At 35.1% G+C, this 84,900-nt stretch carries 71 protein-coding genes, 1 rRNA gene, 5 pseudogenes, 3 riboswitches and 1 other annotated feature (1 of these 81 only partly in view); of the genes and pseudogenes, 20 read left to right on the forward strand and 57 right to left on the reverse strand.

Features of this window, described 5'->3' with window-relative positions:
* Positions 1-189, reverse strand: a sequence feature (most likely nonfunctional fraction of RNA operon) (it extends 120 nt beyond the left edge of the window).
* A 1,333-nt stretch (positions 190-1,522) separates the two neighbouring features.
* Complete coding sequence (locus FEZ13_RS11105; protein ID WP_146552658.1) at positions 1,523-3,538, reverse strand: helix-turn-helix domain-containing protein; 2,016 nt, start codon at positions 3,536-3,538, stop codon at positions 1,523-1,525.
* Positions 3,539-3,702: 164 nt separating this feature from the next.
* On the opposite strand from FEZ13_RS11105, the gene FEZ13_RS11110 reads away from it, so the two are divergent.
* Together FEZ13_RS11110 and FEZ13_RS11115 are read left to right on the forward strand one after the other, a co-directional pair.
* Positions 3,703-4,941: an MFS transporter gene (locus FEZ13_RS11110; protein ID WP_146552659.1), complete on the forward strand. Its 1,239-nt coding sequence runs from the start codon at positions 3,703-3,705 to the stop codon at positions 4,939-4,941.
* A gap of 16 nt (positions 4,942-4,957) precedes the next feature.
* The gene (locus FEZ13_RS11115; protein WP_146552660.1) at positions 4,958-6,370 is read left to right on the forward strand and encodes an amidohydrolase; all 1,413 of its coding nucleotides are present in this window, start codon (positions 4,958-4,960) and stop codon (positions 6,368-6,370) included.
* Positions 6,371-6,793: 423 nt separating this feature from the next.
* Here the strand turns inward: FEZ13_RS11115 and FEZ13_RS11120 are convergent, their stop codons facing one another.
* From FEZ13_RS11120 to FEZ13_RS11125, 3 genes and pseudogenes are all read right to left on the reverse strand, one after another.
* The gene (locus FEZ13_RS11120) at positions 6,794-7,423 is read right to left on the reverse strand and encodes a class I SAM-dependent methyltransferase (protein ID WP_146552661.1); all 630 of its coding nucleotides are present in this window, start codon (positions 7,421-7,423) and stop codon (positions 6,794-6,796) included.
* Between the two features lie 96 nt (positions 7,424-7,519).
* Positions 7,520-7,825, reverse strand: a pseudogene (locus FEZ13_RS20100) (IS1595 family transposase); the annotation flags it as partial.
* 548 nt (positions 7,826-8,373) lie between these two features.
* A complete protein-coding gene (locus FEZ13_RS11125) occupies positions 8,374-9,708 on the reverse strand; it encodes an NCS2 family permease (RefSeq protein ID WP_146552662.1) in 1,335 nt (444 codons plus the stop codon).
* Positions 9,709-9,817: 109 nt separating this feature from the next.
* Positions 9,818-9,919: riboswitch (purine riboswitch) on the reverse strand.
* A 189-nt stretch (positions 9,920-10,108) separates the two neighbouring features.
* Here FEZ13_RS11125 and FEZ13_RS11130 point away from each other — a divergent pair.
* On the forward strand, positions 10,109-10,735 hold the full coding sequence (locus FEZ13_RS11130; RefSeq protein ID WP_186725850.1) for a pentapeptide repeat-containing protein: 627 nt from the start codon (positions 10,109-10,111) through the stop codon (positions 10,733-10,735).
* Positions 10,736-11,156: 421 nt separating this feature from the next.
* Here the strand turns inward: FEZ13_RS11130 and FEZ13_RS11135 are convergent, their stop codons facing one another.
* Together FEZ13_RS11135 and FEZ13_RS11140 are read right to left on the reverse strand one after the other, a co-directional pair.
* Positions 11,157-11,390, reverse strand: coding sequence for a hypothetical protein (locus FEZ13_RS11135; protein WP_146552664.1), 234 nt, complete (start codon positions 11,388-11,390; stop codon positions 11,157-11,159).
* 746 nt (positions 11,391-12,136) lie between these two features.
* Complete coding sequence (locus tag FEZ13_RS11140; RefSeq protein WP_255473108.1) at positions 12,137-12,703, reverse strand: SDR family NAD(P)-dependent oxidoreductase; 567 nt, start codon at positions 12,701-12,703, stop codon at positions 12,137-12,139.
* Positions 12,704-13,116: 413 nt separating this feature from the next.
* Between FEZ13_RS11140 and FEZ13_RS20105 the strand changes: the two genes are divergently transcribed.
* Positions 13,117-13,299: a winged helix-turn-helix transcriptional regulator gene (locus FEZ13_RS20105; RefSeq protein ID WP_255473109.1), complete on the forward strand. Its 183-nt coding sequence runs from the start codon at positions 13,117-13,119 to the stop codon at positions 13,297-13,299.
* On the opposite strand, the gene FEZ13_RS19545 is transcribed toward FEZ13_RS20105, so the two are convergent.
* Entirely contained in the window at positions 13,240-13,416 is a 177-nt protein-coding gene (locus tag FEZ13_RS19545) for a hypothetical protein (RefSeq protein WP_186725886.1), read from the reverse strand. The two genes, FEZ13_RS20105 and FEZ13_RS19545, sit on opposite strands and share 60 nt — an antisense overlap.
* Positions 13,417-13,825: 409 nt before the next feature.
* The gene (locus tag FEZ13_RS11150; RefSeq protein WP_146552665.1) at positions 13,826-14,074 is read right to left on the reverse strand and encodes a BRO-N domain-containing protein; all 249 of its coding nucleotides are present in this window, start codon (positions 14,072-14,074) and stop codon (positions 13,826-13,828) included.
* Positions 14,075-14,585: 511 nt separating this feature from the next.
* On the opposite strand from FEZ13_RS11150, the gene FEZ13_RS11160 reads away from it, so the two are divergent.
* Positions 14,586-15,368 (forward strand): Hook-associated protein 2, encoded by a 783-nt coding sequence (locus FEZ13_RS11160; RefSeq protein WP_255473110.1) that lies wholly within the window; start codon positions 14,586-14,588, stop codon positions 15,366-15,368.
* 15 nt (positions 15,369-15,383) lie between these two features.
* Entirely contained in the window at positions 15,384-15,659 is a 276-nt protein-coding gene (locus FEZ13_RS11165) for a hypothetical protein (protein WP_146552666.1), read from the forward strand.
* Positions 15,660-16,333: 674 nt separating this feature from the next.
* Here the strand turns inward: FEZ13_RS11165 and FEZ13_RS20110 are convergent.
* The 14 genes from FEZ13_RS20110 to FEZ13_RS11230 all read right to left on the reverse strand — a co-directional run bounded on the left by FEZ13_RS20110 (position 16,334) and on the right by FEZ13_RS11230 (position 31,677).
* Positions 16,334-16,876, reverse strand: coding sequence for a tyrosine-type recombinase/integrase (locus FEZ13_RS20110; RefSeq protein WP_255473111.1), 543 nt, complete (start codon positions 16,874-16,876; stop codon positions 16,334-16,336).
* A 108-nt stretch (positions 16,877-16,984) separates the two neighbouring features.
* Complete coding sequence (locus FEZ13_RS20115) at positions 16,985-17,194, reverse strand: hypothetical protein (RefSeq protein WP_255473112.1); 210 nt, start codon at positions 17,192-17,194, stop codon at positions 16,985-16,987.
* A 135-nt stretch (positions 17,195-17,329) separates the two neighbouring features.
* The gene (gene guaA / locus FEZ13_RS11175; protein WP_146552667.1) at positions 17,330-18,883 is read right to left on the reverse strand and encodes a glutamine-hydrolyzing GMP synthase; all 1,554 of its coding nucleotides are present in this window, start codon (positions 18,881-18,883) and stop codon (positions 17,330-17,332) included.
* A 327-nt stretch (positions 18,884-19,210) separates the two neighbouring features.
* Positions 19,211-19,312, reverse strand: a riboswitch (purine riboswitch).
* A 34-nt stretch (positions 19,313-19,346) separates the two neighbouring features.
* Positions 19,347-21,569 carry a DUF4129 domain-containing transglutaminase family protein gene (locus tag FEZ13_RS11180; RefSeq protein WP_146552668.1) on the reverse strand — a complete coding sequence of 741 codons (2,223 nt, stop codon included), beginning with the start codon at positions 21,567-21,569 and terminating at the stop codon, positions 19,347-19,349.
* The gene (locus FEZ13_RS11185) at positions 21,569-22,789 is read right to left on the reverse strand and encodes a DUF58 domain-containing protein (protein WP_146552669.1); all 1,221 of its coding nucleotides are present in this window, start codon (positions 22,787-22,789) and stop codon (positions 21,569-21,571) included. Before FEZ13_RS11185 ends, FEZ13_RS11180 begins: the two co-directional genes overlap by 1 nt.
* Positions 22,786-23,733, reverse strand: a complete 948-nt coding sequence (locus FEZ13_RS11190) for an AAA family ATPase (protein ID WP_146552670.1) — start codon at positions 23,731-23,733, stop codon at positions 22,786-22,788. The genes FEZ13_RS11185 and FEZ13_RS11190 overlap by 4 nt, the downstream gene beginning before the upstream one ends.
* Positions 23,734-24,215: 482 nt before the next feature.
* Positions 24,216-24,896, reverse strand: coding sequence for an ABC transporter ATP-binding protein (locus FEZ13_RS11195; RefSeq protein WP_146550826.1), 681 nt, complete (start codon positions 24,894-24,896; stop codon positions 24,216-24,218).
* Positions 24,893-25,708, reverse strand: a complete 816-nt coding sequence (locus tag FEZ13_RS11200; RefSeq protein WP_255473114.1) for an ABC transporter permease — start codon at positions 25,706-25,708, stop codon at positions 24,893-24,895. Before FEZ13_RS11200 ends, FEZ13_RS11195 begins: the two co-directional genes overlap by 4 nt.
* The gene (locus FEZ13_RS11205; RefSeq protein WP_146550828.1) at positions 25,705-26,160 is read right to left on the reverse strand and encodes a nitrous oxide reductase accessory protein NosL; all 456 of its coding nucleotides are present in this window, start codon (positions 26,158-26,160) and stop codon (positions 25,705-25,707) included. The genes FEZ13_RS11200 and FEZ13_RS11205 overlap by 4 nt, the downstream gene beginning before the upstream one ends.
* The gene (locus FEZ13_RS11210; protein WP_146552672.1) at positions 26,160-27,443 is read right to left on the reverse strand and encodes a right-handed parallel beta-helix repeat-containing protein; all 1,284 of its coding nucleotides are present in this window, start codon (positions 27,441-27,443) and stop codon (positions 26,160-26,162) included. Before FEZ13_RS11210 ends, FEZ13_RS11205 begins: the two co-directional genes overlap by 1 nt.
* A 232-nt stretch (positions 27,444-27,675) precedes the next feature.
* A complete protein-coding gene (locus FEZ13_RS11215) occupies positions 27,676-28,284 on the reverse strand; it encodes a nitrous oxide reductase accessory protein NosL (RefSeq protein ID WP_146552673.1) in 609 nt (202 codons plus the stop codon).
* Between the two features lie 445 nt (positions 28,285-28,729).
* Positions 28,730-29,554, reverse strand: coding sequence for an ammonia-dependent NAD(+) synthetase (nadE, locus tag FEZ13_RS11220; protein ID WP_146552674.1), 825 nt, complete (start codon positions 29,552-29,554; stop codon positions 28,730-28,732).
* Positions 29,554-31,038: a nicotinate phosphoribosyltransferase gene (locus FEZ13_RS11225; protein WP_146552675.1), complete on the reverse strand. Its 1,485-nt coding sequence runs from the start codon at positions 31,036-31,038 to the stop codon at positions 29,554-29,556. The genes nadE and FEZ13_RS11225 overlap by 1 nt, the downstream gene beginning before the upstream one ends.
* A gap of 135 nt (positions 31,039-31,173) precedes the next feature.
* A complete protein-coding gene (locus tag FEZ13_RS11230) occupies positions 31,174-31,677 on the reverse strand; it encodes a methylated-DNA--[protein]-cysteine S-methyltransferase (protein ID WP_255473115.1) in 504 nt (167 codons plus the stop codon).
* 133 nt (positions 31,678-31,810) lie between these two features.
* Between FEZ13_RS11230 and FEZ13_RS11235 the strand changes: the two genes are divergently transcribed.
* From FEZ13_RS11235 to FEZ13_RS11245, 3 genes are all read left to right on the forward strand, one after another.
* Positions 31,811-32,542, forward strand: coding sequence for an ABC transporter ATP-binding protein (locus tag FEZ13_RS11235; protein WP_146552677.1), 732 nt, complete (start codon positions 31,811-31,813; stop codon positions 32,540-32,542).
* Positions 32,539-33,294, forward strand: coding sequence for an ABC transporter permease (locus FEZ13_RS11240; protein WP_146550835.1), 756 nt, complete (start codon positions 32,539-32,541; stop codon positions 33,292-33,294). The genes FEZ13_RS11235 and FEZ13_RS11240 overlap by 4 nt, the downstream gene beginning before the upstream one ends.
* A gap of 618 nt (positions 33,295-33,912) precedes the next feature.
* Positions 33,913-34,887 (forward strand): proline dehydrogenase family protein, encoded by a 975-nt coding sequence (locus FEZ13_RS11245; RefSeq protein WP_146552678.1) that lies wholly within the window; start codon positions 33,913-33,915, stop codon positions 34,885-34,887.
* 152 nt (positions 34,888-35,039) lie between these two features.
* Here FEZ13_RS11245 and FEZ13_RS11250 read toward each other — a convergent pair whose 3' ends face one another.
* From FEZ13_RS11250 to FEZ13_RS11325, 17 genes and pseudogenes are all read right to left on the reverse strand, one after another.
* Complete coding sequence (locus FEZ13_RS11250) at positions 35,040-35,645, reverse strand: response regulator transcription factor (RefSeq protein ID WP_146550837.1); 606 nt, start codon at positions 35,643-35,645, stop codon at positions 35,040-35,042.
* A gap of 361 nt (positions 35,646-36,006) precedes the next feature.
* Positions 36,007-36,252 carry a hypothetical protein gene (locus tag FEZ13_RS11255; protein ID WP_370467667.1) on the reverse strand — a complete coding sequence of 82 codons (246 nt, stop codon included), beginning with the start codon at positions 36,250-36,252 and terminating at the stop codon, positions 36,007-36,009.
* 43 nt (positions 36,253-36,295) lie between these two features.
* A pseudogene (locus FEZ13_RS11260) lies at positions 36,296-36,370 on the reverse strand (IS200/IS605 family transposase); the annotation flags it as partial.
* A gap of 366 nt (positions 36,371-36,736) precedes the next feature.
* Positions 36,737-37,186 (reverse strand): signal peptidase I, encoded by a 450-nt coding sequence (gene lepB, locus FEZ13_RS11265; RefSeq protein WP_146552679.1) that lies wholly within the window; start codon positions 37,184-37,186, stop codon positions 36,737-36,739.
* Positions 37,187-37,190: 4 nt separating this feature from the next.
* Positions 37,191-38,084: a hypothetical protein gene (locus FEZ13_RS11270; protein ID WP_146552680.1), complete on the reverse strand. Its 894-nt coding sequence runs from the start codon at positions 38,082-38,084 to the stop codon at positions 37,191-37,193.
* A 109-nt stretch (positions 38,085-38,193) separates the two neighbouring features.
* A pseudogene (locus FEZ13_RS11275) lies at positions 38,194-39,441 on the reverse strand (IS3 family transposase).
* A 28-nt stretch (positions 39,442-39,469) separates the two neighbouring features.
* Complete coding sequence (locus FEZ13_RS11280) at positions 39,470-39,847, reverse strand: fatty acid desaturase family protein (protein ID WP_146552681.1); 378 nt, start codon at positions 39,845-39,847, stop codon at positions 39,470-39,472.
* 400 nt (positions 39,848-40,247) lie between these two features.
* Positions 40,248-43,682 carry a methionine synthase gene (gene metH, locus FEZ13_RS11285; RefSeq protein WP_146552682.1) on the reverse strand — a complete coding sequence of 1,145 codons (3,435 nt, stop codon included), beginning with the start codon at positions 43,680-43,682 and terminating at the stop codon, positions 40,248-40,250.
* Positions 43,663-45,522: a bifunctional homocysteine S-methyltransferase/methylenetetrahydrofolate reductase gene (locus FEZ13_RS11290; protein ID WP_146552683.1), complete on the reverse strand. Its 1,860-nt coding sequence runs from the start codon at positions 45,520-45,522 to the stop codon at positions 43,663-43,665. The genes metH and FEZ13_RS11290 overlap by 20 nt, the downstream gene beginning before the upstream one ends.
* A gap of 247 nt (positions 45,523-45,769) precedes the next feature.
* Positions 45,770-45,868, reverse strand: a riboswitch (SAM riboswitch).
* A 117-nt stretch (positions 45,869-45,985) separates the two neighbouring features.
* On the reverse strand, positions 45,986-46,648 hold the full coding sequence (locus FEZ13_RS11295; RefSeq protein ID WP_186725851.1) for a class A sortase: 663 nt from the start codon (positions 46,646-46,648) through the stop codon (positions 45,986-45,988).
* A gap of 142 nt (positions 46,649-46,790) precedes the next feature.
* Positions 46,791-48,179 (reverse strand): protoporphyrinogen oxidase, encoded by a 1,389-nt coding sequence (locus FEZ13_RS11300; RefSeq protein WP_146552685.1) that lies wholly within the window; start codon positions 48,177-48,179, stop codon positions 46,791-46,793.
* Positions 48,180-48,600: 421 nt separating this feature from the next.
* Complete coding sequence (locus FEZ13_RS11305) at positions 48,601-50,523, reverse strand: acyltransferase family protein (protein WP_146552686.1); 1,923 nt, start codon at positions 50,521-50,523, stop codon at positions 48,601-48,603.
* A gap of 696 nt (positions 50,524-51,219) precedes the next feature.
* Positions 51,220-51,696 carry an IS200/IS605 family transposase gene (tnpA, locus tag FEZ13_RS11310; protein ID WP_146551549.1) on the reverse strand — a complete coding sequence of 159 codons (477 nt, stop codon included), beginning with the start codon at positions 51,694-51,696 and terminating at the stop codon, positions 51,220-51,222.
* Between the two features lie 168 nt (positions 51,697-51,864).
* Positions 51,865-53,025: an endonuclease Q family protein gene (locus FEZ13_RS11315; protein WP_146552819.1), complete on the reverse strand. Its 1,161-nt coding sequence runs from the start codon at positions 53,023-53,025 to the stop codon at positions 51,865-51,867.
* Between the two features lie 432 nt (positions 53,026-53,457).
* Positions 53,458-53,595: a hypothetical protein gene (locus FEZ13_RS19550; protein WP_186725852.1), complete on the reverse strand. Its 138-nt coding sequence runs from the start codon at positions 53,593-53,595 to the stop codon at positions 53,458-53,460.
* Between the two features lie 402 nt (positions 53,596-53,997).
* Positions 53,998-54,213: a hypothetical protein gene (locus tag FEZ13_RS11320; protein ID WP_146552687.1), complete on the reverse strand. Its 216-nt coding sequence runs from the start codon at positions 54,211-54,213 to the stop codon at positions 53,998-54,000.
* Between the two features lie 14 nt (positions 54,214-54,227).
* Positions 54,228-54,401: a hypothetical protein gene (locus tag FEZ13_RS11325; protein ID WP_255473117.1), complete on the reverse strand. Its 174-nt coding sequence runs from the start codon at positions 54,399-54,401 to the stop codon at positions 54,228-54,230.
* Positions 54,402-54,705: 304 nt separating this feature from the next.
* Between FEZ13_RS11325 and FEZ13_RS11330 the strand changes: the two genes are divergently transcribed.
* From FEZ13_RS11330 to FEZ13_RS11340, 3 genes are read left to right on the forward strand one after another with little or no spacing between them, the layout of a single operon-like run.
* Entirely contained in the window at positions 54,706-54,924 is a 219-nt protein-coding gene (locus FEZ13_RS11330) for a spore coat associated protein CotJA (protein ID WP_146550856.1), read from the forward strand.
* Between the two features lies 1 nt (position 54,925).
* Positions 54,926-55,189 carry a spore coat protein CotJB gene (locus tag FEZ13_RS11335; protein ID WP_146550857.1) on the forward strand — a complete coding sequence of 88 codons (264 nt, stop codon included), beginning with the start codon at positions 54,926-54,928 and terminating at the stop codon, positions 55,187-55,189.
* 41 nt (positions 55,190-55,230) lie between these two features.
* A complete protein-coding gene (locus FEZ13_RS11340; protein ID WP_146550858.1) occupies positions 55,231-55,800 on the forward strand; it encodes a manganese catalase family protein in 570 nt (189 codons plus the stop codon).
* A gap of 564 nt (positions 55,801-56,364) precedes the next feature.
* Here FEZ13_RS11340 and FEZ13_RS11345 read toward each other — a convergent pair.
* The 8 genes and pseudogenes from FEZ13_RS11345 to FEZ13_RS11385 form a co-directional block, all read right to left on the reverse strand.
* Positions 56,365-57,585 carry an EAL-associated domain-containing protein gene (locus tag FEZ13_RS11345; protein WP_255473119.1) on the reverse strand — a complete coding sequence of 407 codons (1,221 nt, stop codon included), beginning with the start codon at positions 57,583-57,585 and terminating at the stop codon, positions 56,365-56,367.
* 413 nt (positions 57,586-57,998) lie between these two features.
* Positions 57,999-58,646 (reverse strand): ABC-2 transporter permease, encoded by a 648-nt coding sequence (locus FEZ13_RS11350; protein WP_146552688.1) that lies wholly within the window; start codon positions 58,644-58,646, stop codon positions 57,999-58,001.
* 2 nt (positions 58,647-58,648) lie between these two features.
* Positions 58,649-59,509, reverse strand: a complete 861-nt coding sequence (locus FEZ13_RS11355) for an ABC transporter ATP-binding protein (protein ID WP_146552821.1) — start codon at positions 59,507-59,509, stop codon at positions 58,649-58,651.
* 1,573 nt (positions 59,510-61,082) lie between these two features.
* Positions 61,083-62,870, reverse strand: a complete 1,788-nt coding sequence (locus FEZ13_RS11365) for a DUF2357 domain-containing protein (RefSeq protein WP_146552689.1) — start codon at positions 62,868-62,870, stop codon at positions 61,083-61,085.
* Positions 62,854-64,779: an McrB family protein gene (locus FEZ13_RS11370; RefSeq protein WP_146552690.1), complete on the reverse strand. Its 1,926-nt coding sequence runs from the start codon at positions 64,777-64,779 to the stop codon at positions 62,854-62,856. The genes FEZ13_RS11365 and FEZ13_RS11370 overlap by 17 nt, the downstream gene beginning before the upstream one ends.
* Positions 64,780-64,793: 14 nt before the next feature.
* On the reverse strand, positions 64,794-65,867 hold the full coding sequence (locus FEZ13_RS11375) for a hypothetical protein (RefSeq protein WP_146552691.1): 1,074 nt from the start codon (positions 65,865-65,867) through the stop codon (positions 64,794-64,796).
* 397 nt (positions 65,868-66,264) lie between these two features.
* A pseudogene (gene tnpA, locus FEZ13_RS11380) lies at positions 66,265-66,743 on the reverse strand (IS200/IS605 family transposase).
* Positions 66,744-67,529: 786 nt separating this feature from the next.
* Positions 67,530-68,652 (reverse strand): annotated as a pseudogene (locus FEZ13_RS11385) (IS3 family transposase).
* A gap of 488 nt (positions 68,653-69,140) precedes the next feature.
* On the opposite strand from FEZ13_RS11385, the gene FEZ13_RS11390 reads away from it, so the two are divergent.
* From FEZ13_RS11390 to FEZ13_RS11415, 6 genes are all read left to right on the forward strand, one after another.
* Positions 69,141-70,316 carry an aminotransferase class V-fold PLP-dependent enzyme gene (locus tag FEZ13_RS11390; protein ID WP_146552692.1) on the forward strand — a complete coding sequence of 392 codons (1,176 nt, stop codon included), beginning with the start codon at positions 69,141-69,143 and terminating at the stop codon, positions 70,314-70,316.
* Positions 70,313-71,008 carry a hypothetical protein gene (locus FEZ13_RS11395; RefSeq protein ID WP_146552693.1) on the forward strand — a complete coding sequence of 232 codons (696 nt, stop codon included), beginning with the start codon at positions 70,313-70,315 and terminating at the stop codon, positions 71,006-71,008. Before FEZ13_RS11390 ends, FEZ13_RS11395 begins: the two co-directional genes overlap by 4 nt.
* 13 nt (positions 71,009-71,021) lie before the next feature.
* Entirely contained in the window at positions 71,022-71,420 is a 399-nt protein-coding gene (locus FEZ13_RS11400; protein WP_146552694.1) for an NUDIX hydrolase, read from the forward strand.
* Entirely contained in the window at positions 71,408-72,295 is an 888-nt protein-coding gene (locus tag FEZ13_RS11405) for a DMT family transporter (RefSeq protein WP_146552695.1), read from the forward strand. The genes FEZ13_RS11400 and FEZ13_RS11405 overlap by 13 nt, the downstream gene beginning before the upstream one ends.
* 47 nt (positions 72,296-72,342) lie before the next feature.
* Entirely contained in the window at positions 72,343-73,071 is a 729-nt protein-coding gene (locus FEZ13_RS11410) for an HAD family hydrolase (RefSeq protein ID WP_146552696.1), read from the forward strand.
* A 794-nt stretch (positions 73,072-73,865) separates the two neighbouring features.
* Positions 73,866-74,024: a tyrosine-type recombinase/integrase gene (locus FEZ13_RS11415; RefSeq protein WP_255473120.1), complete on the forward strand. Its 159-nt coding sequence runs from the start codon at positions 73,866-73,868 to the stop codon at positions 74,022-74,024.
* A 146-nt stretch (positions 74,025-74,170) separates the two neighbouring features.
* Here FEZ13_RS11415 and groL read toward each other — a convergent pair whose 3' ends face one another.
* Positions 74,171-75,799, reverse strand: coding sequence for a chaperonin GroEL (gene groL, locus FEZ13_RS11420; RefSeq protein ID WP_146552697.1), 1,629 nt, complete (start codon positions 75,797-75,799; stop codon positions 74,171-74,173).
* 63 nt (positions 75,800-75,862) lie between these two features.
* Positions 75,863-76,147 (reverse strand): co-chaperone GroES, encoded by a 285-nt coding sequence (gene groES / locus FEZ13_RS11425; RefSeq protein WP_146552698.1) that lies wholly within the window; start codon positions 76,145-76,147, stop codon positions 75,863-75,865.
* Positions 76,148-76,338: 191 nt separating this feature from the next.
* On the opposite strand from groES, the gene FEZ13_RS11430 reads away from it, so the two are divergent.
* Positions 76,339-77,064, forward strand: coding sequence for a CPBP family intramembrane glutamic endopeptidase (locus FEZ13_RS11430; RefSeq protein WP_243881355.1), 726 nt, complete (start codon positions 76,339-76,341; stop codon positions 77,062-77,064).
* A 54-nt stretch (positions 77,065-77,118) separates the two neighbouring features.
* On the opposite strand, the gene tatC is transcribed toward FEZ13_RS11430, so the two are convergent.
* From tatC to FEZ13_RS11445, 3 genes are all read right to left on the reverse strand, one after another.
* On the reverse strand, positions 77,119-77,901 hold the full coding sequence (tatC, locus tag FEZ13_RS11435; RefSeq protein WP_146550865.1) for a twin-arginine translocase subunit TatC: 783 nt from the start codon (positions 77,899-77,901) through the stop codon (positions 77,119-77,121).
* 17 nt (positions 77,902-77,918) lie between these two features.
* On the reverse strand, positions 77,919-78,113 hold the full coding sequence (locus FEZ13_RS11440; protein ID WP_146550866.1) for a twin-arginine translocase TatA/TatE family subunit: 195 nt from the start codon (positions 78,111-78,113) through the stop codon (positions 77,919-77,921).
* Between the two features lie 91 nt (positions 78,114-78,204).
* Entirely contained in the window at positions 78,205-78,840 is a 636-nt protein-coding gene (locus FEZ13_RS11445) for a redox-sensing transcriptional repressor Rex (protein ID WP_146550867.1), read from the reverse strand.
* Positions 78,841-78,967: 127 nt separating this feature from the next.
* On the opposite strand from FEZ13_RS11445, the gene FEZ13_RS11450 reads away from it, so the two are divergent.
* The gene (locus FEZ13_RS11450) at positions 78,968-80,908 is read left to right on the forward strand and encodes an ABC-F family ATP-binding cassette domain-containing protein (protein WP_146552699.1); all 1,941 of its coding nucleotides are present in this window, start codon (positions 78,968-78,970) and stop codon (positions 80,906-80,908) included.
* An 887-nt stretch (positions 80,909-81,795) separates the two neighbouring features.
* Here the strand turns inward: FEZ13_RS11450 and tsaD are convergent.
* The 5 genes from tsaD to rrf all read right to left on the reverse strand — a co-directional run.
* Entirely contained in the window at positions 81,796-82,818 is a 1,023-nt protein-coding gene (tsaD, locus tag FEZ13_RS11455) for a tRNA (adenosine(37)-N6)-threonylcarbamoyltransferase complex transferase subunit TsaD (RefSeq protein ID WP_146552700.1), read from the reverse strand.
* Positions 82,818-83,261: a ribosomal protein S18-alanine N-acetyltransferase gene (gene rimI, locus FEZ13_RS11460; RefSeq protein ID WP_146552701.1), complete on the reverse strand. Its 444-nt coding sequence runs from the start codon at positions 83,259-83,261 to the stop codon at positions 82,818-82,820. The genes tsaD and rimI overlap by 1 nt, the downstream gene beginning before the upstream one ends.
* An 8-nt stretch (positions 83,262-83,269) precedes the next feature.
* Positions 83,270-83,974, reverse strand: a complete 705-nt coding sequence (tsaB, locus tag FEZ13_RS11465) for a tRNA (adenosine(37)-N6)-threonylcarbamoyltransferase complex dimerization subunit type 1 TsaB (RefSeq protein ID WP_146552702.1) — start codon at positions 83,972-83,974, stop codon at positions 83,270-83,272.
* Positions 83,971-84,417 (reverse strand): tRNA (adenosine(37)-N6)-threonylcarbamoyltransferase complex ATPase subunit type 1 TsaE, encoded by a 447-nt coding sequence (gene tsaE / locus FEZ13_RS11470; RefSeq protein WP_146552703.1) that lies wholly within the window; start codon positions 84,415-84,417, stop codon positions 83,971-83,973. Before tsaE ends, tsaB begins: the two co-directional genes overlap by 4 nt.
* Before the next feature lie 390 nt (positions 84,418-84,807).
* A 5S ribosomal RNA gene (gene rrf / locus FEZ13_RS11475) occupies positions 84,808-84,900 on the reverse strand; the annotation flags it as partial.

Below are 84,900 nucleotides of genomic sequence, written 5' to 3' on the forward strand. Positions count from 1 at the left end.
CCATCCTGTAGTGACGCGAAAGCGCCTTTCAACTCTTCCCCATGTGGGGAAGAGGATTATCCGGTATTAGCTCCGGTTTCCCGAAGTTATCCCCGTCTACAGGGCAGGTTGCCCACGTGTTACTCACCCGTCCGCCGCTCAATCAGAGGAGCAAGCTCCTCGTCATGCGCTCGACTTGCATGTATTAGGCACGCCGCCAGCGTTCGTCCTGAGCCAGGATCAAACTCTCCATAAAAGTAAAGTTTGAAAGCTCATTTGCTTTGCTAGCGATTTATCTTAAAAAAGATAAAATCTATTTGTTTCTTGTCACTAACGGAGGTTAGTGAACAAGATATTTAACGTTCTTGCTTGTTCAGTTTTCAAGGTTCATTTTCATTCGCTCATCAGCGAAATTTTATATCTTATCAATTATCATTCAAAAAGTCAAGAACTTTAAAAAAAAGCATGATTTATATATTTTGTCACTGTTCGTTTGTCAGTGACTTATACAATATACTACTCTAATTTAGTTATGTCAATATACTTTTTGAATATACCCCAGAATAAAATGACAACTCTAAAAATCAATCAATTGTACCCATCTATACCCAAAAACATGATAAGAATATCTATATGTAGTATGGTCCATCAGCACACTCTATTTAATTACAGCCCCAATACAACATCATTGGAGTCACTAAAAACATCCATGCCCCTTGACAGTGGCCTTAACAATCTGCCATTTTTGATAAAGTTCAACTAACCATCCGTGGGGTTTACCCCCCACGGATGGTTAGTTGAACCAATCTGGCGCATGTGGCAGTTTTTCACTCCTTTTTTTTCTCGATTCTCTCTAAAACTTGAAGCGGTGGTAAAATGAATTAATAGATCAAGCATGTTGATTAGAGGAAATATGGGATGAATATTTGTTGTAATTCTAAAAAAACTTTATTTTCAGCTCCACCTATATAGATCCTCGCTGTGGCTTGCTCGACTCCTCGAAAATGCAAGCATTTCCTTCGTGCGGTGTTATTCGAGGAAGAAAATTCAACGTCCAGCGGGATAGCGAGACAGATGAGAACCCACAGCGAAGCGAGGAGGCTCATCGCTCGCAGGATAGCGAGCAAGACGGAGCGGAAATCAACATATTCTTCCTATTTTCATGGATCAAATTGGATAATCAACACGCCTGTTAATAGATGTTCATTAAACCTTTTAGTGCTTTTTATGATGGTGTTCGGATTTTTTGAATTTACCCGAAAAGCTTCTTTGTGACATTTATCCACCAAAAACATCATGTCAACAACACGATATTGGTTTCTTAGGCATTATTACAGGGCATAACATCTTTAGTGGAAGTTCTCTCTGAATTTAAGTCTGCATTTGTGCACCCATTGGATAGAGGGATAGAAAATAAATTTTCATAAACGTTTGCCCCCAAGTTACCATGAAAAAGTTTTTTACACAGAAAAATAGCCATTCTAGCATACCGATAAGAAATAACAGCTTCTACTTGAATCAAAATATAAACGATTTCTTCTATCTAATAGTAATAAAGATGAATTGCCAATGAAAGCTCGAGAAAATCATTCCAATCATTTAAATCTACATTTAAAATTTCTTCAATTTTATGCAACCGATGATATAAAGTATTTTGATGGATGTGGAGCAGCTGAGAGGTTTTTACAATCGAACGATTATTTTCGATATATAATCGTAAGGTTTCTTCTAATTGCATCACTTTATATCTTGGCATTTGTAATGGCATTAACCTATTATGAACAAAATGTTCCATAACTACATCTTCTTGATTGACAAACAATTGGCTGATTCCTAGATCTGTATATTTGAAAACACCTAATCTATTTCGTTTGTTTAAATACTTCATCGTTCTTTTCGCTTCTTCATAGCTATTGCCAATATCACGTAGCGAATCATATTGATTTCCAATACTAATCCGCACATCAAATTCATTAGTTTCTTCCCAATATGTCACCATTTGCTGCACCTTATCAAATGATTGCTGTTGATCATTTTGCAATAGAACCGTCAATTGATCCTTTCGCTTAAACAAAAAAACAGGTCCACGCATCTCGTTCTCTAGTCTTTCCGCAAATTGGCGTATGCGAATTGGCGAAAACACCCAGCCTTGCTTACGAAAAATAAACTGACACAGCATTACATAACAACTTCCCTGTGGCTCTAATCCAAACCCTTTGATACGTTTATAAAGCTTGTTCAGGTTGTTTGTTGTTAGCAAATCATTAAAAAAATCTTGTCGCCTCGATTGCTCCGCTTCCAATTCTGATTGTGTATTGACAATTTTTAATGTAATTAATACACTTGCTTGCTTTAGAATAATCGCATCTAATGTTTCTAACTTATAATCTGTCTTCACCCCAAAATATCCTACTAGCAAATCACTATTGAATATAGATTGTACAAAATAATTTTCGTTACCTAACTTTACCATTAGACTATCTTTGGTAGACTCTATATATTCTGAATCCCTCAAAAAATTTTGAAATTGCTCATGATGTGGATAAGATTTCATGTGATGAATATCGAAGAAAACTATTTCTTTTTTGATTAATCTCTCTGTGGCTATGACAATTTGAAGAATGTCAAAATTTTTGAGAGACATTTCTGTAAATAGCTCATGGATCTGCTGTTGTTTTAGCAAGTTTTCATTCATCTGTTTCAATTCGGTATAAAGTCGGGCATTTCGAATTGCAATGGCCGCTTGGTCTGCAAAACCTTGCAATAGTTGTAAATCATTCTTGTTATGAACTTTTGAATATTGATGAACAACTAGTACGCCGTAGCATGTGTCATCAAATATAACCGGGGCCGCCACTGAAATTTGATTTTCAAGGTATTGATGATCACGAATAGATGCCATTAAATTCTGACGATTCTCTGGTGATAAATTTATTATAGCCTCTTGAGCTTCTTCTGGAGTGTATGAACGGGCAATTCTTTCTTCAAATATTTTCCCCGCAATCCCCTCTCCAACTTTTGTTTTGAAGGAATAAATAGAGTCTTTCAATCCAGCACTAGCTATAGGCGTGAGTAATTGCGTTTTTTTATCATATAAAGAGAAAAAACCTCGATCTACGCGGGGCATAGCCATTAAAACATTGTCAATAATCTTTGAAAGCAATTCTGACAACTCTAATGATGCTGTTAATGAACGAATGCCTGTATACCAAGCTTTTTGCTGTTTTTGCAATTCACTTAATTGATGTTTTAATACAACATTTTGCAACGCAATAGCAAGATATCGTTTTTGCTCTCCATTTGGTTGTTCCATTTCCATACAAACAATACAATCTGAAAGTTCTAGATTTCCCATTTGTATATATGTATATAACATTTCTTCTCTTGCTACATATAACATTAAAGTTTGATTCGTCACCCTTTCCCAACTATCATCAATTTTCACATGTAACATTTCCTCACCAGAACCGTATATTTTTCTAACCTGTTTAGCTTTATCTATTTGATAAATGGAATAATTTTTATGTTTCAGCATACTTTCCGTTTCTAAAAAATCCATCCTTTTTCTCCCCTTCACGTATATTTTTATACTGATCTACAATTTAAATTATATATATTAGAATATCTCACAATTAATTTTAGAATATTTAGTAAAATCAAACAATGATTTTTCATGTTATATTTTATAACATTTAATTATTAAATTTTTAAAGGAGGCATTTTATGAAAGCGTCAGAATTAAAAAATAAAGGAAACATTATCCTCGCTGCTTTGTTTTTTGCATGGATTGTATCTTATGTTGACCGTACTGCTATTAGCCTAGCACTTGTGAATATCGGAGCAGATATGAAATTTACGGAATCTCAATTAGGTATTATCTTAAGTGCCTTTTTTATGGGTTATGCTTTAATGCAAATTCCTGGGGGATGGTTAGCCGATAAGTTTGGCTCTAAAAAAGTAGTGATTAGTGCTATTTTTATTTGGTCACTTTTTACTGCATTAACTGGTTTAGCTTGGTCCTTTACTTCATTAATCCTGATTCGATTTTTGTTTGGTGTTGGTGAGGGAAGCTACCCTTCAGCAAGTACAAAAGCCATTGCAACATACTTTGCATCTGAAAAAAGAACAAAAGCACAATCTTCAATGATGTCATCAAATATGCTGGGCGGTGCAATAGCACCTATATTATGTGCTCCTTTATTAGTTTGGTTAGGTTGGCGCCATGTCTTTTGGGTTATATCCTTATTAGGCATCATTATTATTATTTGGTTCTTATGGGCCACACATCGAGCAAAGATTTTCCATACAAACACTGCTGAGCAACCCCGAAAATTTGAAAAGGGTGAATACAAAAAACTATTGCGTAACAGCTATTTATGGAAGCTATTATTAGTTTTCTTTTTTGTGAATATTGCAAACTGGGGTCTATTTTCTTGGATGCCTACCTATCTGATGAAAGTGCATAATGTCAATCTTTCTAGTATTGGATTCATCTCTGCCATCCCTGCAATTTTTGCAACATTTGGGATGATGATTAGTGGTCCCATTATTACAAAAATCGGGGGTAAGGCAAAATATGGGGTCGTATTCAGTGCAGCGATATTAGCTACTATGTTATTCCTTATGTCCAATGCGCAAAGTATTCCATTAATCATTTTCTACCAAACAATTGCGATGGTTTTTTCATCATTCGTCATTTCGTTTATCTTCACCGCTCCACACCGGGTAATGGAAGAACATGTTGTAGGAAGTGCATTTGGTATTGTCAATTTTGGCGGACAAGCAGCAGGAGTCTTATCACCAATAATTATGGGGTCTTTAATCTCCTATACAGGTGGTTCTTATCATATCGCTTTTATTTTTCTTGCAGTTTCTTGCTTCCTCGCCTCTATCATTGCCCTAACCTTACCTATAAAAAATAAAAAACAAGTGTCCATGACAACATCAGTATCAAAAATTTAGAAAGGATGATTTACATATGACAAAAAAACTTTTACTAGACTGGATGAAGAGTCACGAGGAACAATTTACGAAAATTGCTCAGGATATTTGGCAACATCCTCAATTAGGCTATAACGAAACATATGCCTCTTCACTTCAGCAACAAGTTTTGAGAGAAGCTGGCTTTACAGTAACAGCTAATATTGGGGAAGTTGAAACAGCTTTCGTTGCAGAATATGGAAATGGATCACCTATTATTGGAGTTTTAGGGGAATTCGATGCACTTCCAGGGTTATCACAAAATATCTCTCCCACTTATTCTCCCATAAAAGAAAATGCTCCCGGTCACGGTTGTGGACACCATTTACTCGGCACAGCTGGAGTTGAAGCGATCATAGCATTAAAAAACTATATAGAACAAAATCAAATTGCTGGAACAATTCGCTATTATGGTTGCTCCGCTGAAGAATTACTGTCAGGAAAAACATTTATGGCACGTGCAGGTGTTTTTGATGATCTAGATATTGTTTACACTTGGCATCCCGGTACTTATAACATGACAACGAATTTCTCGATGTCTGCACTGACTGGGATAGAATTTTTCTTCTCTGGTCGTACAGCTCATGCGGCGGCTGCACCACATTTAGGTCGTAGCGCTCTTGACGCAGTCGAATTGATGAACGTAGGGGCAAATTATTTACGTGAACACGTTCCAGATGGCTCTCGAATCCACTATCAGATCACGAATGGTGGAATGGCGCCTAATGTAGTTCCCGATAAAGCTAGTGTCTACTATTTCCTTCGTGGTGCTAATAGAGCGGCTGTTGATGACCTTCTTCGACGATTAAAACTTGTAGCAGAAGGTGCTGCAACAATGACCGAAACAAGCGTTTCATATGAGATTAAAGCAGGATGTTATGATACTCTCCCGAATCTTACATTAAATGAATTGATGTATGAACAGTCAAAAATAATAGATCCTATTGAATATACACAAGAAGAGGTTGAATTTGCAGCAAAGGTTCAACAAAATATTGATCCGTCTGTTGTTGCAAGTTCAAAACAAGCAATTGCCTCTCTTGGCATCGATACATCCAAAGACCTTATTGCAGGGTTCTATCATATTCCACAAACATTTAGAATGGGCATAGCTGGCTCATCAGATATCGGTGATGTTTCTTGGATTGCACCAATGGGACAAATTACAACTGCTTGTGGCTCTGCATCCGTTCAGTTCCACACTTGGCAAGCCACCGCATCATTTGGCTCATCTATTGGAATGAAGGGCATGCATTATGCAGCAAAAATTATGGCGAGTGCCGCACTCGATACATTGACAAATCCTGAGCTTATTGAAAGAGCACAAGCTGAGTTTCATAAAAATCGAAATGGTCAAAGCTTCAAAGCTGGCATTCCAGATGATGTGAAGCCACCTAAACCTAAAAATTAAAACTAGTTTCTCAATATTTATATTCTATCTTTTTCTTTTAGACTATGCTTTAAAATAATATCGAAAATCAAGTGATTTTTAAGAGAAGCCCTGTGACTTTCCTTAATCCCTTTTTATTAATAATATATGAGCACTTGAAGATGATAGTAAATAGGTTATAAAGTGAAACTCCATCAGTGAAGATTTTCTTCATCCCCCACTGATGGAGAAGAACTCGGGTTAAAAGCGCCACGTCCTGTGGCAACACCTGAGGGACCAACATCCTGCCCGCCCGAACCAATCGGACGCATGCGGAAGTTGATCTCCCATCTATCTTTGTCGTTTCTCTATATCTCGAGATGGGGGTCTTACTGCCCTTTAAAGCGGGGTAAATAAGCCTTACAATGACCAATTCACTATTTTTGATTTTTTATGCAATTGTAGTTATTGCTCTCTTTGACACTTTACCATTATGAATTTAAATGGAGGTTTATTTTCCATATTCTTATGTGGCTCAACAATTTCCGAAGATTCTATCAGTCCATATTTCCCAAATTCTTGTTTTATCGAGGCGGAATCATAAAAAAACATTTTTATTCCTTCCATTATCTCGAAATAGTCCTTGCCCAGCTGCTTACCCTTTCCAAACATTGGGGCTTCTTTGGAAATAGTAGTGAAAATCATATATCCGTTTGGCTTTAACTGATCATAGCAATCTTTGATAAACTTATCTCTTTCACGCTTATTCAATAAGTGAATAAGTGCATAACAAAATATGCCATCATAAAGCTTGTTATCAAAAGGCATATCGGTTACTGAACCATGAAAAATATTAATATTAAGCCCATTTTCCCTTGCCAATTCAATCGCTGTTTTTGAAATCTCAATGCCTGTTACATCTATTCCATTGTCAATAAAAACCTTTGCGTTTCTTCCATATCCAATACCAGGGATTAATATATCCTTAACTTGCTTTTCAACAAAAAATTCCTTTGTCAAGATTGCGGAATCTGAAGGTTCGAATCCCCACATCATTTGATTTTTCATAAAACTTGATTCCCAAAATTCTGTCATACCTCAAGCTCCTTTACAAATATTAGCTCTCTTTTTTAATCTGCTGTTTTTGTGTAGGCATAGGCTACATTACATTGAATCACAAAATTCTTACATTTTACATAATAGTTCCATGATTGAATTACCTGCCTATTAATAGTAGTTACCGCCTGTACTTATTCGTTAGCTCTCTTTTAATTTGCTTACCTCTTTCACAAGATTTTCTTGGCATTTTAGAGGATTTTGTATCCTTAAAGCTTTCAGCAATAAACACTTCATCACCCTCAATAATACCTTCAACAGAGCCTATGCGAAAAATACTCTTATGTAGTCTCATGTCTCCAGAAAAAAACCTGTCGCTATGTTAATGCCCATTATTTCAGCACTTTTCTTAATGGAATAACTATTTATCATACACTTCGCATTTTAGAACACTTTACTACGAAAGATGTTTTCTACGAAGTGTTTTAAGCTTCTTCCTTCTACTTCTAAAGTTTAATGAACCAAATAGAAATTTTCCATATTACAGTATTACTGAGATCGCGTTAGTCCTTTTCATACAGCATAGCTTACATTAACACTCTACCACTCATAATGTGATATTTTTATTTAAATTTCATTCAGCCACACAATTTTTCGAGCAAGCATTTAATGAAGTAAAGCTTCCATCAGTAGGATTTTCTTCATCCACACAGCGGAAGTAAAAAGCGCCACGTCCTATGACAACACCTGAGTGGTCAACATCTTACCCGTCCGAACCAGTCTGACACATGTGGCAGTTAGTCCCCATCTATCTCTCTTGTTTCTCTCTATATCTTGAGATGGTGGATTTTACTGCTCGTTTGTATAGTAAGGTAAATCAAATACATTCTAAAGAGAATTTTCCATCCCAATTGGACAATATAAAAAAAGTCGCCAAAGTCATTTAAATAATGACTTTGACGACGATTTCATCTGTTATTTCAGAGTGGTTATCTTACCCAAATAAAGTAAGCCAAGAATACAAAGAATAGAGCATACATTAATGGATGAACTTCTTTTTTGCGTCCTGCAAGTAACATGGTTACTGGATAGAAGATAAAACCAACTGCGATACCAGTTGCAATGCTATAGCCCATTGGCATCATGAACATTGTCATAAATGCTGGTACAGCAATTTCAAATTTATCCCATTCAATTAAACGTAAAGATGATGCCATCATTACCCCTACAATCACAAGTGCTGGAGTAGTTACAGCTGTTGTAACCACACTTAACAATGGTGAGAAGAATAGTGATAATAAGAATAAAATACCGATTACAACTGCGGCAAAACCAGAACGTGCACCTGCACCAACACCAGCTGTAGATTCAACATATGCAGTAGTAGTTGATGTACCAAAAATAGAACCAACTGTAGTACCTAAAGCATCTGCTAATAGTGCTTTACCAGCACGTGGTAGTTTATTATCTTTTACTAATCCTGCTTGGTTTGCGACAGCCATCAAGGTACCAGCTGTATCAAAGAAATCAACAAATAAGAATGTTAATACAACTATCAAGAATTTCACATTAAATAATGATGCTGGATCGTGGATAATTGGATCCAATGCAACACCGAAAGTTGGAGCAACACTCGGAATGGATGAAACAACCGCTTTTGGCACTTCTACTAAACCAAAAATCATACCAATAATCGATGTAATAATCATACCGTAGAAGATACCTGCTTTTACCTTACGTGCTAATAAAATAACTGTTATAAAAGTACCTGCAATGGCTAATAAAACGTTGGGATCTGTGAAGTCGCCTAAAGTAACGAATGTACTATCACTAGCAACAACAATGCCCGCATTTTTTAAACCAACAAAAGTGATGAATAAACCAATACCTGCAGAAACAGCATATTTTAGTTGAACAGGAATTGCATTAATAATGGTTTCGCGAATACCTGTTAATGAAAGAATAATAAAGATTACACCAGAGAAGAATACACCCGTTAAACCTGTTTGCCATGGAATATGGTAAGTTAAAATAACTGTGTAAGCAAAGAAAGCATTTAATCCCATACCTGGTGCTAAACCAATAGGATATTTTGCGATAAAGCCCATGATAAATGAACCAACTGCTGCAGCTAAAGCAGTAGCTACAAACACTGAACCGTGATCCATACGCAATGCATCTGGTAAATCTTTTACATCTGCTAGCGTTAAAATCAATGGATTTAGCGCTAAAATATATGCCATTGCTAAGAATGTCGTTAATCCACCAATTATCTCTCGGCGATAATTGGTGCCAAGCTCTTCAAATTGGAAATACTTTTTCATGATTAATCCTCCGTGTGTCGTCTTATACGTCGCGAGAATAAAAAAAGACAATCAACTATAGAAATAGGTTGACTGTCTACGATCCTTTTAAAGCTATAGAAGAAAATATTTTCTCCTTTACTAAAATCGTAGTCAAGTCATTTACGGTAACTCGGTAGAAACTTTCGGGCCATATTCCCAACATTATACGACGACGTGATTTAATTTACTTTGATAATATAGCACGCTTTTTAAACCATTTCAATACTTTTTCCGAACATTTTTAGCTATCATATATAAATAGTTCGTGATTAAGTCTAACATACTTAGAATACTGACAAGGTTAATCATGATTACTTCTTTATTCGATCTAAAATATGAGATACTCTATTTATTAAATCTAATTAGCGTGGTGACGGAAATGAACAAAATAATAGCACCCTCAAAAAACTATTTACAAACACTTCAGCATGGAAATATTATGCTAGAAGAAATCGAAGAAAATATGCATTTGATTGATTGTGATATTGATTGTCGCTTTGGCAGAAAACAACTACAAGAAGTACAATTTGAAAATTGCAGATTCTTATTGAATGATTATTCGCAAATGGAATTTCTAGATATTACCTTCAAAAAATGCGATTTATCTAATTTTGATTTCACTAAATCCATCTTTTATCGCTGCCATTTTTACTCTTGTAAATTGATCGGCTCGCAATTCATTCATAGTAAATTGAAAGATGTGTACTGGCAAGATTGCTTGATGAATTACGCTATTTTTTCTGAAAGCACGTTGAAACATGTTTGTTTTAAGGATTGTCAATTAGAGGAAGCATTTTTCCAAAATGTTCACTTGAATCAAGTCGTTTTTTTGAAATGTCAATTGCAAATGGCGGATTTCACGGAAAGTAAACTGAATGGTATTGATTTTTCTACCTCTGATTTTATCGATATAAAATTAACACCAAGCTTAGCAAGTGGAATGGCTATACGCTACGATCAAGCCGCTGCTATTGCCGCAATGCTTGGCGTTATTATCAAGGATTAACTACTAAAAGCCCACTCATCTATCGATCAGTGAGCTTTTCATATTGATTTCATATCAAGCGTGTTGATTACCTAGTTTTCTCCATAAAATATAGTGTATTTGCTGATTTCCGCTACGGCTTGCTCGCTTTCCTGCGGGCGAACGCTGAGCCTCCTCGCTTCGCTGCGGGGTCTCAACTGTTCGCTTGTCCCGCGGGACATTGAATTAACTTCATTGAACTGGCACCGCACGAAGGAAATGCACATGCATTTTCGAGGAGTCGAGCAAACCTTCGCTCCAATCTACATAAATGGAACTAAAAATATCTCCTATTCTAATCAACACGCCTGATTTTATATAAAAAATCATTCAGTCCATATGAACAAAACATGTAAGATTACTTTCCATGAGAGTAACTACGCTATTCAAAACTGCTGGTGCTCTAAGATTTTTTCTTTTTTCGATTCGATTGCTGACTTTTCTCATGATTTGGCTGATTGTTTTTATTTTTCGCTTTTGCATCCCATTCTGCTGCAAATTCTTCGTTTAGATTATCATTAGGATTATTGTTGTTACTATTACTTTTCCCATCATCAGTGCTTTTATAAACATCAAAAGGATTGTGAGTTCTTACGTTTAACGTCTGTTTGTTGTTTTTATTGCCTTTATTCCCCATGATAGTCACCTCCTAGAGATTAATGTGCTCGATTTGGAGGTTTTTATGCTATTATAAAGCTTTTTTACGGTCATCCAAAATATATTTAACAAATGGATATATATAGTATATTTTACAAAAAGACCTTTTCTATTTGTAAAAAATTAAAAAACCAATTTAATGAATAAACTTTTATAAAAATTTTCTTAATCTATCGACAGAAACATTTCCTATTTTCCTCTCGACTTGGAGACAATAAACAGACATACGATTTAATATAATTCAGCTTGAATACTATCATTAAAAACAATGATTTTACGACGTATGGGTACCACAAAAATTGATTCTAGTTACTCTTAATAATCTCTTTTATAATTTCTGCTAAGGATTTAGGATTTTCTACCATGAGCACTTTACAATCTAAACCCGCTGAATAATCTTGGTGCCTGTCTCACGGAGGGGGAATTCAGTACAGACTGTCTAAATTTTTATAATTTTACTTTTTTAAAGCTAATTATAGAGCAGGAAAGAACATTTTTATCATGGATTCTCAGATTGAATCATGAAACGGCTGTATGAGTAAACAACTATTTTTTTGAACGATCACTTTTTTAACGAAAGTATACTGATTCGTGCTCTTCCAAGTAAGCAACTTTATCTGTATATATCATTTTGAATTAACGTGATTAACTTTTCCCCAAGTAAAAAAAGCTCTTTTGAAAAACGAAATATCCTATAAGTTTTTCATTGTAGTGATGAATATACTTTTATCGAATAACTGTTTCAGGGGTTACTCCTTCAGGATATACTTCCTCTCCATAACGATTTCTTGAATATTTTTCGTACCACAATTTTGCAACCGAATTCGGATCGTCTAATCCTTCAGTACCTGCTTTTAAAAATATACCTAAGGAAATATGCCCTACAAAAATTTTTTTCTCTGTTAATTCACTCTGAAGGTTGTTGATATAACTTCTTAATCCGGCTTTCGCTATGCTAGAATCTGCCATCTGAGGATTGGGATAGATGGCAGAGAGCCCAGTTGTGAAAAGCAATGCCCCACTTTGTCTTTTCAACATAGACGGCAATACCTGATTGACACAACGAATAGCAGCAGCAATATTTCCAATAAAAGCGTCTTCTGCTTGTAAATCTAACACGGGAACCGACCGATAATGACCAGCAGTGGGGCTGAACTCTAAAAGATCAATCTCCCCATATGTTTTATAAATTTCCTGAAAGGCTTTTGTGATCTGATTCTTATCATAAATGTCAGCAATGTCAGCAATATGATAGGATGCTTTTATACCTTCGCGTTCCAATTCAGATTTCATTTCTGAAAGCTAATTATCATTTCGAGCAACCAAAGCGATTTGAAAATTATGTTTTCCAAATTGACGGGCTAATGACATGCCTAAAAGCCTCCCAGCCCCAACAATAACCATTGTTTTCATCATTACTACCTCCAATTATGTGCTATTCTCAATTCATGTACATTTACACCTTCAATTTCTTTCCATATTATTAGTATAAGTTTGAATGTCGAAAAAGTAAGTACGCACATTTTTGTGCCTAAAGAAGGAGGAAAAATGATTAAAAAGATATATGAGGAAAACTGTCCAGTAATCTATGCCTTAAACATTATTGGCAGTAGATGGAAGCTACCTGTGCTGTGGCATTTGGCAAATAACCCAAACGGCATTCGATATAATGAACTGAAACGAAGATTAGATGGTATACAAATATTATGTTGACGCGATCACTAAGAGAGCTAGAACAAGATGGCGTAGTTACACGAATTCAATATTCAAGTGTTGCTCCCCATGTTGAATATTCACTGACTAAACAGGGTGAAAAATTAATCCCAGCCTTATTGACTATTAAAGAGTGGGGAGAACAGCTTCACGCAAGCAAACCCTTTCAGTTTTAGACGATAAAGTGAAACTCCATTAGCGGGGTTTTCTTCATCCCCCACTGAACTAGAGGAACTTAAGTGAAAAGCGCCACGTCCTGTGGCAACACCTGAGGGGCCAACATCCTGCCGCATGCGGCAGTTGATCCCCCATCTATCTTTTTCGTTTCTCTCTAAATCTTGAGATGGGGGACTTACTGCCCGTTACCATCACTATGAATCATCGTGCAAGATTCCATTGTTTTTCCAGCAAACCCCCTCAGGATGCTCAGTTTAAACCGCACAAAACAGGGTGTAACGAATCTCCAATTGGGAAATACGTTGTCGTCAATTTCATCAGGAGAAGAAACTGAAGAGTGGTTGTCATTGATATGACCTACATCCGTGCACTTGCTTTCCGATTGTTCACTGCTGTACACTTCTTCACTTTTTTACCAATTCTTCAAACAAAATCGGCTGATAATGAATCATTTCAACGCAAGCACAAATATACACTATCAAATATATTATTATCTAGCATTCAATGAGTTTATATAAACTAAATTTATTGCATTAATACTTCATATAAACCATCTTCTGTTAAGAACCATTGTTCACGACTAACATTGTTAGTCGGTAAAAAATCTTTTTCATCATCATCAATAAACTTCAACATTTGCGAAATATTATAAGAACCATTTCCGCTTTTACTGTACTCAATCCATTCAGCAACATCTTTAGCTAGGAATAAAGGATTTTCAAAATCACCGTAAATTTTAAATTTCTTACCTAAAACCATTTGTTCATGAAACATTTTCTACTTATAAATCTTGACGTGAACAAAAATGTTCGCTTTATTTTCTCTCATTAAAATGACAGTTTTAATAAAAAATTTTCCCTCACAAGTGGAGAAAGGTTCTTTTATTCCTGAATCATTTGTTTATAAATTAGCATTTAAAGCTTCAAATAAAGTTTCAGAATATTGAATGGTATACTTAAAATGTAAATAAAACGTTTTTCATAAAATGAAAGGCAGGTAATAAGATGTTCAAGATAATGTTTTTTAATCAAAATTTAACAAGTTCATCATTATTTATAGGATTATTAGTATTATATGATGTATATTCTGATTTTCAAATAGATATAATGGTTACTATAATATTTTTCCTATTATTTCTAATTTTAAATGCTTTTACTATCAAAAGAGATAATGATTCTAAATAATTATATTTGGTTATATCAATACTAAAAATTACTTATTTTTACTAATTTATCTTTATTTTCTACTATAATTGTATTATTTTAGGGAATGAGGAGGTAATTTAATGAAGTTGTTAAAAAAAGTAATAGTTTCTTTAATGTTGTCAGTAATTATATTTTCGTCCGTAAGTCCATTTCTTACAGATGATGAACCCAAAATAGTTGAAGCAAAAGCTTTGACTGGTAAGAATATTACTATAAGTGGTTTGGATAAAATAGTTGATTCAAAAGGAAAAAAACTTGTTACTGAATCAGAAGTAAGAGATTTTTTAGAAAATTTAGTTAGTATTTCAGAATTGAATAAAGATTCAGATAGAGAAATCAAGTATTCTTATACTAATATTGATGGAGGAATTTCATCTATATATTTAAAATTAATTATCAAGAATAATAAACTTTTTGTTTCGACTAATTTTTCTTCAAATGATAATTCAGCTAATATTAAAAAAGGTTTTAAACCAAAACCTAAGTCAAAACCTAAGCCAAAATTAAAAAATACTACTAAAGTTCCTTATAAAAAAGGTGGTGGTAGTAAGAAAAAAGATTTTATTAATTCTCACGCCTATAAAAAACATAAATATAATAAGAAGGAAAAATCTACTGAAAAGAAAACTCAGTACGGTAAAAATGTTGATGTAAAAAAATTAAGAGAATTAACAATGAAATATCCAGACCAATCTTGGTCTACTAGAACAAAAAATGGTCCTTGGAGAACTTTTTATAGAAAAGAATTTAAAAGTAATTTAAGCACAGGTGATTCACCAACAGTTCATCATAGAGTTATTATAAACAAAGGAGATAGTAGCAAAAGTACCCAATTTCCTTTATATTTTAAAAAGAAAAAATAATAATAGGAGAAATTTATGATAGAAAAAATTCAAACTGAAGTTGTTCTTGATTTTAACATTGCTAAAGAAGAAGATTTAAAAAACACAATTGATGAAATTAAGGCTTATACTAAAGAATATGAAAATGATAAAGTTACTTTAATTTCTTTGGAAGAAATAAGTACTGGTATTAATGGTAAAAAACAGTTTAAAATTATTCTTGAAACAGAAAGAGATTCCGAAAATCGTGGACGTTTATATGAATCTGAAGAAGAAAAATTATTCGGATTTTATGATGAAGATAATGAATGACTAAATTTTAAATATGCTATTCTTATTTTCTGCTAATGTTTGCAGCACTTATTTTTGTAATGCCTGTTTGAGCCATCTTAATAAGCAATTGAGTTAATACTTCATATCGTTTTGAAGGAAATAATTGTTCAAATATGTACCCTTATTGCTGCACGTCCTGTTAAAATTGTTTCATACGTGTTTTTGAATAGTTTTTTCCATTGTTTTTATGATTATTGATAAACAATTGAACATGTTCATCATAAGCGTTTAATGTTGTCATTTCTTTTGCTCCTTCTATCAGGAACACTAAAATGTGCATGAAAAGCTTGAATACATTCTTAAAAAGTGTTAAAAAGTACCTATCATAAGTGTTTTTGCTCATTTTAGTTTCCTAACTATTTGAGTGATTAAGGATTAGCATTGCGAGTGCTAGTCCTTTTTTATTTGTAACGAGATGTAACTTCATCTTTTTTGTTATCTAAAATTGCTATAACAGCTTGTAATTGGTCTTGTGATAGTGATACTTCTTGTAAACTCATGTTTAAGTTCATCTAAAATCATCTTGCAATCTGAAACACTTGAAAAAGAACTAATTGAATATGGAATATAAGATTTCATTTTTTAATCCTCCTAAATATCTGCGTCACGTAATGGACTATGAACCCTTCCAATATTTAAAGTTTCATCTTGTTCTAATCCTCTTTAGCAGTCATTTGTGTATCATAATGCCCTAATAAACGACTTAAACTATATACATCAATACCGTTTTTTAATTGCTTTTGAGCAAAATAATGTCTACAATCATGCGGTGAACAACGAACTTCTTCTCTTACACCAACATTTTTACCATGTTCACGTAAAATTTTATTAAGTCGTGAGCGGTGCAGTTGCATACCCATTTGGTCTAAAAAATAATAATCTTCTAATTCATCAGAATTTTTATGTTTAAACCGTTCAATTTTCTTTTCATCAAATTTTTTCATGTATCTTCTCATTATTTTGCTAATGTAAACTAATCGTTGTTTTGAACCTTTACCATAAATTTTTTTAGATTTTCGTGTCATATCTTGATTCTTTATGTTGATTAATTCACTTGCACGTATTCCAGTTTCAAAAAGAAAAATAACCATTAATTTATCACGTACATTTGAATAGGTTTCCTCTTTAATGTCATTAATAATTCGAGTAACTTCAGCATCATTAAAGGTCGTGATAATTTTCTTTTCTTCCTTCAAACTTTTGATTCTTCTCATTGGATTTTCATTTTCTGTTATAAATTCTTCATCAAGTAGATAGTTAAAAAATACTTTTAATGTTGCTAAGTGATTATTAATCGTTATATTTTATTCTCTATTCAATTCTTGTCGATATTGAATATACTTTTTTATGTGTAATGGTTTTACTTCTTCAGCTTCAATAATGTTAAATTTTTCTTTCATGAATTTAGAAAATGATCTTAATCGCCAATTACACATATCTATATAAGCCTTTTTTCTTGATTGGATTTGTTGATTAAGTCGTAAATCGTCAATCAATTCGATAATTTTGGTCATAAAAAATACCCCCTTCTATCTGCATTAAGCAAATAAAAGAGAGTATATTTTTTGAATCTCAATTGTTGCATTAATACTAACAAACATTGTTGTATCAATGCTTTTAAGCCTTCTAATTTAAATGGAAACTTCTTCCTATTCCCACTCAATAGTAGCTGGTGGCTTAGATGTAATATCTAGCAGCACTCGGTTGATATGTGGTACTTCGTTGACGATACGTACAGAGATTTTTTCGAGTATATCGTATGGGATGCGTGCCCAGTCTGATGTCATGCCGTCGATGGATGTTACGGCACGGATACCGATGGCGTAGTCGTATGTGCGTTGGTCGCCCATGACGCCTACGGATTTGATATCGGGTAGTACCGTGAAGTATTGCCAAATGTCGCGATCCAAGCCTGCTTTTGCGATTTCTTCACGTAAGATGGCATCTGATTCACGGACGATTTCAAGTTTTTCTTCTGTTACTTCACCAAGCACACGGATAGCAAGGCCGGGACCTGGAAATGGTTGGCGCCATACGATTTCATCTGGAATACCTAGTTCAGTACCTAATGCACGTACTTCATCTTTAAATAATGTTTTTAATGGTTCGATTAGCTCGAACTGCATATCTTCAGGAAGTCCGCCTACATTGTGGTGAGATTTGATCGTTTGGGCAGTTGTTGTGCCACTTTCGATAATATCTGTGTATAGTGTACCTTGTGCAAGGAAGTCCATTCCTTTTAGTTTGGAAGCCTCGTCGTCAAATACATAGATAAATTCGTTGCCGATGATTTTGCGTTTTTTCTCAGGATCGCTTACGCCGGCAAGCTTATCCATGAATCGTTTGCGTGCATCGATTTTAATCATATGGATACCAAATTTACCTTCAAATGTTTGCATAACACTTTCTGCTTCGCCTTTACGCAATAAATTATGGTCCACAAACATACATGTTAATTGGTCACCAATTGCTTTATGGATTAAAACCGCAACAACGGAAGAGTCGACACCGCCAGATAGTGCACAAAGAACTTTTTTGTCGCCAACTTGTTCGCGAATTTTTTCAATTTGCATATCGATGAAGCTATCCATGGACCAATCGCCTTTTGCCCCACAAATATCGAATACAAATTGACGTAAAATGTCATTGCCATATACGGAGTGGCGAACTTCTGGATGGAATTGTACTGCATAGAATTTACGTTCTGCATTTGCCATCGCTGCGATCGGACATGATTCACTCGTAGCAATCGTGATGAAACCTTCTGGTGTTTCCGTTACTAGATCGCCATGGCTCATCCAAACGACTTGTTCTTTAGGAAGATCACCGAATAAAGCATTGTCTTCTAATACTTTAATTTCAGCCTTACCATACTCGCGATGTCCAGCCGCTTCGACTTTACCACCTAGAGAATGTGTCATTAATTGCATACCATAGCAAATACCTAAGATTGGTAATCCCATGTCGAAGATTTTTTCATCGATATGGAATGCATTTTCATCGTATACAGAGTTTGGACCTCCAGAGAAAATGACACCAGTAGCATTCATTGCTTTTAATTCTTCTGCCGTAATTGTATGGGGATGCAATTCACTATAGACACCAAATTCACGAATTCGACGTGTAATAAGCTGATTGTATTGGCTACCAAAATCAAGAACGATGATCTTTTCTTGATCTTTTAAAATTGTACTAACTGACAACAGTTCCACCTCTTCTATATTTTATAGACTCTGTCTAGAATACTGTATATTTGTATGCTTTTTCTGCAAATCGGCGCTTACACTGGTGAATCAAAGACTACTCGCTCAGCTATACGCTTACTATAGAATCCTATCTTTCACTTTCTAACAGGAATCAGCGTTCCTTGCGCACATTCAAAAATCACAATTTCCTATAACAAAGCCACTTTGTAAATGACTACTTACTTATATAGTACACTAATATGAAAAGAACGCGTTGAAAGTTTTGTTCTTCCTCCGCGTTCGGTTTCTCGTTTCTCTCAAAGGCAAAAGGAACCATGTCGAAAACACAGCCCTTTATGCCTTCATAGTCAAACTATTTACGGTAGCTTGGTAGAAACATTCGAACCATATTTCCGAACATATATGAGGGTAGTTCAATATTTATAATTTTTCTTAATCTTACAGTTTATAAGAGGTAAAATCAACCGCCTAAATGATTGATTAAATATTTCCAACATTCGATCATTTTATCCTTATCTATTGTTGGTTCCTCTTTACTATAAAGCGTCTCCTCATAGGCCTGCGTCAAAATACTCATATGTTCTGTGCCAAACTTTTCATCAACTTGTTTAGCAAAATCGCGTAGAGTTTGTCCATGTGCTTTTGACAAGCCGTTTAAAGAAAGCTGCTTCAGTAAATCATTATAAAGTGGCTCGATCAGGATATTATTTTTTCCCTTCCATCGATATTTTATCAATAACCATTTTGGCATCCACTTTTTACGCGTCAAATAGAATAGAATGATTACCAAAATAATGATCAGTACGATGATGCTCACTATTTTACCCAACTGATTGGTTGCTGCTTTATCTTTCCCCTGACTTTGTTTTTTCTCTTGCTGTTGTTGTTTCTTTTCTTCTTTTTTGGCTTTTTCTTGCTGTTGTTTTTCTTTTTTCTTTTGCTCTGCTGCTTTTGCTTGAGCATTTTCTTTTTTCTTTGGATTGATCGTCGCTTCATTTTGTTCATCTTTGACATCATTTAATACATTATCGAATCCGTCAAAACCAATTGTCGGTTCAAACGACATCCACCCTACTCCTGGTAGATATGCCTCTACCCATGAGTGGGCATTGTTGTTTGTCACGATAAAATGGCTCGTATCATCGTCAGAGGCAACTTCATCCCCCTCCGAAAAACCCTTTACCCAACGCGCCGGAATACCTAATGTACGAAGCATCACAACCATAGAAGTCGAAAAATTATCGCAATAACCTGATTTTGTTTCAAAAAGGAATTGGTCAACATAGTCTTGATTTTTCGAAGGAACCGCTACATCTGTACGTGAATACCTATAACCATTGTATTGGAAATAAGAAACAATGGCGTTTGCTTTATCATATAGATTTTTTTCATCTTTTGTTATCTCTACTGCTAAGTCTTGTACCCGTTTTGGTAAAGATGCTGGGAGTTGCAAATACTGATTATAATCCTTAGAAAGTTTCTTCAAATCTGAATTTCTCGTCTTTTCTAATGCCTTTAGACTATACTCAGGTGTTGAGTATGTCATTGAATATTGTGGTAGAAAAACCTTTTGCTCATTGATGGTTGGGCGAATTTTTTCCCCATCGATTTCAATATAAAATGATTTTTCATCATTCGGCTGATCGATCGTCTCTAAACCATATGGTTGCATGATAAACTTATAGTTTTTCTTTAGAGTAATCGTAGCCTTATCCTCATATTTCTTTTTACCAGGCTTAAGCGTCAGTGGGATTTCTTCACCATATCCGAAGGTATGTACATAAATGTCTCCTTCTTTTCTTTCCCATCCTTTACCGGTGTAAATATTCTTTGTTTCGATACGCCAATACTGGTTCGTTTTCGTGGCTACTTCAAATACTGGACGATTATCTTCCTCAAATGGGCCTCCTAGTTTACTATCATCTTCCACATAACCAATTTTTCCAATCCCCGAACTTTGACCACTCTTCCAATCCATCAAATGGGCAATAGCATTCGGTGTACGAATCAGTGCTTGCTTTTTAGGCATAAAGTAGGCAAAAAGCGCGCTGCCAATAATCATAATGATCAGCGGGATCATTAACATACTATAGTACTGTGGCTGCCATTTCACCTGACTATTTTTAAATAAGCGGTTTATAAATAACACACCCATTAGTAAAATACCTAAAATCATCACACGTATGATTGCAAAATCTGCATTGTAATTTGTCAGTGTATCTATTAAGCATAAGAAAATAATCGTTGTTAAAAAGAAATAGAATACAGAATGCTTGATTGTTAACCAGTGATGGATTAAATAGACAGTCATCCATAGTAAAACGAAAAATAGGATACTACGAAATGAATCTGTTATGCCATTCCAATCTCCCTCTATTAAAGCGCGCATACTTACTACAAATTCTTCCGCAATTTTCATAAAACTTTCTACAGAGAAGAATTTCGTTCCCATATAAACATACATTAAAAACCATACGACATAGACAAACTTCATCAAAAAGGATAGTACCCCATTAAGCTCAAGAATATTACTACCTAAACAAAGTATGACAAAAGCAAGAAATAAACCAATATGTCCTGTACCCGTAAGTTGTACTACTGGCACAAGCCACTCTACTAACATTAAGAAAATTATGAGATAAAGACCTATTAAACTTATCCATCTCATTACAGGTGAAGTCATTATTTCAACACCTCCGTAAAGGCATTCGGAAATTGTTTATGTGAAATTGGAAAGACGAGGATTCCATTTTCCTTTGCCATCATTTCCATTTTTTTCTCATGTTCTGAAACGCTCTTCTTAGGGTCTCGCACAATAAAACAAATAACTTGTTGCGATTTTGTAGAAACCTTTTTTAAGATCGTAATCCATTGAATCGTCAATGCACCTGTCACAAAATATAGCATGGCTGCATGAATGAGCAGACGATTTTGATCATACTTACGTGCGACTTCTTCTGTTGCATTTGGTTGTACAGCTGCTAAATAATAAAGTGCTTTTTGCAACTGTTCCTCTGTTTGAATTTGATCAAAAAAGGCTGGTTTTGTACCCGCGGATAAAAAGGACATTGTAAAATGCTGATGAACAACTGCCGTTAAAATTGAAGCGCATAATTCGACTTGTTCTTCAAATACATCTGAAGGTGATTCATCTAATACAAGACAAATATCCTGGGATTGTTGATCTTCAAATTCTTTCGTTTGCAGGCTTTGGGTTTTCGCAAATGTTTTCCAATGAATCCATGCCATACGATCTCCTGGCTGATACTCTCGAATACCAGAGACCATTGTTGTATCACGTACAATAGCATTATGTGCTGTGCCTATTCCACTATTTCGTGTTACTTGTAATGGTGTATAAATCATATTGGTTATATTTGGATATACAACAACAGAACGATTGGCCGGTATGAAGGTGGTCTTTTTTACCCAACCAAAAAAATCCGCAATCGTCAATTCGATTCCTACTAGTTGATGATGTCCACGTGGCATATTAGGAATTTCATAATTCCAAGCGATTTGTTTTTTCAATCCCACCATAAAAAAATGGCGTGTCTGATCTGCCGCTACTTTTTCAAAGATCTCACTCGGCATACTCTCTTGAATGACCATATAAAGTAATGGGAATCGTGATTTTCTCCTCAGTGTTATCGTCATTCGTAGAGAATCTCCTTGTTTCAAATACTCGGATAACATCGTTCTTTCAATTGAAAAATTCCTTACTGGTACAAAAAACAATATCATCGAATAGAGAGCAAAAGGAATAAACATGAAGAAAACGAACCAACTAACAAATCCCCCTTGCATCAATGCAAAACAGAGAGAAATGGCTGCCAATAGAACAACCATTACAAAACGTATAATCGCTTGCGACAGCCAGCTTACTTTATATTTTTTCATCATCTGGAAGCCCTTTTAATCGGCACAGCTGTATGAATAATAACACGACCAATGATTTCTTCAGGTGTGATCCCTTCATAGCGTGCTTCTGGTTTCAAAATGATGCGATGTGCAAAAACAAATGGTGCTAAAAATTGAACATCATCTGGCGTTACATATCTACGACCTTTCAGCAATGCATACGCCTGTGATGCTTTCATCAAGGCAATAGAACCACGTGGACTTGCACCAAGATATACATATTGATGCTCACGCGTAGCTCTTGCTAGTTCAACAATATAGCTTTTCACTAACTCGTCAACGTGGACGGTTTTCACTTCTTGCTGCAAAGCCTTCAATTCATCAATTGTAACGACAGCTGTTAAAGCTTCAATTGGACGGATTCCTTCTGCTCTTCTTAATACCTCGATTTCATCATCATGGCTCGGATAACCCATTTTCAATTTCAATAAAAAGCGGTCCAGCTGCGCCTCAGGTAGTGGATATGTGCCCTCATATTCAATCGGATTTTGGGTAGCCATTACAAAAAAGGGCTTTGGAATTTGCACTGTCTCTCCATCAATCGTCACCGCTGCTTCTTCCATTCCTTCTAATAGAGCAGATTGTGTTTTTGGAGATGTACGATTAATCTCGTCGGCTAACACAATATTCCCCATTATTGGACCAGGCCGAAAATGGAATTCCATATCTTTTGGATTATAAATGGATACACCAATTACATCTGAAGGAAGCAAATCCGGAGTGAATTGAATTCGTTTAAAATTAGCGCTTACTGATTTAGCAAGTGCGCGGACCATCATTGTTTTTCCTACACCAGGCACATCTTCAAGTAAAACATGTCCTTCTGCCAATAACGCTACAACGCTCAACTCCGCAATATGTTTTTTGCCAATCATCACTTTTTCTATATTTTGAATAATGGATTGTAGCTTGTCGTATGTTTCCATTTATTGGCCCCCTGTCATTTTTTCCTTTTATGTGTTCATTTTCTCAATTAGCATTATTATAGCATGATTGTTTTTAAAGCTTATAAAAAAGGCTCTATCTCAAATGTTGAGGGAAGGAACTTAGAAAAAACGGATGATTCTAATCAGTTCCCCCCTCCCTCTTCGCTAAAAGACCATTGAAAAACCAATTCATCTCCAAATATATAATAAAAATCAGCAGGTGTGTTGATCTTTCTCGTTTCTCTCCAAATCTTGAGATGGGGGTCTTACTGCCCGTTAAAGCGAGATAAGTTTTCAGTAGTCTTTTCCCTAAATGAGCGACGAATCTCTCCGTTTGCAAAGGCTCTTTGTATGATCTCTTGAAAGCTGGTTTTCCAGTAACCTTAATTTGTTCCGACGCTGATATTTCAATTACATATAATATAGAACCCAAAAAACACGACTTACTGATTAGTCGTGTTTTCATGTTATTACATATATTTCTATTTTTTCACGATTTCATGCATAAAAAGTTCTTCTAAATGCATTGTTTTTGTTTCTTGCAATACAGATTGAATATTTCCATGCCTTAATACATGACCATCATGTAGTAAAAGAACATCATCTGCCAGCTCTTCTGCAAAAGAAAGTAAATGGGTGGAAAATAGAATCGTTTTACCACTTTCCTTTTGTTCCTTTAAGATTGTTTTAAGTTCGGCGATCCAGCGAATATCTAAACCATTTGTTGGTTCATCTAAAATCAGTAATTGTTCTTCTCCTAATAATGCTTGTGCTAAGTTTAATCGTTGACGCATCCCTTTTGAAAATTGACGGACGCGTTGTTTGCGATATTCCCATAAACCTACTCGCTTTAAAGCCTTGTCGATTTCGCTTGACTGGATCTTTTTCAATCCTGCAAGCAACTGCAAAATTTCCAGTGCCGTCAAAGTTGGTGGAAAATTGACATCATCGGGCATGTAACGAATCGAAGGTTTCGTAGCCCATTTCAATTCACCACTATCTGGTTTTTCTTCTCCAATTAATAAGCGGATCAGAGTACTCTTACCAGCCCCATTTCCACCAGCCAAGGCAATGATTCGCCTCTCTTGTAAAAGAAATGAAACATCAATGATTCCTTGGGCTTCTGAATACTTCTTAACAAGATTTTTTCCTTCTACCATCATACTTGACGCCCTCTTTTCACTAGCAGCCATTTTGCCAATAATATCGGTAATACAATCCATAAAATTGTGACAATTGCATACAATACGTATCCCATCGTTGAGCTATAAAATTCGGTAAAATGATGGAAGGATGGTCCTAATACAGATGTTTGTCCAGAGAAAAGAAAATAGCCAAAACGAATCCATTCAGCAGGGTTTAGGTGGATCATGATAATCGTCAATTTTTGCAAAACATGCCCTGCAACAACTGTACCAATTGCCATTAGTGCATAGGATAAAAGCAATAATGATGCCGCCCATACGACTAGTGACAAAGCTAATGCATGTAAACGACTTTTAGCAAAAGTACCGCAAAGTATGGCAATGGCAGAGAATATAAGTACTGTCATGATCGACAGTCCTACGAACAGGATTGGTAAATGTACTTGACCTGATATTCCATTCATACCAAGCACGACTGCAAAAGCTAATAATAAAATAAGCATGAATGATAATAGCAAGGCGATATATTTACCCCAAATATATTGGGCAACTGTTATAGGATATGTTTTCAACAATGAAAACCAACCTGATTCTAAATCACTAGCGATCCCCATACTACCTATCGTTAAGATAAATAATGGCAGTAAAAACAAAAGTAAGTTTAAAAAGCTGGCAGTTTGTCTTGTAAAACCATTAACATCAGGCAGTGCAATTTGTTGTATAAGAGAAATCGTAGCAAAGACAAAAACAAAAAGTAATGCTACTAATTGCATCCATCGGCTTCGTAGCATTTGTCTCCACTCTAATCGGATAAACAGGCGATTACTCAATGGTGTACACCCCATTCAAAGGTATCTAGATCAGAAAAACTTAATAATTTTCCCTTACCTTCTTTTTCAATATATTTTTTTGCTTCTTCTTTTGTTTGAAAGGCGATTACACCATAAGACATAGGTGTCCAAATATCTTTGTCATATACGTAAGAAGCTGTTTTGACATCTAGCCATTTCTTACCACTTTCATCTTTGATAAAAGCCTTGCCTAGATCATCCTCATCCATGCCTTTCATATATTCAATTAAACAACCTAAATCATCGAATATTTCATAATCTCCATTCTTTAAAGCAATTTCTCCAGCATATTCTTTATGAACGATCGTCATATTACATATTTTGCAAATATCTGTTTCACTATCGATTTCTCTCGGTTTATATTCTTTATCGCCACAAGCTTGTAAACATAAAACAGCAGCAAAGATACCTACTAACCATCTCTTTTTCATCATTGTATTTCCTTTCTCCAAAACCATAGTATTGCAAGCACCATTCCAAATCCTAATATTATTTTCCAAACAGTCCGCACACTTTTACTTTCCACTATTATGGCACTTTGCATCATCGGTTCCTTGTCAACTAATTGCTTTTTTTCAATTGCATTGGTTTGGCGATCCATCATGTTCAGCAGTACAACACTCGGTGATTCGATAAAATATTGATAAGCAGGCTGTCTAACCATCCATTGTCCGAAGCTTTGGAGTGCCACATAACTTCGATCACCAATCCCATTATCATCCACATCAATTCCTGCATAATCATCATAATAATTTTGTGCAATATCACTACCGCTTCCATCCGAACGAAGATTCACAATGTTGCCGATAAAATCATTCTTATTTATTTTGTTTTGTTCATTCGATCGGATTAGTTCTATTGCTGATTGGTTCATCAAAAATGTATTTTTTTTCATCGATGAATTGGTTAAATTCTGTGCTGAAATCGCCGTTCGATTGTTTTGAAATAGATTGTTGAAAACATTAATATTTTTTGATTGAAATAAAGTCATACCGGAGGCGTTTAATCCATTTTGTTCGAATAGTCGATTATGACTGAGCTTTGCATTTTCAGACATCATCAACATAATACCGGTCACATTCTTCTGAAAAGTATTATCGGTTGCTTGTCCGTTTTTGGTGTACATAAAATGGAGCGCATAACGCCCATTTTGAATTTTATTTTTTGAAAGTGAAATTTGATTCACCGCTTCTATATAAACACCATCTTGAACATTTTGAATATTATTTTCCTGCACTGTCACATTGGCACTATTATAAATAGCTAATCCATTTCCCTTATCGGCATAATGCCCATGGATTCCTGCAATTTCTAGATGCTTTAGTGTAATGTCTTGCGTATTATAAAGTTGGATTCCACTCCATACATTTTTGAAATGAAGGTGCTTAAAATGCAGGTGCTGCGATTTCTTCCCTACTATTCCTATATGAGCATTTTGCACTGTTATGTTTTCAACTGTTACCTGCTCAGCATTTTCTATTTTTATAGCGGGCTTTTGGTTCGCGCTCTGCAAAATGGTGTGCTTAGATCCTTTAATCGTTAGTGATTTACGAATCACTACATTTTCTTTGTATATAGTATCTGGGAGCTGTAATATTCCATTTTCAGGTGTTTGGTCGATCAGTTGTTGCAATGTTTTTGTTTTTGCCTGTCCTTGTGGCATCGACCACATCGAAACGATCAAAAAAATGATGAAAATCCAAATACGTTTCATAAGCCCTCCTCCGTTCTGCGATAAGGCTTTTGGTTGAGCTTTCTTATGGCTGTTTCTTCATAAAGTAAGTAAAATAGTGACATCATTGTATCATTATTTTTCAGTACCCAGAAAGATTTGACGAGAAATCACTACTTATTTTTCCTGTTGACATAACAACACTCATTGAAAATAATACGACAAAAAGGGCATAGGTAACCCCAGCCCTTCTAAGGATTTTTAGTGATGATGACTAGTTATTCATATCCATATCCATGTCCATTTTTTCACCAGAGTCATTGTTTTTCATTTTTTGCATTTTCTTTTTATATCGTTCATTGGCTACACCGTCTACATCTGAAATTTTGACAATTTTAGCACCATCATGTTTTTTGATGAACGAATTAGCGCTTTCTTCATCTTTGAAAAATGCATAGCCATAATTCATTGGTGTTTTGATAGCTGCTTTGACAATAACAGCATCCCCAAGTTTTAACCATTCTTTCGAATCATAGTCACGAACATATTTGTCATATTGGACTTTATCCTTGCGTTCTTGGTTGAGCATACAGCCAATATCGTCAAAGAAAATAGTGGATCCATCCTCTTTAATAGCTTGTGCCGAGAATGCCCCCATTTCATGATTAGCTTCATAGACTTTCATATTACAGAATGCACACTTCGTATCTTCTGTTGGCTCCTGTAATTTAGAATTCACCTTATTATAAGTCGCTGTTTTTGTAGTTTGTTCTGTTTTTTCTGCTGTTGTTTTTTTAGAATCTGTTGTTTTGGCATTGTCTTGTCCGCATGCCGCAAGTAATAGCGCTGCCGAAATAACGATTAACCCTAGTTGTCTTTTCATCATTTTCTCTCCCTTCTTACTAATTATTACTTTAATGATTAGTTGTGAAAAAAGTTCAAAATTCATATGTCTATATTTTGACTTATTGATGTTATGGTGCTCTTATGATGAAATTTTTATAAATAAAAATGCTCTATAAAGTAGATTTTTTCATTTTCTACTCTATAGAGCATATTTTAATGTTATTTTCTTCTTTAATGGCTTACGATAAAGTGAAACTCCATCAGTGGGGGCTTTCTTCACCTCTCACTGAAATAGAGGAACTCAGGTTAAAAGCGCCACGTCCTGTGACAACACCTGAGGGACCAACATCTTGCCCGCCCGAACCAATCGGACGCATGCGGCAGTTGTTCCCCCACCTATCTTTCTCATTCTCTCTAAATCTTGAGATGGGGGTCTTACTGCCCGTTAAAGCGGGATAAGCGTAGCATATACATATAATGGATCATTTCCAAAAATCGTCAAAAATAGTGATTGGTAAGTGGCGTTTATGTTGGGAGCGCAAGTAATGTCCCTCAATTTTTTGACGAGCCTCTTCTGAAATCTCTTTGCCTTCCAAATAGTCATCAATTTGATCGTATGTTACACCAAGCACGACTTCATCTGGTAAAGCTGGACGATGTTCTTCCAAATCTGCGGTCGGTGTTTTTTCATATAAATGTTTTGGACAATTAAGTTCAGCCAGTAGTATTTTTCCTTGACGTTTGTTTAAACGGAAGATTGGCGTAAGGTCAGCTCCACCATCTCCAAACTTTGTAAAGAAACCTGTCACTGCTTCTGCAGCATGGTCTGTGCCAAGTACGACCGCATGATGATGGGCCGCGATTGCGTATTGAACCTTCATACGCTCACGAGCTTTTTCATTTCCCTTTACAAAATCAGAAAGTTCGATGCCTATTTCTTTTAATGATTGAACACTTACATCCACTGCTGGTTTAATATTGACCGTGTACACTTGTGTTGGTTGGATAAATTGGATAGCGTCCTGACAATCTTGTTCATCTGCTTGTACTCCATATGGCAAACGGACTGCCCAAAAGGAATAGCGATTTTCTCCAGCTTCTGCATTTAACTCATCTACTGCTAGCTGCGTTAGCTTTCCTGCTAAAGTAGAATCCTGACCACCTGATAAAGCAAGTACAAATCCTCTGACAAAGGTATTCTTTTTCGCATATTCTTTTAGAAAGTCGATCGATTTGCGGATTTCTTCTTTCGCATCAATTTGGGGGAGTACATGTAATTCTTCAATAATTTGTTGTTGCAAAGTCATTAAAAATCCCTCCCTAAATTAGTATCCATTTCTCTCACCATGTCTTTGACAGCTTCTATATTTTTCATTCTATTATCCCAGCATTTTTGACTTAAATCGACTGGATACTCCTCTGGATTCAAAGAACGTTTATATTCATCCCATAACAATTCTAGATTTTCATTTGCATAAGCTCTCATATCTTGTACAGATGGACTTTCATAAATAATACGGCCATCTTCAATTACTTTCGTATGAAGATTTTTTGCTGTAAAGTTTGTGACAAATTTTGAGATGAATGTATGAATAGGATGAAACATTTTAATACGATTTTCGGATTCAGGATTTTCATCAAACATCGTAATATAATCGCCCTCTGCTTTGCCGTTTTCAAGGTCAATAATACGATATAATTTTTTCAATCCTGGTGTCGTCACTTTTTCAGCATTGGCAGAAATTTTAATACGATCTTGCATTTGACCTTTTTCATCTTCAAGAGAAACAAGTTTATAAACTGCACCTAATGCCGGTTGATCGTATGCAGTGATCAACTTCGTCCCAATCCCCCACTGATCCACTTTAGCGCCTTGAGCCAATAAGTTTAAAATCGTATATTCATCTAAATCGTTTGAAACTACGATCTTTGCTTTTGTAAAACCTGCCTCATCTAACATTTTACGAGCAGCTTTGGATAAGAAAGCAATATCTCCACTATCCAAGCGAATACCTATAAAATTGATCTTATCCCCTAGCTCTTTTGCTACTTTGATCGCAGTTGGCACACCTGATTTTAATGTATCATACGTATCAACGAGAAAAACACAATCTTTATGGCGCCGAGCATATGCATGAAAAGCCTCATAATCATTTTTATACGCTTGTACTAATGAATGGGCATGTGTTCCAGCAACAGGTATATTAAATAACTTTCCAGCTCGAACATTACTTGTCGCATCAAAGCCACCAATAATGGATGCTCTAGTTCCCCAGATAGCCGCGTCCATTTCTTGTGCGCGACGTGAACCAAACTCCATGATCACATCGTCCTTTACAATTTGTTTAATGCGGCTTGCTTTTGTGGCAATAAGCGTTTGAAAATTAACAATATTAAGAATTGCTGTTTCTACTATTTGTGCTTCACCTAAAGGAGCCTCAATCCTCATAATTGGTTCATTTCCAAAAACAAGTTCTCCTTCAACCATAGAGTAAATACTACCTGTAAAACGAAGATTTTTTAAGTATTCAATAAAATCCGAATCATATCCTACTACTTCTTTAAGATATTGGATATCTGACTCACTAAAATGAAAATCACGTAAGTACTCCAACACTCTCTCTAAGCCAGCAAAAATAGCGTAGCCATTTCCAAATGGTAACTTTCGAAAATACACCTCGAACACGGCTTTACGATTATGTATTCCATCCGCCCAATAGGATTCTGCCATATTGATTTGATATAAATCTGTATGTAGCGCTAAGCTATCATCAGGATATTTTGATTTCATACTTAGTCCCTTCTTCCACTGTTTCTTCATAAATCATAGTATACACTATTTACATTTAAATATATCTTGAGAAAAACCAATAGTGTCATGACAACTGTCATCTCATTATCTCACATTTTACTTATGACAAGCCTGCTATTCTTTATAAGGTACACTTTCTATTTCTAATAATACTTTTTTTAATGGGATACCCGCACTAAAGCCTGTCAATTTTCCATTTTTACCGATGATACGATGGCATGGAACTGCGATTAATACTGGATTTGCACCAATTGCTCTACCAACGGCTCTTACGGCTTTTGGACGATCAATACTATTCGCTATTTCTGAATAGCAAGTGGTTTTACCATAAGGAATTTGAAGCAATGCCTGCCACACTTGTTTTTGAAATGGAGTTCCTTGCAAATCCAATGGAAAATCGAAAATAGACCTTTCACCGGCAAAATATTCTTCGTATTGTTGTTGATATTCACCCATTTTCTCTTGGTTTTCTATTAATACAAAATCTTTATAATACTTCTGACACCAAGCTTGCACATCTTCCATCGATATTCCTACATTGCCTATTCCTTTTTCAGAGGCTGCTATAAATATTTCCCACTCTTTTTGATCGAATGAAGTCCAATAGATCGTTTCCATGATTGCCCCTCCACGATTCAACATTATTTTTTACAATATTATAGAATACTTGTGAAATAGATTCATCTTTCTAGTATATAATTTTAATTTATTATACAGTTAATGAAGAGATTTCATTTACAGGAGTGTGTATATGAATACAATCTATCAACCTGCTATTCATTTTCATAATGTTTGCTTTGAAGTGGGGGAGCAAAGAATTTTACAACAGGTTACGGGCTCTTTTCCAACAGGAAATATTACGACGCTCGTAGGCCCTTCAGGAGCTGGTAAAACAACATTACTTAAACTATGTAATGGCTTGATCTCCCCCACTTCAGGAGAAATTTTCATTCATAATAAACCTATCAACTCTATAAATCCGATAGCGTTACGTCGCCATGTAGGTATCGCATTACAGTCTGCACCTATGATAAAGGGTACAGTTTATACCAATTTATCTTTACCTAAAACATTACAAGGAATGTCATTATCACGGGAAGAGGCTATTTCTTTTTTAGGAGATGTTGGATTAGATCCATCCTTTCTTGAACAAAATGTGACTGAATTATCTGGTGGGCAACGTCAACGAGTTTCAATTGCGAGGACCCTTGTCAATAAATCAGATATTTTGCTATTAGATGAAATTACTTCCGCCCTCGACCGAACTTCTGTAAAAGAAGTTGAAGAGCTTATTGTTAACATCAATCAAAAATACAATGTCACGATTATTTGGATTACCCATAATTTAGAGCAAGCCATTAAAATAGGCCACTATACATGGGTAATGATGAATGGTCATGTAGTTGAAACCGGAAAAAGTACGTTATTGAATCATCCAACCAAAGACGTTGTCCAACAATTTGTAGAGGGGTGTTTAGAATGAGCTACACCACACTTTCTTTAACCTTACTGTTTGTGCTGATACCACTTATTCTGTCCAAAACGCTGCATCTTGGATTAGAAAAGGATACATTGATCGCAACAATTCGCTCCATTATTCAATTACTTGCCATTGGTTATATTTTAAAATTTGTTTTTGAATCAGACAGTATGGTATATGTCCTTCTAATGATCGCACTAATGATTATAACGGCTACTTTCAATGCTCGAAAAAAGGGAAAGAATATTAAAGGGATCACATGGAAAGTAGCCATTACTGTAATAGTCGTTGAAGTCATCGTGCAATCTATTTTACTAGGATTTCATGTTGTCCCTGCTACCGCGCAATATATTATCCCTATTAGCGGGATGGCTATCGGAAACTCTATGATATTATCCATTCTATTTTTGAATCGTTTTCAAGGTGAATTAGAGTCTCATAGAGATGAAGTAGAGCTTATTTTGTCACTTGGTGGTACACCAAAACAAGCTATACATCGGCAATTGATCACAGCGATCAAAGCCAGTATGATTCCGACCATTGAAAGTCAAAAGACCATTGGTTTAGTGCAATTACCAGGGATGATGAGTGGTCAAATCATTGCTGGCGCTAGTCCCGTTCAAGCTGTTCAGTTTCAATTAATGATCTTATTTGTACTGCTGACCTCCGCAGCCATTTCCAGTAGTATACTAGGATTTTTATCGTATCCGACTCTTTTTAATGACCGCATGCAAATGTTAAAAGATAAATTTTAGCACTTAAATGGTTAGATTAGACTTGAAAATCAGAAAACCTTTTGTTTGAGAAATTAGTAATCTAAATATTATCATGTAGTTTTAATATTGAATGGGTATTTTACGAAGCTGTTCGAATATGCAAAAAAACGTTTTCCCTTCCATGTTGGGAAAACGTTTTTTGCGTCATAATATTAATTTTGTACCTACGTACTAACTTACAGATTTTAAATACCGAATGCAACTTATTTTCATAAAAACGACAAAATTCAACACAAATAAGCCTATGGTATACATGCATCTGAATTTCCATTTTACTTTAACACTCAATATCCTATATTCCAATTTTAATCTATTCAATATTTTCATTTACTTCCAGCTTATTAATGTTCGTACTGGAGCGAAACATACAAATCTGAATAATAAGCTATCATTATACTTTAAACGTTCGCATTTTAAAAATAACATAGATTTATTGGCGTGTTGATTATCCAAAATTACGCCAAACAAACATCCCTAATTTTTGTAAAATCAACACGCGTGATAGATTTATTCAGAAATATTTAAAAAGAATGTTTTTTCTAACAATTATGATATAATCGTTAAAAATACAACTTCATAACAAAGGGGAAATAGCATATGTCACTTAAAGATTTCTTTATCGCTTTATCCGAAAATCAATTTTTAAATAACAATGCTAAAAAGTATGGACTGAAAATGGGAGCAGCTAGCGTTGTTGCTGGAACGAATATTCCAGAAATCATCGAAAGTATTAAGGAATTAAATTCTCATGGCATCTCATGTACAGTGGACAATTTGGGGGAATTTGTTCATGATAAATCTGAGGCGACTGTAGCAAAGGAACAAATTTTAGATTTGATTGAAGCGATCCATCAAAATGGTGTGAATGCACATATTTCTGTAAAACCTTCTCAATTAGGTTTAGATATTGACTATGACTTTTGCTATGAAAATTTGAAGGAAATAATAGCCTTAGCAGATCAATATCATATTTTCGTCAATTTTGATATGGAAAACTATGATCGTTTACAACCTTCATTTGATCTACTTGAAGAATTATCTCAGGATTACCAAAATGTCGGTACGGTAATTCAAGCTTATTTTTTCCGTGCAAAGGAAGATATCGAAAAATACAAAAACTACCGTTTACGTATCGTGAAAGGCGCATATAAAGAACCTAGCGACATCGCTTATCAAACGAAAGAGGAAATCGACCGCAATTACATAGACTTAGTAGAGTACCATTTATTGAATGGGAAATTTACTTCCATCGCAACACATGATCACAACATCATCAACCATATTAAAAAATTTATCGCCGATCATCAGATTTCAAAAGAAAAATATGAGTTTCAAATGCTATATGGTTTTCGTCGTGATATGCAGATTGAACTTGCAAAAGAAGGCTATAATTTCTGCACATACGTACCATTTGGACAAGACTGGTATGGTTACTTTATGCGTCGCTTAGCGGAACGCCCACAAAATCTCGAGCTTGTTGTAAAACAAATATTCAATAAGCGTACAAATGCCCTCATCGGTGTCGCAGCCGCTGGTTTTACAATAGGTCGCCTAACAAAGCGAAAAAAATAAAAAGAATTTTTTAAAGTGAAATAGTATGCTAGTAGAATAATGCTAGCATACTATTTTTCTATGAAGATAAGTTGACGACCATCTAAAAAGCAATTCATCATGCAAGACAAAGGGGATACCTGGCACTCATAGATCTTAATCAGATTCTATCTTTATTTATTCCAACCTTTTTCTTTAAATCTTGCAATGGCTTCAATACGATTGCTCACTTCTAGTTTATCTAAAATGACCGAGATATAATTACGAACGGTTCCGGGTGACAGGTATAATTCATTGGCAATTTCTTTCGTAGTTCTTCCCTTTGCTACAAGTCCCAATACTTCACTTTCACGATCTGTTAATGGATTTTCTGTTTCCTCTTCGTATACAATATCGATCAACTCAGGAGCATAGATTCTACGACCATCCATGATGACTCGAATAGCATTTACTAACTCTTCGATAGGACTATCTTTTAACAAATAGCCTCTGACTCCCGCTTTTCTAGCTCTTTCAAAGTAGCCCGGTCTAGCAAATGTCGTTAAAATAATGACCTTTACATCTTTTTCTTTCAATTCTTCTGCAGCGTCCAAACCTGTTTTTTCAGGCATTTCAATATCCATGATAACGATATCTGGTTGATATTGATCGACAAGTTTTAATGCATCCACGCCATTATGCCCTACGCCAACAACCTCCATATCCTCTTCCATATTGATCAATGATTGCAAAGCACCTAGAAGCATCCCTTGATCTTCAGCAATTACGATCTTAATCATCTTGTCCACTTCCTTTGCAGAACTTATCCGACTCTAGTTATATTTATTATAACAAATGTGAAGAACTGAGGTGATTATTCAACACTTGGATAACATGAGATCGAACTTAAATGAAATCTCACCCAAAGCTTTCTCATTCTACTGGGTATGAGTTAAACCAAGCTGGATTTTATAGTGATCCCCCTCCTATCCTCTTAAACTTTTTCATATACAGATTGGGAATCAATCGCTCATGAAAATTGGATTCTTGAAGTGGGGCATACTGTCCGTTAATGCAGTATTAAAAAAACGTACACACTAAAATTCTTAGTAATGCACGTCTTTTTGCATAAAATTATTTTGGCTTATTGTATACGACTTATTAAACTTTATTTGCAGGGTTAATAGACTTTTTCATTGATTTTAAAGATGATTTTATTTTGTAATCATATGTTGTCTTAAGCCTTTTCACATCTTCAAACGCAACAAAATGTTTACGTGGTGCATCATACAATTTGTATCGTAATGATTGCAAACTTGTCTTAAGTGTAATCGTTGTTGCACGTTGTAATGGAGGTGTTTGTTCGTGCGCTTCTTCTAACTTATAATTAGGAATCCTTGGTGCCAAATGATGCACAGCAGTTCAAGAAAAATTAAATGTCTTAAAAGATATACTTTGAAGTGAAGACGATATGGTATTTGCACATCCATTTTGTGTGTGCAAGACTATTCGCTTTATTGGCCAATTTCAATCACTTTCCTTTCTTAATCTAGAGGCTTGAACAATCTCTATTATAGAACCGAAAGTGATTTTTTTGTGTATACCATCTTGTTATCCACCCGCATAGCAGGTGGTTTTTTGTTGAGCCTTCTTCAGGCTCAACAGACTAAAGTCCATAAATAAAAAAGAGTAGCCTTTGCTACTCTTTAATAAAATAATTCTGCACTTTCCAATCACAGGATTAATCCTTCTAAATCATTCTCTTTAAAAATTATTTTTTCAACCACGAAAATATTTTTTTATAACCTAAAGCTAATAAAATTAATATAAAAGCAATAATCATTAAAAAAATAGGCACTACTATTTTCAAAGAAACACTCCCTTATATAAATTATAAAGAAATTATAAATTCCCCAATAATTTTCATTTTTTCTATATTTCCAATCATACGGCTATCTACAGATACATCTCTATTATCCCCTAATAAAAAATAAGAATTATCTGGTATAATAACTTCAAAATCTTCAGTGAATCTATATGGCATTAACTCTATATTTTCATCTATTTTTTGCCCATTTATATAAACTTCATTATTTATAATACTTAATTTTTCACCAGGCATTCCTACAATTCTCTTTACATAAATCGAATTCTCATACTCGAAAAATATTATATCAAATCTATCTAAAGCAAAATACTTTTTTGAATATATAACAATATCCCCATTATTCAGCTTTGGGTTCATAGAATCCCCATTGATTTCACATAAACCAAATAAAAAGAAAAAACTGAACAAAACTAAAAATAATAAAGATATTATACTAAATAATATTTTTTTCACTTTTTTAAATTATTTTCTTACTTTTTTTAATTACACCCTTTTGATTACAAGAAATGTTTGCTCTTAAGTATGTTTCATCCCAGACCACACCTACACCCTTTACATTTGCTCCCCAACTCGCAGTAGCTTGTTGATAAGCTATTCTTTCTTTCTTACTTGGTTTAGAAATTGCAGATGCATGTGAATAAGTATTATATAGCATTCCATAAAAATGTCTTTTTACAGCATTTCCAGTTCTAACCGCAGTTACTTTTGAACCGTTATAAGTGAATTTCGCAGAAATATAGCATGAAAATATTTTCGCTCCAGACCAATCAATATAAGTAGCTGTATAAGATGCACTTTTAGTTTTACTAGTTGCCGCATTAGCTTTATCAATAAATGGTAACCATGACGTTAACAAATTATCAGAATCGTCGTTTAATTCTTCTAAAATATCAGGAACAGTTTCAACTTTTTCTTCTGTTTCCCATATATCATCTATAATTATTGAGTTGTTATTAGTAAATGTAATATCAATATTATCATTTAAAGAATAGGTTTGTTCTTCTAAATCTGAACCATCATGAATTAAATTTACTCGTTGATTTTCAGAATCCACATTAATATCTAAATCCGAATCTATTAGATTTTCAACAGGATTAGTTTCTTTTCTAATTATATTATGTACTTCTTCTGTTGATGGATTATTTAAATCTTGTAGATTTTCCACCACATCATTTCTAAATTTTTCAATTTCCTTTTGTTGTTTATTACTTAAATCTATTTCTATAGTTTTTGAGTCTAAAGAATTATCATTGTCTGCAGTTTCGGAAGCAAAGACTGTAGGAACACTCATATTAGATATCAAAGTCAAAACAAATACCAAAGACAATAACTTCTTTTTTATTCTATTCATACTATTTCTCCTTTACTATTCATTTTAGGGAAAATACACCTTTTATTATTTCATCTTACAAATATAGTCTAAAACGGTAAATATGTCAAGGACACAATAAAAAAAGAGATTAAGCAGCTAGAAGATGATTCCTATATTGAATAGGGGTCATCTTTTTTAAATCCCATTGATAACGGTAATGGTTATAATAAATGATGTAGTGATTTATTTTTGCCTTCAATTCCTTCAAAGTTTTAGCCGACTGATAATCTACCTCATCCTTCAGGTGGCCAAAAAATGATTCTTGAGGGGCATTATCCCAACAGTTACCTCGCCGTGACATGGACTGGCCCAAACTATACTTTTTTAACAGTTTCTGGTATCTAAGGCTGGTGTAATGACTTCATTGGTCTGAGCGGATAAAGGCATCTTCATGGAGCTGAATTTTCTTGTTGTTCATTAATTTATGAATGGTCTTGATTGCGGTATCCAGTGTAATTCGGTCAGACACATGGTAAGCTAAGATTTCATTGGTGGATGCGTCTTTTATGGCCGACAAATAAGCCATGTAGTTGTGGTTATATGGCAAATAAGTGATGTCTGTCAGTAACACCTTCCCAGGGATTTCCTGCTTGAATTCCCGGTTTAATTGGTTTGGAACAACCTGGTGCTCCTTCGTTGCTTTGGCGATCTTTTTGTAAGGATTCGGCTTCCTGTGAGGACAGACAATGCCATATTTCTTCATGATTCTCTGGATCTTTTTGCGGCTGAAGATCGTGTTCCATTCATTTTCCAATATCATTTTGATGGAACGGGCGCCTTTCTTATATCCTCGTTGGTCAAAGGCCTTCAGGATAATTTTCTTCGCTTCGAGGTCCATTTTTTCCCGTGCCTCTCGGACAGAAGAAGCCTTCAGATAGCTGTATACCCGGAACGGGAGAAACCCAGGAGATGACAAAAATATCTAGTCATTCCCATGAATTCATTCTGCCTCCTTTCTGTCATTTCTAGCTTTTTTAACAGCTCCACCTGTCCTTCCAGCAGCTCGATTCTGGCCTTTTGCCTCTCCATGATTTCGGCTAATGTAAGCTCCCGTTTTAAGGGTCTGCCGGAACCCGTTTTCCTCGAATCTGTCAGTCCGATCAATCCATTCTTTTCATAGGCTTTTTTCCACCTATAGGCGGACTGTTCCATTCGTTTTATACCGATAATGCCCACATCGAAGCCATTCTCCTCAAAGATTTGGCAGGGAAATTTGCCGGCCTGATATTCATCTAAAATCATCTGTATAGGTAATAGACCTCTCGCTGACACGGTATACATTTGGATTCTTTTTAAGTGTATTTATCTCTGTAGGTGAAAAAGTTATTTTACTCATATTGTCCCCTAATCTCTAAACTCTGCATTCAAGTATACAAAAATACCTGCAGGCTGGCACTCTTTTTTTCAAGTGTCCTACCTACAGGTAACATTTTAGTCGCTACTCTCTTTTTATTTTGACCGACTTTAAACCCAACAATATTATTAACTCTTTTATTTTTAAAGAAAGATCCATGTGTACAATCATGGAAAATGATAAATGTACGTACTACAAAGCCCACTGCTAATATACTAAGTCCAATAGCACCTAGTACTGTATAAGGGATGATCCAATAAGCAGCAACCCACAATAGAAGCATTGGCAATATTGTATTAATTATTTGCATGATACTTTTTCTCGTATCAGAAGTTGCATATGTCATAACCGCTTTTTTCAACTGTTTTGTTTTTTCGTGATTTGTCAAAAAACCCTCCTAGCCTTTTTATAGCTACGCTTATCATAATTCCCTCTTTGTCTTTCCAATAGAGATAGATGTCATGATGATCATATGACAACTATCATATTACCCAATATAAAAAACAGGTAATAATGGATTCTTAGCAAATAACAAAAGCAAATCCGTCACCTTAAATGAATGGCGAAATAATATGCATCCCAACACATTAGAAAGTTCACCACCTTATTCTATGGGTAAAGAATATACGATTAGCTAGGAGAGCCATCAGTCAATATCGTGAAGAACTAATAATCCCAACAGCAGGTATGCGAAAAGAATGGCAATAACTTATCCGAATATGAGATCAAAAAAAGAGTAGCACAAACCCTAGTTTGTACTACTCCTGCTAATATGTTTTTGCCTTATTTTATTCTACATTAAAGTATCGTGCATCTGGATGTGCAAAGACAATAGCACTGACAGATGCTTCTGGTGACATCATATAACCTTCTGTCAAATGGACACCAATATCTTCTGGTCTGATCAATTTAAATAATTTCTCTTGATCCTCCAAATTTGGACAGGCTGGATAACCAAATGAGAAACGTTGCCCTTGATACTTTGCTGCAAATCGGTCTCGCATCGTAAAATCGGTGTCATCAGGGAATCCCCAGAAATCACGCATTTCTTGGTGAAGGCGTTCAGCAAAGCCTTCTGCAAGTTCCAAAGCTGTTGCTTGTAATGCATGGCTCTCTAAGAATTTTCCTTGTTCTTTTAAACGGGTAGCTGCTTCTCGAACACCATGTCCCGCTGTTACCTGCATAAATCCTACATAATCCATTTCTCCACTATCCACTGATCTCAAGAAATCGGCTAAACATAAGAATGGTGCCTTTTGTTGACGAGGGAATGTGAAACGTTCAATTTCCGTTTTAGCATCCGTAGGGTCATAAATAATAACATCATCCCCATCTGATTGTGCAGGGAAGAATTGATATATACCTGAAGGACTTAAAATATCTGAATTCAAGTATCCTGTCACCAATTCATATAACTCAGTGGCCCTTTCATCACCTTTTTCAAGCATCGATTCGTTAAAGCCTTTCAAACCAAGGTGATGGCCAATCAATGTTCTCATATTCACATATGGTTGTAGATAAGCAACAGAATAATCTCTTAATATATGTCTTATTAAATCCTGTGGCACAAAAACTGGCACATCTGTGCGTACTGTTTTAGTTGGTTTTGGTGCTACAGCAACCGCTGTTCTTTCTCCTCTTTTTGCTTCTTGTGCCATTCGTTTTTCCTGTGCTGCATGCAACTCGGATAATAGATTTTCTTTATCAGCACTTTGCAGGCGGTTTGCTATTTCAAGCCCTTGCATAGCATCTTTAGCATATAACACAGGACCATCGTATTCTTTAGCAATCTTTGTGTCTGCAAACTTCCGAGATAATGCTGCACCACCCACAAGAATAGGTGTTTTGATCTGCGCTTCTTTGAAATCTTGTGCGGTAACAACCATTTGCTGAGCAGATTTTACAAGTAACCCTGATAGCCCAACGATATCTGGTTTTTCAGTACGAATGACCTCTATAAGTTCTTGAGGCGAAACCTTAATACCTAAATCAATCACTTTATAGCCATTATTACTTAAAATAATATCCACAAGGTTTTTCCCAATATCATGGACATCGCCTTTTACAGTTGCAAGAATTACTTTTCCCTTTCCCGTATCATCTTCCTTTTTTTCCATGAAATCTTCAAGGAATGAGACCGCAGCTTTCATAACCCCTGCAGATTGTAGTACTTCCGCAACAATCAATTGATTGTCATTAAAAAGCTTACCAACCGTAGCCATACCAGCCATTAGTGGCCCATTAATAATCTCTAACGGTGTATCATACATTTCCAAGGCTGCTTGTAGATCAGGAATAAGACCTTCTTTTGTTCCTTCAACAATATAATAAGATAATCGTTCTGGAACAGTTTTTGGAATGTCTGCTTCTGTTTTTTCTTTCTTTTTATCACGATAAAAGTCTGTAAATACAGCCAGTGTTTCATCATTTGTATGAAATAACAAATCATTCGCTAGTTTGATTTCGTTTTCAGGAATAGAAGCATAACGCTCAATCTTTTCTGTATTTACAATCGCGTAATCGAGACCGGCTTGTGTACAATTATAAAGGTAAACAGCATTTAATACTTCACGTCCTACTGGGGGCAATCCAAATGAAACATTACTTACACCAAGTATGGTCAAAGCTCTTGGCAATTTTTCTTTAATGAGACGAATGCCTTCAACGGTCTCAGTAGCTGATCCTATATATTGTTCATCGCCTGTTCCAACTGGAAAAACAAGTGGATCAAAGATAATATCTTCTGGTGAAATGCCCCATTTATGAACCAATAATTCATAAGAACGTTCAGCGATTTCTAACTTACGATGACGATCAACTGCCATTCCTTTTTCATCAATGGTTCCGACTACGACAGAAGCACCGTATTTTTTGACGATTGGTAGTACTTTTTCGAAACGTTCTTCCCCATCTTCAAGGTTAATCGAGTTAATAATCGCTTTACCTTGTGAATATTTCAAGGCCTCTTCGATCACCTTTTCATCGGTTGAATCAATGACAAAAGGCACTTTTACTTTCTTTACAACCTCTTTCATAAATTCTTTCATATCTTCCAACTCATCACGATCTGGGTTCGCTAGACAAATATCTAAAACATGCGCGCCATTTTTTACTTGCGCACGTGCAATTTCAGAGGCCTCTTCATACTTTTCCTCCACAATAAGCCTTTTAAATTTACGAGAGCCGATAACGTTCGTCCGTTCACCCACAAATAATGGACGCATAGAATCATCGTAGATCAATGGGTCAATACCAGAAACCACATGACCATGTTCGTGATCCGGCTTTTTACGCGGCTTACGGTCCTTTACAACCTCGCGTATTGCTCGAATATGAGCAGGCGTTGTGCCACAACATCCGCCTACCAAATTTAGCCAACCTTTATCTGCAAAACCAGCAAGTTTTTTAGATAAAGTTTCAGGGGTCTCATGATAATGCCCTTCTTCATCAGGTAATCCCGCGTTTGGATAACAACTAATATAGCTTGTCGCAATTTCTGATAGTGATCGTAAATGGTCCGTCATAAATTCCGGTCCTGTCGCGCAGTTCAAGCCAACAGATAGTGGTTTAATATGTTCAATGGAAATATAGAATGCTTCAATTCCCTGACCAGCAAGCGTTGTCCCCATTGGCTCAATCGTTCCCGAAATCATCACAGGAATTGTTTTATGTAGCTCGTCAAAAGCTTGCTTAATACCAAGCGTACCTGCTTTTACATTTAGCATATCTTGACTTGTTTCAAGTAATAAAACATCCGCTCCACCTTCGATCAACCCTTTTGCTTGTATATAAAAATCATGTTGTAGCTCATCAAAGGTAATGCCACCTGTTACAGATAATGTTTTGGTTGTTGGCCCCATAGAGCCTGCAACAAAACGTGGCCATTCTGGAGTTGAAAACTCATTTGCCGCCTTCTTCGCAATTTCAACGGCTTTTTTATTGATTTCCTCTGCTCGGTCTCCTAAATGATATTCGTTTAAAACAACTGGTGTGCCACCAAACGTATTGGTGCTAATAACATCTGATCCTGCTTCAAGATATGCGCGGTGAATCGATTCAACAACGTCAGGGCGTGTGATGTTCAAATATTCGTTACAGCCTTCATACTCTTCTCCGCCAAAATCCGCTGCTGTTAAATTTGCATTTTGCAACATTGTTCCCATAGCACCATCTAATACTAAAATATGATTTTTAAGTCGTTCCTCAATGAGATGCTTTGACATAGTTGCTTTCTTCCTCTCTCTTGTAATCTAGTTCGCGAATATAATTTATCAATTCGATTGACATATCATAATGCATAAATGGTGTGATCAAATAAATACCATTGAACAGTTCAGCCGCTGTATCGATCAACTCTTTTGCAATAGCGATTCCCTCTACCTTTGCAGCTTCTTTATCTTCTCCTGTTACCCTCATACGTTCTAATACACTTTCTGAAAGTTTGATACCCGGTACCTCATGATGAAGGAATTCAGAGTTTCTTAAACTAGTAAGGGGCATGATGCCAATGAAAATAGGTGTATCTAAATGCTTCGTTGCTTCGTATACTTCGATTATTTTTTCCTTGCTATAAACAGGCTGTGTGATGAAGTAATCTGCCCCCGCTTCAATTTTTTTCTCCAAGCGCCCCACCGCACGCTCAACGACACGAACATTTGGATTGAATGCCGCAGCAATGGAAAAATTCGCTTTTTTCCGCAATGGCTTTCCTGAAAATGAAATACCTTCGTTTAATTGTTTGATCAATTGAATAAGTTCAATACTTGATACATCATAAACGCTGGTTGCACCTGGAAAATCTCCAATTTTTGATGGATCTCCCGTAACAGCTAAAATATCATGAATTCCCAAAGCATTTAACCCCATTAAATGTGATTGCAACCCAATTAAATTTCGGTCACGGCAAGTAATATGAGCAAGCGGACGAATATGATGGCTTATTTTTAAGATGGAGCCCATCGCTATATTGCTAATGCGCGGTGAAGCAAGCGAGTTATCCGCCATTGTGATCGCATCTGCTCCAGCTTCGTATAAAGCCTTTGAACCCTTTATAAATTTCTCGATTTCTAAATTTTTAGGTGTATCGAGCTCAACAATGATGGAACGTTCGTTTTTGGCCTTTTCATGAAGTGGTTTATAGGGATCTTTTGCTGCCTCTTTAATTTGAATAACTTCTTTATGTTTGACTACTTTGTGATAAATGGGTGGTAGATCTGCTAATCGATGTTTCATGGCAGCTATGTGTTTAGGCGTTGTTCCACAACATCCGCCGATTAGGCGTACACCTTGATCTCTTAGCAAAACTGCAGAACGTCCGAAATAATCTGCCTCAGACTCATAAACAATTTTTCCATCTTCAACATCCAGTAAACTTGCATTTGGATAAGCCGAAAGAAAAGCCTCTGTAGGGAGCTCTACATCTTCGAACGCTTGAATGGTATGGTGGGGACCAAGGCGACAGTTGACTCCAACGATATCTGCACCAATCGCTTCTAATTGATGGAGCGCATCGTTTAAAGACAAACCGTTTTGCAATATCCCTGGTTCATGCATAGATACTTGAGAAATGATAGGAATATCCGTTATTTTACGTAAATGCTTAACGGATGCTGCAAGTTCATCAAAATCATAATAAGTTTCGAGCAATAACCCATCTGGATTACCCGCTAATAAATAACCTGCTTGTTCATCCAAACATCGAATAATTTCTTCTAAAGTTGCATCACTTTTTCGTATTCCTCGAATACCACCAATTGTGCCTAAGACAAACTGTCCACCCTTTGAAGCTGCTCTTTTAGCAATTTGAATGGCACCCTCGTTAATCTCTTTCACTGAATTTTCTAGTCCATAACGTTCTAATTTGATGCCATTCGCTGTATAAGTATTCGTCTGAATAATATCTGCACCTGCATCAATGTATTGCTGATGGATATTTTCAATAACTTCTGGCTTTGTAACATTCAATTCCTCATAACAATAGTCGATACCATATGAATATAATAATGTCCCCATTGCACCATCTGCAGTTAGCACTTGGGATTGAAGTTTCTCTAAAAGTCCCATATAGTCCATCCTTTCTTTTTCTAAATAGTCCGTCACTATAAAGCACAACTTTCCACAATGGGAGATGTGCCTCTATCCCAATGAATATTTGTTGACGGATCAGGCATTTTACAGGCAGAGAATCCCCACATACTCGGCTATTATTTGTAGCCCTGAGTGGCAAAGCTTACTACCTATTCATGCAGAATAAAATAAAAAACCTTCTTACAAAATAAGAAGGTTTTAGAATGATCATTTATTAATTCCCTTCTTATCTGCAGGATTACTCCACTGGAATTAGCACCTGACCATTTGGCTGGTTGCTGAAGCTTCTTCGGGCCAGTCCCTCAGCTTCTCTTGATAAGAAATGTTATCTAATTGTTAGAATAATTAAAAGAATCATACCTCTTTATCTTAATTTCGTCAAGACAATATGAAAAATAGAGTTATAATTGCACATTTTTTCTCCATCAGCACACTTAACTCATTTGCTTATCTTGAAATATTTTGTATCATCTGTGTATGCTTGTTTATTAATCAGTTTTCCTCTAATAATCATACGTTTTTCACCATTATAATTACATGTCACTAATGTAAGTAACTTTTCATCTTGTTGATCTTCAATCACTTCTACTTGTGTAGGTGTAACGATGAACATCGTTGAAATTTGATATTCATATATATTCTTAAAGTCCGTGATATAAACCATCATACCTTTTTTTGCTTTTGTTAATGGGCTGAATAGAGTTTTTCCATTATTCATGTTATGTCCAGCTAAAGCGTAGTTGCCCTGTCCCATTACTTGATCTCGTTTCATCGTTCCTGCGCCAATAGTAAGATTGATATTCGAAATACCATAAACAATGGGTAGCTGTAGGTGAACATCTGGAACACTAATGGCTCCAATTGCATGAACATCTTTCTTTTTTGTTTGGGCATTGATGACATCTTGTAGACCGATATTTTTCACTTCTTTAAAATCAAATGTTGTATCAGGTGATGTTTCTATTTCTTTCACATTCGACTTTTGAATGGTTTCTTCAGACATATTGGCAACTAAATAGCCCATTATTGGTTTCTGAAAAATGAATACGAATCCAATAAAAAGGAATAAGATCCCAAGCACTAGCCATAATTTTCTGATCATCTTATGAACCTCTTTCATCTTCTCTGTCTTTCCATCTTACATACCCGCATCTATTTTGACAAACAAAAAACCAAGAATGGAAAATCCCCCTCTTGGTTCATTTGAATTTTGTCATATATAAATATTTTTTGTGATAATTTTTCTATACTAATTGGCTAGCGATTTTCTGTGCTGTATCTTGACCATTTTGGATACAACTACCAATTCCAACGCCATAGTATGAGCAGCCAGCTAAAAGGACATTAGGATATTTTTCTTCTAATTGAGCATTTAAAGATTTGACCATTGCCGCATGCTCCATGCCATAAATCGGCATTAAATCATTCCACTTTGTAATATTTACAACAGTTGGCTTTCCATTTAATTTTAATGATTTCCTGATATCATCCAATACGATCGCTGTTATTTCTTCTTCGCTTAAATGTTTTAAATCTTTAAATAAGGGGTTCGCACTTTTATAAAATACACGAATTAACAAGTTGCCTGATTCCGATGTATGCTTCCATTTACGACTTGTCCACGTGCAAGCATTACATTTTACATCATTATTTTCAGAAACAATATAACCTGTACCATCCGCCGGTAGGTTTTCATCCGGTATATCAAAACCAACATAGACGGCTATAATAGACGCATTATGGATCGTATTTAAATCTTGATCTATTGCTTTATCTTTCAAAATTTCACTCGTCACGGCATGTGGTGTGGATAACACAACAAAATCTGCAACAATATCTTCATGCTTATCAAATGAACAGATGTATTGTTGACCTTGTTTTTCTATATTTGTCGTTGCAACACCTTTGATGAATTCTACATCCGTCAATGTTTCCTCTAAACGATCAATCAATTGTGACAAACCATTTTTAAAAGAGATGAACTTTTTATTGGCTGACTTTTGGAACTGCTCGCGATTTGCACCGAAGCCTTTGATAATACTGCCGTATTGTTCCTTATAGTCAAGTAGATATGGTAGTGTGGAAGCCATCGTTAATTTGTATAAATCACCTGAGTACACGCCAGACAATACTGGTGCAATTTGCTTTTCCACTAATTCTTTGCCTAAAAAATATTCAAGAAATTCACCAATGGAACTATCTTTTGTAAAACGGTCATTAGGCAACTCTAGATCTTTTAAAGCCTCTTTTTTGCCTTGTGGCGATACAAGTGTACTACTGTTGAGCGATTCGATGCTTGTTGGAATACCAAACACACTATCGGCTGGAATAGCATGCAGAGTATTATTTGTATATATATATGAAATACCTGTTCCATTGTAAACTAGGTCATTTTCTAAACCTAATTCTTGAACAAGTGGCATAACACTTTGGTGACGAGCAACAATGGAGTCGGCACCTGTTTCCATGATGAAACCTTGATCATGTTCTGAATGTATTTTACCGCCGAGAAATTCATTTTTTTCAACTAATACAAGCCTTATATCTAAATTTTTTTCTTTTTTTTGTTTTTGTAAATAGTGCATTGTACAAAGACCTGTAATACCTCCACCGACAACGACAACTGTTTTCAAGTTGCTCAACTCCTTCATTTAGCGACATCATGCGCTTTTTGACATTTTTCAGTATAATCTTTCATAAAAATAGACGCCATGATTTTGGTCACAACGTTTATAAGAAATATGTGAATTTTAAAGTAGAATGGACTATTCTATTTCAACATATAGTTGATATACATTTGATTTTACTACAGAAAAGCATTTTCTACAGACAAAATGAGTTGAACATGCTGATAGATAGGTCAAAACTTAGCTTTATGATATCCCAACCTCAAAATTTAAGGGATATGATATATATGGTCTTCACCTATATCATATCCCTTTTTAACCATAAAAGGCTTTTTTGAATGGTTCTCTGTTTATTCAATTTTAAATATCACATTTTTACTGTACTATTCTTATTTTTTGTAATAGTAATTCTCATAAAATCTCTGAATTATTTTTCACCTTTGACAATCTCTCTACTAATCAAAGCTGTATAGTATTCTTCGCCCTCTTTGTCTGGATGAATATGATCGTCATAGAATAAATCATCTTGCCCATCCGTCACACTATACCAATCGATAAGCTTCACATTTTTATGATGCTTGACTGCTATGGCTATTTTACGATTGACATTATCCTGCCAATTGCGTGGGACACGTGTATTCACAAGATAAATATGACGGTCATTCCCTATGGCTTTCAGTAAATCATTCAGTTGTGTTCCACTGAAATCTCCATTAGATCCTAATCCTAGAACGACAACTCTCCCTAGCTGGCCTTTTTGCTTTAACTTGTTGACAGTAGCAGTTGCCTCATATACTTGGCGCCCCACTTTTGCATCTACGACGATTTGTGGTATTTGCTGCTTGAGAGCAGTAGCTGCACTCAGCATAACAGAATCTCCAATTGCTGTAACACTAATCGATGAAGGCACTTTCATCGCTTCAATCTCTTGTCGTGTTTTTTTCTGTTTAGTTGCCGCCTCAGCTGTAGCTTTTGGTTGTTGCTGTTTCGTAACTTCACCCTTTTTAGCTACATCTTCCTTTTCTACCTTCTCTGATTTAGTGCTTGAGGCTACTTCTTTTGCTGTGTCTAATTTTTTCTGTTCTTCTTTCAGATGTTCTTCTAGTGCACCACTACTAGTCTGCTTTTCAGTAGGAGTAAACACCATACCCATCACAAAAATTATCATAATACAACCCATAAATGCAGAACCAATTCGATAAGGTAATGCCCATTCTTTCCAATTCCAAGACCATTCGTGAGTTTGGAACTTATGGAACCAAATCCTCCATTCGCCCCTTCGAACAGGGTTTTCGACAAATCGCCAAGAAAGTTCAGCTAACAAAAGTGTTAAGGCAATGATTAAAAAGGATTTCCAAAGTGGAACATCCACTCCATCTATACCTGCTCCCAGTAATACAACTATTGGAAAATGCCAAATATATATGCCATATGATCGTACGCCGATCCATAATAGCGGCTTAAAACTCAACACATCCCCTATACGACTTGCAGGATGTACAATCGTTGCGATCAAGATAGCCGACACAATGGAGGCTAAAAACATACCACCATAATATAAAAACGGTCCTTCCTCGTGCATGAAAACAAACATCAGCAAAAGGAGGAAGAAACTAACTGCCCCAACACCATTCAATAATTGCTTTGCTTCATCCGTGACATTTGCTTTAAGCTTTTTACTTGACCATACTAATGCCAATGCCGCTCCTATCAGTAAAGAAAACACCCGCGTATCTGTACCATAGTAAACACGGCTTGGATCTTCATTAGGCGTAAACATAATGGCCATCACGATAGCCGACAGGAATGCTCCTCCAAGAATCCACAATGCGAATTTTCCCTTTTGACGGACAAAATAGAAAGAAATAATAAGGATAAGAGGCCATATAATATAGAATTGTTCCTCTACTGCTAGTGACCACAGATGTTGTAAAGGAGATGGCGGTGAAAACTTCGTAAAATAAGAATGATCTTGTACAACATAAAACCAGTTGCTAACATAACAAGCAGCAGCCAATATTTCTGACCGCAGTCCCGTTAGAAATGATCGTTGAAATAACGTAATCCAAAAGCCTATTAATATTAACATAATGAATAAGGCAGGGATTAATCTTCTAAATCTCCGTATCCAGAAATTTTTCAAATCAATGGTTCCATACTTTTCATATTCATTGATCAACAAGTCTGTAATCAAATAACCTGATAATACAAAAAATACGGTAACTCCTAAATAGCCTCCTACCATTCCACTAACATGCAAATGATATAATATAACTGCAATTACCGATACAGCCCTCAGACCGTCTAAACCACTTATGTATCTGTGATCTTTTTTCACCGGTTCCGGCATAAAAGATACCCTCCTACTTGCAACAAAAAGCTTATCTTATAGATCCATCCTATTAGATGTTAACTCCCTCCACCTAGCTGTCGCTTGAAGTGAGAGAATTTTTCTAAATCTTTTTAAACAAACTTTTTTCATTTATATAATTTAAAAAAAGAAAATCTACTAATTTCATACGACTTTCTTTTACAAATTTAGTTTCAAAAATACTATTATCATCAACACACCTGAAAATATAGTTTATTTTGACAAAACTCGTTCAATTGTCACATATTCTATTGTGCAGGAATTTAGAAAGAATCACAAGTTACCAATGTCGTAAAACCATTAAGCAAACTATACTTTTTATCCCTTATAATACAGAAACATAAGAACTCCATTTTTCCTGTATTTCTCATAACTATATGATACTATTTACTTCTAGCATAGCCAAAGAAGGTGACTATATGACATTTACTCAACTCCCATAAAATGTAAGAGTTCGACTGATTATTGTCATAAAAAAATCCCGCTTTCATGAAATGAAGCCCTCATCTAGCGAGATCTTAATGTCTGCTATGTAGAATAGAAAATCAGAGCCACCAGTATAACTGGTGGTTTGCTCTGCGCGTGAAACGCTGGGGTACTGGCCCATGTCTAAAGACATACTGAAAGGTCCGCCAACCGCACTCCGTTCTCACACTACCACTAAAGTGGTTCTATTTATTTCCTCTTTTTAGGTTTTACTTCCTCACCTGTGAAAGGATCAATGAATTCTTTCATCGTCATTTGATCCTCCAAAATATCTTCCTGCAATTGATTTTTTATATACTCTTGTATCACTTTTCTGTTCCGGCCTACTGTATCTACATAGAATCCACGACACCAAAACTTCCGATTTCCATATTTATATTTTAAGTTTGCATGTCGGTCGAAAATCATTAAACTACTTTTTCCTTTTAAATAGCCCATAAAGGATGAAACACTTAATTTCGGTGGAATACTTACCAGCATATGAATATGATCAGGGCAAGCCTCTGCTTCTATTATTTCAACGCCTTTTCTTTCACATAATTGGCGTAATATTTTTCCTACATCTGCTCTTATCTTTCCGTATATAATTTGTCTTCTATATTTTGGTGCAAAAACAATGTGATACTTACAATTCCATGTTGTATGTGCTAAACTTTTATTATCCATTTGGATCCCCTTTCGTACAGAGTCGGTTGGCTAGACCTAACTCCATTGTACGACCGGGGTTTTTTTTCTGTCCATAGCTAAAAGCTTTTTAGAACCCCTCGCATAGCAAGGGGTTTTCAATTCTACAATAAATGATAGAGGGGCTTGAGCCACTTCTCGGCATCCCCTCTATTCCGTTTTCACCTTGCCATATACTCCACCGCCACCAGTAATGAGTGAGAGCTGTCCATTCCTACCTTTGTCGATCAATGCAGCAATTTTCGTTGGGACTACTTCCTCTAAGTCCTCTTTCGACACTTCATGTAAAATCCTCATTTCCGTACCAAAAGTCAGTAATAGTTTTTCGATCGTTTTCTTACCGATACCAGGTATAAAGTCGAGAGGAACTTGGTGAATATAAGGAGGGCGTTTTCGTAAATTTTGATGGGTGTCTGTTAGCTCCTTTACCCTCACCGCTACACCTTTTACAAGATGCTTGCCACCACAATTTGGGCATGGCGATAGAGAAGTACGATATCCACAATCTGCACAGGCCGTTTCATGATATTTTCCTAAAAGCGGATTAAGCCCATAATTAGTGAGAATCTCACGTCCTTCTTCTTCCTTCAAAGCTTTTTGCAATTCATCAAAAGTAGGCGCTTGCATGTGGATTTTTTGATATTCACGAGCCATTTTTCCAAGTGAGTGTGCATCTGAATTTGTGACAAATGTGTACTTTGCTAGTTCGCTAATTCCTTTTACCATATCTGTATCCGAGCTTAATCCTAATTCGATCGCATCGATTTGTTCCATATCAAAAACTTCTGATAAGCTCTTTTTTACTCCTTTACCATATGCACTTTTAAATGGTGTAAAAACATGTGCAGGGATAAAAATCCCACTAAGCGCATGTACTTTATGTTGTAATGTGACTGCATCACACCTTATCCTTTGTGTGCTCAGGTTCATATTCTTCACATAATGTTGCATCCATGCAGAAAACTCTCGCATTGCTTGCCAAGATCTAAAAAATGCCAGAACATGTATAGGCCCTAAACAATGATCATCATTCACTTCGATTTCTACACCCGGAATAAGTGTAGTGTTTTTATAACGTAATCCTCCACCATCTAGCTGTATCAATTTTTGTTCTTGTATTAAAGAGGCCATTTCTTCCAAAACCTCAGGAGAATGACAATCAATAACACCGACAATATCCAATCCTTTTTTCACTGATGCTGTATGCAAAATATTTTCAAGTGTTAATGTTTTACTACCTGTTATCTTAACAGGCTTTCCTTTCCACGTACGTCCGATGTGAATATGTAAATCTGTATAAAAATCTTTCAACAAAGCATCCCACTTCCTTTATCTCATATTGATACGTAATGTGATTGTGGATAATAAACTAGAGATCCTGCCTATCTGTAAAAACCAAATTGATAAAACAAACACCTAGTAGGGAATAAGGAACTCCCCACCGGATGAAGTTTCACTTTTAATAACTTCAAAGTAAATCATATTCATGTCCAAAAGTAAAACCCTGCATACCTGCAAGGCTTCAATGGATCTTTTATCCCGCTTTAACGGGCAGTAAGACCCCATCTCAAGATTTAGAGAGAAACGAGAAAGATAGGTAGGGGATCAACTGCCGCATGCCACCCGATTGGTTCGGGCGAGCAAGATGTTGGTCCCTCAGGTGTTGCCAGGACGTGGCGCTTTTCACTTAAGTTCCTCTAGTTCAGTGGGGGATGAAGGAAACCCCACTGATGGAGTTTCACTTTATGATATACCGTCTTGATTGACTCCTTGATCATTCCCTGTATCAAATGCGATCAATGTATAACCGAATTTTTCTTCTAACTCTTGTAGTTCTTTTAGCTGCTCATCATCCAGTTTAGCATATTTGTTTTCTTCCATTTTTTACTTCCTTTCTTTTTCTATTAGCTTGTGCTCTGAGATAATGATTATGTATAAAAAATAGACGAATTTTATCATAAGAAAGGATTGTTCAAAATGATTTCAATATTTTTCCCCAGTTATGTTGATGATCCAATTTCCCCCATTCGAAACGAAGGGCAAAAAACTGTAATAGCGGTCAGCTAATTATCTATATTTTAGTGAATCAGAATATCCACACACCAAGTTAATTATTATTAAATACAACAATCATCATAAAAAAAGAAAGCATTTTCTCTTTTTCACTCAAAATGCTTTCTTTTCATTTGTGCTAAAACTTGATTTTTATAGTTGTAATTAATAAAGCTTTATCGCTAAAACTAATATGTGAAAACTCAAGAAATGTGGAAAATATAATTAGCCTCATTTCTTTTCATTTAATTTTTTTATACTATCAAAATTGATTATCCACACTAAACTTAATCCGAAATAATACAATGTGGAAATTTCAAAACCTTTTTGAAGATTAATCCATATAGATTCATTTAAATAAAATTTTCCCCACAGAGAAAAAATTACACCAAAAACTATTGGAATTGCAAAAAAAAATAGAATAAAAAACTTTTTATCTAAATTCACTCGTCGGTCCCCCTCTAAACTCCATATTTATAAGCACACTTACCTCCGTAATAAATTAAAGTCGCAGCTAAAGTTGCAGCATTTGTTCCTACACCGATTTTCACCAATAATTTAGCTGCTTCTTTATAAGCCTTTTTCTTCAAATAACCCCATAGCCCACCTGTTAAAGCAGCTTCAACTAGTGCCACTCCAAAATAATCTTTTAATGCACCAATCATGCAAGATTTAAAGGTGCCTTTTGAAACTTGAGTATCTGAAAAACTGCAATAAAAAGGGTATCATTCATAATTCCAACATCGCAACGACAAAATACATGCGGTATACCGACAATTATATGGCGTCCTTCATCTAAACCTCTTCAGAACCTAATAGTCCAGCAATCTCGCGCAGAACATTTTTACAATATTCAACATTGAAGGACAAATAACGTATAATGCCTAAGCTGTATTCATATAAATGCAATGATGCTAATAAAATAGAAAGGAGGTTTATATGTTTACACAATTTAAATATTGGAAGCCTTATGTAAGTCCATTCGATCCTTGTAAACCCATACGCGTAAAAAGTTACTCCACTCCACCACAACTGTATATACCATTCCAACCACCGGGACTGCCACAATATCCAACCGCAAGACAAGCGCTACACTGCGGCACACTTTGGCCAGATCTTTTCAGCCCTTATCCGAATCCAGAAAAAAAGGGGAAATAAGATGACTAAAAAATTACCTCCTGAGTTCTATCAGATGCTCGAGGAAATTCAAGCAAATGACTTTGTGATTGTTGAATTGAATTTATACTTAGATACTCACCCAAATGATTTTGAAGCTATTCAACAATTCAATGACGCTTCTTTAAAAAGCATGGAAATGAAAATTGAATTTGAAAAACGTTTTGGCCCGCTCATGCATTTTGGAAAGAGTTTTTCAAATTATCCATGGGACTGGATCGATACTCCTTGGCCTTGGCAAGTATAAGTAGCTGATCAAATTCGAATAAGTGATAGGAGGAAATATGAATGTGGTATTACGAAAAAAAGCTACAATATCCCGTAAAGGTAAGGGAGTGTAATCCTCGATTAGCAAAATTTTTAATTGAACAATATGGTGGAGCTGATGGCGAGTTAGCTGCTGCTCTAAGATACTTAAATCAACGTTATACGATCCCAGATAAAGTGATAGGTCTTTTAAATGATATAGGTACTGAAGAATTTGCACATCTTGAAATGATCGCTACAATGGTCTATAAACTAACAAAAGACGCAACACCCGAACAGATAAAGGCTGCTGGACTTGGCGATCATTATGTTAATCATGATAGCGCACTCTTTTATAGTAATGCTTCAGGTGTCCCATTTACCGCAACTTATATTCAGGCAAAAGGCGATCCAATTGCCGATTTATATGAAGATATCGCTGCGGAGGAAAAAGCGCGTGCAACTTACCAATGGATTATCGATCTGTCAGATGATCCAGATTTAAATGACGGTCTGAAGTATCTTCGTGAAAGAGAAATCGTACACTCACTTCGTTTTAGAGAGGCAGTTGAAATCTTGAAAGAAGAACGCGATAAAAAACAATTCTACTAATTCGGAAAGATTCTTCTCATTTAAGAACAGCCTTAAAAGGTAAATTGCCTACGTTTAAATTGAAACTTCATACAGTGAGGGTTTTCTTTATCTCTTCACTGGAGATGAATTGAACCCATCGAGCTTTTACTGGCAGTTAAGCCCTTCTTCTTCTCTTGCTTTTTACGGGAGTCTTATCGCGAGGGATCTTACTGCCTTTTCATGCGGGATAAAATAGAAACTCCAAACTGGGTGATAGTTGGTTGAACCAATCAGGCTTTTCAGGCAGTTGAGTCCCTTCTTTTTCTTGCTCTTTACATCGCATATCTCTAAACTTTTTATCCCGCGTTACCGGGCAGTAAGACCCCCACCTCAAGGTTTATGGGGGATAACTGCCGCATGCGCCCAATTAGTTCAGGCGGGCAAGGATGTTAATCACTCAGGTGTCGCCACAGGACGTGTCACTTTTCACTTAAGTTCTTCTATTTCAGTGGGGGATGAAGAAAACCCCCACTGATTAAAGTTTCGCTTGATATTTACAGGTGTGTTGATTATCCTATTTTCCTCATCAGCACGCCTGTTATTTTAATTGACAATATTATGCTTCGTTAAATAACTATACGTAATATCGACAAATAAAAATTCCTCATCGTTTAAAGCCATTGAATAGGTACGAGTCAGTTCTCCAGTCTGAATATCACTATAAATGCTTGATAAATCGCCCTTTGAATTATTTCGTAGCTTAATAATATTTAATAAAAAGTAAGGTCGCCAGCTCCAATTCTTGCCGATCGCCTCTTCCTCTATATTCCATACATTTTTTAACCTGACAATATTAGGCGAAGTTTGAAAGCCTTCATCATTACAAATATATAATCGAAAAGCATATTCCTCTAATCCTTCAGCTAATTCAATCAGGCTTTCAACATTTGCACTTGTTGGATTGATTTGTTTCACCATAGATGTAATATTCTTTTGGAGATTATTCATTTCCTCGTACTTCAATGCTAAGATTTTTTTCTCTGTCGAAATAAATTGCTGACATTCACTGCGAAAACGCATTTTCAATATATTACGATCAATAAATTGTTTGGATGGTTTTTCTAAATAGGAACCCTTAAAATAGCGCGCTCCGTTTTTCCATGCATAATGCAATTCATAGCTTGTTTTGATATTATCGAACATGAATGCTGCTCCCATTTTGACAGCGATCGATTGAATCGTTGCAAACATATGATTTTGAGCACCCCAGGCATCATAATCAAGTCCGCTTACTTCCATTTTCAACACAGAGGGCTCCAAAAGTAGAATTTGATCCAAATTACTATCTGGTCCGATATCAGCTATAACCGTTTTGACCCCGTATGTTTTAATATAATAAATAGGGTGTCGGAATTGATCAAGATCCCCATTAAACTTTTGCATTGGCATTTCTAAGTAAATATGTGGTAAAAGACTCTCTTCTACCATGTCTGTTAACATTTTAAAATACGCTTCACCAAAATCCATCATCAATAAATTCGGATTACATGGTATATAAAGATTTGTTTCTTGCAATGCATCAGTTGAGATTTCTATCGCTTTTTTAATCATGATCAATTCCACTTCTGCACGAATATCAGCTGGAACTGTTTCGTCATATGTAAATTCAACAATGTTAAAGTGTTGATCATCTTTCATAAGTTGGCCGATTACTTCATAGGCCACAATAACATGCTCATCTGCACTAAAAATTGGCTCAAATAATATTTCGATTTCATCCAATCGATCGAGAAGGTCAAGAACATCCATCTGCTGATCCCCCATTCTAACGTACTCCCCCTTATTATATCTTACTTTTTAGTCACAAGCATTGACACATTTTTTATTCTTTTATTTTTGGAGCCTATTAAAAATGGATAGTGTGTACTATGTTGGACAAAAAGATAAAATTCAGGACATTACTTTAACAATTGAATGGAGTATGCAATTATATCTCGTCAGCATCAAACTTTTACAGTCAAATTGAAATAACAAATAGTCAGGCTTTGTGAAAACGGAAAATTCCGTATATATTACTCAGTACAAAATGGATTCAAGTTACCGACCTCATAAAAATTGGATAGTTTAGTGTTGACAAACTATTTTTGAAACTGCTTATTAGTATAAATAACATTGGATAACTAACATACATGAAATAAAAAAATAAATTTTAAGTATCCATATCCAATTATTAGTGACTATAAATCTTTCTCTGAGAAAATATGAATGGATAGGTGCACGGATATAAAAGCAATCATAACTGCTAAAAAATAAGGTATCCATAATTGAGCATGATAAGGAAGTGAAAGATTAAATGAAAATTTAAAGTTATGTGATTCAAACCACCGCATAATGGTTGGAAAAATAAAAGGCGTTAGTATAATAAAAGAATACAAAATAATTTTAATATTATCGAATCCAAATTTAAATTGAAGAGGAATTAAAATACTAAACGTAATGCTGACAGCTAAAAATGTACCTCCAATATTGCTGATTGTTATACCATCTGCAACTGCTGGTACTAAAAAAGACGTTATCATTTGAATAACAACTACAAACATAAATACAATAAGCAAAAATAAATATTTTGATTCTACAAAAGACTTTCTCGTATATGGAGTTGCACAGATAAAAGCCGCCCCTTTAGAAGAATCTTCAATTTTAGATACTTGACTATACAAACCATACTCCAACATAATCACTAGGGTAAAGAAAACAATAAATCCTTTATTGGGAACATTCAATTGTGAAGTCACATAAATAGGGAGAAAGATTGTAAAAAGAAATAAAAATAGAAGGTGCTTTTTCACCAACAGGAAATCCTTGAAAACTAGATTAATCAGCATGACTATCTCCTCCCTTCTTCAATATATGCGAGCATAATATCTTCTATAGTAGGAGCTTCAATTAAAACGTCAGGCATATTTTCTCGAACCGCACTTTTTTTATCAGTGAACCCTTCAAATATATTTCCTTTTACATTTAATCGTACAAATAATTTTCGTGTTTGATCGTTTATATAGCTTCTATTCCCCTTTATGAGTGCAAAACTTTTTAGAAGATTTTCTTTCTTGGCATCTAATATAATTTTTCCGTCATCTATTAAAATAATTGTATCAGCTATTTTATCTAAATCGGAGGTAATATGAGTAGAAAAGAAAACACTGTTTCCTTTCTTTTTCATAAACTCTACAAGAATATCCAATAACTCACTTCTGACAAGTGGATCTAATCCGCTTGTTGGTTCATCCATAATTAATAATTTTGCATGATGTGAAAGTGCTAGGGAAAGTGCGAACTTCATTTTCATTCCTTTAGATAAAGTTGCTATTTTTTGATTTAGCTTTAGATCAAATCGATTTATATAACTCATAAACAGCTTTTCATCCCAACTTTGATAACTAGGAGCAATAATATTTTTCATTTCTTTTAAAGTTAGTTCTTCATAAAAATACCCTTCGTCTAAAACAAAAGCAATTTGATCTTTTATTTTTCTTTCGTGCCGTTCTATATCTTCCCCTAAAAATTTTATTTTTCCAGAATTCTTTGCGACTAGACCAAGTATTGATTTAATTGTAGTAGTTTTTCCTGATCCATTAATTCCAATGAATCCAATAATACTCCCCTTGTGAATCGAGAAACTAATTTCTTTCAATTGAAAATTTTCAAAACTTTTATTTAGATTTTCAACTTCTAGAAGTGAACACATTATTCTTCTCTCCCCTTTCTCATATTGCAAACTGCAAGAATATTTATTTTGGAGAATTCTTGATAAAGTGAAGCTTCCATCAGTGGGGGTTTTCTTCATCTCCCACTGATGGTTAGCTGAACCAATTGGACTTTTACGGGCAGTTGTTCTCCCACCTATCTTTCTCGTTTCTCTCTAAACCTTGAGGTGGGGGTCTTACTGCCGTTAAAGAGGGATCAATGATAAAAAAGTTATTATTAAATCAACCTATCTTTTAAAAGAATATAACTAACGTATTTTCCGTCTTCATAATTTGGAACTATGCCAAATTTCTAGACACAAGGCAAAGACCGTTTTTTTCTATGCAATCTCTACACCTTCATTAAACACATTTGAGACCTTCTTTTTCTATGATTTTAGGCACTAATGTCGCTATCAAATTTCTTAAGGAATACAAAGAAGGATTGTCCTTCTCAAGGATACTAACTATTTTCCAATACTTTGAATTGTTCATACATACCTAGGTATGTATATTCTTCACCACTTCAAATCAGGTACTCTCTCCTTAAATTTCTTTCCGTCGATCATCCCATTTTCAAATAACTCTTTGGCCGTCCGAAATTCCTGTATATACGAATCTTTTGAACGAGTCAATAAATAGCTTTTTTCTTCGCCATATAGTCGACTTATCCACCACTCTTCCGATTTATAAAAAAAGTTTAATTCTTGTTCTTCGTTTACTATTCCTTCTCTAAATTCTTTTCACTCTTTGTCGCTCACTTATTTCACCTCTTTACTTTCATTGTTTTAGTATTCCTTAGCAGATGCCTAGTTTCCTTTGGAATTATATCCCCATTTATGTCGATAAGATAATTTAGGATGTTTTTAGGATTACCATGGTTTGCATAATGTATGTCTACACCAGCTTTACCATTTTTCCCTTAGTACCTTCTAATATTTAATTTTTCATTTTTATAGAGATCCTTCAACGAATATTTTTTCCCTTTTATAGGTAATTTCCCTTTATAATAAAAACAACCACCTCTCTAATTTATGAGAAGTGGTTGTTGCTTTACGATTAATTTGTGAGTAACACTACTTCTCTATGAGAAGTAATACATGGCTTAAATTTAGACTAATTTAAACTTAGTTAAATGTCGTCTAGACCCTTGATATTACATCATACCGCCCGTAAGGTGAGAGTGTGTAATATCTTTCACGATAGGTTTCAAAATCGCGAAATATCAACATTTGGTAAAAATAGGATTGTAACATCTTTAACGGAAATTTATATTTTTTATTGAGGTGCGTTAGCAAAATGTTAGCAATCACCAAGTATTTGTTACCATTGTTTGTTCATACACACAACATGTGTCGACTGTATGTGGCAACACATTTATGCTGGTGGGTTCATGTAAATGGTTTATTCTTAACCCCTGTCCTTGAATCATCAAATTCTTGAGACAGAAGGAATATTTTAATGTCAATGAGTACACATTACCAAAGGTAATGTATTCTCGTCGAATTGTTTAACTTCTTCATAAACAACTTACAATCTTTATAAAGAAGCTGGATCTTAAAATAACATATTAATCTATCTAGCTGTCTGCTTTTTACCATCACTTAACGTTCTCCAAGCAAGCTGGACTGCTTCAATAGATTCTTTTAGCTTGGTCACAAATGGTACTTTATCCATATCTGGAGTTAATTCAACTAAACGCATATTACGCGGTTGCGGTATTCTCACATTATTTTCGTTATGTGGATAAACAGCCCAAACTTCTTGAATTGCTCTAAATGACCGCCAAATACCTGGGAATGACTGCGAGTAAATTTTTTGAGAATAAAAATTATCCCGATATGCTGTAAGTTGATCCATAACCTCATTACGACCACCTAAGACCCAAATATATTTTAAAGGACGGTATTTAAAATCAATAATAATTGAATTAATATATTCCCCTTCTTTAAAGAAATCCAAACGCAAATCTGGGCGTTTATTACCTGCATCAGTATATAAAAGTTTAGATACATCATCATCTATCGCTTGATCATAAACAAGATGAAGTTCTGTATCTTCTTTAATCAACTCAATAGTTTCTCCTTGCTTCAAAAAAGGAACTTCAAATTTATGTTCATTCGATTTCGATAAAGATTGATTGTAAATCCATCCTTTTTTTATTTGATAACCAATTTCTTCAGATGTAAGTGCTTTTATAAATTGAATAAAGCCCCATATTTCATATAATAAGTCCGTACGTTTCCAATAGTAAGTATATTCAGGATTCAAATTAATTTCGAAGTTATCTATCATTAAGTCTTTATAAAACTTAAAAATACGTCTATAATTCATATCTGCTTGTACTACCATCGAATATTGTAATGGTCTGCTCTCTTCTAAATCTTGTACCCAATCCAAACTTAGAAATTGATAACAATCTTGTAATATAGAAGTCAGTCTATAGCGATATGATTGCAAATCTTCTTTCGCTGTCATTAACTTATGATAGTTTAAATCCTTTTTTTTACTTCCGTAAAAATTCCTTTTATTATTTATTGCCGTTTCTACTTGTACTACGTAATTATCTAGTTCTTTCAATAATGAACGTATACTTTTTATTATATTGGTAATATAAAATTTCAACCATCGATTTTCTAATGTATCATTTGAACATTCGTTTTTTACCGAATATATTTTCCCCATACTTGCAGCTTGCGCATCAATAGTCATCTTTTTAAATGCCACTTGATCAATTATACTAGGTTCTGATTTATTTATTTTATTGTATTTCCTTTTTATACTATATCGAGGATTAGATATAATTTGATTTATTGCCAATTTCCACTTGTTAAAATGCGAGTTAATCAATTGAATTTTATTAAGTAAACTCAAAGGTAATACAGAATCTTCTCTTAATTGTGTTCCAGTTCGTTTAAATAAAATGTCTCTAGCAAGTCCTGTTAACTCCGACTCTACTTCTTCACGCATTACAATCCATTGTTCTTCCGTAACTTGCTTTGGTTTTACTTTTAACCATGAATAATAACTTTCATTATTACTTATCACCGTAATCTTATAATAGCCCGGAATTAAAGCACCTGTATAAGTAGCATTACTATCATAAATCGTAATAGGATCACTAGATGGTTGAATATATGTTAGTTCATCGAATCGATCATCTTTTTGAACAATGTCAAGCAAGTCAAACGAGAGTTTATCATCTGGGTTTGTAGATGAAAAAATTAATTCTAAATTAATATTTTCCTTAACAACAGGAATTTCATCGTCAGTTAGTTTAAACAGTTCGGCTTCTGTTCTTACAAACTTATCAACAAGATAAGTATTAATTTGTTTAAATTCGATTTTAAATGGTATAACCATGTAATTTTAACTCCCTTGATTTATCAAGTATTAACTGACGAGTTTTATCCATCTTATAATCATTTGGAAGTTTGTCTAAACTATTAATTAAACTACTATCACTCACATCTTTATTTTCAGTATCATAAACACCCAATAACTCTCTAAATTGTTCCTCTGAACCACGTATTTTCGTTAAGACACGTTGTACTAATTGTAAATCAAATGCTTCTTCTCTAGATAATTCGCTATTTAACGGAAGATTATTGAGATAGTTGCTTATTTGTTTAGCAATACGCCAACCAACACCTAGATTTCGGTTCGCCTTTTGTAATTCTAAGTGAATTTCCCATAAGCATTGTGATTCTTCTTGTAACAATCCTACTTTAGCATCTTTATTTCTAAAGGAATTGTACGTTGTTGTAGAAAACTCTATCTTTTCTATTTTATTTAACTTAGTATCTAAAGCATTTAATGTATCAGAAGTAGAGGATAATTTTTCATTATAAGGAATCATATTCAAGTTAATTACATTTGCACGGTCTAATACTTTATCAGAGAATTGATAAGTAGATTCATCAAGATTTACAGTTCCTACAAATAACACGTTATTACCAATCTTAATTGTAGGCTCATACACATTGTTATTATAAATACGATGTTGTAATTCATCGTTGTATAAACGTAAGACTCTTTTATTTTCATCCATTTCAAGTACCGATAAAAACTGTGAGAAATAATGTTCTACTCGTGCAATATTCATTTCATCAAAACATACAATATGCATTTGATCAGGATTAGTATAAGCATGAATTAAGATATTTACTAATCCCGAATCTCCAGGACGATAAACATTATTTAATAAATCTAAATAACCGATAACATCTGCATCATCTTGCCAATAAGGTCTTACTGGGATAAATAGTAACTGTTCTTTTTTTAAATCTAAAGCATCTGCATAACATTGAACAAGTTTAGATTTACCTGTTCCACTCATTCCTGCTAATATTACAAGATTGCCTGTTTTCATTGCAGTATGGAAGTTATATAGATCTTTTTTTACATAATATAAATCTTGGGATTTACATTTTTGATCAAAAATCCCCATAAATTGCGATTCTTTATCTGTAACCAATGTATTTTCATTAGAAGAATGAGTAGTATTTTCTTGAATTACTTCTTTAATCATTGGTGAACCTTTATCTATTAATTCTTTTTCGAATTTTCTAAACTCAGTGTACGGAATATATAGCACATTTCGAATTTCATAGTAATTATAGAAATTTTCTTCATTTAGTTTTTGCTTATAAAGATTAGAATCATTGAATCTAAAACGGAAACCACCATGTGCATGATCATGAGAATCCATAATCCCGTATAAAGTTAATTCTCCAGTATCTGGTTCTTTCCAACAAATCAGACTTGGTGTATCATCATCTTCTGTTGAAATGTTCTTATTATTACCAACAAATCGATTGTTTAATAATTTACTTTCAAAAATATTCTTATCCGTTTGTTCCGCATCACCTGTAAAAATCGGAATTATATTTAATTCTTCATCACGTTTAAATTCATCGTTTTTCTTTACATAACTTACGTTTCTTGCAATATAATAATTTTCTATTCCTCCAGATGAACCTACGCCTGTACGTACATCAATATTGAAAATGAATATATATTTCTCGAGAAAATCAATAAATTTTTGTTCTCGTACTTCATTATCTTCGAATTCTACATCAGGATAATCTATCTCTTCTGCATAACACGTAACTGTTTTTACCTCGTTATACGGAAAATTTTCTGGAGGCACAGATATAATCTTTAAATAAAATTGTAATGCTCCATGTTTATTTACAAAAACATTTTTCCTTAATACTTCATCACTTGTTGCTAATACTCCTGCAAAATCAATTGTCCATCTGTTCGCCATATCTAATCACCCTATCAATTTTTCTTAAGATTAATAATTGCTTGATTTAGTTCCTTTAGGCTATAAATATCTCTAATTTTCACTTCTAAATTACTTTTAAAGTTCTTCATTTGAACAATTTGTTTCTCTTTTTGTGTTAAGTCATAATGAATAATCCATATCTCATTGTAGTTAGGTGATTTACCATCAATAGTAAATCTCTTAATCTCTTTACCTACAATGAATTCAAAATGAATTCCGTTCATATCACTAATTAATTCATTAAACTCTCCCAAAACTGCAATTTTATAGGTTATTATCGTATTCACATCTTTTATATCTAAGAAATTATTATTATTCGAAATTTGCTTTTTATCATCTAATAAAATAATTTTCTCTCTTAATAGGATTACTTCTTTTTCTATTTTCTTTAATTTACTACTATAATTTTCATTCTGTTTCTGTATCGTATCATTTAAATTTCTTAAGTTTACATTTTCATTTTTATACTGATTGTTTTCTTTACAAATTTGTTTTGACCCTTGTTTAAGACGCATATTTTCTTTTCTTAAGTCTATTATTAATTTATTTGCATTTTCTAGTTCTAATTTATAGTTATTTTCTTTTTTTTGAGATTCTTCAGTTATATTCTTTAATTTTGTTTCTAATTTTTTTATTGTTTTATTAAACTTATTTTCTAAAACACTTTCTTCAACATCAGTTTTATTTTTACTATTTAAAGGTTCTTCATGTGGCTTTTCCAAGTAATGCAAAACTATTTTTCTAAAATCTTCTTTATTACCTTTAACATATAGTGTAATTAAAACCTTGGTATACCCTTTACTCTCACATAATTCTTTAAGTTCATTCAACTCTAACCCTTCAATATTAATTTCTAAATTTGCTGCTTTTAAAACAAAATACCCTTGGACACGCTTCATATTTATAGGTTTAAGCAGATTGCCTTCTAATACCTTCCTATTTTTCCGAACATCATTTATAGTATTCGCTCGAAATCCAAAGTTATTAATTTTTTTGATTTTATATAATTCTACTATTTCCATTTCAGTTAAAGCTGATATTAGTAATGCAAGTGATTCTTTATCCATGTACACTCTTCCCTCAATTAAATTTTCTAAAGATACATACATTACCATTTTATCAATTAATTAGGCATTATTGTTTAACTTTATCAATAAAAAACACATTTAATTTGCTTTGACTTGTGTGAGGAATTTAGTGGCTACAATCGTCCTCAAGTAAACCTATATATTACCTATTTATTTTTCTCCTCTAATGGTTACGTTACTCCCTGCCGTTGGATGAACTACCGAAACAAAAAAATCAGGAGGACAGTTAACCATGAACAATGATAATCAGAACCACCAGTATAACTGGTGGTTTGCTCTGCGCGTGAAACGCTGGGTTACTAGCCCATGTCTAAAAACATACTGAATAGTCCTCCAACCGCACTCCGTTCTCACACTACCACTAAAGTGATTCTAGTTATTTTCTCTTTTTTGGTTTTATTTCCTCGCCTGTGAAAAGATCAATGAATTCTTTCATCGTCATTTGATCCTCCAAAATATCTTCCTGCAATTGATTTTTTATATACTCTTGAATCACTTTCCTATTCCGTCCTACTGTATCCACATAGAATCCTCGACACCAAAATTTCCGATTTCCATACTTATATTTCAAATTTGCATGTCGGTCGAAAATCATCAAACTACTTTTCCCTTTTAAATAGCCCATAAGGATGAAACACTTCATTTTGGTGAAATACTTACTAACATATGAATAGGATCCGGACAAGCCTCTGCTTCTATTATTTCAACACCTTTTCTTTCGCATAATTGGCGTAGTATTTTTCCTACATCTGCTTTTATTTTTCCGTATACAATTTGTCTTCTATATTTCGGTGTAAAAACAATGTGATACTTACAATTCCATGTTGTATGTGCTAAACTTTTATTATCATCCATTGGGATTCCCTTTCGTACAGAGTCGGTTGGCTGACCTTACTCCTCAGGAGGGCACTGAAAAACTATAGGATTGCCATTTTCATTGATAAAAATCTACCTTTTCTTTCATTTTATAAGCTAAAAAAGTTGATTTTTATTATGCTTTTGGAGCTAAAATGACTTTTTCAGTGGCCTACTTTGTACGACCGGGGTTTTTTTATTGTCCATAGCTAGAAGCTTTTTAGCCCCCACATAGCAAGGTGTTTTCAATTCTACAAAAAGAATGGCTGCAGCCTTCGTTCTGCCAAATCCACCTGTGCTTCACACCCTATAACCTGTCAGTCATAACACATGCAGGAGTATTGACGCGATAGTTTCAGAAAACATGGGTTTCTTCATTCCTATCCTCCGTTATAAAGTTAAAAATTTGCCGTGCAAACTTTCCTGTATTTCATGTTATACAACGCTTATATCAGAACTTGTCGCGCGCGCCCGATTGTTGAAGAACAAAGAAGAAGAGTCCACTACAGTTGAAATCTTTTTCTCTTTCACATTTACTTTCGAAATCTTCCAATAAGTTTTGTAAAATTCTTACCAGCATTCTCAATGTAATGTGGATCTACGTCAAGTTTCTGGACACACAAAAGTTTATTTTTTGTTCTGCACAACCTCCATTTTGGAGTGTTCCACATCCCAAGTAGCCCATCAAAGTGAAAAGAGCCTTTGACCGCCTACTTAGGATGTGAAGCGAATCATTCAAGGGAGTTGCGCCCCAAAAATATGGGGGTTCATCGATTACCTTCGTTCTTACGCTGAAAGTCGGCATATCTTTTCGAATTCATCTGGCGTGAGGTAACCAATTCCACTATGAGCTCGTTTGCCATTATACCAACCTTCGATATATTGAAATAAGGCTATTCTTGCATTTTCAAAGTTTAGATAGCGATTTCTGTAAACCTCTTCTTATTTTAATGTTGCGTGAAAAGATTCAATACAAGCATTATCATAGGGACATCCTTTACGACTATATGAAGGGATCACTTCATATTTTTTTAATTGTTCTTGAAAGGCTTCACTTGTATATTGCGTGCCTAAATCGGTGTGTACAATCACTCCAGGTCCAGGATTTTGCGCTTGTACAGCGTTTTCCATTGCTTCTAATACCATGTCAACGGTCATTTTACATGCGAATTGATAGCCAATCATTTTCTTTGTGTGAAGATCGAGTACCGATGCTAAATAACACCAACCATCACGAAGGGTGTTGATATAGGTGATATCAGCTACCCATTTTTCGTTAAGTGTAGTGGTTGAAAAGTCTTGCATAAGAATTTTCACGTGCTTCTACTGGTTGTTGTGTTGGTCGATACTTTTTTACGATGTTAGAACGAATACCTGCCTTTTTCATCATTCGTTGGATACGATTTATACTCCCTTGATAGCGCTCTTTTTTAGGACTTCGAAGATTTTAGGTGCGCCATAACACCCATCACTTTCTTGATGGATCCAACGAATACGCTTCAATAGTTCTTTGTTTTTGACATGATAGCTATTTGGTTTCTTATGAAAAGATTGGTCATACGTACTTTTAGGCATCTTTAAAACACGACACATCAATTGTACTGGCTGATGTTCGCTTTCAGCTTTTATGTGGTCAATCAGAACTTGGTCGTCTATTTTCAAGCGAATATGGTCATAGCCTTTTTTAGGATTTCGGCCTCCTGTTTTAATCGAAGATTTTCCTTTTGAATTTCAGAAACTTCAGCTGCCGTTAAATCTTCTTTTCCTTCAATTGGAGAATAAAGTTTAATCCATTTATAAATAGTGACTTCCGAAACACCGCATTCGCTAAATTATTAACCGCTTGACTAGAGCGATAAAGTTCAACTACTGTTTGTTTAAATTCGTGGTTATATCGTTTTTGTTTCATATTTGGACACGTCCTCTCGTTTGTTCTATCGTATTAATTTAACTAGAGTGTGTCCATACATCTATACTACATGCATAACTTAGTATAAACATTTAGTGATTATTATGGAACTAAAATTGTGTGATTATAAGAAAATATAAAACAATTAATAAGGTAATCTATTATACGAACGAGCGTGCTCAAGGTAATTTAATACCCATTCTGTCTTTACACATTTCCTGTATAGCTAGTTTAGAAATATTTTTGGATATTATATTTTCTAACTATCGTTTTTTATTTGTTTATGTACTAGGAGTACGTGAAAATCGTCTAGAGCATATATTGAAAATTATATAACAAATTTTATGAATTTTTATTAATTTAATAAAACTTGTTGAATTTTTACAAAAATTATGAAATTATAGATGTGTGTTTTGCATCAAAAACTGAACATTTTCTTGGTGATGCTAATATAATATTTGCTTTTATTTTAACAATTACTCAAGATAATGATTCAAATGGAGGTGAGCATCATCGACACCATCTTGAAAGACCTTCCAACAATTGCAACTCAATCGTATTTCAACACTGGTGGCGCTAGTCCTATACCAGTATGTGTTCGTGATGCAATTGTAAAAGAATTACAGTATGAGGTTGAAACAGGTCGGGTAAATCAAGGGCAAAGAAAAAGATTTCAATTATACCTAAATATGCTACGTAATAGATTATCATCAATTATCCATGCAAAACCGTCAGAATTAGCTATAACAAACAATACTACTGATGGGATAAATATAATCTTATGGGGGTTACATCTGAACCCAGGAGATGAAATCCTTACTACCACGAGTGAGCATCTTGGTTCCTTAGCTGGTTTATCTACCTTAAGTAGACAGAAAGGAGTTAGTGTACGATTCTATAAAATGAAAAATTATGTATTTGATATTGATGCGTTCTTTTCCTTAGTTGCACACCGAACGAGAGTTATTGTTATCTCTCATGTATTTTGGGCAACAGGAAATATAATTCCTATTGAAATTATCTGCAAACGTGCACATGAACAAGGTATATTTGTCTTAGTGGATGGAGCCCAGGCAGTGGGTTCTATCCCAGTAAATATAAAGGATCTTGACGTTGATTTTTATTCTTTTCCAGCACATAAGTGGCTTTATGGACCAGAAGGAATTGGCGTGTTGTATATAAAAGAATCTTTGTTGGATATCGTCAATCAAACATTTGCTGGCAATGCTTCTTTCAACAAACATGATGGGACTATCTACTATTTTCCCTCTGAAGGAAGCAAACGATTTGAGATTGGTACAAGGTTTCGTCCCTCCATTCATGGGTTTATAGCAGGTCTAACATGGATTTGCGAAGAAATCGGTTTAGACAATATCTTTCTAATGATTCAAGAAAACACACGTATATTAAGGGATAGAATTATTAAAGAAACGGCATTCCAACCTGTTGTAATGGATAATTCTAGTATAATAACAATTCTCTTACCAGAATCTATAAATTGTAAAAATCTAACAAAAGATTTAGAGGTACATAATATTTTTGTTAGAGAAATTAAAGAACTAAATGCTATTCGTATATCGGTTAGTTTCTTTCATACTACTGATCATATAGAGGCACTACTTCATCAATTAAAACAATTAAATTTAAAGGAGAGAGTTCAATGAGCAAAGAAAAAGTAGCTGTATTATTCACTGGTGGTCGTGATTCATCATTAGTAGCATGTCTAGAGGCAATACAAGGGAAGGAAGTTCATTTATTAACATGTAATAGTGGTATTGGAATTAAAAGCGAATTATCTGAAATTCGATTAGAGGAATTAAAGAATCGCTTTCCAGAACAAATTGTCGATCGTACAATATTACCTACTTACGGATTATTTAGAAGTATTGCCATTTCAAAAATAGAAGAAGATTTTAAGCGCTGGGGAGTTAACTTGGTATTATTAGGAGATAAATTAGCCATACACGCAGCCGCCACTGTATATTGTTTACAAAATGGAATTACACGTATTGTAGATGGATGCGTAGGTTATCAGAAGGATTTAGCAGAGCAAAAAAATGTGTCTATTGAAATTTTAAGAGACTTTGAAGCAGAGTATGGAATCACATATGAATGCCCTATTTATAATTTTGGTAATCAAGATGATGTCAAATATGCATTAATGACATTCGGTTTGTCTTCAAAATCTCTAGAGGGTGTGTCTGTGTTTGGTGATGCATTCAGTGAGCCTACCGATCAAATGGTAGAAGAATATATGAAAGATAAGTTGCCGATTTGCCGCAAACATGTCTCTCTTATGACAAATACAGTGAATGTTGTCGAAACTTTTAAATATAAACAATCTGTTTTAGGATAGGAATAGTTAAATCATGATTCGAAAAATTGGTGCAGCAATCGTTAAGGATGAACAGTTATTAGTAGTTAGTAAGAAAAAGTCTCCCGACTTTTTCATGTTACCTGGGGGAAAGTTAGAAGCCGGGGAAACAGAACTAGAGGCATTAGCTAGAGAACTTCAAGAAGAACTTCAGTTAGATATTGTATCGGCTACTTTGCTTGGAAATTATGAAACATCATCTATGCTAGAAAAAGAATTAATGTTTTTAACCGTATATATCATACAAATAAAAGGTGAACCAAAACCAGACAATGAGATAGGGACATATAAATGGATTCCTATCGAGACACCTGAGTCGCCATATTTAGGAACTGGGATTACAAAGTATACATTACCTGCTCTTCGTAAGGAGATGCAAATATGTCCAGATTAAACTCAACAATAGGAGCATGGGCTGCGCTTATTGCAGGAACTGTGTTTGGAATAAACTCCAATGTTGTTAAAGTAGCAAACAACACTGGATTGAAAACAATGGATTTACTTATCTATCAGTTTGGATTTGCAATTATTTATTTCATTGGGAGGTTCTTAATTGTAAATAAAGGGATAAATACTAAAATCTCATATATGGCATTAGTCAAGAACCCTTACAATTGGATAGCAGGGGTTACAACGGTATTAACGGGATTGCTCTACTATTCTTCTATCCAAGTAACCGATCCTAGTATAGCATCATTAGGCTTGTTTCAATATCCTTGGCTATTATTTTTGATGGGAGTTTTGATTAACAAAGAACAAGTGAAGAGTAAACAGATATTGGCTATTATATTATTATGGATGGGAACACTTTTGTTAATTGGCGGTACATTAAACCATATAACATTACCTGGATTACTTTTTGGATTTGGAGCAGGTATATCTTTTGCAACCAATTTATTTAGTTTGCAAAAAATAACGGACCATCCATTTATCAAGGTGTTCATCTTCCTTATAGCTACAACTATTGCTTTAGTTTTCTGTTTTGGATATTTTGAAGAACTGAACCTCTTTACAGGTGAAGCATTGAAATTTGGTTTCATTACAGCAATTTTAGGGCAGATTGCATCATTTGAACTTCTATCTTATGCTGCTAAAAATGTTAGTTCTGTTACGATGGCCACATTAACTACCACTGAGTTACCAGTCGCAATGCTATTAACTTGGTTTATTTGGGGGCCGTTCCCAAATTTTGTTCGAATTTCAGGATTAGCAATTATGGTCATTTCTATTTTGTGGCTCACGTTTGAGCAATCTCGAACTGTCTCATAATTGTCTCTTGAACAAAAAGGCTAGCCATATAAGAGAGAGGTAAATACATGTTAGAAGATATAAAATTGATACTGTTTGACCTGGATAATACCTTGTTTTCATTTGAAAAGTATTGGACACAAGCAACTAGGGATACTTTTTATAGGTCTAACTTAACGAAGCAATTACCATTTGATGAGTTTTTCAACCATTATAAGTACTACGACCATTATTTTTGGGAATTGCACTATCAAGGTCAAATGACTTTGGACGAAGTTAGGCAGCAGCGACTTATTCATGCACTGAAACACTTCAATCAGAAAATTAATATAGAAGAGGCGAATATCTACTTTCATGACTTTTTTAACAATCTTATTCACCTTTTGGAACCAAATGAAGAGATTAATGAGTATTTGCTAGAACTAAAGAAAAGATATCAGATTGGCATTATAACAAATGGAAAGACTAATGAACAACGGTCTAAATTAGAAAAGTTGAATTTATATAAAGTGTTTACTAATGAGGAAATATTCATTTCAGAAGAGCTTGGGTTTGAAAAGCCTCAACAAGAAGCCTTTCGTGTACCACTGTTATATTATGGACTCGAATCAGAACAAACACTATATATAGGTGATTCGTGGAATAATGATGTATTGGGCTCAATCAATGCAGGAATGTCTGCTGTATGGATTAATCCGAAGGGAAGCATTCCACCAAGTGAGCATAAACCGCTATTCATAACGGAAAGTATTATAACATTTAAAGAAAAAATAGATAGCCTATTAAAAAAACCGTAAAAAAATTCATTGTTAAACATGTATTTAAAAAACTGACTATTCCTGAGGAATAGTCAGTTTTTTTATATCAAAATTCACTAAGGCTGCTTGATCGCCAAAATTCTTAAATGGTTTCGTTAGTAAATTAATGGTGAATAGTTCACTGTAAGCTCGTATTTAAACCACGCATACAAAATTTCCAGCATCCCTAGTATGATCAATCTATCGGTGCTTTCTATGCCTACCACCCCACTGACCATCGTCCCTGTGACGCTCGATCCCATTCCTAAATTTGAACAAACCCATTTCTCCCCAGTTTCCTCACAACCAAGTTACTGAATTTGCCTATCTAAAAAAGGATAAAAAAACAATCGAACAATTGGAAGAGGAAGAAATTCCTAAGTATTTAGAAAAGGAAGAACTTGCACTTTTCTAAATATTGCTGAGGAACAAGGGTTAGAATTCGACTACTTAATGTTCCTTGTACTCCCCTACACAGGAATTAGAGCTTGAGAACTCGTAGCACTCAAGTAGAAAGATGTTGGTTTTGTGAATCAAACAATCTGCATTACCAAAACATATTATAATCCTAATAATAATACCGTTCAGTTTCTATTGGTAACACCAAAAACAAAAAAATCTAGAAAAAAGGTTGTTATCGATACGATTGTGCTAGAGGCTTTAAAAGATTACAAAGAAAAGTAAAAAAATTAAGAAACAATTAGGCGTTGCTTAGTATGATCAGCAATTTATCTTTGCAAAAACAGATCGACAACCTAGATATCCGATAATTCTCAAAAATGGTCCAACTTAGAATGGCGCGACTGCTGAGATTAGCTAATTTGAATACGGAATTAACCCCACATTCTCTACGACATACTCATACTTCACTTCTTGCGGAAGCTGGCGTTGCACTGGAACAAATTATGGATAGATTAGGTCATTCCGATGATCAAATCACTATCTCCACGTAACAAAAGAAATGAAAAAAGAAGCTTCCCAAAAGTTTTCACAACTAATGAGAAGCCTCGATTAAAATCCTCTATGTTAGCAAAATGTTAGCAAATCACTTTCACCTTACATACAAACCCAAAATAATATCAAGGGTTTGAACGATTTATTACATCATACCGCCCATGCCGCCGATATCTTGAGGCATTGCAGCAGGAGTTGGTTCTGGAATATCAGCAACAACTGCTTCTGTTGTTAAGAATAGAGCTGCTACAGATGCTGCATTTTGTAGAGCTGAACGAGTAACTTTTGTTGGGTCAACGATACCTGCATCGATCATGTTTACCCATTCACCGTTTGCTGCGTTGAAGCCTGTACCAACTTCTTCACGTTTTAAGCGATCAACGATGATTGAACCTTCAAGACCTGCATTGTCTGCGATTTGACGAACTGGTTCTTCAAGTGCACGTAATACGATTTTCACACCCGTTTTGACATCGCCAGTTTCAGCTTCGCCAACTTCTGATACTTTGTTGTATACACTTACTAGTGCAGTACCACCACCAGCAACAATACCTTCTTCTACTGCTGCACGAGTAGAGTTAAGAGCATCTTCAATACGTAGTTTGCGTTCTTTTAATTCTGTTTCAGTTGCAGCACCAACTTTGATAACAGCTACGCCGCCTGCAAGCTTAGCAAGACGTTCTTGTAATTTTTCTTTATCGAATTCAGAAGTAGATTCTTCGTATTGAGCACGGATTTGAGCAACACGAGCATCGATATCATCTTTTCTGCCTGAACCTTCAACAACTGTTGTATGATCTTTTGTTACAACGACTTTACCTGCATGACCAAGCATATCGATATTTGCTTGTTTTAAATCTAACCCAATTTCTTCAGTGATCAGTTTACCACCAGTTAAAATGGCGATATCTTCTAGCATTGCTTTACGACGGTCACCAAAACCTGGAGCTTTAACAGCTACAACATTAAATGTACCACGAAGTTTGTTTAAGATTAATGTTGTTAATGCTTCGCCTTCTACATCTTCAGCAATGATTAATAATGGTTTGCTTTGTTGAACAACTTGTTCAAGTACTGGAAGGATTTCTTGAATGTTAGAGATTTTTTTATCTGTGATTAAGATGTATGGATTGTCTAAAACAGCTTCCATTTTATCTGTATCAGTTACCATATAATGAGATAGGTAGCCACGGTCAAATTGCATACCTTCTACTACATCTAATTCTGTGTTGAATCCTTTAGACTCTTCAATTGTGATAACGCCATCGTTACCAACACGTTCCATAGCTTCTGCGATTAATTCGCCGACTTCTTCATCAGCTGAAGAAATAGCTGCTACTTGTGCGATTGATTCTTTGTTTTCTACTGGTTTTGAGATTGATTTTAATTCATTGATCGCTACACCAACTGCTTTGTCAATACCTTTACGAATACCAACAGGATTAGCACCAGCTGTAACGTTTTTCAAGCCTTCACGAATCATTGCTTGAGCTAAAACTGTTGCAGTAGTAGTACCGTCACCAGCAATTTCGTTTGTTTTAGATGCAACTTCTGAAACAAGTTTTGCACCCATGTTTTCGTATGGATCTTCTAGTTCGATTTCTTTAGCGATTGTTACACCATCGTTTGTGATTAATGGAGAACCGAATTTCTTTTCAAGAACGACGTTGCGTCCTTTAGGTCCTAATGTTACTTTTACTGCGTTAGCTAGTTTGTCTACACCTTTTAACATAGCGCTACGAGCGTCTTCACTAAAACGAATATCTTTTGCCATTTTAAAAAACCTCCTAATATTTTTCTATCTTTTCATAAACTTTTCATGTAAGCTTTTGATTTATTATTCAACGATTGCTAAAACGTCTGATTCGCGAAGGATCAAGAAGTCTTTTCCTTCATATTTCACTTCTGTGCCTGCGTATTTAGAGAAGATGATGTTGTCTCCTTCTTTTACATTAAGTGGAACTACATTTCCACCATCAGTCAAGAACCCAGTACCAACTGCAACAACTTTACCTTCTTGAGGTTTCTCTTTTGCAGAGTCTGGTAATACGATACCGGATGCAGTTTTTTCTTCAGCTTCGACAACTTCGATAATGATACGATCACCTAATGGTTTTAACAATTGAAACAACCTCCTAGAATTATGAATGAGTATAGTTTTATTTTATTAGCACTCTTTCTTATTGAGTGCTAACACAATTATTATATTAATGAATTCTATTTCTTTTTGCAAGTAAGAAGCATAAAAAATTTTGTTTTTATTCTTTTATAATTTACAATGAAGAAAATTAAGTATTAGAGAGGGTTCTGATTTTGAAATCCAAAAAAACAGCATTGTATATTTTATTGATTTACATTGTGATGCAACTGTCTTCTTTTCTATTGTTGCGTCCGTTATTCCGCTTTATCCAAGAGCAACATCCAGAGTTGAGCAAAAATGAGCTTATTTTAACATCTCAAGGATGGTATATTTTCATCAGCATGGGCATTGCGCTTATTCTTTCGCTTATATTGGTCTCCCGTGATCCAAACTTTTGGAAAATTTATAAGGGCAGCAAATCTTCTATTCCTGTATCCATTTTGTGGGGAATCATTGGTTTCTTTATGGTATTTGTTGGTCAATCAATTGGTGCCATGATTGAAAATGCCTTAGGTATTAAACAAGGCTCCGAAAATACAGCTGACCTCCTATCAATAGCGAATGTTGCGCCAATAGCGGTCATTGCTATTGCATTTTTCGGACCGATTTTGGAAGAATTTGTGTTTCGACGTGTGATATTCGGTTCACTTGTACAAACTACTAATTTTTGGGTTGCGGCTTTAGTTAGTTCGATCGTTTTTGCGCTTATTCATCTAGACTTTTCGCACATCATAATATATGCGATCTCAGGTTTTATATTCGCATTTCTCTACTATAAAACAAAACGAATCATCACATCGATCATCGCTCATATGATGTTAAATGGATTTGTCACAGTTGTTCAATTCTACCAAAAACCGATTGAAGAATTTTTAAAGCAGCTGCAACAACTTCAATGATGGAAGAGAGCAGATAATATTATATTCTTCACAAAATAAAAAAGTCCTTCTATCTCATTTGATAGAAGGATTTTCTTCTACGGAACTTACGACAAGTTCCATTTGACGTTGTTGTTCAGCTTTTAAATATTTTCGATATCCAATACGAGAAATAATGATGCTAATCTCATACAAAATACATAGAGGGATCGCTACAATAAATAATGACACTACATCTGTTGGTGTAATCAGATCCGCTACGACCAATAAGATAAAGTATGCATATTTACGTACTTTTTTTAACATTTGTGGTGTTATAATGCCTAATCGTGTTAAAAACAATACAACCATAGGTAATTCAAATACAATCCCAAAAGGTAAAGTAATCTGTATTAAAAATTGGAAATACTCATTAATGCCTATTGTTTGCTGTACATCTAATTGAGTAGACATCTTTGCCATAAAATTAATGATATATGGAAACAGAATCTCGTATGAAAATAATATACCTCCGATAAATAACAGTACAATGTATGGAATATATCTTAATGTCGCTCTTCGTTCCCTCACATATAATCCTGGACTGATAAAAGCCCACAATTGATAAAGAATAACAGGTGAAGTCATAATCGTTGCTAGTATAAATATCACTTGAAAATAGATTTTCACTGGATCTGTTATTTTGAAGGCATGGAGTTGTAGTGTTTTGGCTTCATTGCTAAATTGTAAGAAATGAATTAATGGTTCTGCCAAAAAGAAACTACCAATAACAGCAATTATAAAGAAAACGGCAACAATATATAGCCGCTTTCTTAACTCTTCTATATGTTCGACAACAGTTAGTTCAGTATTATTCATGTAACTAACATCCTAACTTATTTATCTTCAGATTTTGTAGATTCAGATACCTTTTTCGGTGTATCATCGTCATCTGCTAAACCTTTTGTAGCATTTTTAAATTCGCGGAGAGTAGAACCCATTGCTTTTCCTAGTTCTGGTAGTTTCTTCGGTCCGAAAATTAGTAGGGCAACTATTCCAATAATAATAGCGCTCCCAGCACCAATTCCCATTGCAGACACCTCCTCATAATATGTTTTTATTTTAACGCATAAAAATATTTTTGGCTATTTCGATTAAAAGCTTATTTGTGAATATTTTACGTCATTCTTTATCATTACGCATGAAATAACTTAAAGTTTGCAATTCGATGGTTAGGTCAATGGTATGGACCCGGACATGATCCGGTACATTTAATCTGACAGGTGTAAAATTTAATATACCTTTTACGCCCATAGCTGCAAGTCGATCTGTCATGAATTGCGCTGAGCGTGCAGGCACAGTCAAGATTGGTAGCTCTGCATTATATTCCGCAAATTTCTCCTCTAATAGATCTGGCGGATAAATCGGTATATCATTAATATATTTACCTTCTATAGTCCCGCTTGTATCAAATGCCACAACAATCTTCATATTATGGCTCTTTTGAAAATTATATTTTAGTAAAGCACTACCGAGGTTCCCTACTCCTATTATCGCTACATTCATTTGTTCATCTTGGTCTAATATATGTCTAAAAACATTTAGTAAATATTGAACATCATAACCATATCCTTTTTTACCGAGAGCACCAAAATATGAAAAATCACGTCGAATAGTTGCTGAATCGATTTTCATAGCTTCACTTAGTTCTTTAGAAGATATTCTTTCTTGTCCTGCCTCAGCAAAGTTTACGATGAAGCGATAGTAAAGAGGAAGTCTTTTTGTAGTAGCTTGTGGAATTTTGTTAGTAGCTTTCACAATATTTCCTCCTACAATCAATTCGAAATCCTTTCAATAGTACATGACGATTGGTTATCTGTAAAGCTATTCCCATTGCACACATATGTATATTCCTATAAACTAGGATTGAACTGAGGTGTCTAATATGATTGTTTTACAGGTCAATCAATTATATAAATCATATATTGCCGATGAAATTTTAAGTGGCGTTAAACTTGAAGTTCAACACCGAGATCGTGTTGCACTTGTTGGTCGCAATGGTGCTGGCAAATCAACACTATTAAAAATAATCGCCGGACAACTTTCGTATGATTCCGGTGATATTATTATGCCCAAAGACATTCGTCTAGGTTACTTAGATCAACATACAGGACTAGAATCTCCCCTTACTATTTGGGAAGAAATGATGACAATTTTCGAGCCATTGAAAAAACAAGAACAACAGCTCCGAGAATTAGAACAAAAAATGGCTGATCCTGCAATATATGAAAATACAGAAGCTTATCAAAAAATAACAGCCGAATACGACCAACTTCAACATAATTTTAAAGAACAAGGCGGTTATCAGTACGAAGCCGATACAAGATCTATACTACATGGCATGCAATTTTATCCTGAGAGCTATGATCAAAAAATTTCGTCTCTATCAGGTGGTCAAAGAACCCGCCTAGCGCTTGCTAAATTACTATTAAGTAAACCTGAATTATTAATTCTTGACGAACCTACTAACCATTTAGATATTGAAACGCTTAGTTGGTTAGAAAACTTTTTAAAAAATTATGATGGAGCTATACTTATCGTATCACATGACCGTTATTTTTTGGATCAAGTAGTGTCGATTGTTTATGAAGTTTCTCGTCATCATATCACAAAATTTACAGGGAACTACAGTGATTACTTAAATCAAAAGGCAAAGAACTATGAACGTGACCGTAAGATCTATGAAAAACAACAAGATGAAAAAGCAAAATTAGAGTCTTTTATTCAAAAAAATATTGCTCGTGCATCTACAACCAAAATGGCGCAGAGTCGTCGTAAAGTCCTTGAGAAAACAGAGTGGATGGATGCACCTGAAGGCGATGAGAAATCAGCTACTTTCACTTTTGGTATTGAACGTCAAAGCGGCAATGATGTCCTCTCCATTGATCATTTATCCATTGGTTATGAAGATAAAATCATATCGAAGAATATTCAAATGCGTGTCTATCGTCAGGATCGTATTGCTCTTGTTGGACCAAATGGAGTTGGCAAATCTACATTACTTAAAACACTCATCAAGGATAAACAAGCATTTGCTGGCAATATACACTATGGAACAAATGTACAAATTGGTTATTACGACCAAGAGCTCACCAAGTTAACCAGTAATAAAACGGTTTTAAAAGAACTTTGGGATGAATGGCCATTAATGAGTGAAAAAGATATTCGCACAGTCCTTGGTCGTTTTCTATTCTCAGGCGAAGATGTCAGTAAAATTGTACACGATTTATCTGGTGGCGAAAAAGCCCGCCTATCATTAGCCAAATTGATGCTTCAAAAATCGAATCTGCTCATCCTTGATGAACCGACCAACCATTTAGACTTGGATAGCAAAGAAGTTTTAGAAAATGCTCTCATTCACTATCCTGGCACATTACTTTTTGTATCACATGACCGTTATTTTATCAATCGTATTGCTACGAAGGTCATTGAATTATCAAATATCGGCACGACCGAATATCTTGGTAATTATGATTACTATATCGAAAAGAAAAAAGAGCTAGAGGAAATCGAAGCTGAGAAGTTGGCCACGTTATCTCCTGTTCAAGAAGCTATCGTGAAAAAACAAAAGAATACACAAATTGATAAAGAGGCTAAGAAAAAAGAACGGAAATTACGCCGACGTATTGAAGAAATTGAAGACTCATTAAATGAGTTTGACTGCCAAATAAAAAAAATAGAAGAACAGTTATGTGATCCGAAGATTTTCCAAGACCACGAAAGGGTAATGGTTCTCCAAACAGAATTAGATACGTTAAAAGAACAGCATGAAGAAGTCGAATTAGAATGGCTAGAATTAAATGAACAACTTGAGGAATTTGAATAATGTTTCTTAAAATAGCAAGCGTGTTGATTATCCAATTTTCTCCACAAAATATAAGGGTATTCACTGGTTTCCGCTACGGCTTGCTCGCTTTCCTACGGGCGAACGCTGGGGGCAACAGGATGTTGGTCACGGAATCGTTGCCACAGGACGTGGCGTTCTTAGATTCCGTTCCTTCAATCGCTTCGCTGCGGGGTCTCAACTGTTCGCTTTTCCCGTGGGAGTCGAGCAAGCCTTCGCTACAATCTACATAAATGGAGCTAAAAATACATGTTTTTTTAGAATTTTGTCCAATTTATCACCTATTTTTTTCCTAATCAACACGCCTGTTAAAATAGGACTGCTTAAAAGTGTTAAAAACACTATTGAGCAGTCCTTTAACTTTGTCATTGTCTTTGCCATTTCAAATTGCACCTAATGAAAGAGGAAAAAATCCTCCACTAGGTACTAGTTAAAGTTTGTCCGATCATACTTTTACAGGCAGTTACTCCCCCACTTATCTTCATGCTTTTTTCTGAGTGAGAGACTTTTCATGTACAGATTGGGAGCAATCGCTCATGTATGTTTACTGCTTATATAGGATAATTTGTCGAATAACAAAATTTCTTGTCTATATATTGGTCAATAATTAATATTTCCCCTTTTTTCTCCACAGGTTTATACACATTTTATATCTTTGTATTTCAATGGATTAAAGGACTTTTCCACATTATCCACAGAATTAACCAGAGTTACGCACATAAAACTGTGTAAAACTTACTACTATATATAGTAAGTACACATTTTATTCACAGCTTATCCACAAAATGTGGATTATTTTCGAATTTTCTTATTATTACGTAAAAAAAGAGGCTATCGACTAAAATACGATAGCCCCTTCCGTATATCATCTAATCGTTCCAAGAAATTAGTTCCTTTCCGGGACGACCATTTAATGCCATATCACTACGCTTGCCTGCTTTAAACATGGATGAACCTGCGGCTGCAATCATCGCCGCATTATCTGTACATAATTTTAATGGTGGTACATAAAAAGGAATGCCTTCTTTTTTAAAGGTTTTTTCTAATGATGTACGCAAACCTCTATTGGCAGAAACACCACCTGCGGCAATAACCTGCTTAACTTTAAATTCACGTGCAGCTCGCAATGTCTTGGCTGTCAATACTTCTACAACGCTATCTTGAAATCCCTTGGCCACATGCATTGGATTAATCTTTTCACCGCGTTGATCAGCATTATGTTTATAGTTAATAACGGCTGATTTTAATCCGCTAAAACTAAAATCATATGAATCATGTTCCAACCAAACACGTGGGAAATCGACCGCAGCATCGCTTTCTTGCGCCAATTGGTCAATTTTAGGGCCACCCGGATACGGAATATTCAACACACGTGCAACTTTATCATAAGCTTCACCAGCTGCATCATCTCGTGTCTCTCCGATTAACTTAAAATGACCGTCAGCCTCCATTAAAACTAGTTCTGTGTGTCCACCAGATACAACTAGAGCCAATAATGGAAATTCCATTGGTTGAATTAGTGCATTTGCATAAATATGACCTGCGATATGATGTACACCGACTAATGGTAGATCGTTCGCAAAAGCAAAAGCCTTCGCGGCGTTAACTCCGATTAATAATGCACCAACAAGTCCTGGACCTTCTGTAACACAAACAGCATCTAAATCTTCTGGTTTCATATTTGCTTGTTGTAATGCTTCTTCAATAACGATTGTTATTTGTTCAACGTGATGGCGGGAAGCAATTTCTGGCACAACTCCCCCAAAACGTTTATGACTTTCTATTTGAGATGCAACCACATTGGATACGATCTCATGTCCATTTTTTACAATGGAAGCAGCTGTCTCATCACAACTACTTTCAATGCCTAATATATATAGATCTTTTTCCATTATAAATTCACCCACATGACAAGAGCGTCCTCTTGGTTATCAGTATAATAGTTCTTACGAATGCCGCCTTCTTGAAACCCTAGTTTTCGATATAAATTCTGTGCAATACTATTGGTTATACGAACTTCTAGGCTCATCACGACAACGCCTCGTTCTTTTGCTATATGAATCGCTTCACGCATCAAACTTTCACCAATACCTTTTCCCCTACCAGCAGGAAGTACAGCAACATTCGTAATTTGACTTTCATCTAACACAATCCACATACCACAAAAACCAATAATTGCATCTGTTCCGTCCACAGCAACAATATACGTAGCTTGTGTATTAGTTGTCATTTCATGATAAAAAGCATCCAGCGTCCAAGGTGTTGCAAAGACAGCTTCCTCAATACTATGTACTGCCTCTACATCAGCAATAGTCATTTGTCGATACGTAATCATCAGTTCACCTATTTTTTACCTTTCTGTTCTCTTAACCAATTTGCTTCAGCTTCTGCTAATCGACAATATTTTGGAACAAAAGTATGCGTAGCATCTAAAGGTGGTAGCTCTTGTTGTTCTGCAAGATAAATAAGCTGAGCGGCATTTGGAAGGTCAAGAGTATACGGTGTTCTCAACGCATTCTTTCCTAGTTCTTGTTGGATCAATCCCCAAAAACTATCTACATCATGTCCAACAAATAACACTGGTCGTCCTAATTCTTTCAACTTTGCTAGCAATCCCGCCATACTGTAATGACCATCTTCAATAATAGGAACGAGTCCATTAGAGGTGTCATATGCTCCAGCATATACATTTTGACGTCTAGCATCGATTAAAGAGCAAACAATACCTTGGTATAGTCCAGCATTTGCGGCTAGCACTTGTAAACTTGAGACACCTACTAATGGCTTTTGTAACGTCCAAGATAATGTCTTGGCAATCGTCACCCCTATGCGTACACCTGTATAAGATCCAGGTCCTTGACTTATTGCAATAGCATCGATTTCTTTAGGAGATATATCCACCTTTTTAAAAATATGTTCGATGGCTGGCATCACACCTGCAGAATGATTGACTTTAATATTTGTTACTTCAGTTGTAAGTATCCTCCTATCCTTTATAATGGCAATTGCCAAAGGAGAATTTGCTGTATCTATCCCTAACCAAATCATTTCATTAGCTCCTCACACAATCGTTTATAACGTTTTCCGATTGGTTTCAATATGAATCTTCTTGTATCTTCGTCAATACGCTGAATTTCAATCGCCAAGCGCTCAGCAGGAAGATCCTGTTCGATAAGATGTGCCCACTCTACAACTGAAACTGCATCACCATAAAAGATTTCATCCCATCCAAGATCTTCATCACTATCCGCTAAACGATAGACATCTAAATGATTGAGGGGTAGGCGTCCCTCATATTGCTTTAAAATTGTGAAAGTTGGGCTATTAACTGTACGCTTAATGCCTAGACCTTTTGCTAAATACTGAGTAAATGTCGTCTTTCCAGCACCAAGATCTCCTTCTAACGTAATCGTATCTTGGGCCTCTAGTAAATTAGCCAACTTTAACGCTAATTGGTTTGTTTCCTCTAAAGAAGCAACCGTTATTTCCATTTTTCTTCGTCCTCTCAACTTCACATTAATTATAGTTTACCGAAACCAACAAAAATGTTCAAAGTGAACGAGCTGAAATCTTTTAAACAACAAAATAACACAGCCTTTTAGCTGTGTTCAAATTATAGACAAATACTTGCTTCAATAAGTAGCTTAACTAATTTCTAACTTCTCATAAGCTGTCATATTCCATTAGAACTTATGTTTGGTTATCTGCTTTGTTCAACAAACAGTTTCAATCGAGAGCAAGATTTTAATTTTGCAGAGGAACTTTATCTACTTTGAAGAAAGAGTGTTTTTCCTATGAGATCCTATGAGAATAGACAGTCCTGTATTTTGACCAAGAATCTAAAAAAACACAGTTGAACAATCAACTGTGCTCTACAATATGCCTAGCAACGTCCTACTCTCGCAGGGGGACAGCCCCCAACTACCATTGGCGCTCAAGAGCTTAACTTCTGTGTTCGGCATGGGAACAGGTGT

Source organism: Rummeliibacillus sp. SL167, assembly GCF_007896505.1.
Classification (GTDB): Bacteria; Bacillota; Bacilli; order Bacillales_A; family Planococcaceae; genus Rummeliibacillus; species Rummeliibacillus suwonensis.

Coding starts and splice junctions, on each gene's coding strand:
- FEZ13_RS11355 (WP_146552821.1), bottom strand. CDS start 59,509: ATGTGTTCACTTCTAGAAGTTGAAAATCTAAATAAAAGTTTTGAAAAT.
- FEZ13_RS11230 (WP_255473115.1), bottom strand. CDS start 31,677: ATGGAAACGATCTATTGGACTTCATTCGATCAAAAAGAGTGGGAAATA.
- FEZ13_RS11290 (WP_146552683.1), bottom strand. CDS start 45,522: ATGGGACTTTTAGAGAAACTTCAATCCCAAGTGCTAACTGCAGATGGT.
- FEZ13_RS11450 (WP_146552699.1), top strand. CDS start 78,968: ATGATTGTTTTACAGGTCAATCAATTATATAAATCATATATTGCCGAT.
- FEZ13_RS11365 (WP_146552689.1), bottom strand. CDS start 62,870: ATGGTTATACCATTTAAAATCGAATTTAAACAAATTAATACTTATCTT.
- FEZ13_RS19545 (WP_186725886.1), bottom strand. CDS start 13,416: ATGCGGCAGGATGTTGGCCCCTCAGGTGTTGCCACAGGACGTGGCGCT.
- FEZ13_RS11340 (WP_146550858.1), top strand. CDS start 55,231: ATGTGGTATTACGAAAAAAAGCTACAATATCCCGTAAAGGTAAGGGAG.
- FEZ13_RS11405 (WP_146552695.1), top strand. CDS start 71,408: ATGTCCAGATTAAACTCAACAATAGGAGCATGGGCTGCGCTTATTGCA.
- tatC (WP_146550865.1), bottom strand. CDS start 77,901: ATGAATAATACTGAACTAACTGTTGTCGAACATATAGAAGAGTTAAGA.
- FEZ13_RS11225 (WP_146552675.1), bottom strand. CDS start 31,038: ATGAAATCAAAATATCCTGATGATAGCTTAGCGCTACATACAGATTTA.
- FEZ13_RS11350 (WP_146552688.1), bottom strand. CDS start 58,646: ATGCTGATTAATCTAGTTTTCAAGGATTTCCTGTTGGTGAAAAAGCAC.
- FEZ13_RS11410 (WP_146552696.1), top strand. CDS start 72,343: ATGTTAGAAGATATAAAATTGATACTGTTTGACCTGGATAATACCTTG.
- FEZ13_RS11130 (WP_186725850.1), top strand. CDS start 10,109: ATGAACAAAATAATAGCACCCTCAAAAAACTATTTACAAACACTTCAG.
- FEZ13_RS11195 (WP_146550826.1), bottom strand. CDS start 24,896: ATGATGGTAGAAGGAAAAAATCTTGTTAAGAAGTATTCAGAAGCCCAA.
- FEZ13_RS11210 (WP_146552672.1), bottom strand. CDS start 27,443: ATGAAACGTATTTGGATTTTCATCATTTTTTTGATCGTTTCGATGTGG.
- FEZ13_RS11335 (WP_146550857.1), top strand. CDS start 54,926: ATGACTAAAAAATTACCTCCTGAGTTCTATCAGATGCTCGAGGAAATT.
- FEZ13_RS11185 (WP_146552669.1), bottom strand. CDS start 22,789: ATGATGAAAAAATATAAAGTAAGCTGGCTGTCGCAAGCGATTATACGT.
- FEZ13_RS11215 (WP_146552673.1), bottom strand. CDS start 28,284: ATGAAAAGACAACTAGGGTTAATCGTTATTTCGGCAGCGCTATTACTT.
- FEZ13_RS19550 (WP_186725852.1), bottom strand. CDS start 53,595: ATGGAAGAAAACAAATATGCTAAACTGGATGATGAGCAGCTAAAAGAA.
- tsaB (WP_146552702.1), bottom strand. CDS start 83,974: ATGATTTGGTTAGGGATAGATACAGCAAATTCTCCTTTGGCAATTGCC.
- FEZ13_RS11120 (WP_146552661.1), bottom strand. CDS start 7,423: ATGACAGAATTTTGGGAATCAAGTTTTATGAAAAATCAAATGATGTGG.
- FEZ13_RS11250 (WP_146550837.1), bottom strand. CDS start 35,645: ATGATTAAGATCGTAATTGCTGAAGATCAAGGGATGCTTCTAGGTGCT.
- FEZ13_RS11160 (WP_255473110.1), top strand. CDS start 14,586: ATGAAGTTGTTAAAAAAAGTAATAGTTTCTTTAATGTTGTCAGTAATT.
- FEZ13_RS11245 (WP_146552678.1), top strand. CDS start 33,913: ATGTCACTTAAAGATTTCTTTATCGCTTTATCCGAAAATCAATTTTTA.
- FEZ13_RS11135 (WP_146552664.1), bottom strand. CDS start 11,390: ATGGGGAATAAAGGCAATAAAAACAACAAACAGACGTTAAACGTAAGA.
- FEZ13_RS11150 (WP_146552665.1), bottom strand. CDS start 14,074: ATGTTTCATGAACAAATGGTTTTAGGTAAGAAATTTAAAATTTACGGT.
- FEZ13_RS11390 (WP_146552692.1), top strand. CDS start 69,141: ATGATTCAAATGGAGGTGAGCATCATCGACACCATCTTGAAAGACCTT.
- FEZ13_RS11110 (WP_146552659.1), top strand. CDS start 3,703: ATGAAAGCGTCAGAATTAAAAAATAAAGGAAACATTATCCTCGCTGCT.
- FEZ13_RS11345 (WP_255473119.1), bottom strand. CDS start 57,585: ATGGGGGATCAGCAGATGGATGTTCTTGACCTTCTCGATCGATTGGAT.
- FEZ13_RS20105 (WP_255473109.1), top strand. CDS start 13,117: ATGTTGACGCGATCACTAAGAGAGCTAGAACAAGATGGCGTAGTTACA.
- FEZ13_RS11395 (WP_146552693.1), top strand. CDS start 70,313: ATGAGCAAAGAAAAAGTAGCTGTATTATTCACTGGTGGTCGTGATTCA.
- rimI (WP_146552701.1), bottom strand. CDS start 83,261: ATGATTACGTATCGACAAATGACTATTGCTGATGTAGAGGCAGTACAT.
- FEZ13_RS11400 (WP_146552694.1), top strand. CDS start 71,022: ATGATTCGAAAAATTGGTGCAGCAATCGTTAAGGATGAACAGTTATTA.
- FEZ13_RS11105 (WP_146552658.1), bottom strand. CDS start 3,538: ATGGATTTTTTAGAAACGGAAAGTATGCTGAAACATAAAAATTATTCC.
- tsaD (WP_146552700.1), bottom strand. CDS start 82,818: ATGGAAAAAGATCTATATATATTAGGCATTGAAAGTAGTTGTGATGAG.
- FEZ13_RS11370 (WP_146552690.1), bottom strand. CDS start 64,779: ATGGCGAACAGATGGACAATTGATTTTGCAGGAGTATTAGCAACAAGT.
- metH (WP_146552682.1), bottom strand. CDS start 43,682: ATGTCAAAGCATCTCATTGAGGAACGACTTAAAAATCATATTTTAGTA.
- FEZ13_RS11240 (WP_146550835.1), top strand. CDS start 32,539: ATGAGCTACACCACACTTTCTTTAACCTTACTGTTTGTGCTGATACCA.
- FEZ13_RS11440 (WP_146550866.1), bottom strand. CDS start 78,113: ATGGGAATTGGTGCTGGGAGCGCTATTATTATTGGAATAGTTGCCCTA.
- tsaE (WP_146552703.1), bottom strand. CDS start 84,417: ATGGAAATAACGGTTGCTTCTTTAGAGGAAACAAACCAATTAGCGTTA.
- FEZ13_RS11190 (WP_146552670.1), bottom strand. CDS start 23,733: ATGGAAACATACGACAAGCTACAATCCATTATTCAAAATATAGAAAAA.
- FEZ13_RS11180 (WP_146552668.1), bottom strand. CDS start 21,569: ATGACTTCACCTGTAATGAGATGGATAAGTTTAATAGGTCTTTATCTC.
- FEZ13_RS11125 (WP_146552662.1), bottom strand. CDS start 9,708: ATGAAAAAGTATTTCCAATTTGAAGAGCTTGGCACCAATTATCGCCGA.
- FEZ13_RS11295 (WP_186725851.1), bottom strand. CDS start 46,648: ATGATCAGAAAATTATGGCTAGTGCTTGGGATCTTATTCCTTTTTATT.
- groL (WP_146552697.1), bottom strand. CDS start 75,799: ATGGCAAAAGATATTCGTTTTAGTGAAGACGCTCGTAGCGCTATGTTA.
- FEZ13_RS20115 (WP_255473112.1), bottom strand. CDS start 17,194: ATGACCAAAATTATCGAATTGATTGACGATTTACGACTTAATCAACAA.
- FEZ13_RS11115 (WP_146552660.1), top strand. CDS start 4,958: ATGACAAAAAAACTTTTACTAGACTGGATGAAGAGTCACGAGGAACAA.
- FEZ13_RS11375 (WP_146552691.1), bottom strand. CDS start 65,867: ATGGATAAAGAATCACTTGCATTACTAATATCAGCTTTAACTGAAATG.
- FEZ13_RS11270 (WP_146552680.1), bottom strand. CDS start 38,084: ATGAATAGAATAAAAAAGAAGTTATTGTCTTTGGTATTTGTTTTGACT.
- FEZ13_RS11235 (WP_146552677.1), top strand. CDS start 31,811: ATGAATACAATCTATCAACCTGCTATTCATTTTCATAATGTTTGCTTT.
- nadE (WP_146552674.1), bottom strand. CDS start 29,554: ATGACTTTGCAACAACAAATTATTGAAGAATTACATGTACTCCCCCAA.
- tnpA (WP_146551549.1), bottom strand. CDS start 51,696: ATGGATAATAAAAGTTTAGCACATACAACATGGAATTGTAAGTATCAC.
- FEZ13_RS11165 (WP_146552666.1), top strand. CDS start 15,384: ATGATAGAAAAAATTCAAACTGAAGTTGTTCTTGATTTTAACATTGCT.
- FEZ13_RS11140 (WP_255473108.1), bottom strand. CDS start 12,703: ATGAAATCTGAATTGGAACGCGAAGGTATAAAAGCATCCTATCATATT.
- FEZ13_RS11415 (WP_255473120.1), top strand. CDS start 73,866: ATGGCGCGACTGCTGAGATTAGCTAATTTGAATACGGAATTAACCCCA.
- FEZ13_RS11330 (WP_146550856.1), top strand. CDS start 54,706: ATGTTTACACAATTTAAATATTGGAAGCCTTATGTAAGTCCATTCGAT.
- FEZ13_RS11205 (WP_146550828.1), bottom strand. CDS start 26,160: ATGAAAAAGAGATGGTTAGTAGGTATCTTTGCTGCTGTTTTATGTTTA.
- FEZ13_RS11305 (WP_146552686.1), bottom strand. CDS start 50,523: ATGCCGGAACCGGTGAAAAAAGATCACAGATACATAAGTGGTTTAGAC.